Source organism: Comamonas sp. MYb21 (assembly GCF_037479395.1).
Classification (GTDB): domain Bacteria; phylum Pseudomonadota; class Gammaproteobacteria; order Burkholderiales; family Burkholderiaceae_C; genus Comamonas.
On record NZ_JBBGZC010000010.1, the window covers coordinates 1 to 115,343 of the forward strand.

Annotated in this window: 93 protein-coding genes and 1 pseudogene (1 of these 94 running past the window's edge); 54 read left to right on the plus strand and 40 right to left on the minus strand. The window is 63.0% G+C overall.

Annotation, left to right across the window (positions count from 1 at the left end):
- Positions 1 to 55 precede the first annotated feature (55 nt).
- On the minus strand, positions 56 to 649 hold the full coding sequence (locus WH367_RS15435) for a MipA/OmpV family protein (RefSeq protein ID WP_339536764.1): 594 nt from the start codon (positions 647 to 649) through the stop codon (positions 56 to 58).
- 511 nt (positions 650 to 1,160) lie between these two features.
- Here WH367_RS15435 and WH367_RS15440 point away from each other — a divergent pair.
- From WH367_RS15440 to WH367_RS15455, 4 genes are all read left to right on the plus strand, one after another.
- Positions 1,161 to 1,637 carry a hypothetical protein gene (locus tag WH367_RS15440; protein ID WP_339536765.1) on the plus strand — a complete coding sequence of 159 codons (477 nt, stop codon included), beginning with the start codon at positions 1,161 to 1,163 and terminating at the stop codon, positions 1,635 to 1,637.
- Positions 1,638 to 1,870: 233 nt separating this feature from the next.
- Positions 1,871 to 4,018, plus strand: a complete 2,148-nt coding sequence (locus WH367_RS15445) for a TonB-dependent receptor family protein (protein WP_339536766.1) — start codon at positions 1,871 to 1,873, stop codon at positions 4,016 to 4,018.
- Between the two features lie 91 nt (positions 4,019 to 4,109).
- Positions 4,110 to 6,287, plus strand: a complete 2,178-nt coding sequence (locus WH367_RS15450; RefSeq protein WP_339536767.1) for a TonB-dependent siderophore receptor — start codon at positions 4,110 to 4,112, stop codon at positions 6,285 to 6,287.
- Between the two features lie 42 nt (positions 6,288 to 6,329).
- Positions 6,330 to 9,002: a PepSY domain-containing protein gene (locus tag WH367_RS15455; protein ID WP_339536768.1), complete on the plus strand. Its 2,673-nt coding sequence runs from the start codon at positions 6,330 to 6,332 to the stop codon at positions 9,000 to 9,002.
- Positions 9,003 to 9,140: 138 nt separating this feature from the next.
- On the opposite strand, the gene WH367_RS15460 is transcribed toward WH367_RS15455, so the two are convergent.
- Positions 9,141 to 11,468 (minus strand): TonB-dependent siderophore receptor, encoded by a 2,328-nt coding sequence (locus WH367_RS15460; protein WP_339536769.1) that lies wholly within the window; start codon positions 11,466 to 11,468, stop codon positions 9,141 to 9,143.
- A gap of 242 nt (positions 11,469 to 11,710) precedes the next feature.
- Between WH367_RS15460 and WH367_RS15465 the strand changes: the two genes are divergently transcribed.
- Entirely contained in the window at positions 11,711 to 12,334 is a 624-nt protein-coding gene (locus WH367_RS15465; protein ID WP_021025664.1) for a DUF2625 domain-containing protein, read from the plus strand.
- Between the two features lie 161 nt (positions 12,335 to 12,495).
- Here the strand turns inward: WH367_RS15465 and WH367_RS15470 are convergent, their stop codons facing one another.
- Together WH367_RS15470 and WH367_RS15475 are read right to left on the minus strand one after the other, a co-directional pair.
- The gene (locus tag WH367_RS15470) at positions 12,496 to 12,690 is read right to left on the minus strand and encodes a hypothetical protein (RefSeq protein WP_148293063.1); all 195 of its coding nucleotides are present in this window, start codon (positions 12,688 to 12,690) and stop codon (positions 12,496 to 12,498) included.
- 331 nt (positions 12,691 to 13,021) lie between these two features.
- Complete coding sequence (locus tag WH367_RS15475; protein ID WP_339536770.1) at positions 13,022 to 13,873, minus strand: oxidoreductase; 852 nt, start codon at positions 13,871 to 13,873, stop codon at positions 13,022 to 13,024.
- A gap of 92 nt (positions 13,874 to 13,965) precedes the next feature.
- On the opposite strand from WH367_RS15475, the gene WH367_RS15480 reads away from it, so the two are divergent.
- Both WH367_RS15480 and WH367_RS15485 read left to right on the plus strand, forming a co-directional pair.
- Complete coding sequence (locus tag WH367_RS15480) at positions 13,966 to 14,919, plus strand: AraC family transcriptional regulator (RefSeq protein ID WP_339536771.1); 954 nt, start codon at positions 13,966 to 13,968, stop codon at positions 14,917 to 14,919.
- Between the two features lie 88 nt (positions 14,920 to 15,007).
- Positions 15,008 to 15,334, plus strand: coding sequence for a DUF5713 family protein (locus tag WH367_RS15485; protein WP_339536772.1), 327 nt, complete (start codon positions 15,008 to 15,010; stop codon positions 15,332 to 15,334).
- Positions 15,335 to 15,967: 633 nt separating this feature from the next.
- On the opposite strand, the gene WH367_RS15490 is transcribed toward WH367_RS15485, so the two are convergent.
- Entirely contained in the window at positions 15,968 to 16,369 is a 402-nt protein-coding gene (locus WH367_RS15490; protein ID WP_339536773.1) for a VOC family protein, read from the minus strand.
- Between the two features lie 12 nt (positions 16,370 to 16,381).
- Complete coding sequence (locus WH367_RS15495) at positions 16,382 to 17,125, minus strand: SDR family NAD(P)-dependent oxidoreductase (RefSeq protein WP_339536774.1); 744 nt, start codon at positions 17,123 to 17,125, stop codon at positions 16,382 to 16,384.
- A 133-nt stretch (positions 17,126 to 17,258) separates the two neighbouring features.
- On the opposite strand from WH367_RS15495, the gene WH367_RS15500 reads away from it, so the two are divergent.
- The gene (locus WH367_RS15500; protein WP_339536775.1) at positions 17,259 to 18,140 is read left to right on the plus strand and encodes an AraC family transcriptional regulator; all 882 of its coding nucleotides are present in this window, start codon (positions 17,259 to 17,261) and stop codon (positions 18,138 to 18,140) included.
- Between the two features lie 250 nt (positions 18,141 to 18,390).
- Here the strand turns inward: WH367_RS15500 and WH367_RS15505 are convergent, their stop codons facing one another.
- Positions 18,391 to 19,665 carry a FecR family protein gene (locus WH367_RS15505; RefSeq protein WP_339536776.1) on the minus strand — a complete coding sequence of 425 codons (1,275 nt, stop codon included), beginning with the start codon at positions 19,663 to 19,665 and terminating at the stop codon, positions 18,391 to 18,393.
- A 25-nt stretch (positions 19,666 to 19,690) separates the two neighbouring features.
- A complete protein-coding gene (locus WH367_RS15510; RefSeq protein ID WP_339536777.1) occupies positions 19,691 to 20,239 on the minus strand; it encodes an RNA polymerase sigma factor in 549 nt (182 codons plus the stop codon).
- Between the two features lie 140 nt (positions 20,240 to 20,379).
- Here WH367_RS15510 and WH367_RS15515 point away from each other — a divergent pair, with 140 nt between their 5' ends.
- The 4 genes from WH367_RS15515 (at position 20,380) to WH367_RS15530 (ending at position 26,114) form a co-directional block, all read left to right on the plus strand.
- Positions 20,380 to 20,907, plus strand: a complete 528-nt coding sequence (locus WH367_RS15515; protein ID WP_339519343.1) for a sigma-70 family RNA polymerase sigma factor — start codon at positions 20,380 to 20,382, stop codon at positions 20,905 to 20,907.
- 1 nt (position 20,908) lies between these two features.
- Complete coding sequence (locus WH367_RS15520) at positions 20,909 to 21,970, plus strand: FecR domain-containing protein (protein ID WP_339536778.1); 1,062 nt, start codon at positions 20,909 to 20,911, stop codon at positions 21,968 to 21,970.
- Positions 21,971 to 22,105: 135 nt separating this feature from the next.
- Positions 22,106 to 24,589 (plus strand): TonB-dependent siderophore receptor, encoded by a 2,484-nt coding sequence (locus WH367_RS15525; RefSeq protein WP_339536779.1) that lies wholly within the window; start codon positions 22,106 to 22,108, stop codon positions 24,587 to 24,589.
- A 439-nt stretch (positions 24,590 to 25,028) separates the two neighbouring features.
- Complete coding sequence (locus WH367_RS15530) at positions 25,029 to 26,114, plus strand: sensor histidine kinase (protein WP_339536780.1); 1,086 nt, start codon at positions 25,029 to 25,031, stop codon at positions 26,112 to 26,114.
- Between the two features lie 366 nt (positions 26,115 to 26,480).
- Here the strand turns inward: WH367_RS15530 and WH367_RS15535 are convergent, their stop codons facing one another.
- Positions 26,481 to 26,837 carry a PRC-barrel domain-containing protein gene (locus WH367_RS15535; protein WP_021028025.1) on the minus strand — a complete coding sequence of 119 codons (357 nt, stop codon included), beginning with the start codon at positions 26,835 to 26,837 and terminating at the stop codon, positions 26,481 to 26,483.
- A gap of 864 nt (positions 26,838 to 27,701) precedes the next feature.
- On the opposite strand from WH367_RS15535, the gene ribA reads away from it, so the two are divergent.
- Together ribA and WH367_RS15545 are read left to right on the plus strand one after the other, a co-directional pair.
- Positions 27,702 to 28,253 carry a GTP cyclohydrolase II RibA gene (gene ribA / locus WH367_RS15540; protein WP_339536975.1) on the plus strand — a complete coding sequence of 184 codons (552 nt, stop codon included), beginning with the start codon at positions 27,702 to 27,704 and terminating at the stop codon, positions 28,251 to 28,253.
- Positions 28,250 to 29,950, plus strand: coding sequence for a WD40 repeat domain-containing protein (locus WH367_RS15545; protein WP_339536781.1), 1,701 nt, complete (start codon positions 28,250 to 28,252; stop codon positions 29,948 to 29,950). Before ribA ends, WH367_RS15545 begins: the two co-directional genes overlap by 4 nt.
- 370 nt (positions 29,951 to 30,320) lie before the next feature.
- Here WH367_RS15545 and WH367_RS15550 read toward each other — a convergent pair whose 3' ends face one another.
- The gene (locus WH367_RS15550) at positions 30,321 to 30,458 is read right to left on the minus strand and encodes a hypothetical protein (RefSeq protein WP_021028029.1); all 138 of its coding nucleotides are present in this window, start codon (positions 30,456 to 30,458) and stop codon (positions 30,321 to 30,323) included.
- Between the two features lie 124 nt (positions 30,459 to 30,582).
- Here WH367_RS15550 and WH367_RS15555 point away from each other — a divergent pair, with 124 nt between their 5' ends.
- The 10 genes from WH367_RS15555 to WH367_RS15600 all read left to right on the plus strand — a co-directional run bounded on the left by WH367_RS15555 (position 30,583) and on the right by WH367_RS15600 (position 49,446).
- On the plus strand, positions 30,583 to 30,975 hold the full coding sequence (locus tag WH367_RS15555) for a hypothetical protein (RefSeq protein ID WP_148293235.1): 393 nt from the start codon (positions 30,583 to 30,585) through the stop codon (positions 30,973 to 30,975).
- 606 nt (positions 30,976 to 31,581) lie between these two features.
- The gene (locus WH367_RS15560; protein WP_339536782.1) at positions 31,582 to 32,340 is read left to right on the plus strand and encodes a hypothetical protein; all 759 of its coding nucleotides are present in this window, start codon (positions 31,582 to 31,584) and stop codon (positions 32,338 to 32,340) included.
- Between the two features lie 376 nt (positions 32,341 to 32,716).
- Complete coding sequence (locus WH367_RS15565) at positions 32,717 to 34,606, plus strand: IPTL-CTERM sorting domain-containing protein (protein ID WP_339536783.1); 1,890 nt, start codon at positions 32,717 to 32,719, stop codon at positions 34,604 to 34,606.
- Positions 34,607 to 35,660: 1,054 nt separating this feature from the next.
- Positions 35,661 to 37,535, plus strand: coding sequence for an IPTL-CTERM sorting domain-containing protein (locus WH367_RS15570; RefSeq protein ID WP_339536784.1), 1,875 nt, complete (start codon positions 35,661 to 35,663; stop codon positions 37,533 to 37,535).
- A gap of 201 nt (positions 37,536 to 37,736) precedes the next feature.
- Positions 37,737 to 39,611 (plus strand): IPTL-CTERM sorting domain-containing protein, encoded by a 1,875-nt coding sequence (locus WH367_RS15575; protein WP_339536785.1) that lies wholly within the window; start codon positions 37,737 to 37,739, stop codon positions 39,609 to 39,611.
- 474 nt (positions 39,612 to 40,085) lie between these two features.
- Entirely contained in the window at positions 40,086 to 41,630 is a 1,545-nt protein-coding gene (locus WH367_RS15580; protein ID WP_339536786.1) for an IPTL-CTERM sorting domain-containing protein, read from the plus strand.
- A 622-nt stretch (positions 41,631 to 42,252) separates the two neighbouring features.
- Positions 42,253 to 43,155: a hypothetical protein gene (locus tag WH367_RS15585; protein WP_339536787.1), complete on the plus strand. Its 903-nt coding sequence runs from the start codon at positions 42,253 to 42,255 to the stop codon at positions 43,153 to 43,155.
- 673 nt (positions 43,156 to 43,828) lie between these two features.
- Positions 43,829 to 47,395: a response regulator gene (locus WH367_RS15590; RefSeq protein ID WP_339536788.1), complete on the plus strand. Its 3,567-nt coding sequence runs from the start codon at positions 43,829 to 43,831 to the stop codon at positions 47,393 to 47,395.
- A gap of 6 nt (positions 47,396 to 47,401) precedes the next feature.
- The gene (locus WH367_RS15595; RefSeq protein ID WP_021027372.1) at positions 47,402 to 48,244 is read left to right on the plus strand and encodes a CheR family methyltransferase; all 843 of its coding nucleotides are present in this window, start codon (positions 47,402 to 47,404) and stop codon (positions 48,242 to 48,244) included.
- Between the two features lie 71 nt (positions 48,245 to 48,315).
- A complete protein-coding gene (locus WH367_RS15600; protein ID WP_339536789.1) occupies positions 48,316 to 49,446 on the plus strand; it encodes a hybrid sensor histidine kinase/response regulator in 1,131 nt (376 codons plus the stop codon).
- Positions 49,447 to 49,618: 172 nt separating this feature from the next.
- Here the strand turns inward: WH367_RS15600 and WH367_RS15605 are convergent, their stop codons facing one another.
- On the minus strand, positions 49,619 to 49,990 hold the full coding sequence (locus tag WH367_RS15605) for a response regulator (protein ID WP_021027374.1): 372 nt from the start codon (positions 49,988 to 49,990) through the stop codon (positions 49,619 to 49,621).
- Between the two features lie 499 nt (positions 49,991 to 50,489).
- On the opposite strand from WH367_RS15605, the gene WH367_RS15610 reads away from it, so the two are divergent.
- A complete protein-coding gene (locus WH367_RS15610) occupies positions 50,490 to 51,122 on the plus strand; it encodes a response regulator (protein ID WP_182323988.1) in 633 nt (210 codons plus the stop codon).
- A gap of 429 nt (positions 51,123 to 51,551) precedes the next feature.
- A complete protein-coding gene (locus tag WH367_RS15615) occupies positions 51,552 to 52,475 on the plus strand; it encodes a pyridoxal-phosphate dependent enzyme (protein ID WP_339536790.1) in 924 nt (307 codons plus the stop codon).
- 156 nt (positions 52,476 to 52,631) lie between these two features.
- Here the strand turns inward: WH367_RS15615 and WH367_RS15620 are convergent, their stop codons facing one another.
- Positions 52,632 to 53,015 (minus strand): hypothetical protein, encoded by a 384-nt coding sequence (locus WH367_RS15620; RefSeq protein WP_339536791.1) that lies wholly within the window; start codon positions 53,013 to 53,015, stop codon positions 52,632 to 52,634.
- A 1-nt stretch (position 53,016) separates the two neighbouring features.
- Positions 53,017 to 55,968, minus strand: coding sequence for a DUF7933 domain-containing protein (locus tag WH367_RS15625; RefSeq protein WP_339536792.1), 2,952 nt, complete (start codon positions 55,966 to 55,968; stop codon positions 53,017 to 53,019).
- 1,959 nt (positions 55,969 to 57,927) lie between these two features.
- Between WH367_RS15625 and WH367_RS15630 the strand changes: the two genes are divergently transcribed.
- A complete protein-coding gene (locus WH367_RS15630; RefSeq protein ID WP_339536793.1) occupies positions 57,928 to 59,835 on the plus strand; it encodes an Ig-like domain-containing protein in 1,908 nt (635 codons plus the stop codon).
- A gap of 240 nt (positions 59,836 to 60,075) precedes the next feature.
- Here WH367_RS15630 and WH367_RS15635 read toward each other — a convergent pair whose 3' ends face one another.
- A complete protein-coding gene (locus WH367_RS15635) occupies positions 60,076 to 60,522 on the minus strand; it encodes a hypothetical protein (protein WP_339536794.1) in 447 nt (148 codons plus the stop codon).
- Positions 60,523 to 60,632: 110 nt separating this feature from the next.
- Here WH367_RS15635 and WH367_RS15640 point away from each other — a divergent pair, with 110 nt between their 5' ends.
- On the plus strand, positions 60,633 to 61,784 hold the full coding sequence (locus WH367_RS15640; protein WP_339536795.1) for a hypothetical protein: 1,152 nt from the start codon (positions 60,633 to 60,635) through the stop codon (positions 61,782 to 61,784).
- 74 nt (positions 61,785 to 61,858) lie between these two features.
- Here the strand turns inward: WH367_RS15640 and WH367_RS15645 are convergent, their stop codons facing one another.
- Positions 61,859 to 62,665 carry a response regulator transcription factor gene (locus WH367_RS15645; protein ID WP_339536796.1) on the minus strand — a complete coding sequence of 269 codons (807 nt, stop codon included), beginning with the start codon at positions 62,663 to 62,665 and terminating at the stop codon, positions 61,859 to 61,861.
- Positions 62,666 to 63,201: 536 nt separating this feature from the next.
- Between WH367_RS15645 and WH367_RS15650 the strand changes: the two genes are divergently transcribed.
- Positions 63,202 to 63,870, plus strand: a complete 669-nt coding sequence (locus WH367_RS15650; protein WP_339536797.1) for a DMP19 family protein — start codon at positions 63,202 to 63,204, stop codon at positions 63,868 to 63,870.
- 97 nt (positions 63,871 to 63,967) lie between these two features.
- On the opposite strand, the gene WH367_RS15655 is transcribed toward WH367_RS15650, so the two are convergent.
- Positions 63,968 to 64,489, minus strand: coding sequence for a hypothetical protein (locus WH367_RS15655; protein WP_339536798.1), 522 nt, complete (start codon positions 64,487 to 64,489; stop codon positions 63,968 to 63,970).
- A gap of 204 nt (positions 64,490 to 64,693) precedes the next feature.
- On the opposite strand from WH367_RS15655, the gene WH367_RS15660 reads away from it, so the two are divergent.
- Positions 64,694 to 65,941 (plus strand): MFS transporter, encoded by a 1,248-nt coding sequence (locus tag WH367_RS15660; RefSeq protein WP_339536799.1) that lies wholly within the window; start codon positions 64,694 to 64,696, stop codon positions 65,939 to 65,941.
- Positions 65,942 to 66,004: 63 nt separating this feature from the next.
- On the opposite strand, the gene WH367_RS15665 is transcribed toward WH367_RS15660, so the two are convergent.
- A complete protein-coding gene (locus tag WH367_RS15665) occupies positions 66,005 to 67,582 on the minus strand; it encodes a hypothetical protein (RefSeq protein WP_339536800.1) in 1,578 nt (525 codons plus the stop codon).
- Positions 67,583 to 67,693: 111 nt separating this feature from the next.
- Between WH367_RS15665 and WH367_RS15670 the strand changes: the two genes are divergently transcribed.
- Both WH367_RS15670 and WH367_RS15675 read left to right on the plus strand, forming a co-directional pair.
- A complete protein-coding gene (locus WH367_RS15670) occupies positions 67,694 to 68,050 on the plus strand; it encodes a DUF2834 domain-containing protein (protein WP_339536801.1) in 357 nt (118 codons plus the stop codon).
- Positions 68,051 to 68,304: 254 nt separating this feature from the next.
- The gene (locus tag WH367_RS15675; RefSeq protein ID WP_339536802.1) at positions 68,305 to 70,494 is read left to right on the plus strand and encodes a TonB-dependent receptor; all 2,190 of its coding nucleotides are present in this window, start codon (positions 68,305 to 68,307) and stop codon (positions 70,492 to 70,494) included.
- Positions 70,495 to 70,594: 100 nt separating this feature from the next.
- On the opposite strand, the gene WH367_RS15680 is transcribed toward WH367_RS15675, so the two are convergent.
- Positions 70,595 to 70,891, minus strand: a complete 297-nt coding sequence (locus tag WH367_RS15680) for a hemin uptake protein HemP (RefSeq protein ID WP_232539382.1) — start codon at positions 70,889 to 70,891, stop codon at positions 70,595 to 70,597.
- Between the two features lie 251 nt (positions 70,892 to 71,142).
- Here WH367_RS15680 and WH367_RS15685 point away from each other — a divergent pair, with 251 nt between their 5' ends.
- A complete protein-coding gene (locus tag WH367_RS15685) occupies positions 71,143 to 72,399 on the plus strand; it encodes an MFS transporter (RefSeq protein ID WP_339536803.1) in 1,257 nt (418 codons plus the stop codon).
- Positions 72,400 to 72,449: 50 nt separating this feature from the next.
- On the opposite strand, the gene WH367_RS15690 is transcribed toward WH367_RS15685, so the two are convergent.
- Positions 72,450 to 72,692, minus strand: coding sequence for a YlcI/YnfO family protein (locus WH367_RS15690; RefSeq protein ID WP_339536804.1), 243 nt, complete (start codon positions 72,690 to 72,692; stop codon positions 72,450 to 72,452).
- 175 nt (positions 72,693 to 72,867) lie between these two features.
- On the opposite strand from WH367_RS15690, the gene WH367_RS15695 reads away from it, so the two are divergent.
- From WH367_RS15695 to gudD, 3 genes are all read left to right on the plus strand, one after another.
- Positions 72,868 to 73,869 (plus strand): LacI family DNA-binding transcriptional regulator, encoded by a 1,002-nt coding sequence (locus WH367_RS15695; RefSeq protein WP_339536805.1) that lies wholly within the window; start codon positions 72,868 to 72,870, stop codon positions 73,867 to 73,869.
- 174 nt (positions 73,870 to 74,043) lie between these two features.
- Positions 74,044 to 75,039 carry a Bug family tripartite tricarboxylate transporter substrate binding protein gene (locus WH367_RS15700; RefSeq protein WP_339536806.1) on the plus strand — a complete coding sequence of 332 codons (996 nt, stop codon included), beginning with the start codon at positions 74,044 to 74,046 and terminating at the stop codon, positions 75,037 to 75,039.
- 77 nt (positions 75,040 to 75,116) lie between these two features.
- Positions 75,117 to 76,469, plus strand: a complete 1,353-nt coding sequence (gudD, locus tag WH367_RS15705) for a glucarate dehydratase (protein ID WP_339536807.1) — start codon at positions 75,117 to 75,119, stop codon at positions 76,467 to 76,469.
- A gap of 66 nt (positions 76,470 to 76,535) precedes the next feature.
- On the opposite strand, the gene WH367_RS15710 is transcribed toward gudD, so the two are convergent.
- Complete coding sequence (locus tag WH367_RS15710) at positions 76,536 to 77,303, minus strand: IclR family transcriptional regulator (protein ID WP_339536976.1); 768 nt, start codon at positions 77,301 to 77,303, stop codon at positions 76,536 to 76,538.
- Between WH367_RS15710 and WH367_RS15715 the strand changes: the two genes are divergently transcribed.
- The 9 genes from WH367_RS15715 (at position 77,227) to WH367_RS15755 (ending at position 85,480) form a co-directional block, all read left to right on the plus strand.
- Positions 77,227 to 77,505, plus strand: a complete 279-nt coding sequence (locus WH367_RS15715; RefSeq protein WP_339536980.1) for a hypothetical protein — start codon at positions 77,227 to 77,229, stop codon at positions 77,503 to 77,505. The two genes, WH367_RS15710 and WH367_RS15715, sit on opposite strands and share 77 nt — an antisense overlap.
- Positions 77,502 to 78,506: a tripartite tricarboxylate transporter substrate binding protein gene (locus WH367_RS15720; RefSeq protein WP_021026397.1), complete on the plus strand. Its 1,005-nt coding sequence runs from the start codon at positions 77,502 to 77,504 to the stop codon at positions 78,504 to 78,506. The genes WH367_RS15715 and WH367_RS15720 overlap by 4 nt, the downstream gene beginning before the upstream one ends.
- A gap of 255 nt (positions 78,507 to 78,761) precedes the next feature.
- Entirely contained in the window at positions 78,762 to 79,448 is a 687-nt protein-coding gene (locus WH367_RS15725) for a diguanylate cyclase (RefSeq protein WP_021026396.1), read from the plus strand.
- Positions 79,445 to 80,374, plus strand: a complete 930-nt coding sequence (locus tag WH367_RS15730) for an NAD(P)-dependent oxidoreductase (RefSeq protein WP_339536808.1) — start codon at positions 79,445 to 79,447, stop codon at positions 80,372 to 80,374. The genes WH367_RS15725 and WH367_RS15730 overlap by 4 nt, the downstream gene beginning before the upstream one ends.
- A gap of 170 nt (positions 80,375 to 80,544) precedes the next feature.
- A complete protein-coding gene (locus tag WH367_RS15735; protein WP_445228122.1) occupies positions 80,545 to 81,522 on the plus strand; it encodes a tripartite tricarboxylate transporter substrate binding protein in 978 nt (325 codons plus the stop codon).
- A gap of 15 nt (positions 81,523 to 81,537) precedes the next feature.
- Positions 81,538 to 82,530 (plus strand): tripartite tricarboxylate transporter substrate binding protein, encoded by a 993-nt coding sequence (locus tag WH367_RS15740; RefSeq protein WP_339536810.1) that lies wholly within the window; start codon positions 81,538 to 81,540, stop codon positions 82,528 to 82,530.
- 49 nt (positions 82,531 to 82,579) lie between these two features.
- Entirely contained in the window at positions 82,580 to 83,536 is a 957-nt protein-coding gene (locus WH367_RS15745) for a tripartite tricarboxylate transporter substrate binding protein (protein WP_339536811.1), read from the plus strand.
- A 66-nt stretch (positions 83,537 to 83,602) separates the two neighbouring features.
- Positions 83,603 to 84,502: an amidohydrolase family protein gene (locus WH367_RS15750; protein WP_339536812.1), complete on the plus strand. Its 900-nt coding sequence runs from the start codon at positions 83,603 to 83,605 to the stop codon at positions 84,500 to 84,502.
- Positions 84,503 to 84,556: 54 nt separating this feature from the next.
- Complete coding sequence (locus WH367_RS15755) at positions 84,557 to 85,480, plus strand: SMP-30/gluconolactonase/LRE family protein (RefSeq protein WP_339536813.1); 924 nt, start codon at positions 84,557 to 84,559, stop codon at positions 85,478 to 85,480.
- On the opposite strand, the gene WH367_RS15760 is transcribed toward WH367_RS15755, so the two are convergent.
- A complete protein-coding gene (locus WH367_RS15760) occupies positions 85,477 to 86,436 on the minus strand; it encodes an alpha/beta hydrolase (RefSeq protein WP_339536814.1) in 960 nt (319 codons plus the stop codon). The two genes, WH367_RS15755 and WH367_RS15760, sit on opposite strands and share 4 nt — an antisense overlap.
- Positions 86,426 to 88,921 (minus strand): TonB-dependent siderophore receptor, encoded by a 2,496-nt coding sequence (locus WH367_RS15765; protein WP_339536815.1) that lies wholly within the window; start codon positions 88,919 to 88,921, stop codon positions 86,426 to 86,428. Before WH367_RS15765 ends, WH367_RS15760 begins: the two co-directional genes overlap by 11 nt.
- Before the next feature lie 438 nt (positions 88,922 to 89,359).
- Between WH367_RS15765 and WH367_RS15770 the strand changes: the two genes are divergently transcribed.
- Both WH367_RS15770 and WH367_RS15775 read left to right on the plus strand, forming a co-directional pair.
- Positions 89,360 to 90,286, plus strand: coding sequence for a restriction endonuclease (locus tag WH367_RS15770; RefSeq protein WP_339536816.1), 927 nt, complete (start codon positions 89,360 to 89,362; stop codon positions 90,284 to 90,286).
- A 21-nt stretch (positions 90,287 to 90,307) separates the two neighbouring features.
- Positions 90,308 to 90,796: a DUF4124 domain-containing protein gene (locus WH367_RS15775; protein ID WP_339536817.1), complete on the plus strand. Its 489-nt coding sequence runs from the start codon at positions 90,308 to 90,310 to the stop codon at positions 90,794 to 90,796.
- 68 nt (positions 90,797 to 90,864) lie between these two features.
- Here WH367_RS15775 and WH367_RS15780 read toward each other — a convergent pair whose 3' ends face one another.
- The 5 genes from WH367_RS15780 to WH367_RS15800 all read right to left on the minus strand — a co-directional run bounded on the left by WH367_RS15780 (position 90,865) and on the right by WH367_RS15800 (position 95,967).
- Complete coding sequence (locus tag WH367_RS15780) at positions 90,865 to 92,436, minus strand: hypothetical protein (RefSeq protein ID WP_339536818.1); 1,572 nt, start codon at positions 92,434 to 92,436, stop codon at positions 90,865 to 90,867.
- A 281-nt stretch (positions 92,437 to 92,717) separates the two neighbouring features.
- The gene (locus tag WH367_RS15785) at positions 92,718 to 93,938 is read right to left on the minus strand and encodes a pyridoxal phosphate-dependent aminotransferase (RefSeq protein WP_339536819.1); all 1,221 of its coding nucleotides are present in this window, start codon (positions 93,936 to 93,938) and stop codon (positions 92,718 to 92,720) included.
- The gene (locus tag WH367_RS15790; RefSeq protein ID WP_339536820.1) at positions 93,935 to 94,573 is read right to left on the minus strand and encodes an RraA family protein; all 639 of its coding nucleotides are present in this window, start codon (positions 94,571 to 94,573) and stop codon (positions 93,935 to 93,937) included. Before WH367_RS15790 ends, WH367_RS15785 begins: the two co-directional genes overlap by 4 nt.
- A gap of 2 nt (positions 94,574 to 94,575) precedes the next feature.
- Entirely contained in the window at positions 94,576 to 95,238 is a 663-nt protein-coding gene (locus tag WH367_RS15795) for an RraA family protein (protein ID WP_027010782.1), read from the minus strand.
- A gap of 60 nt (positions 95,239 to 95,298) precedes the next feature.
- A complete protein-coding gene (locus WH367_RS15800) occupies positions 95,299 to 95,967 on the minus strand; it encodes an RraA family protein (protein WP_021026381.1) in 669 nt (222 codons plus the stop codon).
- A 119-nt stretch (positions 95,968 to 96,086) separates the two neighbouring features.
- Here WH367_RS15800 and WH367_RS15805 point away from each other — a divergent pair, with 119 nt between their 5' ends.
- A complete protein-coding gene (locus WH367_RS15805) occupies positions 96,087 to 97,019 on the plus strand; it encodes a LysR family transcriptional regulator (protein WP_339536821.1) in 933 nt (310 codons plus the stop codon).
- Between the two features lie 35 nt (positions 97,020 to 97,054).
- Here the strand turns inward: WH367_RS15805 and WH367_RS15810 are convergent, their stop codons facing one another.
- Genes WH367_RS15810 through WH367_RS15820 form a run of 3 tightly spaced genes read right to left on the minus strand, consistent with a single transcriptional unit; the run spans position 97,055 to position 99,336 of the window.
- A complete protein-coding gene (locus WH367_RS15810) occupies positions 97,055 to 97,975 on the minus strand; it encodes a PDR/VanB family oxidoreductase (RefSeq protein ID WP_339536822.1) in 921 nt (306 codons plus the stop codon).
- 7 nt (positions 97,976 to 97,982) lie between these two features.
- The gene (locus WH367_RS15815; RefSeq protein ID WP_339536823.1) at positions 97,983 to 98,915 is read right to left on the minus strand and encodes a pyridoxamine 5'-phosphate oxidase family protein; all 933 of its coding nucleotides are present in this window, start codon (positions 98,913 to 98,915) and stop codon (positions 97,983 to 97,985) included.
- A gap of 49 nt (positions 98,916 to 98,964) precedes the next feature.
- Positions 98,965 to 99,336: a DsrE family protein gene (locus WH367_RS15820; protein WP_339536824.1), complete on the minus strand. Its 372-nt coding sequence runs from the start codon at positions 99,334 to 99,336 to the stop codon at positions 98,965 to 98,967.
- A gap of 137 nt (positions 99,337 to 99,473) precedes the next feature.
- On the opposite strand from WH367_RS15820, the gene WH367_RS15825 reads away from it, so the two are divergent.
- Positions 99,474 to 100,394: a LysR family transcriptional regulator gene (locus WH367_RS15825; protein ID WP_339536825.1), complete on the plus strand. Its 921-nt coding sequence runs from the start codon at positions 99,474 to 99,476 to the stop codon at positions 100,392 to 100,394.
- Between the two features lie 23 nt (positions 100,395 to 100,417).
- Here WH367_RS15825 and WH367_RS15830 read toward each other — a convergent pair whose 3' ends face one another.
- Positions 100,418 to 101,332: a LysR family transcriptional regulator gene (locus tag WH367_RS15830; protein ID WP_339536826.1), complete on the minus strand. Its 915-nt coding sequence runs from the start codon at positions 101,330 to 101,332 to the stop codon at positions 100,418 to 100,420.
- Positions 101,333 to 101,469: 137 nt separating this feature from the next.
- On the opposite strand from WH367_RS15830, the gene WH367_RS15835 reads away from it, so the two are divergent.
- Positions 101,470 to 102,225, plus strand: coding sequence for an SDR family oxidoreductase (locus WH367_RS15835; RefSeq protein ID WP_339536827.1), 756 nt, complete (start codon positions 101,470 to 101,472; stop codon positions 102,223 to 102,225).
- 131 nt (positions 102,226 to 102,356) lie between these two features.
- Here the strand turns inward: WH367_RS15835 and WH367_RS15840 are convergent, their stop codons facing one another.
- The 4 genes from WH367_RS15840 to WH367_RS15855 form a co-directional block, all read right to left on the minus strand.
- Positions 102,357 to 102,803, minus strand: coding sequence for an IPTL-CTERM sorting domain-containing protein (locus tag WH367_RS15840; protein ID WP_021026373.1), 447 nt, complete (start codon positions 102,801 to 102,803; stop codon positions 102,357 to 102,359).
- Between the two features lie 571 nt (positions 102,804 to 103,374).
- Positions 103,375 to 104,283: an ABC transporter permease gene (locus WH367_RS15845; RefSeq protein WP_339536828.1), complete on the minus strand. Its 909-nt coding sequence runs from the start codon at positions 104,281 to 104,283 to the stop codon at positions 103,375 to 103,377.
- Positions 104,284 to 104,304: 21 nt separating this feature from the next.
- On the minus strand, positions 104,305 to 105,165 hold the full coding sequence (locus WH367_RS15850; RefSeq protein ID WP_339536829.1) for an ABC transporter ATP-binding protein: 861 nt from the start codon (positions 105,163 to 105,165) through the stop codon (positions 104,305 to 104,307).
- Positions 105,166 to 105,238: 73 nt separating this feature from the next.
- The gene (locus WH367_RS15855; protein ID WP_339519355.1) at positions 105,239 to 106,195 is read right to left on the minus strand and encodes an ABC transporter substrate-binding protein; all 957 of its coding nucleotides are present in this window, start codon (positions 106,193 to 106,195) and stop codon (positions 105,239 to 105,241) included.
- A 255-nt stretch (positions 106,196 to 106,450) separates the two neighbouring features.
- Between WH367_RS15855 and WH367_RS15860 the strand changes: the two genes are divergently transcribed.
- Together WH367_RS15860 and WH367_RS15865 are read left to right on the plus strand one after the other, a co-directional pair.
- Positions 106,451 to 107,131, plus strand: a complete 681-nt coding sequence (locus WH367_RS15860; RefSeq protein WP_339536830.1) for a response regulator transcription factor — start codon at positions 106,451 to 106,453, stop codon at positions 107,129 to 107,131.
- Positions 107,132 to 108,619 (plus strand): sensor histidine kinase, encoded by a 1,488-nt coding sequence (locus WH367_RS15865; protein WP_339536831.1) that lies wholly within the window; start codon positions 107,132 to 107,134, stop codon positions 108,617 to 108,619. It abuts the gene before it with no gap.
- On the opposite strand, the gene WH367_RS15870 is transcribed toward WH367_RS15865, so the two are convergent.
- On the minus strand, positions 108,616 to 109,533 hold the full coding sequence (locus WH367_RS15870; RefSeq protein ID WP_339536832.1) for a LysR family transcriptional regulator: 918 nt from the start codon (positions 109,531 to 109,533) through the stop codon (positions 108,616 to 108,618). The two genes, WH367_RS15865 and WH367_RS15870, sit on opposite strands and share 4 nt — an antisense overlap.
- A 135-nt stretch (positions 109,534 to 109,668) precedes the next feature.
- On the opposite strand from WH367_RS15870, the gene WH367_RS15875 reads away from it, so the two are divergent.
- On the plus strand, positions 109,669 to 110,652 hold the full coding sequence (locus WH367_RS15875) for a DUF1852 domain-containing protein (RefSeq protein ID WP_339536833.1): 984 nt from the start codon (positions 109,669 to 109,671) through the stop codon (positions 110,650 to 110,652).
- A 131-nt stretch (positions 110,653 to 110,783) separates the two neighbouring features.
- Positions 110,784 to 111,809, plus strand: coding sequence for a methionine synthase (locus WH367_RS15880; RefSeq protein WP_339536834.1), 1,026 nt, complete (start codon positions 110,784 to 110,786; stop codon positions 111,807 to 111,809).
- Positions 111,810 to 111,859: 50 nt separating this feature from the next.
- On the opposite strand, the gene WH367_RS15885 is transcribed toward WH367_RS15880, so the two are convergent.
- The 4 genes and pseudogenes from WH367_RS15885 to WH367_RS15900 form a co-directional block, all read right to left on the minus strand.
- Complete coding sequence (locus WH367_RS15885; RefSeq protein WP_339536835.1) at positions 111,860 to 112,951, minus strand: NAD(P)H-dependent flavin oxidoreductase; 1,092 nt, start codon at positions 112,949 to 112,951, stop codon at positions 111,860 to 111,862.
- A 27-nt stretch (positions 112,952 to 112,978) separates the two neighbouring features.
- Positions 112,979 to 113,975: pseudogene (locus WH367_RS15890) on the minus strand (tripartite tricarboxylate transporter substrate binding protein).
- 80 nt (positions 113,976 to 114,055) lie between these two features.
- A complete protein-coding gene (locus tag WH367_RS15895) occupies positions 114,056 to 115,210 on the minus strand; it encodes an acyl-CoA dehydrogenase family protein (RefSeq protein ID WP_339536836.1) in 1,155 nt (384 codons plus the stop codon).
- A 61-nt stretch (positions 115,211 to 115,271) separates the two neighbouring features.
- Positions 115,272 to 115,343: the end of an IclR family transcriptional regulator gene (locus WH367_RS15900; protein WP_339536837.1), read on the minus strand. The gene runs 768 nt beyond the window's last position; the window shows 72 of its 840 coding nt (coding positions 769-840); its start codon lies off the right edge, out of view — the gene reads right to left on this strand; its stop codon occupies positions 115,272 to 115,274.

Here is a 115,343-nt window from a genome sequence, read left to right on the forward strand (position 1 = left end):
CAGGGCTATCGCCCATCGAGTTTGAACAGCGCCATTCCCAACGGCTCAAGAGTGTCTAGCCAAGTCGGGGCGATTCATTCTTGTCAAGCCATTGGGCCTGGACGCGGGGCGTGAAAGACAGCGCCCCAAAATTAAAGCGTCGATCCACTTGCAGCTGCAATTGTTTGCCCTTACTGTTTCCAGAGGCGTCTCCAAGCAGCTCCAGCGAAGTGCGCGCGATGGATGTATTCCAGATTACCGAACCTCCGGCCCAAAAGCTTTCCTTCCGTTTGTCCATGCCTATCAGTATTGGGGAGTCTTTTGCTTCATAGCCCACACCGTCGTACTTGAGCCGACCGGTGAACGAGAGGGAGCCGTAGCGTCCCTGGAGAGTGCCCAGTTTCACATCCGCTGTCGGGCCCGCGATTCGCAACCAGCTGTTTTCTACGTAAAGCAGCGGCAATGCGCGGTTCTTGTTGTCGGAACCAGCATACGGTTGTTGGAACACCCCAGCAGCGAGGCCCAAACCCCACTGCGTTCCGTCAGCTGTAGGGTCAGCCTCGGCGAGCGCGTTGCTGGTCATCGCCGCGAAAGTCGCACATGCGGCAGCGTTACGGAAAGCTCGCCGAGCGGCGTGTGGCGAAAAGTGGAAATTGCCAAAGGAGGACATGAAGACAGCCGTCTTTAAGTTAGAACGGAAACAATCTTCAGCGAGGTCCTATTACTGCGCACTTACTCGGCTCAAGTATTTAATGTGCGTTCCCCGGCTTGTGAATCAGAGGGCCGAAACAGTTGAAAAGAATTCCTAGTTCGCTCGCAAATGTCCACTTCTGCTATGGGTCGATGCCCGCTTCGGGTCGCAAGCCGCCATCGGAACGAGCTCGGCAAGCTGGCCAGGTGGGTAGGATCTTTACGCAAGCTGCCATCGACCAGTCCGTTCGCAGAGCACACTTGGATTGGCCTCTAGGACCTTTGCAAGAGTGTGAGAATGGCTGGATCAACTGTTATCACTGATTCTGCAAATGTCCTTGATCTACAAGGACACCAATTTGCAAGATCAGTCAGATCCTAGCGCTGGATGGCGCCGACAACCGCCAAGTTGCCTTTAAGTGTGCAATACACCCCGTATTCGGTTCGCTGAACACCCCTCTCGTACATCGTCATCTAGCCAGGCCCATTGCATGCGACCCAACACCCACTTCCAGATCGAGGTTGAGCGCTGCGGCGTTGAGCCGATTCAGCTGGTCGCGCACGCCGCCTGCGAAGCCTCAGCCTTTGCCACCACGGAGGCCCATCTCAGACCTGGGAATGTGATCACCATCGCGTGCCTGGGTGAAGGCGTAGATTACGGAAACCTCATCATGGAGGTCTCCGCAGACGGCGATATCCACCTGGTTGCGCATGAGCATCGAGGCTTCCAAGTAAACGGGGTGTCGCTGGAGCACGCCTTGGCGGCATTGCGATTCTGGTTGCCGCTGCAGGAGCGAGATGCCCGTCTCGCATGGGAGGATCAATCAACCCAACCCATGCTTCCTACGGATCGCCCCTGGCGGCTGCTGAACTTAGCAGTGGGCGAGCAACCGCAATGCGCTGCTAGCGGCCATCAAAGCAAGGATGACGCCCCGTTGCCGCCCTGCCCGGCACCCTGCTACGAGTAGGGAGATGTCCCGCGTAGTTGCCCCAAAGCAACATACATACACACCCCACAAGTAGGTATTCACACTGGATCACCGCTTTTTAGGCCGCAAGCGCTGCAATAGCTGTGGGAGCCGCATGGGTTTTAAATACAATTCGTTCTCATTCCTAACACTCATCCCCTGGCCAAGCACGCTGCGGCGCCCCTGACTGGCGCCGTTGTGCTGTGCCCGCCTCGTTTTTTGCTGCCTTCACCATGTCCGCATCTACCCGCACTTCGCGCAAGCCATCGGGCCCCCGTCCCGCCCTGAGCCAGATCACCGCAGCCGTCCTGATCAGCCTGGCACCAGCGGCCAGCGCGCTGGCCCAAACGGCCGATGCAGCGGCTACAGCGGCCGCCGATGACGAGCCGGTCGCAGAAAGCACCCTGGAGACCATCCAGGTCTCCGGCGATCTGCTGGGCAGCGGTCTGCAGAACCAGCTCAAGACCTTTGCCGGTGCCCGCACCATCGTCGACAAGGACGTGATCGAGAACAGCGGCGCCTCCAGCATCGGCGATGTGATGCGCCGCATCCCCGGCGTGCAAAGCAGCGACAACTCCGGCACCGCCGGCAGTGCGGTGTCGCTCAATATCGGGGTGCGCGGTTTGACCGGCCGCTACTCGCCGCGCTCGACCGTGCTGCTCGATGGCGTGCCGCTGGCCGTGGCGCCCTACGGCCAGCCCCAGCTGTCGTTTGCGCCGGTGAGCCTGGCCAATATCGAGTCCATCGATGTGGTGCGCAGCGGCGGCGCGGTGCGCTATGGCCCGCAAAACGTCGGCGGCATCATCAACTTCAACACCCGCGCCATCCCCACCAGCAAGGACATCACCGGCGACGTGACCCTGCGCTACAACGGCTTTGGCAAAGGCGGAGAGAACAACACGCTCTACAGCACCTTCCTGGGCTCGCAGCTGGACAACGGCCTGGGCTGGGCGCTGCTGTACTCGGGCATGACGGGCTCCGAATGGCGCAAGGACAGCGATGAGCGTTTGAACGACGTGGCGCTGAAGTTCCGCTATGCGCTGTCGGGCACGTCCGAGGTCTACGGCAAGCTGTCTTACTACGATGTGCGCTCCAACACGCCCGGGGGCCTCACGGTCGCCCAGTACAACGCCAACCCTTTCCAGAACACCCGCCCCACCGACATGTGGGATGGCGAGCGCAAGGGCCTGGACCTGGGCTACATCAACACCATCTCGGACACGCAAGAGTTCGAGATCCGCGCCTACTACAACGACAGCTCGCGCTCCAGCCGCCTGATCAATGCCGCGCAGACCCAGATCAACTACCAGCCGCGCAACTACCAGACCCTGGGCATCGAGCCCCGCTACACCCAGCGTTTTGCGCTGGGCAGCAGCACGCATGACGTGACCGTGGGCTACCGCTTCATCCGCGAGCGCGGTGACGACAACAGCAGCCTGCTGAACCTGTCCACCAATGTGATGGGCGCCACCACCTCGTTCGACAACGCCACCGATGCCCATGCCGGCTATATCGATGACCGCATCGCCATCGGTGCCTGGCGCATCACCCCGGGCCTGCGCTTTGAGCACATCAAGTCCGAGCGCGATGACCTGAGCGGCGCGCAGAGCTTTGACACGCGCAACAACAAGTGGCTGCCCTCGGTCAGCGTGTCCTACCTGGTCAACCCCGCCCTCACGCTGTTTGCCAACTACACCACCTCGTTCGGCCCGGTGCAGAACATCCAGCTGAACTCGCAAACGGCGGCCAACCCACTGCGCCCCGAAGTGGCCAAGACCAAGGAAATCGGTGCCCGCTGGCAAGACAAGCAGTGGCGCGCCGAGGCCACGGTGTTTGACCTGCGCTTTGACAACCAGATCCTGCAGACGCCCGGCGTCGTGCCCGTCACCTTTGCCAATATTGGCGCCACCAAGCACCAGGGCCTGGAGCTGGCGCTGGAGTACAGCTTTGACAAGGCCAGCGCGCTGGCAGGCACCACGGTGTATGGCAACTACACCTACACCAAGGCGATCCAGAAATCCGGCACCACGGCCGGGCTCGATGTGCCTTTCTACTCCCGCAACACCGACACCGTCGGCGTGCGCTATGAGCGCAATGCCTGGGGCTTCAACCTGTCGAGCACGCACCAGAGCAAGCAGTACTCGGACCTGGCCAACACCGAGGCCGAATCGGCCAATGCCAATGTGGGCCGCATCCCCGGCTTTCGCCTGTGGAACGCCCAGGTCAGCTGGAAGGTGCCGCAGTACAAGGGCAGCGAAATCATGGTCGGCGTGAACAACATCGCCGACCACCGCTACTACACCCGCAATGTCGACGGCAACCCCGGCCGCATGGTTGGCGCGCCGCGCACCTTCTACGTCCAGGGCCGCTACGCGTTCTGATCCACCTATTACCCGCCTTCGTAACACAAGACCCGCAACAGCTGATGCGGGTCTTTTTTGCCGATGGCTTCGCCTGTTTTGTGACCCTCTGATGACCCCTTCTCGCACCACCGCCCGCTCCGCCCGCTCCACCGCCGTCCACCCGCTGACCTGCCTGAGCAGCATCGCGCTGGCGATTGCTGCCTGGCCCGCCGTTGCACAAACCGCGTCGGATACGGTCACCAGCGCCACCACCGCCCCGGCCGCTGAGGCGGTGCTGCCCCAGGTCATCGTGCAAGAAAAAGCGCAGGAAGTGGGCTACCAGCCCAAGCGCGCCACCACCGCCACCCGCAGCGATGCGGCCCTGCGCGATGTGCCCCAGGCCATTGCCGTGGTGCCCGCCCAGGTGCTGCAGGATCAGCAGGTGCGCTCCATCGACGAGGCGCTCTACAACGTCAGCGGCATCACCCAGGCCAATACCTTGGGCGGCACGCAGGATGCGGTGATCAAGCGCGGCTTTGGCTTCAACCGCGATGGCTCCATCCTGCGCGATGGCATCCGCACCGTGCTGGCCCGCAACCTCACCTTCACGACCGAGCGGGTCGAAGTGCTCAAGGGCCCCAGCTCGGTGCTCTACGGCACGATGGACCCGGGCGGCGTCATCAACATGGTCACCAAAAAGCCCCAGCTCAGCTTTGCCGGCCAGGTGGGCGCCTCGCTGTCGAGCTACGGCGGCGGCGGTGCCTCGTTCGATCTGACCGGCCCCATCGGCGAACAAGGCCTGGCCTACCGCTTTATCGCCGACACCAGCGATGTCGACTACTGGCGCAACTTTGGCAAGAACCGCCAGACCGTCATCGCCCCGTCGCTGGCCTGGTATGGGCGCGACACCTATGTGCGCATGTCCTACGAGCACACCGACTATGAGCAGCCTTTTGACCGGGGCACCGTGATCGACAGCCGCACCGGCCGCCCGGTGGCCATCGACCGCCGCGAGCGCTTGGACGAGGCCTACAACCGCACCCTGGGCGATTCGGACTTTTTCACCGTGCAGGCCCAGCACAGCCTCAATAGCCAGTGGAAGCTCAACGCCGCCTACAGCTACAACCGCAACCGCTATGACGACTACCAGGCCCGGCCGGTGTCGCTCAACCCCACGACCGGCATTCTCACGCGCCGGCCCGATGGCACGCGCGGCGCATTGAGCCAGCAGCATGTCGGCCAGATCAACCTGGAAGGCAAGCTGCAGGCGGGCGGCATGACGCACGAGATCCTGGCCGGGTTCGACGCCGAAGACAGCAATATCTTCCGCCGCGACATCATCCGGGGCAGCAACAGCGGCGGCTTCAATGTCTACGACCCGGTCTACGGCAACCTGCCCAATGCCACCACGATTGACGAGGCGCAAAGCGCCCAGAGCGACAAGATCCGCCAGCAGGCACTGTTCGCGCAGGATTCGATCCGCCTCTCGCCCCAGTGGCTGCTGCAGCTGGCCGGGCGCTGGCAGCACTACGACCAGATCGCGGGCAAGGGCCGGCCCTTTGTAGTGGGCAGCGAATCGGATGGCAGCAAGTTTGTGCCGCGCGCCGGCCTGGTCTGGCAGCCCAGTACCGAATGGTCCATCTACGGCAGCTACAGCGAATCCTTCAAGCCGCAAAGCAGCATTGGCAGCGTCATCGGCACCCTGCCGCCCGAGACCGCCAAGGCCTGGGAGCTGGGCACCAAGTGGGAGTCGCCCGCCGGCATCACTGCCACCGCTGCGCTCTATGACATTCGCAAGCGCAACGTGGTGGTGAACGAGACCATCGACGGCCAAAGCTATGCCCGCGCCGTGGGCGGTGCCCGCTCGCGCGGCCTGGAGCTGGATGCCGCTGGCCGCCTGGGCAAGCAGTGGCAGCTGATTGGCACCTATGCCTACACCGATGCTGCCGTCACCGACGACCCGCAATACCAGGACAACCGCCTGGCCAATGTGGCGCGCCACACCGCCTCGCTCTTTGCCGCCTATGATTTTGCAGCCAGCAACAGTGGCCGCTGGCGTGCCGGCGCCGGCCTGCGCCATGTGGGCCGCCGCGCGGGCGATGCCGCCAACAGCTTCAACAACGCGGGTTACACCGTGGCCGACAGCTTTGTCAGCTGGGAGCGCCCCTGGAGCGGCCGCATGGTCAAGCTGCAGCTCAACGTCAAGAACCTGTTCGACAAGAACTATGTGAGCTCTTCGGGCAGCCCCATCTATGTGTCCCTGGGTGAGCGCCGCCAGGCCGTGCTGCGCGCGGTCGTCGATTTCTAAACTTGAGCAGTCCGACAGAATCAAAAGACAACAAAGACGAGCATGTGGAGTTTTAAAAATATCTGGTTCCAGATCCACTGGCTGATCGGCATCACCGCAGGCACGGTGCTGATCGTCATTGGCCTCACCGGCGCCACCTATTCCTTCCAGGACGAGGTGCTGGACTGGGCCAACCCGGGGACCGCCAGCGTGCCGGTGCAGCCAAGCCCGGCGCTGACACCGCCCCAGTTGCTGGCGGCAGTGCGGGCCAGCGGTGAGCAGCGCCGTATCGACCGCATTACCTTGTACGCCGAGCCCGGGCGCAGCGCCCAGCTGGCCTTTGCGCCGGAGAAAGGTGAGCGCCGGGGCCAGAGCGTCTACCTCCACCCCTATACCGGCGCCCAGCTGCCGGCGCAAAGCGGCCGCGAGTTTTTTGAATGGAACGAGCGCCTGCACCGCTGGCTGCTGCTGCCGCGCGACGATGGCAAACCGATAACGGGCAGCCTCTCGCTGTGCCTGCTGCTGCTGTCGCTCTCGGGCCTGTACCTGCGCTGGCCGGCCAAGCCGCTGTCCTGGCGCAGTTGGCTCACCTTCAATGTACGGCGCAAGGGCAGGCCGTTTTTGTGGGGCCTGCACTCGGTGGCCGGCACCTGGGTGCTGGTCGTCTATGTGATGCTGACCCTGACCGGCATGTACTGGGCCTTTGATGCGGTGCGTGCGCCGGTGGACCGCTGGATGGGCGCGCCCTCCCGCGCAGCGGCCCGCGCCGAGCAATCGGCCGCGCAAGAGGCCGCCCGCAAGGCGCCGCCGCTGCAGATCGAGCCCGCCACGCTGGAGCCGGCCTGGCAAGGCTTTGCGCAGCTGGCCAGTGGCTGGCAGTTTGCGCAAATGCGCCTGCCCCAGCGCGCCGACCAGCCCGTGCAGTTCAGCTGGTGGGGCGCCGGTGCCCCGCATGACCGCGCGCGCAACCAGCTCAGCCTGAGCCTCGATGGCAGCGTGCAGCGCGACGACCGCTTTGCCGATCTGCCCGCCGGCCGCCGCGCGCTAGCTGCCATCTACCCGCTGCACACCGGCACCTATTTTGGGCTGACGGGCCGCGTCATCGTCACCGTGGCGGCGCTGATGATGCCGCTGTTTGCGATCACCGGCTGGCTGCTCTACCTGGAGCGGCGCCGCACATCCCGCGCCGCCGCCAAGGCCCAGCGCGCACTGCTAGAAGGATATGGCGCGCAGCCCAGCCCCGCCACCGGTGCCAACACCGGCGCCAGCATTGCCGTGGTTTACGCCAGCCAGGCAGGCCATGCCCAGCAACTGGCCGTGCGCACCGTGGCGCGCCTGCGCAGCGCCGGCCTGGCCGCGCAGCTGCTGCCCGCAGCCAACCTGGACATGGCCCAGCTGCAGCCGCAGCGCCAGTTGCTCTGGGTGGCCAGCACCTTTGGCGAAGGCCAGCCGCCCGACAGCGCTCGCCGCCTGGCGCGCCTGCTGCAGCAGGCCGAGGGCACACCATTGGCGCACCAGCGCTTTGGCATGCTGGCCCTGGGTGACCGCCAGTACAGCCAGTTCTGCGGCTTTGGCCTGGCGCTGGCTGCACAGTTGGAGCGCCTGGGCGCCCAGCCCGTGTTTGCGCCCATCACCATGGATGCGGAAGACGACAGCGCCTGGCAAGCCTGGCTGCAGGCCCTGGCTGCGCACTGGGGCGTGAACGCAGCACCCGCCACGGCGGCAGACAATGCCGCTGCCAGCGTCGCCGATTCCGATGCGCCCGACGCCGTCTTTGCGCCCGCTCAGCTGATCAGCCGCCACCACCTCAACCCCGGCAGCAGCGGCCAGCCGCTCTACCAGGTGGAGCTGGGCTTTGCGCCTGAGCAAGCGCTGCAATGGCAGGCCGGTGGCCTGGTCGAGGTCAAGGCCGCTCATGCGCCCGCCCAGGTCGATGCCTGGCTGCAGGCGCAGCAGCTCGATGGCAACGCCGCCGTGCAGTGGCGCGGCAGCGCCTGCAGCCTGCGCGATGCGCTCAGCGCCTCCGAGCTGCCCACGCTCTCGGCCCCCGCCACCTCTGCCCAGGCCGTGGCCGACCAGCTCCATCCGCTGGCCCCGCGCAGCTACTCACTGGCCTCCTTGCCGGCCGATGGCCGCATTCGCCTCTATGTGCGCCAAACCCTGCGCGAGCAGCCAGGCGCCGCCCCGCAGCTGGGCCTGGCCTCGGGCTGGCTCACGGCGCATGCGGCACTGGGCAGTAGCATCGCGCTGCGCCTGGTCGACAACCCCGGCTTTGCGCCGCTGGTCGGCGATGCGCGGCCTGCCATCTTTATGGGCAATGGCTCGGGCTATGCCGGCCTGCGCGGCCACCTGCGCCACCGCATCGCCCAGGGCCAGTTCGACAACTGGCTGATCTTTGGCGAACGCCGCCGCGCGCACGACTCCTATGCCGAAGACGAGGTCTGCGTCTGGCAGGCCCATGGCCAGATCGCACGCGCCGACTATGCCTACTCGCGCGACGCCCGCGATGCCAGCCACCAGGCTCTTGGCCAAGGCCCGCACCGCTATGTGCAAGATGCTCTGCGCGCCGCCGCCGAGCCGCTCCAGGCCTGGCTGGCCCGGGGCGCCGTCATCTACGTCTGCGGCAGCTATGACGGCATGGCCACCGGTGTGGATGAGGCGCTGACCGAGCTGCTCGGCGAAGAAGGGCTGAATGCCCTGATCGACGAGGGCCGGTACCGGCGCGATGTGTACTGAGGCCGGCGCTGCAGCGCATGGGCTGAAGCAGCGATAAAAAAGGCGTGGCACCCTCGGGTCCACGCCTTTTGTCTTTGGGCTGGGGCTGCAGCAGTCGGCAGCAGCAGCGCCATGCCCGCGCCGCTGCCCTCCTCCCTCTTACCAATTCACCCGCGCCGTCAAGGTCACATTGCGCGCATCGCCATACAGGCAGACGCCGGTGCAGGCCGACAGGTAGGTCTTGTCGGCCAGATTCTTCACATTCAGCGCAAACTGCCATTGCTGGTACTGGTAGCGCACAGCGGCATCCAGCAAGGTGTAGGTGGGCATGCGCATGCGGTCTATCTCTTGCCAGCCCACATGGCGCACACCGGCGCCCAGGCTCAGGCCCGGCAGTGCGTCGACGCGGTAATCGGCCCACAGCGATGCCATATTGCGCGGCACCGATACGGGGGTCGTGCCCTGGTTGCCGGTGCTGCTGCGCGTCACCTTGGCATCGGTGGTCGACAGGGCCACCACCACATCCCATTGGCGCTTGATCTGGGCGCGGCCCTCCAGCTCCAGGCCACGCGATCGCACCTCGCCGGTCTGCTGCAAAAAGCCCACATGGTCGGGGTCGCTGGTCAGCACGTTCTGCTGCTTGATCTCGTAGGCCGCCAAGGTGACCGACGCATCCATGCCCTTGGGCTCGTACTTCAGGCCAATCTCATGCTGCTTGCCGGTGGTGGGCTTGAAGGTACGGCCACTGAAATCCATGCCCGATGAGGGCTGGAAAGAGCGGCTGTAGCTGTAGTACGGCGACAGGCCGTTGTCCATCAAATACATCACGCCCACGCGCGGCGTGAAGGCATGCGAGTTCTCCACCACATCGTCCGAGATCAAATCCGAGCGCGCCCGGTCATAGCGCCCACCCACCATCAGCACCCAGCGCTGGTCGTACTTGATCTGGTCCTGCACATAGATGCCCACCTGGCGCATCGCCTCCTTGGAATAGGCGGGCGCATTCAAGCTGGGCTGCGCGCCGTAGACGGGGTTGAACACATCGATGGCCGGCATGCTGCCAAACTCCTGCTTGCGCGCAAAACGGGTCTGCGCCCAGTCCAGGCCCAACAGCAAGGTGTGCTCAAAACGGCCGTGGGCCAGCTGGCCGATCAGCTGGTTGTCCACGCCCCAGCCCCGGTCCTTGTCCAGCCGCGTCAGACCATAGCGGCCCACCATGCGGGGGTTGGCCGCGTCCACCCGGGCCTGCACGCCGGCATAGGCGTTGTCGGCTTTGTGGTCATAGGCCAGCAGGTTCTGCTTGAAGCGCCATTGCGTATTCAGCCGCTGCTCCAGCAGATAGCCCAAGGTCGCACCTTTCACATCAAAGTGGTCAAAACCCGGCTCGCCCAAAAACGTGCTGCGCCCAATGCGCCCATTGGGGTTGGGCAGCAGGCTGCCATCCAGCGGCTTGCCCACGTCGTAGTTGGCGCGGCTCTTGTTCAGATTGGCCAGCAGCGTCAGGTCAGTGTCGGGGGTCAGCTTCCAGTCAATGGCGGCCGACAGCGACAGGCGGTCATTGCGCATCTCGTCGATCATGCCGTCCGCATCGCGCGCCAGCGCGGTCAGCCGGTAGCGCATGCGGCCGTCCTCGGTCAGCTTGTCGCTCACATCAGCGGCGATCTGCTTTTTGTTCCAGCTGCCCAGCTGCAGCTCCACCTCGCGCAGCGGCTCATCGGTGGGGCGCTTGCTCACCAGGTTGAAGACGCCGCCCGGCGCCGCCTGTCCGTACAAAATCGAGGCCGGGCCTTTGAGCACCTCCACCCGCTCATAGGCATAGGGCTCCACCGCCCCGCTCAGCGAGTTGATCGGAAAGCGCGCACCATTCAGGTACAGCGGCGCCGCCCCGGTCACGTTGAAGCCGCGCACGGTAAAGCCCGTGCCAACATGGCGCATCGCCCCACCCTGCAGCGGCATGATGCTCGCCGAGTACTCCAGCGCCTGATCCAGCGAATCGGCGCCCTGGGCCACAATCTGCTCGCGCGGCACCACCGTCACCGACATGGGGGTCTCCGACAGCGGCGTATCGGTCTTGGTCGCCGTCGCACTGCGCCGGGCCACAAAGCCGCCCACGGGGCCAGCGGCGCTCTCGCGCAGCGCATCGGCCTGCACCGTCACCGGCGCCAAGGTGGTCTCGGCCCCGCTCTGCGGCGCGGCTGCTTCGGCCGGTTTGATCACCAGGGCCCGCCCCTGGGGCACCACCACCAGGCCACTGCCCGCCAGCAATTGCGCCAGCGCCTGGCGCGGCGCCATGCTGCCAGACACCGCCGGCCCCTGCCTGCCCGCCACCACCGCCGGGGCGTACAGCAGCTGCAGCCCCGTTTGCTGGGCCAGGGTATGGATCGCCTGCCCCAAAGGCTGGGCCGCAATCGCCACCTGGGCCGGGGCCTCCGCCTGGGCCTGGGCCCAAGCGGGAATGGCCCCGGCCACGAACAAAGACAGGGCCAAGGCCCGGGGTGCAAAAACACTGCGCGACTGCCGCATAAACAAGGTCTCCAACTGCCTGGAAATAGCCAGCACTACCCATGGAGTCGCACGGGCGGGCAGAACCCTCAGGTCGGTTGGGTAAAAAATTTGGATTATTTTTGAAGGGGAAGCGGTGCCGGGGTTGCAGGTGATGCCACGATGACGACTCGGGGCTGTAAATTCAACCAGCCAATGCAACTAGATGCAGAAATGAAAGAGCCTTTATGCGACCACTCGATGAACTGCTGGAAACTCAAGAGCCGGCCCTTCCACTTGTCGAACAATGGATCCGCGAGGCTGAACTCCCCGTCGAGATACTTCCCCCTTCAGCCAACAATGGTGATGTTCTCGTTGAGCTACAAGTGACGACCCGCTCCGTTCTAGGTGCCATTGCCTATGGAACGGGCGGCATCCTGATAGATGGTGGCTGGCTAAGGCTGCTTGGCTCTGGGCACACCAGGCTACCTCGCAATATCGCCGCGTGGAACGCGGCGCGGTCGAATGGATTTTGCCTTGTGGCAGATGATGTCGTCGGTGGCTTCTTTGCACTCAATGGGGGAGCCTTCGACGGCGACATAGGGGTAGTGCACTATCTGGCACCAGACACACTTCAGTGGGAGAGCTTGGATATTGGTCACACAGCGTTCACACAATGGGCGATGACCCAACGTCTCCACACGTTCTACGCTCAGATGCGCTGGGATGGGTGGCAGGAAGATGTACGCAATTTGCTGGGCGACCAGTGCTTCAGCTTCTATCCCTTCCTCCATACACAAGAAGGGTCAACACAGACTAGTTCAAGACGCGCGGTACCAGTTGCGGAGCAATACGCTCTGAACATAGGTTAGAGATTGAATGTCATCAGGGGACAGAAGCTGAGGTCTTTTCAGCCGTAGCGACTCACCGCCTCAGGTCGTTGACCAACAATTGGAGTCTTTGCTTAACGCCTCAATGGCGGATGCACCAGCAAACCAGCGGCTTCAGACCTGCCCCAACGCTTCGCAAGCATTCACACCTCGCGCTCTGCCCAGCTCCCGCTCGTGATCGGGCGGGTCAGCTGGTCAATCTTGGCATCAATCAACGACAGCCGTGCTCTTGCATGCGCATCGTCTTGGGTCGCCTGCATCAATAGCTCGGCGCCTTCCGCCTTCAACGCCTTTAAATAGGAGTCCGGTGTTCCATCCTCTTCAGCAGAATCTGACATGCTTGTCTCCCCAGTCTCTTGAGCAGAAATGGTAACTGACCCAAAACAAAATGCAACGATTACGCACATAAAAAATAAGTTAAATCAATAACTTATATCAAGCTTGATTGCTCGACAATCGCTGCTATTTGTCCGGTCGACATCACTTGCTTGCGCAACAATCCGAAAGCAGAGTAGGCACTGGAATGCGGCATCCCGAGCCGGTAAACAGGCAGCCGTAAATATCTGACGGCGGTAGCCAGGCCGTTGGCCAGAGCCGTACTCACTTGCGGTCAACACAGCGAACGCAGCCGGATTCGGGCATTGCCGCCTCCAACCCCATCGGCCGCGCCTAGCCCGCAACACTGTCAGTCGAGCAACTGACATCCTCCCATTGCCCCAGCCCTGCCTGCATGGCGCCCAACTTGCCGCGCACCAGCTCCAGCGCATCACTGCCCAGCAGCAGATGTGCGGGCGGCCGCTCGGCGGCAGTGGCGATGCGCAGCATCACAGCGGCTGCTTTGGCCGGGTCGCCTAGCTGCTTTCCGCTGACGGCTTGGCGGCGCGCTCGCACGGGATCAAACAGCGCGTCATAGTCGCTGATGCTGCGGGGTGCGCGCACCATCGAGCGTCCGGCCCAGTCTGTCCGGAATGAGCCCGGCGCGACGGCCGTCACGTCAATGCCCAGCGCTGCAACCTCCTTGCCCAGCGCTTCGGAGATCCCTTCCAGCGCAAACTTGCTGCCGCAGTAGTACGCAATGCCCGGCATGGTGATAAAGCCGCCCATCGATGTGATGTTCAGAATGCGCCCACGGCGGCGGGCCCGCATAAAAGGGAGGAAGGCCTTGATGACCGCAACCACACCGAAGACATTGACGTCAAATTGCCGCCGCAGATCTTCCAGCGGGCTCTCTTCCAGGATGCCCTCGTAGCCGTAGCCGGCGTTGTTGACGATGACGTCCACCGGCCCGATTGCCTTTTCCACGTCCTGGGCCACCCGCTCAACTGCCGCGTGGTCGGTGACATCCAGCTGCCGGGCTATCGCTTGGTCAGGGTGCATCGCCTGGAATGCCTGTGCGTCTTCGGCCCTGCGCACGGTGCCGATGACGCGGTGCCCTGCGGCCAGCGCCACTTGGGAAAGAGCCTTCCCAAAGCCGCTGCTGACGCCGGTGATAAAGAAAGTTTTAGAGGATGAATCGCGCATGCTGGCTCCTGAAGGTACGAGGCCAAATGGTAGGCAAGCACGCGGCATCCAGAAATGGCGTACGCTATCCGGTCATTGCCTATTCCTACACCATGATGACTTCCACCCCGAGGCCCCGCATGGCCGCACTGCTGTCCAGCTTGGCGCTCCATGAGGGTTACACCCTGAGCCCCCTGCCCGGCGTGCGCTGGTTGCGCAGCAACCGGCCCTTGGACGTTACGCCGGTGCTGTACGAGCCGGGTATCGTCATCGTCTGCCAGGGACGCAAGCGCGGTTGGCTGGACGACCAGGAGTTTGTCTACGACGAGCAGCATGTGCTGGCTGTAGCCGTGCCCGTGCCCTTTGTCATGCAGACGGAAGCCAGCGCTGAACGTCCCTTGCTGGCCATCTACCTGCGGCTGGATTTGCAACTGGCCGCCGACATCGCCATCCAGGTGGACGAGCAGCTGCCCCATGCCACGCCGATCAGGTCGATCAGGTCGATCAGGCCGTCCAGCCTGGTGTCTTCCAGGATGGATGCAGCCCTCGCCGACGCAGTCACCCGCCTCTTGCAGGCCATGTCCAAACCGCTGGAAGCCCAGGTGCTGGGCCCCTCCATCCTGCGAGAGATCTACTTCCGCGTGCTGACGGGTGAGCATGGCGAAACCCTGCGTGCTTCGCTGGCCGCGCAAGGGCGCTTCGGGCAAATTGGCCGTGCCATTCAGCGCATCCACCGCGAGCACGCCAGTCCACTGACCGTGGCAATGCTGGCACACGAAGCCGGGCTGGGTGCGGCCGCTTTCCACCACCACTTCAAGGCCGTGACCCGCGTATCGCCGATGCAGTACCTCAAGTCCATCCGCCTGCACCAAGGGCGGCTGCTGATGATGCGGCGTGGCATGACCGCCGCCGCTGCTGCATCAGCTGTAGGTTACGAGAGCCCCTCCCAGTTCAGCCGGGAGTTCAAGCGCCTGTTCGGGCTTCCACCGCAGGCCGAGGTGGAACGCATCAAGCATGCGTTCGCTCTGCCGCCGCTGCCGGAGGGACCTTTTGTGACTTCTCACTAGTTACCCCTTAATCGACGCGTGGCAATCGAGCACCTCTATCCCTGAAAATGACCACGGTTCGATTCAATCCGCCCCATGAGGAGCCACCATGAAAAAACTACCTGACGATTTTCCGTTTCTCCAGGACATGTACGCCGATGGCTACTTCCCCAAGGACCTCGTCGACAAGCTGCGCGATGCCATTCAGGAAGTCGCAATGTTCGTCGGACAAGGCGGCCATTCGTTAGATGCGGTTCAGTCCCAATTGGATGTGATGACCGAAAAGATCAACGATCTTCAGGCCGAATTTGAAGACCGAGGCAGTGAGATTGAGACCGTCGCCAGAGACTCGATTGGCACCACGGTCGAGGCCATGCTCAGCTTCTTTGAGGTGGACATTGACACCGAAGAGGCCATTCGTGCCCGGGACTGGTAAGCGAGGCAGATCCCGTCTTTTCAGCGGCAAGCCTATAGCGGCCGCTGAATTCAATCGTTAAACGCCTATTCCGGCCCGTCCCAGACCATCAACCTGTGAAAAGCAGATTTACTCCCCACATGAAGAAGCTTTCGACCTGGCTCACACCTGGGGGCATGGTCGCAATCGCTTTTGGATTGGTCATTGGCAGCTCGTACCTGCTGGGGTACCTACTTCCTGCCGCAAGAGATGAGGTTCAAGAATGCAGGGATCAGTGCAAGCCCAAGCAGGGAAATTTGGTAGACGACAAGAACTACCCCATGTCAACAAGGGGTAGCTACCGGCAAATCTGTCAATGCTCGTAATACGTTCAACCCAGAAAACAAGGCCATGCCCCCAGCCAGTGGCCGCGTCCGTCCAGGGTCACCCAAGATAAATGCGAGCAGACAGCAGGTGCATGACATCTGCCTCCTGGTTGCACACCGTGAAGACTCAGCGCTTCCGCAAGCGGCATGCACTACAGCGGACTCCATGCGGGCAAGTCCGCTCGGTGGAGGGGTTGGCATCCACCCGATAGCGCATCCAGGTTTTCAGGCACAGCATCGAATTCGATGACGTCATTGAAGTCATTCAGTGCTGATGGTGGTTCGCCAGTCAGCTACCGTGCTGCCAGCTTTTGTAGACAAACTCCAGGCTGTAGCCATCGAGGTCCCGGACCTGGGCCGCGAAGTAACGGGGGTCGTAGTGCAGTTGCGCGCCAGGGGGGTGAATCTCGGTTCCGCCGGCGGCAAGTGCTGCCGCATGGGCGCGCCTCACCATCTCCTCGGATTCGGCCACCAAGCCGATGTGCAATGCCCCGGGAGCTGCCGTGCCCTGCCGAAGCCAAAAAAACATACGCCCCTTCGCGCCAAAGCCCTTCAAATCAGGATGTCCCGCAGGTCCGTCTGCGCCGTCGTAGTCGTGGCGGGCGGTGATGCCAAGGACAGGGAGCAGCTTTTCGTAGAAGGTGAGCGAGCGGTCGATATGGTTCACCGTGAGAAATACATGGTCAAGCATCACTGCTTCCTTTCAGATGGTGTAGCCGCCCGCGACTTCAATGTTCTGCGCGTTGATCCAGGCGCCGTCGCTGGCCAAAAGCATCGCAATCACACGCGCGACCTCGTCGGGCTCGCCGACCCTGCCCAGCGCAGTTTGCGCAGCCAGCAAGCGCTCAAACTCAGCATTGAGGCCGCCACCCAGCTCCGTGCGGATGGCCCCGGGTGACACCGAGTTGACGCGGATTCGGCGCTCGCCAAACTCCTTGGCCATGTAACGTGTCAACACTTCGAGGCCCCCTTTGAACGATGCATAAGGCGCCACCCCTGCCGTGGCCACGCGCGTCGTTGCACTGGTCAGGTTCACGATGCTGGCGCCGTCTCTGAGCAGCGGCAACAAAGTCTGGGTCAGGAAGAACGGACCTTTCAAGTGCACGTTCATCAAGCCGTCGAACTGGTCCTCGGTGACGGCCGCAATGGGGTTGAAGATACCGTAACCCGCGTTGTTCACGAGGCCCGATAGCCTGTCAGCCTGCCAGGTCGAGGCCATGGCCTCCTGCACCGCGAGCCGGAAGGACGCAAACGTGCTGATGTTGGCCACGTCCAGGGGCAGGGCAACGGCCTGTCCCCCGCCAGTGGCGATGTGCTGAACCACCTTTTGCGCAGCCTCCGGGTTTCGGTGGTAGGTCAGGATAACGCCCTGTCCGCGGCGAGCGCAGTCAATGGCGGTGCTTGCACCGATGCCTCGGCTGCCTCCGGTGATAACGACGATGTCCATATGAAGTTCCAACAAGTTCCAGTGCTTCAACGATAGGCTTTAGCGCTCAACCTCACCCACCTGTTCCTGCCTAACTCCTGCCCATTTCTGCTTGTTCGCTTGTACCGCTGCCAAGATCGCGGTCCAATGTCGCATGAATGAGCAACTGAACGAACTCCGCGCGATGGCGGCCCATGCCGAAAACCGGAGAACGGAGACCGGTATCCCGCGCGTGGCGATGGTGCAGGGGGCTATTCCGGAGCACCAGCTGGCCGCCGTGTACGAACCGATGGTCAATCTCATTCTTCAGGGAAGCAAATCGATGTCCGTAGGCGGCCAGACCTTGCACTACGATCCTGCCACCTACTTTGTCATGTCCATCGAGCTTCCAGCGGCCGGGGTCGTGCGCCCAAGCCGCACCGGGGAGCCCTACTTGGCCGTAAGCCTGACCCTGGTGCCGGCGCTGCTGGCGGAGCTGCTGGCGGATCTGCCCCATGCTGCGCAAGAACCCGCCAGGGAGTCGGGATTCTCCGTTGCGGCGGTAACGCCGCAGTTGCTGGACGCCTGGGTTCGCATGCTGCGACTGATGAAGGCTCCGGCAGACATTGCGGTGCTGGCCCCCGCCTACGAACGCGAGATTCTCTACCGCGTGCTCCAGGGCCCCATGGGTTGGATGCTGCGCGACATTGCCACGCCGGACACCGCCTTGGCACGCATCAACCGGGTGGTGCAGCGCCTGCGCCATGAGTTCGCGCAGCCCTTGCGGATGGAGGCGCTCGCGGCCGACGCGGCGATGAGCGTTTCTGCATTTCATCGCCACTTCAAGGCGGTGACCTCACTCAGTCCGCTGCAATACCAAAAGCAGGTCCGCCTGCTCCAGGCCAGAACGCTGCTCATCACGGCAGGGCACAACGTCACGTCAGCCGCTCACGAGGTGGGTTACGAGAGCGCGACCCAATTCAGCCGGGAATACGCCAGAGCGTTCGGAATGCCGCCCGCCAAGGATGCGGCTCGTCTTGCCGCAGGCATGCGGTGAATACAGCACACGCAAGCGGATTTGCGCCCCCTGCAGTGAGCGGCACGGGCATAGGCCTCTTAGCCGTTCCTCCCTTTTCCGCTGCAGTGCGCCGCGTTCAGCCGGCCCGGGGCAGCCAGCCCGGGGCAGCCGGCGATAGATCTGGGCCGCTCGCTGCTGCCGACGGTCGTGGGTACGCTCCTTGCAGGAGGAGACGCATGCACGGCGGACGCATGCCCCGCCCTGTCGCGCCAGGCCCCGCGCTGCCACCTCAACGCAGCTTCACGATCTCCGTCACCCCGCCCTCGGTCTTGAGCCGCACCGGCAGCAGCAGCGGCAGCGCCTGGGCAAAGCTGGCCGCCTCGCGCAGGTCAAAGCTGCCGCCCACCCGCATCGCAGCGACGGCCGGGTCGCGCACGACCAGGCGGGTCTCGCCATAGCGCTCAAACTCGGCCAGCGCCTGCGCCAGCGGTGCGTCCTGAAAATTCACCCGCCCTTTGCGCCAGGCCGCGACATGGCCCACCGGCAAGGCCTGCGGCGCTGCCAGGCGGCCCTCGGCCTGCGCGGTCACCCGCTGGCCGGCCACCAGCTCCACCGCTGCCGGCCCGGCCAGGGTCTGGGCGTCCACACCCATCTGCGCCACCCGCACCCGGCCTGATTCGACCTCGACCACCGTCTGGCCCGCATCCAGCCCGGCGCGGGTATGGCGTACCGAGAATCTGGTGCCCAGCACCGTCACCAGCGTGTGCCCCGCCCGCACCTCAAACGGGCGCTGTGCATCGGCGCTGGCATGGAACAGCGCCTGGCCCTCGAGCAAGCGCACCTCGCGCCGGCCCCGGAACAGCTGCACCTGCGCCTGCGATGCGGCATCGAGCAGCATCTGCGAGCCATCGGGCAGCCGTATCTGCAGCGCCTGCCCGCGCTCGGTGGCGTAGTGCTCGCTGAACAGCGGCTGGCTGCGCCAGTGCGACCAGCCCAGCCAACCGCCCACCACCAGCACCAGCACGGCAGCGGCCATGCCCAGATTGGGCAGCCAGTGGCTGGCAGACCACCAGCGGGCCTGGTGCCGTGCGGCTGCGGCGCTGGGCGGGATAGCTGCCGCAACGGTCGCTGCGGGTTCGGCAGCTTCAGCGGTAGCCGCCACTTGCTCCTGTCCCTGTGCCTGTGCCTGTGCCTGTGCCTGTGCCTGTGCCTGTGCCTGTGCCTGTGCCTGTGCCTGTGCCTGTGCCTGTGCCTGCGCTTGTTCCTTGTCGCGCGCCAAGCCCCCCCGCAGCGCATGCTGCAGCGCTGGCGGCATCGCGCGCAGCCGGGCGTGGCTGTGCTCCAGCGCATCCAGCGCCTGTGCATGGGCTGGGTCGGCCGCCAGCCAGGCGGCCAAGGCGGCAGCCTGCTCGGCGGGCAGTGCCTGGCCGCTGCGCCGGCGCGTGGCCCACAGGGCGGCCTGCAGGCCCAGGGCATCCTGGCCCTGCGCAAACGCCGCAAATGCGGCCTCATCGGCAGCATCCTGGCGGTCGGCATCGGCGGTGTGGGGGCGGGGCAAAGTCATCGCTGGGGGTGTCGTCGTGCCGGTATCAAGGCTGGCGGGTGGCAGGCAAGGCGGTATCTGGCCGCTGGGCTGCGCTGGGCGCCCCGCCTTGCTGCAGCAGCTCGCAGGCGCGGCAGGCCAGGCGGCCACGGGCAATATGCTTTTCCACCATGCTCAGCGATATGCCCATGCGCTGGGCAATCTGGGCATAGGGCATGTCGTCAAACACATGCAGCATAAACGCTTCACGGCAGCGCAGCGGCAAGGCCTCAATGGCCGAGGCATAGGCGGCCATCGCCTGCGCGCTCGACAGCAGCGCGTCGGGCTCCTCATGCGCGGGGCCCGGGGGCTGGGCGGTTTCATCGAGCGCATGCAGGTCCTCGTGCGTGCGCAGCTGCGCGCGCCGGTACTGGTCCACCATCACATGGCGCGCCGTCTGGTAGAGCAGCGCGCGCGGCTCGGCGATCGCTGCGCGCGCCTGCTCCATCGCCAGCACCCGGGCGTAGCTCTCCTGCACGATGTCGGCAGCGGCATCGCGGTCGCGCACCTGGCGCAGGCAGAAGTTCAGCAGTTCTCGGTAGTAGTGGACGAACACGGGGCAGCAGCCAGACAGGGGGATCGCAGTGCTTGTGCCGCGATGGCGCCATGCAATAACGCGAATGAATCGCATTATCCATATTTTGACTACTGTTTACATATAATAAGAACCATTCTCATCGCGTCACCCCCAACACCATGCACCCAGGCCCCGGCATTCCGCCCTCACCTTCTGTCGATCCGGTGCAGGCCCTGTACGAGGCGCACCACAGCTGGCTGGTCGCGCGACTGCGGCGCAAGCTCGGCTGCGCCTGGGATGCGGCCGATCTGGCGCAAAACACCTTTGTGCGCGTGCTGGGCACCCAGCGCCAGCAACTCCAGGCGCTGCTGGAGCCGCGCGCCTACCTCACCACGATTGCGCAGCGCCTGCTGTCCAACCACCTGCGCCGCCGCCAGATCGAGCGCGCCTACCTCGATGCGCTCGCGCTGCTGCCCGAGCCCGTGGCCCCGCCGCCCGATGCGCAGCTGATGGTGCTCGAAACCCTGGTCGCCATTGACCGCCTGCTCGGCGGCCTGCCGGTGGTTGCCCGCAAGGCCTTTTTGCTGTGGCGGCTGGAGGACCTGACGCAGGAAGAAATTGCCCAGCAGCTGGGCATATCGCGCACCAGCGTGCGCCGCCACCTGGCCGCAGCGGCCGAGCGCTGCTATTTTGCGGACCAGGCCTGAGATGGCCGCACCCGAACACCTGCCCGGCGGCCTGCCGTTGGGCGCGCAGGCCATGCCAGGCGCGCTGCCGCCCAGCATCCCGCCCGCCGTCGCCCAGGCCGCCGTGCGCTGGCTGCTCGATCTGGAGCCCGGCGACAGCGCTGCTGCCCGCCGCAAGCGCCAGCAGTGGCAAAGCTGGCTCGACGCCGACCCGCTCCATGCCCAGGCCTGGCAGCGCATGGCGCAGATCGATGGCCAGTTGCGTGGCGTGCCCACGGCTGTGGCAGTGCAGACCCTCGCCTCACCCGCGCTGTCGCGCCGCCACGCGGTGCGCCTGGCGGTGATGCTGGGGGCCGGTGCTGGCGGCCTGCTGGCCCTGGGCCACAGCCCGCTGGGCGAACAGGCCTGGCTCAGCGCCAGCGCCGATCTATCAACCGCCACCGGTGAGCAGCAGCGCACGGTTTTGGCCGATGGCACGCGCCTGCTGCTCAATACCGCCACGGCCGTGGACCTGCGCTACAGCAGCAGCGAGCGGCTGATTGTGCTGCGCGCCGGTGAGATCCAGATCGAGAGCGCTGCCGACCCCAGCCCCGACCCTGCCACCGGCCTGGCCCGCCCCTTGCGGGTGCGCAGCAGCCAGGGCTGGGCGCGGGCCATTGGCACCCGCTTTAGCGTGCGGCAGTATGCGGACGACACGCTGGTGCAGGTGCAAGAAGGCCAGGTAGAGCTGCAGCTGCTACCAGATTTGCGCCACGACATGGGCCAGACCCTGCGCCTGGCTGCTGGCGAGCAAGGCCGCATCGCCGCCAGCGGGCTGCTGCGCCAGGGGCCCGCCCCCGCTGCCGGCCTGGCCTGGACCCAGGGCATGCTGGTGGCCGACGATATGCGCCTGGGCGACTTTATCGCCGAGCTGGCCCGCTACCGCCCCGGCCGTCTGCACTGCACGCCCGAGGCCGCCGCCTTGCGCGTATCGGGCAGCTACCCCTTGGCGGATACCGACAAGGTGCTGGCGGCGCTCAGCCAGACTTTGCCGCTGCGCATCAGCAGCCGCACACGCTGGTGGGTGACGGTCGACAAAAGCTAGTCTTCCCACCCAGCCATCGCGCATTCCAAAAAAAGATGGCCAATTGGCCCAACCCGCGTGTCAAGCCCTGCATAAGCGCCGCAAAAACCATGGCGGCGCGCTGCAACCAGCTTGTCAAACTCGGGACCTATTCGCATGTACCGCACTCGCTTCTCTGCCCCCGCCACACCCCGTGGCACCGCGCTCTCCGCCCACCTGCTGTGCCTGGGCCTGGCCGCCTGCGCCAGCCTTGCTGCACTGGCACCCACATCTGCCCAGGCGCAGGCCCAGCAGCCAGCCAACACCCCTGCGGCGCGCAGCTACTCCATCCCCGCCGGCCCGCTGGCTGCAGCGCTCAACCGCCTGGGGCAAGAGTCTGGCACCCTGATCTCGTTCGCGCCCGATACCGTGGCCGGCCTGCACAGCCCCGGCGTGCAGGGCGCGGCCGATGTGGGCCAGGCGCTGGGCAGCCTGCTGGCGGGCTTGCCGCTGCAGGCCCAGCGCGATGCCAGTGGCAGCTATGTGGTGCGCCGTGTGGCACCCACCGGCGCAGCACCGGCTGCCGCTGCCTCAGCCTCGGCAGAAGGCGCGCCCAGCATCACCTTGCCTGAGCTGCGCGTGACCGCCCAGGCCGAGCGCAGTGCCACCACCGAAGGCACCGGCAGCTACACCATCCGCAGCACGGCAGCCGCCACCGGCCTGCAGCTGTCGCCGCGCGAGACGCCGCAATCGGTCAGCGTGCTCACGCGCCAGCAGATCGAAGACCAGGGCATCACCAGCATTGGCGAGGCCGCGCGCCATATCACCGGCATCTCGGCCATCAGTTCGGATAGCGACCGCACCGATCTGGACGCCCGGGGCTTCTACATCGACAACTACCAGTACGACGGCGTGCCCACCTATGTCGCCAATGACTTTTTTGGCGCCTCGATGCTCGACCCGATTCTGTACGACCGCATCGAGGTCGTGCGTGGTGCGACGGGCCTGATGACCGGCGCGGGCAACCCCGGTGCTTCGGTCAACCTGGTGCGCAAACGCGCCAGCAGCAAAACCTTCACCGGCTCGGCCAGCCTCAGCCTGGGCTCCTGGAACGAGCGCCGCGCCACCCTCGACCTGAGCACGCCCTTGACCGATGACGGCCGCATCCGCGCCCGCGTGGCCGCGATGGCCGACGAGCGCGACTCGCACCTGGACCGCTACCACACGCGCAACCGCGCCTTGCTCGCCACCGTCGAGGCCGATCTGACGCCCGACACCACCGCCTGGATCGGCCTGGAGCACCAGGCCAAGCGCCCCACCGGCGTCACCTGGGGCGGTCTGCCCATGGTCTACCAGGATGGCAGCGCCACGCACTGGCCGCGCTCGTTCAGCATTGGCGCCGATTGGACCGAGTGGAACACCACCAGCCGCACCACCTACGCCGGGCTCGAGCACCGCTTTGACAATGGCTGGTCCATCAAGGCCAATGCCAGCCGCCTCGATGCCGACTACACCTCCAAGCTCTTTTACCTGCTGAACGAGCCCGACAAAAACACCGGTCTGGGCCTGGGCCCCTACCCCAATTACTCGCGCCAGAGCTTTGCGCAAAACAGCGGCAGCCTGCAGGCCACCGGGCCTTTTGAGCTGCTCGGCCGCAAGCATGAGGCGGTGCTGGGCTTGACCGGCAGCCAGTCCAACTACGCCTACGGCAACCATGCCTACACCGCCACCCCCGTGGGCAATATCTTTGACTGGGATGGCTCCTACCCCGAGCCGGTCTGGGGCGCCTTCCGCCCGCTGGGCGATGACCGCACACGCCAGACCGCCGTCTACGGCGCGCTGCGCCTGTCGCTGGCCGATGACCTCAAGCTCATCGCCGGCGGGCGCGAAACCCGCTGGGAAAGCCAGAGCCTGACGGAAACGCGCAAGCACAAGGTCTTCACGCCCTACGCGGGCCTGCTGTATGACCTGAACACCACCTACACCGTCTACGCCAGCTATACCGATATCTTCCAGCCGCAAAACTACCAGGACACCCAAGGCCGCTACCTGGACCCTGTGACCGGCAAGGCCTACGAGGCCGGCATCAAGGCCGCGTTTCTCGATGGCAAGGTCAATGCGTCCCTGGCCGTGTTCCGCATCGCCCAGGACAATGTTGCCGTGCAAGACGGCGACAACATGGTTGGCGGCACCGGCAACCCCGCCTACCGGGGCGAGAAAGGTGTCACCAGCAAGGGCTTTGAGGCCGAGGTCTCCGGCGAGCTGGCCCGGGGCTGGCAGCTGATCGCCGGTTTTGCCCGGGCCGATGCCCGCGCGGCCGACGACTCGCGCCTGCAGTCGCAGCGCCCCAACAACATGGCCCACCTCTACACCAGCTACCGCCTGCCCGGCAACTGGAGCGCCCTCAAGGTGGGCGGGGGCCTGACCTGGCGCGGCGCCACCTACGCTACGACGACTACGTCGACGGACGTGGAAGCGCGCCGCGACCAGGGCTCCATCACCCTCGCCAGCCTGATGGCCAGCTACGACATCTCGCGCCAGCTGTCGCTGCAGCTCAATATCAACAACCTGTTTGACAAAACCTACTTCGACTTTGCCGGCAGCCAGATCTACTACGGCGCGCCGCGCAAGTTCACGCTGACCGCCAAGTACGATTTCTAATCAGCATCAAGGGGCAACAACAACGCCCGCTGGCAAACCCAGCGGGCTGCTTGTCTCAGGCTTGGTGGAGATGTCGCACAACCCCTGCTCTGCCCCATGGCCGGGTCTTATGGATCCGGCAAATGTGCGGCTTGGAAGGCCAAGAACATCTGCAGAATCAGTGCGAGCGGTTGATCGATCTATTCTCAGGCCCCTTGCAAAGATTCCCAATATCTGGGGCAGCAGTCCCACCCACTGAGGCGACACGTTTTCAGCACCCGCGCGTTAGCGCCCCGACAGTCAAATAGGGCTCTTTTAGGTCAAGGCCTTTGCTATACTGCCGCGCACAGGCAGGAGAGCCGCCATCAACACCCCAGCTGACATCGACCTGAGCGTCCTCACTGCGACGAACTCCAGGGCCGCACACTACATTCTTGAAATCGTTAAAGCGCAGACTGGCATGGGGCTGGTCGGCATGGCCTGGGTTCGCTCCAATATGTGGCGTGCATGCGCTGTGGTGGACGACATGGGCCTGGGCATGAAAGCCGGTGACGAACTGGATGTGGACAGCACCCTGTGCAAGGACGTCATGGAATCCCAGCTTGGGATTGCATTTGATGACGCGCTGGACCACCCTGTTTTTCGCGACCATAAAACGCCCAAGCTCTACGGATTTCGCGCCTATATCAGCGAACCGATTCTGCTAACCGATGGCAGCTATTTCGGTAATTTGTTTGCCTTGGATGCAGAGCCCAGGCCCATCACAAGCGAGAAAAACCGCGCCATTTTTACCGCTTGCGCCGGTATTCTTGGCAAGCTTCTCCAAGACCAGCTGATATCCCAGCAGCTGACCAACGAAATTCAAAGCTTTAAAGAGACGGGCAACGCCCGCGAGGTGTTCCTGGCCGTTGTCGCCCACGATCTACGCAACCCTTTGCAGGCGATCACGATGGGCGCAAAGATGCTCGCGCGGGGCGACGAGCCCAAGGCGGCCAAGCTCGGAGAGCGCATCGCTACCAGCGCCCGCCGCATGAGCAAGCTCATAGATGATCTCGTCGATTACGCCAAAGGCCGCGCCGGCAACGCCATATCCGTGGCCCCTGAACCCACGCAAAACCTCGCGGCGGCCCTGCACACCGTCATCGATGAGTTTGTAGAAGCGCATCCTCAGCATGCGTTCGTCGCATCGCTTGAGCTCCCAGCGGAGGTACGTGTCGATATCCCACGTATCCAGCAGCTCTTATCCAACCTGCTGGGAAACGCGGTGGCCTACGGCGGGTCGGACTTTCCGATTCAGATCACCGGCAGCCTGGAAGGAAAAGACATCGTCATTCTGGTCAACAACCGGGGGCCTCTGGTGCCGGACGAAGTGATGGCCCAGATGTTCGACCCCCACTTCCAGGGCCCCAAGTCTGCCGCCACCAGCATGGGGCTGGGCTTGAGCATCTGCAAACAGATCGTCGCAGCCCACCAGGGAAGCTTGACCGTGCTATCTTGTTCAGACTCCGGCACCACCTTCACGATCAGGCTGCCCGTGGTTCTGTAGGCGGACAAAAATAAACCGGGCGCTGGATACAGCGCGAGGTCGATAAGCCGCCAACACGGCCCAGCAAACCGAAAATGAGACTAAGACAGCCCCGGACCTGGCGCCCGTCCGAAGGCCGTGCACAGAGCACGCCCGCTCCAACAACGCAAAAATAGCCCGCTGGCTAACCAGCAGGCTATTTTTATTTGGGCAACAAAATGCGCTACCCCATCAAAGGCCATTGCAGTAAGGAATTTGATCCCCAGCAACGTACCCATTCAAGGGGCTAAGACAGCCCCTGAGACGAGGCGCAGAACCGCAGACAGTACTGAAGGTACGGCAAGGTTGCGCAACGAAGTATCAGGGCCTGTATTAGCCCCGCCCCGATCAGATCCAAGGGACGCCGTAGTATTCATTCACCTTTCGGCCATATTCGTCGTTATAGTCCTGCGTCGTCTCACGCGCATAGCGCGGCGCGCCTTCCAGCTGCTCCTTGGTGAGCGACACGACATAGCCGCCCAGGCCCGTGTCGTACTTCAGCGTTTCCCAAGGCAGAGGGTACACATCGGTGCCCATGCCCAAAAAGCCGCCAAACTCCATCACCGCGTAGCGGACCTTGCCCGTGAGCTTGTCCAGCAGCAGGCTTTCCACCGAGCCCAGCTTGTCGCCATTGGGGTTGTACACCTTGGTGCCTTGCACCTTGTCCGAAGAGATCACGCTCGATGCTGTGTTGATCGTATTCATAGGGTTCTCCTGTGTTGGAAAGCGGGATTGCAAAGGGGCCGATGCGGGATGCCGGTAAGAGCGCTTCCGTGATGTCTCGGCCTTGGATTCAATGCTAAACAGCGGCGCGGTCCAGCCGGGTAGTCATCGCCGTCCGATAGCCGTAGGACGGGCCGCACCGGTTTTGCAGGACTGGAAAAAGCGCCCATTGCTGCGGGGCATATCGCCTCCCGTAAGCCCCTGCGCACGTGGGCTCGCCCACCACAGAAGCTCCTGCACGCCGTCTTGGATGGGCGAGCAGCTGCCACACCGCATTGGCAGGGCTGCGCCACAAGCGCCACGCGTCGCCCTGCCTGCGGTGCACCAGGCGGGGCTAGCGCCGGCGTGCAGCGCAGCCCCAGCGCCAGCCATTGCAGCAACGCCTGCAAACAACCCAGCCTGGGGATGTAACGCCACCAAGCCCAAAAATCCCGCCAATATATCCGCCAGAACCCTATAACCCGCTAGACACTTCAAAATTTCCAGTAATCAACGAAAACCCATCACTCGCACATCAGGACTTATCGCATAAAATTAAAATTATTAACACCCTCAATTAGATAATTTAAAAATAAAATAAAAAGCAAATTATCAATATTGTCTCTCCGCAGAAACAACTGAAGCCGTGACTACGGCATAAGCACGTAGTATCTTTCTTCCTCGGTGGTTAAAAATTCATTCGAATCTTGTATACAAATACCATACCAGCGGGGATTCATCATGGACACAGATCAGTGCATAAACGGCGCTTCAAAAGACAGAGAGAATGCCTTAGCCAAACCCCGGGTTCGCAGCATCGTGCGGGTGCCCATCATTCTGGCCAATGGGCACAAGGCCGCATCAGAAATCATCAGCTTTGGCAACCTGAGCGACAACGGCGAGCACTTTGCGGTGCGGTTCAAGCGCCCAAACGCCAAAGCGCCGCTGGTGCGCCTGCATTCAGAGTGCATCACGGGCGACGCGCTGGCCTCCGCACGCTGCGACTGCGGTCCCCAGCTCCAGGAAGCACTGCAAGGCCTGCATACCGAAGGGGGCCTGCTCCTGTATTTGCGCCAAGAAGGCCGAGGCATTGGCCTTTATCGAAAACTGGAAGCCTACCTATTACAAGATCAAGGATTGGATACCTTTGCCGCGAATCGGGCCTTGGGCCATAAAGACGACGAGCGCAGTTACCAGGTCGCCGCTGACATGCTCCAAGCGCTGGGCATTCACACCATCCGCTTGCTCAGCAATAATCCCGACAAACAAAAGCAACTCAGCATGGCAGGCATTACCGTGGAGTCACGCATCCCTACCGGGGTGTTTGTCGATACCGATAATCGCCATTACCTGGAAACAAAGGTCAAGCACTCACGCCACTCCATCGACGTTCCGGCTCTGCAAAAGGAAACCCCATGATCTCCCATCTATCGCCCATCAGCGGCGTTGCCACCCATGGCGGTCGCTATATTGCAAGCGCCGGATACGACAACCAGGTGATCTTGTGGGACGCCCACCAGAAAATCGCACTGGCCCGTGCCTGGCATGACCATCTGGCTAACCAGCTGTCCTTCAGCAGCGACGGCCAGCATTTGATCAGCGCCTCCAGCGACCACACGGCCCGGTTGTGGTCCGTGCCTGGCATGAAGCTCATCTGCGTGCTCTCCGACCATGGGGATGATGTAGAAATGGCCCAGTTCCACCCCACCGAGGCGCTGATCGCCACTGCCTCGCGCGACCACCATGTGAGGGTCTTCGACTTCCAAGGCCGGCTCCGGCACTGCCTCGCAGGCCATAGCGCCGATGTGATCTCGATAGCCTGGTCCGCCAATGGCCAGACACTGCTATCGTCCAGCGACGACGGCACGCTCAAGCAATGGTCACTGGCAACGGGAGACCTGCTCCAGGACATTGACCTTGGCGGCGTAGAGACCGACACCATTGCCATCGCCAACAATGGCACCGTCTATGCGGGCAATGATGCCGGCATGATCTTGACCATCGACGGCAGCCATCGCCAGGCAACACCGGCACACCAGGCTGGCATCAAGCGATTGGTCTACCAGGACAACGAGCAGTTGCTGGTGAGCTTGAGCTATGACCGGCTGCTGCGCGTCTGGAAAGCGCAATCCAGCGCCCTCACCCCCATGGCGCAGTCGAGCATTCCTGCACCGATATGGCCCAGGTCTTGCGCTTTTCTGGACAAGGACACCTTGGTTTTTGCCACCTTCGGCTCTTCCTACGCGCTCTTCCACATCCCAACGGGCGAATGGAATCTCGACAAGGTCTGCGCCACAGGCGGCATCAATGCCACCGCCACCCTGCAGCCCCCCTGGGGCGTGGTATCGATTGGCGACGCCGGCATTCTCAAAGCCCATGGCGAGCCCATCCGCGACCTGCGCAGCCTGTGCAACTTCCTCACGCCCCTCGGCGGCAAGATATGCACCGGCGGCCAAACTGGGGCGCTGTTCGATGCCGCAACAGGTGAGACGCTGTACCAACACCGATCCCCGCTCAACTGCGGCGCGGCATTCATGCGCAACGGCATTGCCCATATGGTCATTGGCAGCTATACAGGTGAAGGCCTCGTGTTTGCCCTGGCGCAAGATGGGGCTGTGCACCATGTCGCTACGCTGCAGCTGCATGACAACGCCGTCAAATCCATCGCCGCCTCCAGCCATAGGCTGTTCTCCGTGTGTGCGGATGGCAGCGCCGCCTGGTGGTCGATTGCGAGCTTGCACGAACTGTTCAGCAAACGCGATGCCCACAGCCGCATTGCCAATGGTTGCGCGGCACTGCCCAACGACCGCTTTGTCAGCGTCAGCCGGGATCGCAAGCTGCGGATCTGGGACGACTTTGCATCGACCGAGCTGAACACCCCCCACCAGCATTCCATCAAATGTGTTGCCGCCAGCCCTGATGGCCAATGGATTGCCACGGGCTCCTACCATGGCTGCGTCGCCATCTACGACCATGCTGCAGGGCAATGGCAGCCCACCATGCGCCCCACCTCAGCGGGCATCTCGTCGCTGTGCTTTGACAGCGACAAGGCACAATTTCTGGCCGGCTCCTACGATGGCAATATCTACGACATCCCGATCGTAAAACGGCACTAAGCAGCGGCGTTGCGCCTTGCCCCATCGGGGCTGCGCAAGCTTGGCTCCATCGTCTCGGCCATCACGCCCAGCTCAGGCTCCCAGCTTGGTCTCCCAGCTCGGTCTGCCAGGCCTGCAGCCACGCTGCGTACCAAGGCGCCTCATCCAAGGCGGCCAAGCGCAGAGGGCAGGTATTGCGCACGCCCTGCCATCGGTCAACATTGCCAAAGCAGCAGGCAGCGCTGCAAATCAGCTGTGCCCTCAAACCGGCACAGACCGAGATGCGCCTATATACCAGCACCACTGCTGCGTGCGCCGCCCCAAACGCCACCAACAACACGGGCAGCCCTATGGGCTGCCCGGTTCAAGGTGTTGGGATGCGGTCTTGCCGTCAAAGGGGCACAAAGATCGCGATCAGCAGAAACACCAAAACAATCCCGCCGATGATGGCAAAACGCTTGTTGGCGAATCGCCCAGCGCGGGTGTTGGGATTGGTGGGCTTGGTAGGTTTGGGGTCAGGTGGGTTCATAGCTCACAATCTATCCATTGGCCTGGCGCGCACGCGTCGGACAAAGGACAGAAAGCAGGTCAGCTTGTCGGTAGCAAAAGCTGGCCCCTACGTTGGGATAGAGGAAAACAGAATGCGTGGTTCGATGACTTTGGCAATGGTGCTGCTGGGCCTGGCACCGGCATGGGCGGCGGCGGGCGCTGCGGCAGCGGTGCCCCAAGCCGCACGCAGCGAGCCCCCAACAGCAACCGCCACCGCTAATGTCTGTGCCAGCGACCGCGACAGCGATTCTGACGAGCGCCCCGATGGCGACAAAACGCCCCGGCGCCCGCCCTCGTCTCAGCCCGCCAGTACGGAAACAACGCCATCTGCCCCCCAGCAGCCGGTCTTTATCATCAGCTGCAATGCCAGCGGCTGTACTGACAACCAGGGCCACTTTCTCACCCGCTCCGGCCCCCAGAACCTGGTGGGGCCCAATGGCATTCGCTGCCAAAGCATGGGCGGCAACTGGCAGTGCAACGCACCCACCGCACCGTAATGCACAGCGCTGGCCCAGCGCGCTTATGGGTTGCCTGGCTGCGCCGGTCTAACGCACCGCCAAGGTTCACGCTGCTGGCGCGCAGCGCCTAAACCCCTGCGCCTTGGCGGGTCACTGCCAGCAGCCGCCGTTGTCGCCTGACTGCAACGGCCGGGCGTGGCTGTGCACGGGTTGCGCCAGCGATTGGCGGCGCTGCCAGTTGCGGGTTAGCGTGGGCCCCCAGCCCCTGCCAACCACCGCCAAACACCGGCGGGCGGCATATCCCCTCATCAATGCTGATTCTTGCTCGGCGTGCGCCGTTGCTTAACCAGCGCCCAGGTCGGGGTGCCTTGCTACGAGCGCCAATCCGGCAAGTCCGAGCCAGCAGCAGCGTTCAAACTCCGCCGCTGATCAGCGCAAACTTGATATACAAAAAACCAAATACCGCTATGGAATTGCAAATACTCATTAATTTCTTTCTCCACAGAAATAGATATTAAAAATTACATTGGTTATCAATCATTAATCAATGTCAATGCATCCATTCAATAACCAAAGCGTTCTTTGACCTCCAACATTTCAATCGCAAAGCTGTTTTCGACCTTCGATTTTTTTAAAGGAAGCGCTATGCCAACGATTCGCCGCCACGCTTTACGCCACTACGCCGCCATCGGCCTCTTAGCCTGCGCGGCATCCTGGGCACCGATCGCATCGGCACAAAGCCAGCCACCGCAGGTGGTGATCGACAGCACCGGCTTTGACTTCTACTCGGCGTATCCCGTGAGTGACAGCCAGTGGCGCGGCCCCGCGTTCACCACCGGCACGGTGCCAACGCGGATTACCGAGATCACCTTGGGTCTGGCCAACACCGACCCGGCAACCACCGCCCTGCTCCGCCTGTTACAGCTCGACGGCAGCACTGAACTGCCCACGGGCGCCGCGCTGGCCTCTGCCACGCTGCCCATCGTCGTGCCCAATGATGGCGCCAACCTGAACGCCAATACCTACACAGCAGCCCAGCTGGGCTCCATCCCCAGCACCACGTTGCTGGCGGGCACAAAGTACGCATTGATTGTGTCCAGCCCCTCAGGTGGCTATATCGGCCTGTCGGACAACGACGGCCCCAGCAATGCCTACACCTTTGCAGGTGGGTTTTCAACCTCGGCTGCAGGCTATGTGCAAAGCCTTGACGCGGGCAGCACCTGGACCCAGAACGACCAGGTCACCCCCGCCATCAAGCTGACGGTGGTGCCCGTCGATGACCCGATTGTGGTTCCCCCCACTGCACCCACCCCGGTGCCGACGCTAGGCGCCGTGGGCGCCCTATCGCTGGTCTCCGTCATCGGCTGGCTGGGCCTGCGGCGTACGCGCAAATCGGCAGGCTAACGCCGTCCGTTAATAGCCAGCGCTCGCCATTCCCCCAGATTCACAGACCGCACCAAACAGCCAACCCCAGGCATGCTCAGGAGGTAGTACCACCCATACACAACACCCTTTTTGCCTTGGCTGCTGAAAAGCAGCCAATACGCCCTGCGCTACCGATGCCTGGCTAGACATTTGTCATTCATGGCGAATGGCAATGTCGCCAATGCCATGGGCCATCGCTTTATGGCCTATCTCCTGCAGATGGCCATTGCTCCGATGGGCAAGCAGACAGGGTCGGGTACCGTCCATCGCGGCACAACCGCATGTGGGCGACCAGGCCCAGCCCCTTGCCTGCACTGTCCATAGCTTTCTACAGCTTCAATGCATGAGGATTCTGATGAAAAAGCAAACTATGCCGCCCGCCCGCTACGCGCTGCTCGCCGCCTGCATGTTCGCGGGCCTGGCCCAAGCCCAGAGCATTAACTTCTCCGGGGACACCACCCCCACCGGCAACCAAGGCGCCAGCTTTACCACCACGCAGGTGATTGTGGGCGACAGCGGCACCGGCGCGCTCAATATCCTCAGTGGCGGACAACTCGCCTCGCAGGGCGGCAATATCGGCCAGCAGGCGGGCAGCACGGGCACCGTGGTGCTCGATGGCGCGGGCTCCTCGTGGACGCTGACCTCTCCGGGCTTTACCAGCCTGACGGTGGGCAATGGCGGATCCGGCAGCCTGCAGGTGCGCAACGGTGCCAGCGTCTCCACGGTCAGCAACGTCAACGTCATGTTTCGATCAGGCCAGCTTCCTGGATCGAGCGCGTTGGTGGAAGTCGATGGCGCCAACTCGATCGTGGAAGGTGACTACTGCGAGTTTGGCAACAATGGCAACTCGGTCGTTCGCATTACCAATGGCGGCGTGATCTCTTGCAAATTGGGAGGTCTGCTGCTCAATGGCGAAGTAAATATCAGCGGCGCGGGCTCCAAATGGGTCTCGGACACGCAACTCGAATGGGGCGCCCCTGCAGGCCGGCCTGATGCGGTGGTGACCGTTGGTGAAGGAGCATCCATCGAAGCGGTCAGCTACGTGATACCTGCAAGCAATGCGGCGGGGATCACTGGCCCTACCGCGCTCAAAATCGAAGGCGCGATCACGCCCGGTGCCGTTGTGACGCCCTCCATCGACTTTCAATCTATCGAAGGGGGCGTGCTGAACCTCAACCACAGTGATGCCTCAGGCAATTACCAGCTCGCGCCCGATATCTTGGGCTATGGCGGCGTAGATGTGAACAGCGCCGGCACCACCACCTTGACGGGCAACAACAGCTACTACAACGCCACAAACATCAATTCCGGGCTGCTGCGCGCTGGCGCTGCCAATAGCCTGAGCCCCAGTTCCGATTTTGTCGTTGCCGCTGGCGGCACGCTCGACACCAATACCTTTAGCCCCACCGTTTTGAGCCTGGACAACAGCGGCTTGGTAACGATGGCAGCGGGCGGCACCAGCACCGTGCTGACGGTGGCCCAAAACTACACCGGCAATGGGGGAGTGATTGCGATGAACGCAGCGCTGGCAGACAGCGGCTCGCCCACTCAAAAACTGGTGGTGCAAGGCAGTACCAGCGGCAACACCATTTTGAATATCAGCAACCTGGGCGGCGCAGGGGCGCAAACCACCGGCGACGGTATTTTGGTCGTGCAGGTCGATGGGGACTCCAACGGCACCTTTAGCCTGCCCGCGCCCGGCTATGTGGTGGCTGGTGGTTTCCGCTATTCACTGGTCCAGGTCGGCAACAACTGGTTCCTGCAATCAGAAAACCAGGTGGAAGCGGCCGGCCCCGAAGCCAGCGTGGTGTGCACGCCTGCGCAACTGAGCGATTCGGCCAACCAGGTCGCCACCTGCACGGTCACGCTAAGCACTGCCGCTACGGCCGACCTGCCCATTAACCTGGTGCTGCCTGCGGCCAACCCGCGCTACACCACTACCTGCGCATCGCCCATGGTGGTTGCGGCCAATGCCACCCAGGCCAGCTGCACGATTACCGCCACGCCCAACACCACGGCGGGGGATGGCGATGTGACCGTCACGCTGGCCATTGCACCGCCCACCACCGCAGATGCCTATACGCCCGTGGGCCCTGCTGCGCAGGTCGTTATCCAGGATGCCAATGCGCCGCAGCCGCCTGCCAGCCCTACTGCAGTGCCCACGCTGGGCAGCTGGGGCCTGGCTGCGTTGGCAGCGCTGATGGCGGCTCTGGGCCTGCGCCGCTCGCGCAAGTCCGCTGCCTAAGGCAGCATCCAGGGGGTAGCGCCGCCAGGCGCTGCCCCGTATTGGCCATAACGAGCAGGGCGCAGCAGAGGCAACGGTTCTTTGGGTTCCCGACGGCTGCAGATGGGCTGCCGCTCACGCAATCGCCCAGCGTAACGATCAGCTCGCAAGCGGCACCGGCCGGCCCTGCACGGCGATAGCCTTGGCTTCGCTCCCCACCCGACCAGGGCAGAGGCGGCTGCGCATATACGCCACCCTGTCTCATCTATACGACTGTCAGCCAGCGCTCCCGCTTTTACATGCCTTTTCTTTTGTCATAACAATGACATAGAGAGGCTCACACAGATGCGGGGTTGGTCACGCGGCATGGCCCCATTTTTAACGGCCGCTCGCCGTGCACCCATGCCTAGGCATCCCCTCTAACAGCGCCCCTACGTACAGCGGCGCTGCCTGCGCGCTGCTGCAGTGCAAAACGCCCCCGCAATAAGGCCATTGCTGCCCGCTATAAGCCCTGGCCCCATCAGCTCCAAGGCTCTGGCAAAAACCTATCAATAGATTAGTTTTTATAAACTATATGAATTGATCGTGCTAGGCTATGCTTTAAATCAATCTTGCATACATTGCTTGCACACATTTTGCGAACTTTCAGAACGCGCATGCCAACGCCCTGTGAGGAGGTCAGCACCATCCATACATCTGATTCGCATTGAATGGCTGAAACGCACCGCCATGCCTTTGGTCGCCGAATTTTGGTTAGACATTTGTTATGAATCACAAATTTCTAGTTGCTTTATGCTATTGATAGACGCTTTATTGCATACCACGCTTGAATGCAAGATAGGTGCCATTTTTTTCCAACCTCAGAAGCAGAAAGTGGATGACGCTGCCCCTCTCCTCTCTCCAACCCGCCTCGGCTATCGGTGCGCCACGATGGTGGTGCCATGCGGCTTGGCAACGCCAACCCATGGTTTAACCACAGCTCAGTGCTTGATGCCAGGTACCTGGCTCTGCGCTTTTCCTTTCCCTTCGCTGGCTGTTTAAATAGCTTCATACAACCTATAAATCAAAAATCCATATGAAAAAACGATTAACCCCTCCCGCCCGCTACGCGCTGCTGACCGCCTGCCTGCTCACCGGTTTTGCGCAGGCCCAAAGCATTAACTTCACGGGGGACACCAACCCTACAGGCAGCCTGGGCGCCAGCCATACCGCCACCCAGGTAATCGTCGGCGACAGCGCTACTGGCGCGCTCAGCATTCAAAATGGAGGGCAATTGACGTCCCAGACCGGACGCATCAGCGAGCAGAACACTGGAAGAGGCTCCGTCGTTGTGGAGGGCACGGGATCTTCATGGCTGCTGACCTCGGCCACCGGTGCAGGCCTGGTGATTGGCAATAGCGCAGCAGCCAGTCTTCGGGTGCGCAATGGCGGCACGGTATCGACCAACGCGACACTGGGTTCTACCGAGACCACCGCCTTTACCGTGGAAGTCGATGGCGCCAATTCCAGCTTGCGGGGAGCTAACTGCGATTTCGATGGCTCTTTCGTCTCAACCCTGCAGATCAACAATGGCGCTTTGATGCACTGCGAGGGTAGCCTGATATTCAGAAACGGCGCACTGTCGCTGAGCGGCGCAGGCTCCAAATTGCTCGCGAGTGACGAAATCAACTTGAAACGCCCACTACCGGGCTATGCTTCACTCACCGTTGGTGAGGGCGCGACCGTCGAGACGGGCAAAATCTTGCGCGTGTCGACCTACCTTGATGGAGACCCAACTGGCCCGACCATGCTCACTATTGAGGGCACCACCACCCCGGGCGCAGTCATTGTGCCCACCATCGGCTTTGAAGAACCCACCACTGCTGCGCTTATGCTGAACCACAGCGATGCCTCGGGCAATTACCGTATTGCCTCCGACATCACGGGTTATGGCAGGGTCTTTGTCAATAACTTTGGCACCACGACCTTGAGCGGCAACAACAGCTACGAAAATGAAACGGTGATCAATGCAGGGCTACTGCGCGCAGGCGCTGCCAATAGCCTGAGCCCCGCCTCTGACTTTACGGTGGCCGCGGATGGCACGCTGGACACCAATACCTTTAGCGGTACGGTCAAAAGCCTGAACAACAGCAACCTGGTAACGATGGCAGCAGGCGGCACCAGCAATGTGCTGACCGTCAGCCAAAACTACACCAGCAATGGCGGTGTGGTAGCGATGAACACCGCCTTGGGCGCAGACAGCTCGCCCACCCAAAAGCTGGTGGTGCAAGGCGACACCAGCGGTGACACTATTTTGAATATCAGCAATCTGGGCGGAATCGGAGCCGCCACCACCGGCGACGGCATTATGGTGGTGCAGGTCGATGGTGCATCGAACGGTACCTTCAGCCTGCCCGCGCCCGGCTATGTGGAGGCTGGGGGGTACCGCTACACGCTGGCCAAGGTGGGCAACAACTGGTTCCTGCAGTCTGACGTACATGTAGAAGCTAGCGGCCCCGAGGCCAGTGTGGTCTGCACCCCTGCCGAGCTGAGCGATACAGCCAACCAGGTCGCCACCTGCACCGTCACGCTGACAGCAGCCGCCACGGCCGACCTGCCCATTAACCTGGTGCTGCCGGCGGCCAACCCACGTTTCACCACCACCTGCGCATCGCCGCTGATGGTACCCGCCAATGCCACCCAGGCCAGCTGCACGATTACCGCCACGCCCAACACCACGGCGGGTGACGGCGATGTGAGCCTGGAGCTGGCCATTGCGCCGCCCACTACGGCCGATGCCTACACGCCTGCCGGCCCTGCCGCGCAGGTGCTGATCAAGGATGCGGGTGATACCACCACCCAGCCGCCTGCCACCCTCAAGCAGGTGCCTACGCTGGGCAGCTTGGGCTTGGCCGCGTTGGCGGCGCTGATGGGTGCTGTGGGCCTGCGCCGCAGCCGCAAAACGGTGTAAACCACCGGGAGCACCTGCCCGGCGTAACACACATGCTGGGCAGGTGCGCTGCCAAAGCGCACCCATTGAACCGGAGACTTTTACCAGCTGCAGGCTAGTTCCATCGCCCGCTCCCCAATACCAGGCGCCTGTTTCCGTGCTATCGCCCCTCTTCGCTGGCTATTTAAATAGCTTTATACAACCTATAAATTCAAAATTCCTATGAAAAACCGATTCATCCCTCCCGCCCGCTACGCGCTGCTGACCGCCTGCCTGCTGAGTGGCTTTGCGCAGGCCCAGAGCATTGACTTCACGGGGGACACCAACCCTACCGGCAGCCTGGGCGCCAGCCATACCGCCACCCAGGTAATCGTCGGCGACAGCGCTACTGGCGCGCTCAGCATTCAAAATGGCGGGCAATTGACGTCGCAGACCGGAAGCATCAGCGAGCAGCGCACTGGAAGAGGCTCCGTCGTTGTGGAGGGCACGGGATCTTCATGGCTGCTGACCTCGGCCACCGGTGCGGGCCTGGTGATTGGCAATAGCGCAGCAGCCAGTCTTCGGGTGCGCAATGGCGGCACGGTATCGACCAACGCGACACTGGGTTCTACCCAGACCACCGTCTTTACCGTGGAAGTCGATGGCGCCAATTCCAGCTTGCGGGGAGCTAACTGCGATTTCGATGGCTCTGACGTCTCAACCCTGCAGATCAACAATGGCGCTTTGATGCACTGCGAGGGTAGCCTGATATTCAGAAACGGCGCACTGTCGCTGAGCGGCGCAGGCTCCAAATTGCTCGCGAGTGACGAAATCAACTTGAAACGCCCACTACCGGGCTATGCTTCACTCACCGTTGGTGAGGGCGCGACCGTCGAGACGGGCAAAATCTTGCGCGTGTCGACCTACCTTGATGGAGACCTAACTGGCCCGACCATGCTCACTATTGAGGGCACCACCACCCCGGGCGCAGTCATTGTGCCCACCATCGGCTTTGAAGAACCCACCACTGCTGCGCTTATGCTGAACCACAGCGATGCCTCGGGCAATTACCGTATTGCCTCCGACATCACGGGTTATGGCAGGGTCTTTGTCAATAACTTTGGCACCACGACCTTGAGCGGCAACAACAGCTACGAGTATGAAACGGTGATCAATGCAGGGCTACTGCGCGCAGGCGCTGCCAATAGCCTGAGCCCCGCCTCTGACTTTACGGTGGCCGCGGATGGCACGCTGGACACCAATACCTTTAGCGGCACCGTTTTGAGCCTGGACAACAGCGGCTTGGTAACGATGGCAGCAGGCGGCACCAGCAATGTGCTGACGGTGGCGCAAAACTACACCAGCAATGGCGGAGTGGTAGCGATGAACACCGCCTTGGGCGCAGACAGCTCGCCCACCCAAAAGCTGGTGGTGCAAGGCGACACCAGCGGTGACACTATTTTGAATATCAGCAATCTGGGCGGAATCGGAGCCGCCACCACCGGCGACGGCATTATGGTGGTGCAGGTCGATGGTGCATCGAACGGTACCTTCAGCCTGCCCGCGCCCGGCTATGTGGAGGCTGGGGGGTACCGCTACACGCTGGCCAAGGTGGGCAACAACTGGTTCCTGCAGTCTGACGTACATGTAGAAGCTAGCGGCCCCGAGGCCAGTGTGGTCTGCACCCCTGCCGAGCTGAGCGATACAGCCAACCAGGTCGCCACCTGCACCGTGACGCTGACAGCAGCGCCCACGGCCGACCTGCCCATTAACCTGGTGCTGCCGGCGGCCAACCCACGTTTCACCACCACTTGCGCATCGCCGCTGGTAGTAGCCGCCAATGCCACCCAGGCATCGTGCACGATTACCGCCACGCCCAACACCACGGCGGGTGACGGCGATGTGAGCCTGGAGCTGGCCATTGCGCCGCCCACTACGGCCGACGCCTACACGCCCGCCGGCCCTGCCGCGCAGGTGCTGGTCAAGGATGCGGGTGACACCACCACCCAGCCGCCTGCCACCCTCAAGCAGGTGCCTACGCTGGGCAGCTTTGGCTTGGCCGCGTTGGCGGCGCTGATGGGTGCTGTGGGCCTGCGCCGCAGCCGCAAGACGGTGTAAAAGCACGCATGCGCTAAGCCTGCCTTAGCGCTGAGAGAACAGCCCCAGGTGCCACCACCTGGGGCTGTGTTGTTTGGGCCCTGGCCTGGGGGCAGGTTGGCGGGCGGGGGGCGCCTAGCTGGAAACCCCCCGGCTAGGCGCGGCCGGCTAGGCGCCCCCGGCTAGGTGCCGCGCCCAAGCGCGATCGGCAACGGTCGCAGTCGCTGAAAGCGCCACCAATGTGCACCGCTTTGGCGCAGCCAACCCGCATGCTTGGCGCCCTCTGCCCTGTCCTTTCAGCATTTCCAATCACCACTTTTTTCATTTCTTGATTGCGTAAAACTATCAATTATGAGAGGCTGATGACGCCCTGCCTGCGGCGCAGGGCAGCAGCGCACAGAACGGGTGCCCCCGCACTGCGCAAGCCGCCCCGCCCGCGCCTGTTTCATGCCACCGCTAATTGATAGCTTCTTACAACCTAACTAATGGAAAATGATGACCAAAAAGCAATACACCTCATCGGCCCTGCACACGCCGCTGTTAAGCGCCCTGCTCGCGGGCGCCTCGCTCTTGGGCAGCCTGCTGCCAGCAGGAGCACAGGCCCAGAGTGTCCACTTCAGCGGTGATGCAAGCCCCCTGGGCGATATGGGGGCCAGCCACCACGCTAGCGATGTGACGGTGGGCCACAGCGGCACAAGCGCACTGGCGATTCTCGCCGGTGGCCAGCTGGTGTCTGACAGCGGAATGGTCAGCGCGCAGGCCGGCAGCACAGGCACGGTGCGGGTGGAGGGCGCGCAATCGTCCTGGACGGTGGCGGGCGACCTGCTGCTGGGCCAAGCCGGATCGGCCACGCTGCAGGTGCGCCATGGCGCCACGGTGCAAAGCCGCCAGGCCCTGGAATCAACAGCACTGGCGGGCTCCAGCGCGCTGATCGATGTGGAGGGCGCCTCTTCCACACTGCGGGGGGAGGAATGCCTTTTCGCGGGAGAAGGCATGTCGGCGGTGCAGATCCGCGATGGCGGCTTGCTCGACTGCGAGGTCAGCGCCCTCTTGTACTTTGGCACGCTGGCGCTGCGCGGCGCGGGCTCCGAATGGCGGGTGGGCACCCATTTGGAGATTGGCAGCTTTGCCGGCCTGGCCGACACCGCGCTCACCATCGGCGAAGGCGCAACCGTGGATGTGCGCGATACGCTGTGGCTGTCGTCCCCCGCACCGGGCGCGGCCGGCCGCGCAGAGCTGACGGTTGAAGGCAGCATCCGCCCCGGGGCCCTGCAGGTGCACACCTTGGTGCTGGGCAATGCGGACGCGAGCGTGCTGACCCTGGACCACAGCGATGCCTCTGGGCAGTACCAGTTTGGGCCGGATATCTATGGCAGCGGCCAGGTGCAGGTCAACGGCTCGGGCACCACGGTGCTGACGGGCAACAATAGCTACCAGGGCAGCACCCGCATCAACGCGGGCCTGCTGCGCGCAGGCGCGGCCAACAGCTTGAGCCCCGTCTCGGACTTTGTCGTGGCCGCTGGCGCCACGCTCGATACCAGCAGCTACAGCCCCACTGTGCAGAGCCTGGACAACAGCGGGCGGGTCACCCTGGCTGTCGGTGGCACCGGCAGTGTGCTGACCGTCACGCAGGATTACAGCGGCGATGGCGGTGTGATCGAGATACACACGGCCTTGGGCGCTGATGCATCGCCTAGCGCGCAGCTGGTGGTGCGGGGCGATACCAGCGGCGACAGCATTTTGCACATCAACAACCTGGGCGGCGCGGGGGCTGCCACCACCGGTGATGGCATTGTGGTGGTGCAGGTCGATGGGGCCTCGAACGGCACATTCCGCCTGCCCGCGCCCGGCTATGTGGAGGCAGGTGGATGGCGCTACACGCTGGCCCAGGTGGGCAAGCACTGGTTTTTGCAGTCGGACCACCCGGCGGAAGTGGCCGGGCCCGCCCCCTCCCCAGTGCCTACGCTGGGCACCCTGGGCCTGGGCGCAATGGCCACGCTGATGGCGGCTGTGGGCCTGCGCCGCCGCAAAACACTGTAAAGGGCGCAGGACACAGCGGGCGCTGGCAGCAGCGAACCGTTGTGTACGGGGGCGGGAGCGCGGGCGCTGGAGCTGCGTTGGCTCAGCCATTTACTTCGCTTTAAAAATAGCTTTTCTCAACCATATAATTAATAATTACTATGAAAAAGCAATATACCCTTCCCTCCTCCACGTTCTGCGCGTTAGCGGCCGGCTGCCCGGCATGGCGCAGGCCCAAAGCAGCCCTTTCCATATTGACGCCGCACCCGCCCATCGGTTGGCGCTGCCCTGCTGGCGCGCAGTGCGCATAAGCGGAGGCGGCCCACGGCTTTTGCCGAGGCCCACTGAGCAACCGGCAGATGGCGCCAGGCGCTGTCAGCCAGGCAGGGCTTGGTGCTGGCTGATGGGCAGTAGCTGGCCGCAGCCTGCCAGCCCTGCACAGATGCCGCCGCCGCGCATGAGGCGCCACATGGTGCGCCGCCGCCCGGCGAGGCGAATGCGGCACGACGGTGCCAAACAGGCTGCCCTCGCCATATCCATTGCCAGACCTACGCCCTACGCCCTACGCCCTACGCAGCCTACCCGCCAGCATGGCCTTGTGACCATCGGTTTGGCAGGCGCCAGGGTTCCACCTAAAAACAGCATGAAAAAACACCTCAGAACCTGTTGCGCTGCCGCTGGCGCGCTAGGCGCCGCATTCTGCGGGGCGCCTGCCAGCGCCCAGCATGTCACGCTGCCCGTGGTGGTGGTGGACAGCACAGCCCTCAGCCGCTACCAAGGCCATACCGTTGATACCGTGCGCTGGATGGGCCCGGCCTTCCATACGGGGGCAGTGGCGACACAGATCAGTGCGATTTCGCTGGGCATGCAGCACCCCAAAGCGATCGCCAACCCCTTGGAGAGCTGGTGGCCCAGGTCTGAGCGTGACCGCTGGCCATCAGCGGTGGCGGTGGCGGCATCGTCACCTGTGGTGACCACCACGGCGGACTTCAAAAGATGCATGTCGGCACGCCCCCCTCCAGGCGCAGCATCTTGGGCCTGGGGCACACAGACCATTGCTGCGGTATTGCGGCTCTACCAGCTCGATGACAGCACCGAGCTGCCCCAGGGTGCGGCGCTGGCGAGCACGACCATCGATGTCGCCGTCTTTGCGCCCAACGATGGGCGCCTCAACACCTACACCGCGGTGCAGCTGGGCAGCGTCGCCCGCACCACACTCCAGGCGTTTAAAAAATACGCGTTGGTGCTCGCCAGCAAGGACGGTTGCCCACTGGAGCTGTATGACAACCGAGGCCCTGCCAACGCCTATCGCTTTGCAGGCGGCTTCTCGGGCGCGGCCACTGGCTATCTGCGAACCCTCGATGGCGGCACCCACTGGAGCAAGGACGGCACGGTGACACCGGTGGTGCGCATGACGGTGACAGCGATAGCCGACCAAGGCACGGACCGCGACATGGGCAGCGACAACGACAGCGACTGGCCCGAGGGAGCCCTGCGCATGCCCGAACTGCCAGCCTGGGCGCAATGGCCATGGGTGGAGCGTTAGGCGGCGCTCTATATAGAGGCAGGCAAGCTTGGCTAGGCTGATGGCGCTGCAAGGCCCGCGCTGCAGGCCACAGCCCACGGTGCGCAACCCACGGGATCACCGCCGCTGAGCGTGGCCCACCCCAGGGGCACCTTCTGTATGCCTCCTGGCATCCCGGGCTGCGGCCCGCAGTCAATCGCTCCACAGGCCGGCAGCCAACCCCACCGGGTGGCTGCTGGCCTTTTTGTTGCCAGGTGGGGCAGATCGAAAAACATGGAGGCAAGGCAATGCCGCCACGGCTGGGGCGAGCCCGTACGAAGCAGCCCGCCCAGCGCGCCCGGGCAAGACTTACAAAAAACTTACATAATACCTAGCTATCGAACCCGTTTTTTAATACTTTTAATTTATGATCAGCACTCCTCTGGAGGGAGGAAAAGCGCTTCTCAGGAAGACGACCCTTGGGCCCGCCTTGTGCGGGCCCTTTTTTTGCGCGCAGCGCTGCGCAAACGACCGGTAACACCTGGGAGCCTCAGGGTTTGCGCGATGCCGCCGAGGGTGGACGAAAATGGCTCTGGCTTCCCACAGCCAACCAGGCGGCCCCGTAGGAGCATGCCTACAGATTTGTTAACAAAGGTACAAGTACAATTTGCCGTTGCTTTTTGTGCCTGTAGCCGCCCTCACCTCCGCCACCTCCATGCCCCAATCTCCTTCTTCGCAGCCGCGCAGCCTGTTCCCTTTGCCGCTGCCCATGCTGATGGGGTTTGCCGCCGCCGCCATTGCTGCGCTGGTCATCGCCATTGTCAATGTCTACTCGGCCGATGTGCGCGCTCGCGCAGTGACCAGCATCGACCGCATGACGGCGGCCATGCGCCAGCTCAATGAATTCTCGGCGTCGCTCAAGGATGCAGAGACCGGGCAGCGCGGCTTTTTGCTGACGGGCGACCCGGCCTACCTGCAGCCCTACCAGCGCGCGCAAGATGCGCTGGAGGCGCAGCTCAAGGGCCTGGCGGCCAGCAACAACAGCGCGCCGCTGCGCCAGGAGCGGGTGCAGGCGATTGATGCGCTGGCCCACCAGAAGCTCGGCGAGCTCGAAGCGACGATTAACCTGAAACAAGCGGGCCGGGGCGATGAGGCGATGGCACTGGTGCGCACCGACAAGGGCAAGCTGGTGATGGACAGCCTCAACAACGAGGTCAACAGCCTGTACCTGCTGCAAAACGCCGAGCTCGATCTGCGCCGCCGCGCCTGGGAACAGGCCGCCATCACCTCGACCTATGTCACCTGGGGCGGCTCGGTGGTGATGCTGGTGCTGGTGCTTCTGTCGGCCGCGCTGTCGATGCGCGAGTTCCGCGCCAAGGCGCGCCAGGCCTGGGTGGCCGATGGCCTGGCAGGCCTGAACCAAAGCCTGCAGGGCGACCACCGGCTGGAAGAAGTGGGCGCACGCGCGCTGGAGTTTTTGGCCAGCTACCTGGGCGCCCGCGTGGGTGCCGGCTACGCCCGCCATGGCATGGACGACCGCTACCAGCTGTTTGGCGGCTACGCGCTGCCCCCAGATGCACTGCAGGCCCACCTGCTGGCCGGCGAAGGCCTGGCCGGCCAGGTGCTGCGCAGCGGCAAGCTGCTGAAGGTGGGCGGCCTGGACCAGAGCCACCTGAAGATCACTTCGAGCCTGGGCCAGTCGCAGCCGCTGGAGCTGGTGCTGGCCCCCGCCGTAGAAAACGGCCAGGTGCATGCGCTGATCGAGCTGGGCTTTGCCCGCCCGGTGCTGCCGGCCGAGCTGGACTTGCTCGCAGGCGCGTCGCCCGTGCTGGCCGTGGCAGTGCGCTCGGCGATCGACCGCTCGCGCCTGGAGAAGCTGCTGGAAGAGACCCGCCAGCAGGCCGAAGAACTGCTGGTGCAGCAAGAAGAGATGCGCGCCAGCAACGAGGAGCTGGAGCAGCAAAGCCAGGCACTGCAGCGCTCGCAGGCGCAGATGGAGCAGCAGCAGCAGGAGCTGGAGCAGACCAATGCCTACCTGGAAGAGCAGACGCAAAAGCTGGAGCACCAGCGCGAGCAGCTGCTGCGCGCCAAGGATGCGCTGACCGACAAGGCGCGCGAGCTGGAAGTGGCCAGCCAGTACAAGAGCGAGTTTTTGGCCAATATGAGCCATGAGCTGCGCACGCCGCTGAACTCGACCCTGATCCTGGCCAAGCTGCTGGGCGACAACAAGCAGGGCAATCTGACGGGCGAGCAGGTCAAGTACGCGCAGACCATTTATGCGGCCGGCAATGATTTGCTGGCACTGATCAACGACATTCTGGACCTGGCCAAGATTGAAGCCGGCCAGGCCAATGTGGTGCTCGAGCCGGTGAACCTGGGCACTGCGATGCAGTCACTCATCGAGCCGCTGCGCCCGCTGGCCCAGCAAAAGGGCCTGGCGCTGAGCTGCCATATTGCCCCGGGTGTGCCCACCTATGCGCAGACCGACAGCCTGCGCCTGGGCCAGATTCTGAAAAACCTGCTCTCCAACGCGATCAAGTTCACCGACCGGGGCAGCGTGAGCCTGCAGCTGTCGCAAAGCCAGCCGGGCACCTTGAGCTTTGCGGTGCAGGACACGGGCATCGGCATCCCCGAGCACCAGCAGCAGCTGATTTTTGAGGCTTTCCAGCAGGCCGATGGCAGCACCCACCGCAAGTACGGCGGCACGGGCCTGGGCCTGTCGATTGCGCGCGACCTGGCGCAGCTGCTGGGCGGCCAGGTGACCGTGCAAAGCACGCCGGGGCAAGGCAGCGTGTTCAGCTTTCATATGCCGCTGGTGGCAGCGGCTGCCCCGGCCGCCGAAGTGCCGGTGGCGCCCAAGGCGGCTGACGCGCTGCGCCCGGTGCAGCCTGCGCCGCTGAGCGCGCCCATCAAGACGATTGCGCCAGCCGCTGCGCCCCGGGCCATGGCCCCGATGCAGTCGAATACCGCCGTTGCCACGGCTGATGCGGCCACCGCAACCACGCTGGCCGATGCCACCGCCTTGGCCAGCGCCGCCACCGCTGCTACCGCTGCTACCGCTGCCTCAGCATCGGCTACCGATCTGGCGCTGCCCACCATCATCCAGGGCCGCCATCTGCTGGTGGTGGAGGATGACCCGCGTTTTGCCGACATCCTGCAAGAGCTGGCGCGCGAGATGGGCTTTAGCTGCCAGGTGGCGCGCAATGCGGCCGATGGCCTGTCGGCCGCGCTGCAGTTTTTACCCAATGCGATTGTGCTGGACATCAACCTGCCCGATTTCTCGGGCCTGGGCGTGCTGGACCAGCTCAAGCGCAACCCGAGCACGCGCCATATTCCGGTGCACATCGTCTCGGTGGCCGATTACTCGCAAGAAGCGCTGGTGCGCGGCGCGCTGGGTTACGCCTTGAAGCCGGTGCAGCGCGAAGAACTGGCCCAGGCCCTGAAGCGGCTGGAGGCCAAGTTCACCCAGAACATCCACCGCGTGCTGCTGGTCGAAGACGACGAGCGCCAGCGCGACAGCGTGCACAGCCTGCTGGGCAACAGCGAGGTCGATGTGGTGTGTGCCGGCACCGCCACCCAGGCGCTGGAGTACCTGGCCCAGGGCACCTATGACTGCATGATCATGGACCTGAACCTGCCCGACATGAGCGGCTTTGCGCTGCTCGAGCGCATGTCCGAGCAAGACGGCGTGTCCTTCCCGCCGGTGATTGTCTACACCGGCCGGGCACTGTCGCGCGATGAAGAGTTGCAGCTGCGGCGCTTCTCGCACTCGATCATCATCAAGGATGCGCGCTCGCCCGAGCGCCTGCTCGATGAGGTGACCTTGTTCCTGCACCAGGTGGAGTCGCGCCTGTCGCCCGAGCACCAGCAGATGCTGGCCCAGGCCCGCAGCCGCGAGGCCGCGCTGGAAGGGCGCAAGGTGCTGGTGGTGGAGGACGATGTGCGCAATGTGTTTGCGCTGACCAGCATTCTGGAGCCCACCGGCATTGCGGTGGACATTGCCCGTAATGGCCGCGAAGCGCTCGAGGCACTGGACCGCGAAGACAGCAGCGTGGACCTGGTCCTGATGGACATCATGATGCCCGAGATGGATGGCTACACCGCCATGCGCGAGATTCGCAGCCGCGCGCATTTGAAGCGCCTGCCCATCATTGCGCTGACCGCCAAGGCCATGAAGGACGACCAGGAAAAATGCCTGGCCGCCGGTGCCAACGATTACATCGCCAAACCACTGGACGTGGAGAAACTGCTGTCCCTGGTGCGCGTCTGGATGCCCAAATAAAGCCCCATGCCGTTACGCAAAAAGGCCGAGATTGCCGAGATTGAGCAGCGCCTGCTGCTCGACGGTATTTATTACCGTTACCACTATGATTTTCGCGGTTACGCGCAGGGATCGATCAAGCGCGGGCTGGAGGCGGCGCTTGCCTCCTTTGGCTGCAAAACCCTGTCGCAACTGCAGGACAGGATCATGCACGACCCCTCGGCATTTACCGCGCTGTTGGGCTACCTGACGGTACAGGTCAGCGACATGTTCCGCGACCCGGGGTATTTTGCGGCGTTGCGCCGCGAGGTGGTGCCGCTCTTGCGCACCTACCCCTCGCTCAAGATCTGGGTGGCCGGCTGCAGCACGGGCGAAGAGGTCTACTCGCTGGCCATCCTGCTGCAGGAAGAAGGCCTGCTGGAGCGCAGCCTGATCTATGCGACCGATATCAACTCGCAGGCGCTGCGCGTGGCCGAACAAGGCATTTTTGGCATTGAGCGGGCCGAGTCGTTCTCCGCGAATTATTTGAAAGCGGGCGGCAAACGCTCGCTGGCCGATTACTACACCGCCCATTACGGCCATATTGTGCTGGACAAGGAGCTGCGCAAGAACGTGGTATTTGCCGACCACAGCCTGGCGACCGACAGCGTATTTGCCGAGATGCATTTGATATCGTGCCGGAATGTGCTGATTTATTTTGATGCCGACTTGCAAAACCGCGCGCTGGATCTTTTCCGGCAGTCATTATGCCATCGCGGTTTTTTGGGTTTGGGCATGAAAGAATCGCTGCGATTTTCGAACCAGGCGCCCGCATTTGAAGATGTGGCGGTGGTGGAAAAGATATACCAGAAAAAACCCAGCATTGATTAGTTTGACCATACCCGCCCCGCAGATGGCGTGCCGCCGCATGCCATGGGTCCTAGCTTTTGACTTGTAGCGCCATGAAGACCATAGACGGCATCAAATGCCTGATTGTTGATGACATTCCGCAGAACCTGGTCGCCCTGGAAGCGCTGCTCCAGCGCGAGGGTGTGCAGTTTCTCAAAGCCCACTCGGCGCGCGAGGCGCTGGAGCTGCTGCTGCAGCACAACGATGTGGCGCTGGCCCTCTTGGATGTGCAGATGCCGGAGATGAACGGCTTTGACCTGGCCGCGCTGATCCGGGGCAGTGAGCGCACGCGCCATATTCCGCTGATCTTCATGACTGCGGGCACGCATGAGCAGAACTGGCAGTTCCAGGGCTATGAGAGCGGCGCGGTGGATTTTCTGTACAAGCCCATCGACCCGGACATGCTCACAGCCAAGGTGAACATCTTTTTTGAGCTGCACCGCCGCAAGCAGGAGCTGGCCCAGCAATTGCAAGAGCGCACCGAGGCGCTGCGCGTCAACGAGATGTTCATGGCGGTGCTCAGCCACGACCTGCGCAACCCCTTGCAGACCATCAAGATGAGCGCCAGCTTGCTCAAGCGCCAGACCGATGCGAGCAAGAACGAAGAGCTGGCCGAGCGCCTGCTGGGCAACAGCCAGCGCATGGCCCGCATGGTCGAGGATTTGCTCGATGTGACCCGCATCCGCCAGGCCGGCGGCCTGCGCCTGAGCCTGGCCGAGATGGACCTGGCCCCGCTGTGCGCGGCAGCGGTGGAAGACGCGCGCCAGTGCAGCACCGAGCGCGTGCTGCACTACCAGGCCCAGGGCGACACCCAGGGCCGCTGGGACAGCGAGCGCCTGGCCCAGGTGGTGAGCAATATCCTGGGCAATGCCGTCAAGCACGGCGCGGTCGATGCGCCGATCCGCGTGACGCTGGATGGCAGCCAGCCGGCCGAAGTGCTGCTGGCCATCGAAAACGCCGGGACCATTCCGCCGGCCTTGCTGCCCGATCTGTTCAAGCCCTTTCGGGGCGGCGAGCGCCAGCCCGGGCAAAGCGAAGGCCTGGGCCTGGGGCTCTATATTGCCCAGCAGATTGCCCAGGCGCATGGTGGTGCCATCCAGGTGCAATCGGCCGAGGGCCAGACCCGCTTTGAGATCCGGCTGCCGCGCCAGCCGCTGGCGCAGGGCCGGCAGGCGGTGCTGTAAGGGCCTGTTCAAAGGTTTACTGACCGGCTCATCCACCCCAGCGCTGCGCTGCTGCGCGCTATAGTTTTTATGGATCGGACTGGCCGGCGGCTGCGCCAGCCCATAAGCAAAAGGACGGCAAAGCCGTCCTTTTTTGCATCAGCGCACGAGGGCACTGGGGGTGCTGAAGTGCTTATTGCAGCGTGGCGCTGGCGCGCTGTGCCTCGATCTGGCCGAGCAGGTTTTCGAGCTCTTCAATCTCAAAAGGCTTGAGCAAGGTGCGCACATTGGGGCCCCACTGCGCCGGGTAGTGGCCCAGGTCGTAGCCGGTGCACAGCACAATCCAGCGCAGCGGCGCTTGCTTGAGCAGCGCCTGGGCCAGGTCGGTGCCCGATTGCCCCGGCAGGCTGACATCGGTCACCACCAGGTCAAACGGCGCCTGGGCATCGAGCTGCAGCGCATCTTCGGCATTGGCGCAGCAGGTGATGCTGCGGCCCGGCCCTTCCATGAGGCAGCCGATGGTCTCGCGCAGCTCTGCATTGTCTTCTATATAGACTATTTTCATTGCAAATCCAATAATAAAAGATTATTGCAATAAAACTATTGCAACCTGAGATTTGCACCAAGGAATTTATCCTTGTAGGACATTTTCTTTTTATGCCGATGGAATATACCACATGGTGCCAGCGGGGGAAATTCCCATGCTAGATGGCGAGGTCAAAAAATCGGTTTCAGCGTTTTGTAGTCCTACACTGACAGTGTCCGTTTGCGCGCACCCACAAGGCATTTGCAAACCATGGTTAAACTAAGGTTCTAGCCATTGAGGCTGTTGAAAAAGGTATTAAACCGACCATTGAGACAGGTCAATACCGAGTATCAAATTTATAATTTAGCAATACGGCTCTGGATATTCTCGCAGCGAATAATATATTTATGGTCTGCATGATTTTGATAATCATGGCCGCTTGTGCCGTGACCTGTGGTTATCCGATCCGGTTGTGCAGTTTCAAAAAAGACCGCGAGCCAGTCAGCCAGAGCTGCGCTGCCGCTACCAAGGAAGACCAATGATCAACGTAGGACTTGTCGATGACCACGCCATCGTTCGCTCCGGCCTGAAGCAATTTCTCGCGGATTTTGTAGATATCCGCGTCGTGGGAGAAGCCTCCAATGGCCGCGAAGCCATTGACCTGGTGCGCAATGAATCGATTGACGTGCTGGTGATGGACCTGTCGATGCCCGGCCAAAGCGGTATCGATGCGCTGACCATGCTGCGCGCCAAGGAGCCCGATATGGGCATCCTGATCCTGAGCGGCTACCCGGCCGAGCACTATGCGATCAACCTGATCCGCCAAGGGGTGAACGGCTACCTGAACAAGGAATGCGACCCGAGCGAGATTGTGGAAGCGATTCGCACCATCTCGCTGGGCAAGCGCTACCTGACTCCTATGGTCGCCAACCTGCTGGCCCAGCAGCTGGGCCGCAAGGACGATGCCCCGCCGCACGAGCACCTGTCCGAGCGCGAGTTCCAGGTGTTCCTCAAACTCGCCCAGGGCGAAACCGCCAGCAATGTGGCCGAGCAGCTGTCGCTGAGCGTCAAGACGGTGAGCACCTACCGCACCCGCTTGATGGAGAAGATGACCTTGAGCTCCAACAGCGACCTGACCTACTATGCATTGAAGAACGGCCTGATCAGCTGATCGCCCGCCTCCCCACAAGCCACACGCCACCTTCGGGTGGCGTTTGCTTTGGCGGGGCACGTGGTGGTGTGCGGCAGCGGCCAGGCACTACCGGCAACCCGCGCCGCACGAGATCGCCCTCCCCTCATCCGCAGCCCGCTGTTTTTCTGAGCACTGCGCCGCACCATGCCCTTGTCGCCCACCACCGAGCGCTTGGCCACCATGCGCTGATTTGCCGCCTACACTGTGGGCCTGCTGCCGGCGCTGGCTGTGCGGTTGCGGCCTTGTTGCCCGCCCAATGCCGCGCCACTGGCATCTCCATTACCGACTACTTGGCCGCGCCCGCGCTATGCGATGAGGCGGCTAAGGTGGCTGAGGCAATTGCACCGGCTCGGCCGCCCCATCGGCACGCAGCGCCCAGGCACTATTCAGAACGCAAGGACATCCACCATGGCCATCCATATCGAAACCCCGACCATCGCATCGCGCGCGCTGTCGCTGCGCACCGGCAAGAGCGTGCGCCTGAAGCTCGAGACCTTGCAGCCCAGCGGCTCGTTCAAGACGCGTGGCATCGGCCACGCCTGCGAGGTCTACCGGTCGCGCGGCGCCAAGCGCTTTATATCCTCGTCGGGCGGCAATGCCGGCTATGCAGTGGCCTATGCCGGCCGCATGCTGCAGACGCCGGTGACGGTGGTGGTGCCGGCAACCACATCGCAGCGCGCCCAGGACCTGATCCGCTCCGAAGGGGCCGAGGTGATCGTGCACGGCGCATCGTGGATGGAGGCCCATGCCCATGCCCAGCAGCTGATGACGGCCAGCGATGCCTTTTTGCACCCCTTTGATGACTCCTTGCTCTGGACCGGTCACGCCACGATGATCGATGAGCTGGCGCGGCAAGGCGAGCGGCCCGATCTGGTGGTTTGCTCGGTGGGTGGCGGTGGCCTGCTATGCGGTGTGGTCGAAGGTCTGCAGCGCAATGGCTGGGGCGCCGTGCCGGTCCTTGCCGCCGAGACCGCAGGCGCCGATTCGTTGGCCCGGGCAATGCAAGCCGGCGCGCCCACCCTGCTGCCCGGCATCACCTCGATTGCCACATCGCTGGGCGCACGCCAGGTCTGCGACCGCGCATGGGCGCTGACCCGGGAGCACCGCATCGAGAGCGTGGTGGTACCCGATGCCGCCGCGGTGGCCGCCTGCGAAGAGCTGCTGCTGGAACATCGCATGCTGGTGGAGCCCGCCTGCGGCGCATCGGTGGCGGCGCTGCACAGCGCGTCGCCGCTGCTGCAGCAAGCCCAGTCCGTCGTGGTCATCCTCTGCGGCGGCGTTGGCATTACCGCGCGCCAGCTCGCCCAGTGGAGCGCCGAGTTGGCGAGCTGATACGCGGTAACTGAAATCATGCTGACATGGTGCTGCTGACAAGCCATGGGGTCAGCAGATCCACCGCTGGGGAAGGTCTGCAACACCACGGCATTCAGATCGACCTGTCAGCTCGATGCCGATTTGCCTGCCATTACGCAGCTTAGACGCCAGGTTTCAAGCCGCATTGACGGCTTTTGGCCCGTGTGGGGCACCTGCAGGCGCACCCATGCCTGCACCCCCCTTCAAACTCCTGCAAAACAACCACAGATTGACCAGCGCCAACATTGTCTGCAGCTTGTTGTCGTTCTTGGCAATGCCCCGGTAGCGCAGCTTGTTGAATCCAAACTGCTGCTTGATCACCCGAAACGGGTACACCACTTTGGCACGCATGCTGGCTTTGGTTTGCTCGTATTTCTCTTTCAACAGTCTCAGCGGAGTGCCTACAGCGAGCTGCTTGCGCAGGCCTTTGCGCATGGCCATATGCCAGCCCTGTTGCCGGTTGGAAGTTTTGCAGAGTTTCCCTAGCGCGACAATATGCTTCGACTTGGTATTCAACACTTCATTTTTTCCTGAATCCAAACAAAATAGTTACCCCAAGGATGAGCGAAAGTGTAGCAATCATCCAATGATTCAATGTAGGCACGCGTTTTATCATCGGCTGTGTATTAATTGAAGCCTCATAGGAAATGGCATTATTTGCTGATTCTGGATCTGCAGTTGCGCTGCCTGCAGTGATCGTTGCTGTAATGGAGCCCATAGCAGGAGCCACAAAGCTGACGTGGCAAGAGATCGCGCTGGATGCAGTGAGTGGCGTCGCAGTGGGGACGGCGGGTGTACAGCTCGTCGTTGCACCTGCTGGAAGTCCAGAAATTCCACATGTTGCTGAGTCTGCTGCACTGGGTCCTGCATTCAGGCAAGTAATGCTGCCAGTAACTGCCTGCCCAGCGGTGACATTCGCAGGCAGCGAAGAACTTGCTTGCATATCGGCAGCGGGCGTGATCACTGCGTTATAGGAGACTGCATTGTTGGCAGGAAGTGGATCTGCAGCTGCACTGCCCGCCGTGATCGTTGCTGTAAGGGAGCCCGTGGCAGGCGCTACAAAACCAACATTGCAAGAGATTGCGCTGGATGCAGTGAGTGGCGTCGCCGTGGGGACGGCGGGTGTACAGCTCGTCGTTGCACCTGCTGGAAGTCCAGAAATTCCACATGTTGCAGAGTCCGCTGCACTGGGTCCTGCATTCAGGCAAGTCATGGTGCCAGTAACTGTTTGCCCAGCGGTGACATTCGCAGGCAGCGAAGAACTTGCTTGCATATCGGCAGTGGGCGTGATCACTGCGTTATAGGAGACTGCATTGTTGGCAGGAAGTGGATCTGCAGTTGCGCTGCCCGCCGTGATCGTTGCTGTAATGGCGCCCGTAGCAGGCGCTACAAAACCAACGTCGCAAGAGATCACGCTGGATGCGGTGAGTGGCGTCGCAGTGGGGACGGCGGGTGTACAGCTCGTCGTTGCACCCGCTGGAAGTCCAGAAATTCCACATGTTGCAGAGTCTGCTGCACTGGGTCCTGCATTCAGGCAAGTCATGCTGCCAGCAACTGCCTGCCCAGCAGTGACATTCACAGGCAGCGAAGAACTTGCTTGCATATCGGCAGCGGGCGTGATCACTGCGTTATAGGAGACTGAATTGTTGGCAGGAAGTGGGTCTGGCGTTGCGCTGCCCGCCGTGATCGTTGCTGTAATGGCGCCCGTAGCAGGCGCTACAAAGCCAACGTCGCAAGAGATCGCGCCGGATACAGTGAGTGGCGTCGCCGTGGGGACGGCGGGTGTACAGCTCGTCGTTGCACCCGCTGGAAGTCCAGAAATTCCACATGTTGCAGAGTCTGCTGCACTGGGTCCTGCATTCAGGCAAGTCATGCTGCCAGCAACTGCCTGCCCAGCAGTGACATTCACAGGCAGCGAAGAACTTGCTTGCATATCGGCAGCGGGCGTGATCACTGCGTTATAGGAGACTGAATTGTTGGCAGGAAGTGGGTCTGGCGTTGCGCTGCCCGCCGTGATCGTTGCTGTAATGGCGCCCGTAGCAGGCGCTACAAAGCCAACGTCGCAAGAGATCGCGCCGGATACAGTGAGTGGCGTCGCCGTGGGGACGGCGGGTGTACAGCTCGTCGTTGCACCCGCTGGAAGTCCAGAAATTCCACATGTTGCAGAGTCCGCTGCACTGGGTCCTGCATTCAGGCAGGTAATGCTGCCAGCAACTGTTTGCCCAGCGGTGACATTCGCAGGCAGCGAAGAACTTGCTTGCATGTCGGCAGCGGGCGTGACTTCTAGATGATTTGATGTATCTGGAAGTGGGGGGTTAATAAATTCGTGCAGGCTAATATTATTCTCGTTATTCTGATAAATGCCAGCAGCAGAGGCCATCACGGGCACTGTTATTGTGCATGATGCCATCCCATTAGACAAGCTGCTGGTAACCGAAATGACATTAGCCCCTATTGGCGCTGAAACATTTGTCGAAGCTGTGGGGCAGCTAGTAGTCGGAACTCCTGAAACCGTGAGGCCTAGGGAGAGTATATCCGTAAAGCTCCAAGCTTCCTTTGCCAGCAGATCACTGGTATTCGTGATCGTGAAGACTATGTTGGTGGAATTACCCATCGCTACCGACGGCGGATCAAATTCCTTGTCAAGTTGAGGAGTGGCATCCAAAATTTTTGGATTATCGAATGCGAAATCATTGCCATTTCCAGATCCCTGCGCATTCCGGATAATATACCCAACTGATCTTCCGGCAAATTTAAATGCTGCGGGAGAATTCATAATTCCTGCAACTGCAGTACCAGCAACATTACCTCCTAGTGCGCTCACTGGCACTCTGGAACCATTAGCGCAGACATCCACAGCATCAGGTGAAATATTTTCCTCTACACCATCCTGATCAACAAATGAAAAGCGCAATAATGGACGCCCTGATTGACAGTTAAGTGCAGCCGTATCTATTGAAGTCAATAGGAATCGTTTGCTCGCAACCAAGGGGATATTACCTTCTGTTCTGAGAATTATCAAGTTAGGACCGGGATTCCCAGTCGTAAATGCAGTCACTGCATAATTGTTGCGAGAAGTTGTATTTATGTCTTGGCCTCTCAAAATCCCTAGCGCTTGACTCAGCTGCTGGGAGAAGTTCCAACTGCCTTTGTGACCTGCACAGGCAGCTATGCCTACTGTTGAGTTAGGATTTTGATGGTATGCAGCCAAAATTCCATTGCACATTTTCGATGGACTGGTCCAAGGCGGGTCAGCCGTGTAAGCCTGGTTGGCAGGATTCAAGCCTGTATAGCCAAGCAAATCAGTGACATCCGACGTTAGCGTTGGAGTCGGTAAATTTTGAAAATCCTCACTCCATACCACCAACGGATCAGCTGGCACGCCTGGAGCCGCCAAAGCGGAATGATTACAAATGCAACCAGCCAAAATCAAAAGAGGTGAAATAATAAATTTAATGTGATTTCTTATCATACAATCCTCTCATGCTTTTCAGAAAATAATACGAAGCCCATTTAGCGCAGTCTGTACACCCGCTATAGCGCAAAGAAAATTTCTTGATTGAAGATGGCACTTTTAAATGAAGTAATTATATGAATTCATGGGCATTTATCCTTGGCTACCTCAAATTTGAAGTGCAACACCTGAGCCTCAGGTGATTTGCACCCCAGGTGATTTGCACCCCAGGTGCTTTGCCGCAGGTCATTTGCACAGATGACCTACCGACACATGCACCTGCAGCCAGAAGATCGTCTCTCAAGATCAAGCCATCTTTTCTGGCAAGATGAAGGTCCCGTACTGGCGTAACAGGAATCCATTAAGTGGATCAATATTTCCACTGACGTTCTTATCAAAATAATCACGGCTGGGATACAGACCTGGGTTCCTGGAACAAATCCAGCATGATTTCTTGAGAAAAGCCGCAGTGCGCGTATGCCACCATCAATGCAAACAGGCAATGGCGATCTGATTTTCCAGCCATCAGATTTCTCTTTCATCTATCCGCAGCAACTTTAAGCATGGCATACCACCTCCTTTGCTCATGTGCCCAACGGCTGCGAGCGGTGGCGCTCCAAGCCCAATGGGTTGTTTGATGTACATTCTGGCGAGAACTTTTCATGGTTTTTTATCGACCCTCTGATCAAAAATTTAAACCTATTTTCAATCAACGTCAAACATTCAATAATTATTAACTATGAGTATTAGTCGATTAAAAACTTAAATACTGACATTGAATTTTCAATATGGATTTATAAATACTTAATCAGGTGATCGACTCAAACGAATTCTGAGATAAATTGATGCTGTTGCACAAATTCTCATTGCGCTGATGCATACTGAGTCGCAGTGGGCATATACGCGCAATTTCAGCTGCATCTGGTAAGCATTCAGAGCGCTTTTAGAAATGAAGGTTTACTGATCCCAGCATTTATTGACACTACGAACTCCCCAAAAATCGCGATAGATACTCTCAAAACATAACTGCCATCTGGCTTCAGTTAGCTGAGTTTGCAACTTCCCTGTTCGCACGCTTAGGCCATAGATAGAACCTCAGCCCTGGTTAGTCTGGTATGCGTATCAAGCGGTGACGATTTTTGTTCTCTTGCCGGTGCACGGATGGTTGAAACGCGCGCCTTTTTGCCATTGGCCAGCTTCAGGAATGCAAGGCCATCGGCCCACCTTTTCGGGCTAGCTGGCGCACCTCGGACGCGCATAGGGCCGCCTGTTGAGCCGTTCAGGATGCGTTGGATGCCACTGCTTCATGGCCTGCATGGGCCTTTTGCTTGGACTGCCCTTGGCCAGGTAGCCGCAATCAGCCTATCTAGGGCTGCCCCCTGGCTATGGGCAGTCCAGGCGGGTACTGGCCCCGGTCGCTGGATGACTATGCGCGGTATACCTCGGAGCGCTTTCCAGACATGGACAGCCAGGCCGATTTCTTTGTGCCCCAGGCCAAAAAACCTGTGCCAAGCGCCCTGCGCATCGGCGGCAGGGGTTCGATGCACGCTTGGAGGCCTTTGTGGTGTGGATACCAGGCAATCCCCAGGCATCGGCGCGCCGTTGAAGGGGCCTGCTGTGGGCAGCGTCTGCCCCCTGCGCTGCCGTGGCGCAAGGCAGATAGATGGCCGCTAGGCAGCACGATTTGCACCTCTCCGCTCAATTGTAAACTTTGTCAGTAAATGTTCTTTTTGTTCTACAATCCATCGCTTCGAATCTCCCTCGCGCTCCACAGCAGCGCCCGCTGACGGCAAGCCCATCATGGGCCATGGATTTCTTCAACCGCCCCCTGCTCCTTGCCAGCGGGGCGTATCCACGGATCTAAAGCTCGAACCACCGCGACTCGCCTTCTGATGTGCGAGGGAAATGACTCGTCCCGAAAAAAGACAAAGACGATTCATATCGAAGATTTTGTTTTCTACATTATTCACAAGGTCTATGACAAAAACTTCTGCGGCTTTGGCCCTTGCCTGCCTGGCTGGAATGAGCGCCTGGAATGCCCAGGCCAGTGAGCTGACGCTTTATATTTCCCAACCTGCTATCAACGCTACCGGCGATGCAGCGGTGCCAGATGGGGCCCTGCCCTGGTCGGCGTCTTACGGCCAGGCGTACACCATCGAAACCTTCAACGGCGAGACGCAGGGGACAAAGACTTCGGGGAACTGGGCCATCGGATCGTACGCCGTGGCGGAGGGTGGCGACACCAATGTTGCCGGGGCCAATGTGTACGGCGGCGCAGGCACCGGCACTGAAATGGACAGTGGGGGCTCGAACTTCCTCAATGCAGGAACTTCGGGCAACCCAGCCGGCGTGACCGTGACGTTGACCAACCCGGCACGCTATGTCGGCTTCTGGTGGTCTGCAGGCTCCAACGGCAACAACGTCGAGCTGCTCGATGAGAACGACAACGTGCTGACGGCGATGACCACCGACGATCTGATGGAATTTTTGAATTCGCCTTCCAATCTCGAGATGACAGCATTGGACGGCACGACCATCTATCAGCGTAAGCAGTACAACGGCAACCCCTTCACCGGTGCACCGGGCAATAGCGGCGAACCCTATGTCTATCTCAACTATGTGCTGAAGGACACCACAGACTTTGGCTCCACCACCATCAAGAAGATACGCTTCTGGGGCGCCGGCTTTGAGCTGGACAACATCGCAGTGCGCGAAGAAAAGCTGCCAGGACTGCCTGCAGAAACGGAACTGCCCCAAACCTGGGTGCCCACCAAGATCACCAATACTTTTGAGGATCCGCCAGCTACGGCCAACGATACGGGTACTACGCGGATCAACACGCCCTCGGGCTCATTGGATCTGACGGACAACGATCCCCATGTGCCGGAGGGCAGCTCGGTCACCGCGCAGACCACGTCGGCCAACGGCGGAACGATTGCGGCCAATCCTGCTCGTCCAGGGGAGTTTATCTACACGCCTGCCATTGGCTTCGTGGGCGTCGATACCTTTAGCTACGACGTTTGCTTGCCAGCGCCCCACCAGACCAAGTGCGCGACCTCGGTGGTCACGATGACGGTGACGGCACCCGATCTGGCCATCGACCTGTCTGGACTGCCGGCCACCGCGACGGTGGGCGTGCCTTACCAAGGGCAATTGCGCTGCAGCAACCTGGGCGATGCCGATGCATTGTCTGCGACGGCTTGCACCACCGGCCCGCTGCCAGAAGGGCTCAGCATCCAGGCTTGCACCGTAAGCCCCGACAGCGCGGCCTGGACCGCAGGGAACCCCATCGCGCAAGGCGCGGTCGTCACTTGTGAGGTGGCCGGCACACCCGCCAATGTGAAGAAGACGACGACAACGACGGGCAGCACCGGCACGACGGGAGACCGCGACTTGCGCAACAACACGGCGACCCGGGACATCACCGTGGTGGGCGCTGCGGATGTTGTGATCGATCTGAGCGGATTGCCATCGACGGGAACGGTCGGCACGCCCTACCAAGGCAGCTACAGCTGCAGCAACCGGGGCAGTGCAGACCAGACGGACGCAAGCTGCGCCGTCTCCGGCCTGCCTGCCGGCATCACCCAAGGGCTTGGCGCTTGCACCATCGTCACGCCCGCTGCCCCCGCAGCCACCAGCTGGACATCGCCCGCCACCATCCCCGAAGGGGCTATGGTCACCTGTGTGGTCGAGGGCAAGCCAACGGAAGTGGGATCGTCTGCCGTCAGCGCTTCGGGCGTTGACAGCAAGCTGAGCCACGAGATCACGATTCGCGCGGTCCCCGTGCCCACTGCGGTTCCGTCGCTGTCCACCTGGGCGCTGCTGGTACTTGCCGCAGGCCTGGCCATGCTCGGCATGGGGCGTACACGCAAGCACAGTGCCTGATCGCTGATCGGCCTTCAGACCGGTGCCAGTCAGTGCCATGCTGACTGGCATTTTTTTTGGCCGTGTCGGTAGTGCTTGTCCAGACTTTCGTATGCGGGGTCTCGCGGCGAAGAGGGGCTGGGTGGAGTGCGTGTAAGGTTGACCCGTTAGGCCTGGAGGCCTGGCCGTCTGCAGCCTTCGGCTGGTACACAGCCTGTACACGGTGCTGTAGCAGGTGAAGGCATCGGCAGTACCCGATGCCTATCCAATAGGCCACTGCACTGGCACGACCTCGGGCGCGGAAGCCGCGAACACACTGACGCAGCCGTTGCCCGTTACCACCAGCCATTCGCGCTGGTGGAAATGTCGCTGTTGCAGTGCGACTTCTTCATCCAACCAGCCGCCCTGCTGCACTTCCAGCACCGGGTAGCCGCGCACCAAGCCATTCGAACTCCAGTACCTCTGCAAGTCCAGCTCATCGAGATAGCGGAACGCGGAGACATCGGCGAAGGAGATATCCAAACCGTCGACCATGTCTTGCGGGCCAAGCCCGAGCGCCAGGCGCAGGCTTAGCCCCTGGGATGAAAAGCGCAGACTCTCCACGTCAGAGTTGGGATGTATCTCACGGGGTTTGCCGTAGGGAAGCGTCGTCAATCGCATAGGAGGTGGTTCGGTGAGGATCTCAAATGACGCTGCCAAGGCGTCCATGCATTGCACCAAGAAAATACGGTCATGGCTCGGCGTAAGCTCTTATTGATACCCGCGTATCTTTTAGATACATTTGCTGCCAAGGCACCACCGCCAAGAAAGCACAAGCTATGAAGATGTTTTACGCCCAAAAAACTGGCTCCTTGGGCCGCATGCATGGGGCGCTGCTGGCAGCAGGTCTACTCTCCGTTGCAGCCGTATCGGCCGAGGCACAGACGGTGGATTTTTCTGCACCAGGGGTGCACAGCTATACCGTCCCCGCCGGCGTGCATGCGCTCGATGTGGTCTTGGCAGGGGGCGGGGGTGGCAGTGGCACCGGCATTGAGATGGCCATGGGGATGGCTGGGTTTGACGGCAGCTTCCCAGGAGGCAGCGGCGGCAATGGCGCGCAGCTCAGCACCCGGGTGGCGGTATCTCCCGGCGATGTGCTGAGCATTACCGTGGCGCAAGGCGGCGGCGCGGGGGTTGACCGCCAGACGATGCTGGATCCGGCAGAAGGCGGCCTGGGCGGCCAGGGCGCGGGCAGCGGTGGGCGCAGTGCTGATGGCGCCATCGGCCAAAGCCCCGCCATCGATCCCATTTACACCGCAGGCGGTGGTGGCGGTGCGTCTGCACTGGAAATACCGGGCCGCTTGTACCTGCGGGCCGGCGGCGGCGGAGGTGGCAGCAGCGCGGCCTATGGCCAGTCGCTGCGCGATGTGGGTGTGTTGGGCCTGGCCGCGCCTCTGGCACTCAACAACACCGCAGACTGCAGCACGCCGGCAGATGGGGGCCAGGGCCTGGCCTCGGCAGATGGGATGTCAGGCGGGGGCTCCACCATCGCCACCGGCGCTGGCGGCGGCGGTGGCTATATGAACGGTGCCGGGGCCGGGGGCGCCTCTGGCGCAGGAACCATGTCGGACAACGGCAACTGGTGGTGGGTGCATGCCACCAAACCCAGCAGCGCCACCGGCGGCGGCAGCTGCTATTACGCAGCCGCTGCGGCCTACACAATCAGCGACACGCAGCTGGCAGTCGGCGCGCTTGGCGCGGTGGTGGATCCGGCGTCCTTGCCAAGCTTTCCGCCCGGAGAGAATCTGCAGGGCCTGCCGGGTGCCAATGGCTGGGCGCGTATCACCCCCATTGTCACCACCACCCCGAATGTACCCATTTCCAGCGCCACACCGGTTCCCGGCTTGGGGTGGCATGCACTCGCTCTGCTCGCCATCGGCATTGCAGCCCTCGCCTGCGTGCGGCACCCCCAGCACAAGCTGCTTGGATGATCAACGTCCCGAGGTCGGCCATGGCTCGCCCACCCCGCCATGCTGGCGGTAGCGGGGCTGCACGCCTGCCCACGCTAATCCAGCGCTTTATCTGCAGAAGGCTGGCTTGGCACCAGTGCCGCCTGCTCCTGGAATGCCATGCGGTACTGCTTGGGTGACCTTTTCCAGAACTTCTTGAACTCGGTGGAAAAGTTGCCGGAGTTCGCATAGCCGACTTCGGTCGCAATATCGGCAACCCCCAGTGGGCCGGTCTCCAGCATCATTGCGGCCCTGGACATCCGCTCTTTGCGGATATATTCAAAGACGGTCATGCCCACGGTGGCCTCAAAGACCATATTCAGGCGGTGGGTGGACAGGCCCAGGCTGGCGGCCACATCACGGCCTTTTAGCGTCGAATCACTGAGGTGATGGATTATGAATTCGGTCGCCACCTGTTTGATGCTCATATTGGCCGGCAGGATTTCCGAAGGGGTGTCCATGACGATCCCCGCACCCTCCCTGTGCTGCCCCCATCCGGTTCTTTTACGCGCCAGCGCGATATGAATGCGAACCCTCTCCAGCACTTCATCTACATAATACGGCTTCAATATATAGTCAACAGCCCCGGCACGAAGACCAAGCAGCCGGTCTTCTTTATCAGACAGCGCAGAGATAAACAGGATGGGTATATTACGGGTCGATGTATTCTCCTGAAGCAGTCTTGCCGCCTTGATATTGCTGCGATCGGGCAAGCGCACATCCATCAATACCAGATCAGGAGGCTGTAAAAGAATGCGGGTGTAGACCTGGCTCTCATTGTCAATGACGCTGACGGTGTAAGAGCGGCTGCGCAGCGCGGTGACCAGAAGACGAAGTTGCTGTAGATCGCGATCAACGATCATTACATGTGGGACTTTAATCTCACTATTATTCATATATTGCGCGCAGAACCATTTCCATATCGGACGCCAGGTTTCCGTGGACTTTTCTGCGCTTGCAACCGCACGGGGATCCTGAAGGCAGCCTGGCGTAGCCAGCCCAACCAGCAGCGCAGACCGGTGCCCATGTCGGCAACGGCGAGCGGCAAGCCAGATGGCGGGGATGCAGAAATTTACGGCAAATATAGTACGAGAGACGCTACAAACATTCTCTTTTAAAAATTACAATCAGCGACTTGCAATAATGAAATATATAAATGAAAAATGATATTCATTTCTGCATTAAGCAAAGATGTTTCGATTAAAACAAATACCAAAATTTGATTTAGCTGTTACGCAACAACGATTTGAAACCACCAGGTTTACCTGCTGTTTACAGATGGGCCTTTTATGGGCTGGAGGGCGCTCAAGACAAGGCGCGGGCAGCACCCTCGCCGAAACGGGATCTCCCTTAAACTCATCCGCTGTTGGGGCAGGTTCGCGCCCCGGAAAGGCCATGCATGAAGCACGACGGGCATGCCGTCGTCGGAGCTCCGATCACCGACGTCATCTTTGAAGAAAAGCGCGTTTTGCTGGTGCTGGACGATGGCCGCCAGCTGGCCGCTCCGCTGTCCTGGGTGGGGCCCAAGGTGCTTGCGATGAACGCGCAAGAGCGGTCGCAATGGGTGGCCACCGCGGACAGGCGCGGCGTCAACTGGCCCAGCGCCGGTCAGACCTCGGCTGACGGCGCACTCAATGTCTGGACACTGGAGCAAGATGCGCTGTTTGAAGCGGCGTTGGCCGAGCTAAAGGCCTTGGACTGGAAGGCGGACCAGCTCAATCACCGCAGCCGGGCGCTGGTGGCCTTGTGGCGCCTGGTGGCCGATGGCTACAACGGCGGCCTGCTGCAGTTTCTGGGCAACTGGGGCATGGCCGAGATGGATGCAGCGCTGGCTGCGCTTGCCCAGATCAAGGCCAGCGCCACGCTCGCGGTAGTCACCGCGTTCTGGCGCCTGGTGGGCCCCATTGCCCAGTCGGACGAGGTCAACACCATCGATGATGTGTACCGCGCAGTGGCCGGTGACTTGTCTGGGCAGATTGAAGAACTGGATGAGCAGTTCTGGGAAGCGGCCGAGGAGCTGGTCCAGCGGGTGCCGGAATATTTTGGGCCGGCGCCTTCGGCCGCCTGATGCGCGACACGTAACCCACAGACAGCCCTGGGATGAGGGCTGCGGTGCGCCGGTGCGCCGGTGCGCCGGGCCGCCGGGCCGCCGGGCCGCCGGGCCGCTACTTGTCGTGGTTGGCGCTCAGGTTGTCCAGCAGGTCATCGAGCGACTTGAATTCGATGGTCTCCACACCGTCGTTCTCGTCAATGGAGATGTCTTCCAGCAGCAGCTCCTCGCACAGCTGGGCCCGCACCCAGCACTGCGGAAACTGCTTGGGTGCGACAAATGACAGCAGCACCGCATCGGCAAAAACGGCGACCGAATGCAGGCGCAGGTCATCGCGCAGATCGGAGGGCTCTTGCACCTCATCGTCTTCAACGGCTTCTTCTACCTCCAGCGCAATGTCGTGGACCAGCGCCGTCCACTGGTCGGCCGGCATCGCCAAAAAGCGCTGGGTATTGGCGATGAGGGCATCGGCATCCATGTCCGGGTTGTCGGCCAGCTCCGGGTCGACATTGACATGGATATCGGCCCCAGCGGCCTGAAACCGCACACTGCCCACCACAAAGCCGTCGTCGGCTTGCACGTCGTTCAAAAGCTGGCTCGCTGCTATCGCGTCACGAAGATGGGCAATCTGGGTCATGGGGCCGTCCTTGCATTGGAGTGAATGGCCATCATAAGCGGCAGCTGGCCACGCATCTACCTTGCCCGCGAATGACTGTCATTCGCTCAACTGGCAAAAATTCGACATTTCTTGTCCTGCTTGCGCGATTGCGCCAGTGCATCTTCCCGTACGCTTGCCGCTTGCCCGATTTCTTTGCCTGCCCAGGTTTGCCCGCCCGACGCCATGACCGCTGATACCGCCACCCTCAACCCCTCGCCTGCACTGGCTGCAGCACCTGCTGCAGCTGCAGACACCCAGCAGCACGGCTTTTTGTTGCCGATTGTGGGCGGCGCCGCGCTCGCCCACCTGCTCAACGACATGATCCAGGCGATGCTGCCGTCGATCTTTCCGATGCTCAAGGCGAGCTTCTCGCTCAGCTTTGGGCAGATTGGCGTCATTGCGCTGGTCTACCAGGTCACCGCATCGCTGTTGCAGCCATGGATTGGCATGTACACCGACAAGCACCCCAAGCCCTATCTGCTGCCCTCGGGCATGGGCATGACCTTGATCGGCATTGGCCTGTTGGCCACCGCGCAGAGCTATGAGATGCTGCTGGTGGCCGCCGCCGTGGTGGGCGTGGGCTCGGCCACCTTCCACCCCGAGGCCTCGCGCATTGCGCGCCTGGCATCGGGCGGCCGCTTTGGCACGGCGCAGTCCACCTTCCAGGTGGGCGGCAATACCGGCTCTGCGATTGGCCCGCTGCTGACGGCGGCCATCGTCATCCCCCATGGCCAGCCAGCGGTGGCCTGGTTCATGGTGGTCGCGCTGGTCGCCATCTTTGTGCTGTACCGCCTGACCATCTGGGTGCGCCACAACGGCAGCGCCAAGGCCAAGAGCCTGGCCAAGAACCATGCGGGTGAAGGCCTGAACCGCGCGGGCGTCATCCGCGCCGTCACGGTGATCTGCATTTTGATGTTCGCCAAGTTTGTCTACATCGCATCGTTCACCAACTACTTCACCTTCTACCTGATCGAGCGCTTTAACCTGAGCGTGCAAAGCAGCCAGCTGTTTCTCTTCATGTTCCTGGCCGCCGTGGCAGCGGGCACCTTTGCCGGCGGCCCGGTCGGTGACCGCATCGGCCGCAAGGCCGTCATCTGGATCTCGTTTTTGGGCGTTGCGCCGTTTGCGCTGGCTCTGCCCTATGTGGGCCTGGTGTGGACCGCTGTGCTCGCCATCGTCATCGGCCTGGTGATGTCGTCCGCCTTTGCCGCGCTGGTGGTGTATGCGCAAGAGGCCGTGCCCGGCCGTGTGGGCCTGGTCTCGGGTTTGATGTTTGGATTGATGTTTGGCATTGGCGGCGTCGGTGCCGCTGGCCTCGGTGAGCTGGCCGATGTGCATGGCATCGTCTGGGTCTATGGCCTGACCTCGTTCCTGCCGCTGCTGGGGCTGGCGACGGCATTCTTACCGGATACGCGGAAGAAGCGCACTTAAGGTCTTGACCAGCGCCTGGCATCGGCTGCGAGGGGCTGGTTGCCCAGCCCCTCTTCGCAGGCATCACTCCAAGGGAACGTCGCCCAGTCCCATCAGGTTGCCGTGGCGGTCGCGGACCTGCAGCGCATAAGACCCTCGGTTGCCTGCTTGCTGAAACAATGACGCGCGGTAGACCTTGCCGCCGCGGTTCCACACGCAAACGCCTTGAGGGAGAAACTGTGGGTTAGACCGCCAGCAGCGCACCGCCCCATCTGCACTGAGGGTGTACTTTCCTTCTACACGCGACAAGGTGATTGCTTCAATCACCCGCTGGTTGCCGCTTTCTGCGTCGAATCGCAGCCACCATTGACCCAACAGACTTCGCGCATCCAGTACACCTGGCTCCATGGCCATGCGCAACATTGGCTTGCGCACCTCGTCTGGAAACGCTATACCGCCCTCAATCCGAGATGACGACTGTGCAGTCGATTCCAGAACCACAAAATCCAGCGTCAGATCGCCAACAGCCTGCGCCAATTCGGCACTGGCCGATGGTCCACCCAATGGGCGGCCACCCCGGTATCGGTTCAGGCCAAAGCTTGTTTTTCCCCCCTGGAATTCACCGCTTCCCATATGGAAAGTGGCGTCGCCGTTGGGCAGGTAGTTGAACACCTGGGCAAGCGCCATCCCGTTTTGAACATCAATAGCAATACCGCGCCCAGGCTTAAACGTCACTTCGTCCCGAACCAGCCAGGTGCCGCTGCTGGGGGTCTGCTTTGCGCTGCAGCCGGAGATATCTCCAACATATATATCCTGCCAGCTTGGGCAGGCTGCAATACCCGTGCGATCATCCCCCCCAACTGCAGCCCCGTTGAGCGAATAGGTCTGCTTTACGCCCTGACTGATCACCTCCGCCACACCCACCAAATCCACATTGGCAATGCGCAATCTCATTGATTGAACAAAGGGATGCGGGTCATATGGGGCCTGCGTCTCAGTACTTGCGCAGTGGTATTCATCCTTGCCGGTCACCTGCGTGCAATCGAGCGTTTGCCCGGGATAGTCTCTGAGCTCCGAAACCCAGACTTTCCACTGCTTATCCTGCGTCAGCTTGCCCACACTGATGCCTGCAAACCACTGTGGATTCTGGCTGGCATCCAGCATCGTGCTCTGAAAATAACGTGTCTTACCCTTTTCCCAATAGCGGGATAGGTAGTCCTCGCTTCGCATCTCAAAGCGCTGAATCGCCCGTGCGGGCTCCCCTGGAAACTGCACCGTTCCCTGCAGTCCGTTGGCAAAACTGACCGTCACATCGCCAGGTGATCCCAACTCTTGCGCATCCCGCGCGTCACTGCCAAAGCTGCGTCCACCTTGGTACTGCATCAGCGGCACGGTGATGGAATCACCATCCAGTTGCCCTGTGGCCATGTAGAAAGTGGCGTCGCCATTCTTCTCATAGCCGAATACCTGCATAAAGAAGGCATTGCCTTGCACATCAATCGCCAGGCCCCGGCCTGGTTTTCCATCCAACTCTTCGCTGATAACCCAGGTGCCTGCCTGGGGGGTAAAACTGCGCGCGGCCCAAGTGGCGGTACACGAAACAGCCAACAAGGAAGCCACAATGGCAGGGCGCCACGCTGAAATGCGATTTATCTTTTTCACTTGATCTCCTGAGTTTTGAACCAGTATAGATGCAAGTAAATTGGCAATCTAAAACTAGAATTACCAAGACCTCTTACTCCATCCAAAGATTCAATCTCCCCATTAAAAATCGTGCAAATCCTCTACTTGTTTCTCTGTATTGCAGGCACCGTATTGCCGCTGTCGCAATTTATTCCATGGCTTGCCGCACATGGCCTGGATATGCCACTGCTCTTGCAACAGGCCACGTCCAGCCCGCTGTCTGCTTTTGCGTGGTCGGATGCTCTGGTCTCGGGCATTACGGTTGCCGTGTGGATCGTCGCCGAAGGCAGAACGCTGGCAATGCCCCGGCTGTGGCTGCCCCTATGCTGCCTGGTGGTGGGGCCCTCGTTGGCATTGCCGCTGTTCCTTCTTTTGCGCCAGCGGCATCTGGCTGCAGCAGGCCACACGGACTGGCTTGAACACCGCCAGGATCAAAAGTCAGTTTGAGGACCTGTTCAAGTCTGCAGCCACCTGCGTTGCTGACTCGCGGTCAATCCGAACGCACCACAGCTTGGCAGAGTGATCGATGGCGACCAGGGCCTCACCCACGCCACCCTGGCGCATATCGTTCCTGCAGACGCGTGTCCCACCCCGTCTCACACAGGGTAATCCCCGAAATACAACAAAAAGTTGCATATGTAGCGCTTGATGAATACGATTGAGAATGATTCTTGTTTATTTTTAACCATAGCGTCACTCTTATGTCACATTCAAAACCGCGCAGACACCAACCCAACCTGATCGTTCTGGCTTGGATGGCCGCAGCCGCCAGCGCCGGGGTATCGGCCCAGCAGGCTCAGCCTACCGAGTCAGCCCAAAACGCGGGCGCGACGGCCGAGGCCAGCACCAGCGCACCCGTCAACCTGCCCCAGGTAACAGTGCGCGACCGCTATGAGCGCGAAGACCTGCCCGCGCTCGCGCCCGGGCGCAAGGCGGCCAAGGGTGCGCGGCTGGGCATTCTGGGGGCGACCTCGATCATGGAGGCGCCCGTGCACGTCAATGCCTATACGCGCGAGCTGGCCGAGGACTGGTCGGCGCTGTCGCTGCAGGATGTGCTGGAAAACGATGCGGCGGTGGTCTTTACCACCAACAAGGGCCATTTGCTGCAGAACTTCAACCTGCGCGGGCTCGATGTGACGGCAATGGACATAGCGACCAATGGCCTCTACGGCATTGCGCCAGCCAACTCGGTGCCCATCGAGATGTTTGAGCGGGTCGAGGTGATGCGCGGCCCCAATGTGCTGCTCTCAGGCATGCCGCCGCTCGCCAGCGTGGCCGGCTCGGTCAATATGGTGACCAAGCGCGCGCTGGCCCAGCCGATTGCGGATCTGACCGCCACCTATGTGTCCGATTCGTACTACCAGCTGCATGCCGATGTGGGCAAGCGCTTTGGGCCCGAGCAGCGCCTGGGTCTGCGCTTCAATGGCGTCTATGGCTCGGGCGACATGGGTGCCGAGGACGAAAAGCAAAAGCGCAATGTGGGCGCGCTGGGCCTCGATTACCTGGGCGACAACTTCCGCCTCTACCTGGACCTGTACAACAGCGTCAACAAGATCGAGGGCGGCAGCCCCGGCATGTTCAGCTTCTTGGGCAGCGCGGCCATCCCCGGTGTGGGTTATCTCCTCTCGCCGCCCGATGGCGATGTGAACCTGTTCAAGGGCTCGCACGGCAAGTACGACAACAGCGGCTTGCTGGCCCGGGCCGAGTTTGACTTCAACCAGAACTGGCAGGGCTATGTGGCAGCGGGCGGGTCGGAGGCCGAAGGCCAGGGCCTGCTGTTTGGCACGCGCGCCATTGTGACCGGCGCAGACGGCACCACGCGCGGCGCGATCTACAACGTGCACACCAAGTCCGAGCGCCGCACGGCCGAGGCGGGCGTGATTGGCAAGTTCGACACCGGCAGCGTGCAGCACCGCCTGCAGCTGTCGTTCAACATCCTCAAGCACAAGGAAGGCACGGTCAACACGGCCTGCAACTACTGCTACACCACCAATATGTACCGGCCGACCGAGCCGACCTTCCCGGCTGCTCCCACCTTCAAGGACTACACGACGGAGAACGAATTCCGCTCGGTGGCGATTGCCGACACCATGGGCTTTTGGGATGAAAAGCTGCTGCTGACCCTGGGCCTGCGCCACCAGACGGTGAAGACGCCGCTGGTCAATGGCGTGGCCTCCAACTACAGCGAAAGCCGCACATCACCGATGGTTGCCGGCGTGCTACGCCCCTGGGGTGAGAACATCGCGCTGTTTGCCAACTACACCGAAGGCCTGGAGCCTGGCCGCACCGTGGGTGTGGGCTACGCCAATACCGGCGACACCCTCGCGCCGATGCAAACCAAGCAAAGTGAAGTGGGCGTCAAGCTGCAAGCGGGCGAGACCACGCACACGATCAGCGCCTTCCAGATCAAAAAGCCCTCGATCATCACCAACAGCGGCAACTTCCAGGTGCTCGACGGCGAGCAGCGCCTGCGCGGGCTGGAGTGGAGCGCGTTTGGCAAGCTGAGCGAGAGCGTGGCGCTGCTGGGCGGTGTCGAGTACATCAAGTCCAAGCAGACCAACACCGGGCTGGAGAACTATGGCGTGCCCAAGCTGCGCACCCGCATTGGCATCGATTGGGACACCCCCGTGCAAGGCCTGTCGGTGGGCGGGCGCCTGTTCCATACCGGCTCGCAGTGGGCGGACTCGGGCAACCGCCTGAAGGTGCCTTCGTGGAACCGCATTGACGCAATGGCCCGCTACGCCACCAAGTTCGGATCGACGCCTGTGCGCTTCAACGCCAGTGTGGAGAATCTGACCAACAAGAACTACTGGATCGGCATGTTCAACGATGGCTTTGTGATGCCCGGCGCGCCGCGCACCTACCGCTTGTCGGCCACCGTGTCGTTCTGATCACCACCAAGGCTCTGGCCATGGCCAGAGCCCACAAACACCACAGCCCGCTGGCACGGACATGCCAGCGGGCTGTGTTTTATCAGCGGTATGGAGCGCTTTATTTCGTCAGGATCAGCTTGCCCAGCTTGGTGGCCTGCAAGGTGTAGACCGAGCCGTTATGCGCTATCTGCACGGTCTTGTGGCCGGCCAGCAGGCTGGCACTGTCCACGCTGCGCACCTGCAGGTTGGCATCGTTCAGCGGCCGGGGCTGCAACGCGATGGTGAGTGGCTCGCCAGCATGGGACTCGGCCTCGCAGGCAGCGGGCGTATCGGCGGCGTCCTGCGGCTGTGGCACAGCTGGGCGGCGGAGTTGCAAGGTACGGCGGGCGCTGGTAGCGGCATGCAAAGTGGTCATGGTGGCGCTCATGGCGGGTTGGAAGGTGGTCAGGCAGATGCAGACAACTGCACGCGAAGGATGAAAGAAACGCAGCGGAACAGTTCAGCACCGCTGCCCATTGGCCCCTACAACGCCGGGGCGTTGGCAGCGCCGCAAACGGCGCGCATGGCGGGATGACGTTCATCACAAGAGGGGCAAATCACAGGGACCGAGTCTATCATTGAATGAGATTGATTATCATTTAAAAACCATGTTATCGAAGGAGTCTGATGTCCGTTCCGTCTACCTCGGCAAGCACCGCCCGCCCATCCGATGCGGCCCCGTCCACGGCGCCCATGCGCAGCTTCAGCATGCGGCCGCTGATGTTCGAGAACTTTGTCTGCACCTTGTCGATGATGTCCTTCGTCGCGCTGATCGGCCCCATCGCCCGACTGCTGGGTCTGGCGCCCTGGCAGGCCGGCATGGCCGTGACCGTGGGGGGCCTGGCCTGGGTGCTGCTGGCCAGGCGCTGGGGGGCGGCCAGTGACCGCTGGGGCCGGCGCCCCATCCTGCTGCGGGGCCTGGGCGGCTTTGTGGTCTGCTATGCATTGCTGTGCAGCTTTATCGTGTTTGCGCTGCGCAGCCAGCCGCCGGTGTGGCTGGCATTTGCCGGGCTGGTACTGCTGCGCGGCACGGCCGGGGGCTTTTATGCCGCCGTGCCCGCCACGGGCGCAGCGCTGGTGGCCGACCATGTGCCCGGCCCGCAGCGTGCGGCGGCCATGGCCACCTTGGGCGCCGCCAGCGGCATCGGCATGGTGGCGGGCCCCGGCGTTACCGGCCTGTTGGCCGCGCACAGCCTGGAGCTGCCGCTGCTGATCACCGCCGTGCTCCCTGCCCTTGCGCTGCTGGTGCTGTGGCGCTGGCTGCCGCGCAGCGAGCAGCATGCCAACCCGCCCACCGGCCACCTCAAAATCAGCGACCCGCGCCTGCGCCGCCCGATGGCCGTCGCCTTTTGCGCGATGTTCAGCGTGACCATTGCCCAGGTTGTTGTGGGCTTCTTCGCACTGGACCGGCTGCAGCTGGAAGCCAGCGCCGCCGCACGCGCCGCCGGCATTGCACTGGCCATTGTCGGTGTGGGCCTGATCCTCGCGCAGCTGGCCGTGCGCAAGCTGGGCTGGACGCCGCAGCGCCTGATCCGCGCCGGCTGCGCCCTGTCTGCACTGGGCTTTGCATCGCTGCTGCTGGCCAGCACACCCTGGGCGCTGTGGGCCGGCTACCTTTTAGGCGCTGCCGGCATGGGCTGGGTCTTTCCCTCCGTCATGGCGCTGGCCGCCAATGCCGTGGGCCCGCATGAGCAAGGCGCCACCGCCGGCACCGTTGCCGCAGCCCATGGCCTGGGCATGATCCTGGGGCCCCTGGTGGGCACCCTGGTCTATGACCTGCACCCCGGGGCGCCTTATTTGCTGGTGGCGGTGCTGCTGGTGCTGGTGGCGCTGTGGCCTGCGCGTGGGGCGGTATCAGCGTTGGAGGTGGGGCGGGTGGGTTGAGATCCAGCTGTCTGACATTGAGAGGTTCATCTGCGCTGCCTGGCTGCAGCCTACTTGGCCTCCAGGCGGGCGATCACCACCTCTGCAGGGATGCCAGCAGTAGCAGCGCTGTTGTGCCGCGTGGCAGCCGATCCCCGCTGCAGCAATCCGGCCTGTGCTTGCCGCAGCTGGATCTCGCGGCGAACAGCAGTCTCGACAAAAGACGCCAGGCTTTCGTTCGGCTCCAATGCACGCTCCACCTCGTCCAGGAAAGCGGGCTCGACGCAGATGGATGGGATGATGGCGTTCTTCATAGGTAGATCCTGAAGTGCAAGTGACTGGATCCTCGGCCATTAAACCTCTGAGTGCGTCTTGTTGGCAGGGGGCGACTACCGCCCGCCAAAGCTGGCTCAAATACCGCCCAAATCCCGCTGCACCGCCTAGCATGGACTACGATAGCGGCACTTTCAGCCACCATCCCCCCTGCCCGTGCAACCCACTGACCGACCGTCCAAAATCCAAGATGTAGCCCGCGCTGCGGGCGTGTCTGCGATGACGGTGTCGCGGGCCATCAACCACCCCGAGCGGCTCAATCCCGAAACCTTGCAGCGTGTGCGCGATGCCATCGCCAGCATGCGCTATGTGCCCAATGCGCTGGCCAGCGGGCTGCGGCTGTCACGGGCGCGGCTGGTGGCGGCCCTGCTGCCGACCTTGGTGGGGCCCGTGTTCCAGGAGCTGATCCAGTCGCTCGACCATGCGCTCAACCAGCACGGCTACCAGCTGATGATTGGCCGCACCGGCTATGACGCCGCGCAAGAGGCGGACCTGATCCGCGCCATCATCCAGCGCCGGCCCGATGGCATTGTGATGATCGGCATGGCGGCCTCCGAAGAAGGGCGGGCGCTGCTGCAGGCCTCGCGCATTCCGGTGGTGGAGACCTGGGACCTGACCGACACGGCGATCGACATGCTGGTGGGCTTTTCGCACAGCGCGATTGGCCAAGCGGTGGCGGCGCATTTCATCGCCAAGGGCCACCGGCAGCTGGGCATGGTCAGCGGCGATGATGCACGGGCCCGGGTGCGCGTGGCCGCTTATGCGCAGGCGGCGCAAGCTGCCGGCCTGCCCGAGGTGACGGTGGCCTACACGCCGGCGCCCAGCACCCTGGGTGGCGGGCGGCGCGGTCTGGCCGAGATCCTGGCCCAGCGGCCCGAGGTAACCGCCGTTTTCTGCAGCTCCGATACCTTGGCATTGGGTGCCTTGGTCGAGGCGCAGCACCAGGGCTTGCGCGTGCCCGAGGACCTGGCTGTTGTCGGCTTGGGCGACCAGGAGTTTGCCAAGGACACCGCCCCGCCCCTCACCACCGTGCGGCTGGATGGCACCCGCATTGGCCAGTTGGCGGCCGACATGATCGTCGCCCGCACCCTGGACCAGGCCGTCGATGCGCAGCGTGTCGATATCGGCTTTTCCATCACCCAGCGTAGCAGCGGCTAAACAGCCACCCCCGCAAAATCCCCAGCCCTGCCCACTGGCAATATCGGGTAATTACTGATTTCTCAGCCAAAGTTAACGTTAACAATACGACAAATTCTAATGTTAACGTTAACTATTTGAAGCGAAGCATCGCTCAGCCAGATTTCAGCAACGCCTTAAAAGCAGGAGACAAACATGAGCACCACCCCAAAACCAGGATGGAAAAAGATAGCGGCCCTCGTCTGCGCCAGCGCTGCGGCCTTGGCCGCCAGCCCCAGTGCCTGGGCCTGGCCGGACAAGCCGGTCACGATCATCGTGCCCTTCCCCGCGGGCGGCGCGACCGACACGGTGGCCCGTGCGATTGGCAACAACCTGGGCCAGCAGTGGGGCCAGTCGGTGGTGGTGGAAAACAAGGCAGGAGCCACCGGCAGCATTGGCGCCGCCCAGGTGGCGCGCGCCCCGGCCGATGGCTATACCTTGCTGGTCTCGTCGCTGGCGCCGCTGGTGGTGGCACCCCATCTGATCAAGGGCCTGCCCTATGACCCGACGCGTGATTTCAGCTATATCACGGTGGCGGTACAGACAGCCAATGTGCTGGTGGTCAACCCCAGCCTTGCCCCCAAGGTCAACAACGTGCAGGACGTCATCGCGATGCTCAAGGCCAAGCCCGATACGGTCAGCTTTGCGACCTCGGGCGCGGGCTCGTCGGACCACCTGACCGCCGAGCTGTTCTGGCAAAAGACGGGCACCAAGGGCCTGCATGTGCCCTACAAGGGCGGCGCGCCGGCCACCGCCGATCTGCTGGGCAGCCAGGTGGACATGTCCTTCCAGAACGTCAACAGCGTGTTCCCGCACATCAAGTCGGGCAAGCTCAAGGCCATTGCGGTCACGGGCAACAAGCGCTCGGCCGTGCTGCCCGATGTGCCGACGATGGCCGAAGCCGGCATCGATGGCATGGACGTCTATGCCTGGCAAGCCTTTGCCGCCCCCAAGAACCTGCCGGCCGATGTCAAGGCCAAGCTCTACGACGGCATTGCCAAAGCGCTGCATGACCCCGCCGTCAGCAAGCAGTTCACCGACATGGGCCTGGAAGTGGTCGGCAACAGCCCCGAGGTCTTTACCGAGTTTCAGCGCAAGGAGTTTGCGCGTTGGAAGCAGGTCATCAGCACGGGCAACATCACCGCACAATAATCACCCAGGGCCTGGCGGCGGGACAGAACCACCCGCTGCCCAGCCTGCTTTTCTTATTTTTTGTACCCCCGCCCACCATGCAAGCCACCACATCCGCATCGCCCTCTTCCACCCCCCGCATTACCGGCTACCGCGTGGTGCCGGTGGCCGGGCATGACAGCATGCTGCTCAACCTCAGCGGCGCCCATGCGCCGTTCTTCACCCGCAACCTGCTGATCCTGACCGACAGCGCAGGCCGCACGGGGGTGGGCGAAGTACCGGGTGGCGAGAGCATTCGCAACACCTTGGAAGATGCGCGCGCGCTGATCCTGGGCCAGCCGGTGGGCAACTACAACGCCATGCTGAACGCGATGCGCAGCAACTTTGCGGGCCGCGACAGCGCAGGCCGTGGGCTGCAGACCTTTGACCTGCGCACCACCATCCATGCGGTGACGGCGGCAGAATCGGCCCTGCTGGACCTGCTGGGCCAGCACCTGGGCGTGCCAGTCGCTGCGCTGCTGGGCGAAGGCGTGCAGCGCACCTCGGTGCAGATGCTGGGCTACCTCTTCTACGTGGGCGACCGCGCGCTGACCGACCTGCCCTACCAAAGCTTTCCCGACGAGGCCGACGACTGGAAGCGCCTGCGCCATGAAAAAGCCATGGACCCGCAGGCCATCGTGCGCCTGGCCGAGGCCGCCTATGCGCGCTATGGCTTCGAGGATTTCAAGCTCAAGGGCGGCGTGCTGCGCGGTGAAGACGAGGTCGAAGCGATCCGCGCATTGCACGAGCGCTTTCCGAAAGCCCGCATCACCCTGGACCCCAATGGCGGCTGGTTGCTCAAGGATGCGGTGCGCATCACCCGCGATCTGCACGGCATCCTCGCCTATGCCGAAGACCCTTGCGGCGCCGAAGAAGGCTTCTCCGGCCGCGAAGTGATGGCCGAGTTCCGCCGTGCGACCGGGCTGCCCACGGCGACCAATATGGTCGCCACCGACTGGCGCCAGATGGCCCATTCGCTGTCGCTGCAATCGGTCGATATTCCGCTGGCCGATCCGCACTTCTGGACCCTCTCGGGCTCGGTGCGCGTGGCCCAGCTCTGCCAGGCTTTTGGCCTGACCTGGGGCTCGCACTCGAACAACCATTTCGATGTGTCGCTGGCCATGTTCACCCATGTGGGCGCTGCCGCACCGGGCAAGGTCACCGCCATCGACACGCACTGGATCTGGCAGGACGGCCAGGGCCTCACCAAGCAGCCGCTGCAGATCCAGGGCGGCTATATCGAGCTGCCGCAACAGGGCGGCCTGGGCATCGAGCTGGACATGGATGCCGTCGAGCGCGCCCACCAGCTCTACCTGCAGCACGGCCTGGGCGCCCGCGATGACGCGATCGCCATGCAGTACCTGGTGCCGGGCTGGCGCTTTGACAACAAGCGCCCTTGCATGCTGCGCTAAGCCGCTGCAGCAGTCCCCCGTTCGACGTGCAGCGCGAGGGACGCCGCAACCACATTCGCGCAAGACTCAGGGGTGCCAGTGGCTGGCCCGCACCAGGGTCGCAGACGGCCCGGTATTGCCCGCCAACGCATAGGACAGCTGGTTGGCCGCAGCGATGACGGTCTTGGACATTTCCTCCAGCTTTTGCTGCGGCAGGCGCGATGCCGGGCCCGACACGCAGACGGAGCCCAGCAGCCGCCAGTGCTTGCCAAACACCGGCGCGGAGATGGTGGCCACGCCCTGCTCGCGCTCGCCAATCGACCAGTGAAAACCGCGCTGGCGGATGGCTTCGTACAAGTCGCCCGGCTCGCCCGAAAACGCCAGAATCACCCGCCCTGGCGAGCCCTTGTCCAGCGGCAGCCCCTCGCCCATGCGCGCATGGTGGCGCAAGGCCTGGGGGCCCTCCACCCGCACCAGGCAGGTGCGCACATTGCCTTCGCGCACATAGAAAGCGGCGCTTTCGCCACTCGCCATCGTCAGCGCACGCAGCGCCGGCTCCAGCACATTCTGTACATCAAAACCGGCCTGGTAACGCGCGCCCAGCCAGCCCGCTGCCGGGCCCAGGCGCCAATCGCCATCTTCCCGCTGCACCAGGTAGCCCGACTGCGCCAGGGTGCGCGCAATGCGCAGCGCCGTGGTCTTGTGCAGGCCGCAGCGCCGGCTCAGTTCGGCCAGCGGCAAATGGGATTCTCCCAACGCAAACGCATCGATCAATTGCATGGCCCGCAACACCGCAGTGACGCTGCTGGTCGACGATGCGCCTTCTTCTGGCAGCGCCTCGGCAGGGGTCTCCATCTCCGGCAGGGGTGCAGAAACGGGGCCGGTTTTCGCCTTGGATCGAGGACTGGAGCGGCTCGCTGAAGGGTTGCTCATCGTGCAATGTGTTTCATTGGTTGAAACGGCATTGTATCCCTTGAAACTTTTTTTTAAAGTGGCGCACCGATTGGCAGCAGACCAAAAGGCCACACCAACAAAACGATACGGAGACAACGTATGACGATCACGACACGAGCGATTTCGATCTCGGCGCGCCTGTGCCGCCTGGCGCTGGGCACGGCGGTACTGGCGGCAGCCGCCACCGGCGCCTACGCCCAAAGCAACTACCCGGCCAAGCCCATCCGTTTGTTTGTGCCCTTTCCGCCCGGCGGCGGCACCGACATGATTGCCCGCGCCGTCGCGCAAAAGATCACCGAGAAAAATGGCTGGAATATCGTCGTGGACAACCGCCCCGGCGCCGGTGGCAATCTGGGCGTGGATGCCGCTGCCAAGGCCGCGCCCGATGGCTACACCCTCGTAATGGGCCAGACCAGCAACCTGGCCATCAACCCGGCGCTGTACAAAAAGCTGCCCTACGACCCGCTCAAGAACCTGACCCCGGTCGCGCTGGTCTCCTCGTCGCCGATCCTGATGGTCAGCGGCTCGGGCACCCCGCTGCATTCGATCGCCGAAGTCTTGAAGGCTGCAAAAGCCAAGCCCGATACCGTCACCGTGGGCTATGCCGGCAATGGCACCGTCGCCCACCTGGCCGTCACCCAGGTTGAGCAGGCCACCGGCGTCAAGCTGCGCCACGTCCCCTACAAGGGCATTGCGCAAGCGATCACCGACCTGTCCGGCGGCCAGATCGACCTCTTTGTCGGATCGATTCCGTCCCTCATCGGCCAGGTGCGCAATGACAAGCTCCAGCCGCTGATGGTCACCTCCAAGCAGCGCTCGGGCGAGTTGCCCTCCACCCCGACGATGGCCGAGTCCGGCAGCAAGGGCTTTGAGGCCATTACCTGGTTTGGCATCCTGGCCCCGGCAGGCACGCCAGAGGCGATCGTGCAAAAGCTCAACAAAGCCATCAATGCCGCGCTGGCCGAGCCCGATGTGGTCGAGAAGCTGCGCTCCGAAGGCGGCGATATCCTGGGCGGCAGCGCGCAAGACTTTGGCAAGCTGATGCATGCCGAAGTGCCCCGCTGGGCCAAGATCGTCAAGGATTCAGGCGCCAGCCTGAACTAAGGCGGCAGCACACCGGCCCGCGCCACCGCCCTTTCCAACCGACCCGCTGAGAGACCGCGCCATGCACTGCGCCAGCTTGGCTGTGCCCATCCGTTTCTCGGCGGGCAGCACAGCACCCTGCCCTCAACCGCTGGGCGCGCTGCAAAACGCCGGCTCCGCCAACGGTGTGCAGGCCATCCATCACGGAAAGACCCATGCGGCGCGGAGCGCCAGCCATGCCCCCTTCTTTTTCATCCTTCCCAACGGACCAACACCATGAGCCAACTTCCCGACATCATCCGTGACATCGATCGCGTCAGCGCCGACGTCGTAGCCAAGGCCAGCGGCTTCCAGGCCGCCATTTTGGCCGACGTGGCCGGCCGCCGCGGCACCATGCATGCACGGGTGGCACCCGTCCACCAAAGCATGCAGGTCGCAGGCCCGGCCTTCACGGTCGAAGTACGCCCCGGCGACAACCTGATGATCCATGCCGCCATTGCGCTGGCCAAGCCCGGCGATGTGCTGGTGATCGATGGCAAGGGCGACCAGACGGCAGCACTGATGGGCACCTTGATGCTGAGCGCCTGCAAGAAGCGGGGCCTGGCAGGGGTGATCGTCGACGGTGCGATCCGCGACAAGCTGGAAATCCTGGAGCTGGACTTCCCGGTGTTCAGCGCCGGCTTCAACCCCGCCGGCCCGACCAAGTTTGTGCCCGGCCGCATCAACCACCCTATTTCGGCCGGTGGCACCACGGTCAACCCCGGTGACCTGGTCGTGGGCGACGCCGATGGCGTGGTCGTGATCGAGCGCGCCAAGGCGCCTGCAATGCTGGCCCTGGCCGACAAGAAAGTGGCCGATGAAGCCGCCCGCATCGACGCCATTGCCCGGGGCGACACGGCATCGAAATGGCTGCCCGCTGCACTGCGTGCGGCCGGCGTGCTCCAGGAAGGAGAATCGCTGTGAACCCCCGCATCATCGTCACCGGCGCCGATCTGGCGCAGCAAGCGCTGGACCTGCTTGGCGGCTACGAAGTCATCTACGCCGGCAAGACGCCGACCGAAGAGGACCTGGTGGCGCTGGCCAAGCAGCATGACCCGGTCGCCATCATCGTGCGCTACGGCAAGGTCGGCGCGGCGGTGATGGATGCGGCCCCGTCGCTCAAGGTCATCTCCAAGCACGGCAGCGGTACGGACACCATCGACAAGGTGGCCGCCAAGGCACGTGGCATCGAGGTCGTGGCCGCCGTGGGCGCCAATGCTGCCGCCGTGGCCGAGCAGGCCTTGGCGCTGCTGCTGGCATGCGCCAAGTCCGTCGTGGCGCTCGATGCACGCATGCATGCCGGCCACTGGGACAAGGCCACGCACAAGAGCCTGGAGCTGGGGGGCCGCACCATTGGCCTGGTAGGGCTGGGCGCCATCGGCCTGCGCTTTGCCAAGATGGCCGATGCGCTGGGCATGCGCGTGATCGGCTTTGACCCCTTTGCCAAGAACCTGCCAGCCTATGTGCAGAGCGTGGACCTGGACACCCTCTGGCGCGAGGCCGATGCGATCTCGCTGCACTGCCCGCTGGCCGATGAGAACCGGGGCATGCTCAACGCTACCACCTTGGCGCAGTGCAAGCGTGGCGTCATCGTCGTCAACACCGCACGCGGAGGTCTGATCGACGAGGCCGCCTTGCTGGCTGCCGTGCGCGCAGGCCAGGTGATGGCTGCGGGCCTGGACAGCTTTGCGGTGGAGCCGATGACCGCCGGCCACCCCTTCCAGCGCGAGCCGCACTTTGTCCTCAGCCCCCACATCGGCGGCGTGACCAGCGATGCCTACGTGAACATGGGCGTGGGCGCGGCCCAGAACCTGCTGGCCGTGCTGGCCAAGGCGCCAGCCACGGCTTGAAGCGCTGGCTGGCGTGCGGGCAAGCCAGCGTTGCTTGCCCTTGCCTAACAACGGGCCGGGCATGCACCCGGCCCCAGCAAACACCAAGAGGCCGCAAGCATGCGGCCCGTTAAGGAACGCCTGAAAGACAGGAGACAAAGATGAAGCAGATTTTTAACCGCCGCTGGCCGATGGCGCTTGCGGCCCAAGCGCTGGGCAGCATCGCCTTGGCAGCAGGCATGGCAGGCGCGCTGCCCGCCCAGGCGCAAAGCCCCTGGCCCGACAAGCCCATCAAGCTCGTTGTGCCCTACCCGCCCGGCGGCAATGCCGACAACACCGCGCGACTTTTGGCCACCCAGCTGGGCAGCCGACTGGGCCAACAGGTCATCGTAGACAACCGCCCCGGCGGCAGCGGCACCATTGGCGCGGCGGCGGTGGCCAAGGCTGCGCCCGATGGCTATACGCTGCTGCTCGATGCCACGGCCTTCACCGTCAACCCCAGCCTGTTTGCCAAACTGCCCTACCAGCCGGCCAAGGATTTTGCGCCGATCTCGCTGATCAACCAGGTGCCTTTGCTGCTGGTGGTGCCGGCCAGCTCGGCACTGCATAGCGTGGCCGACCTGAGCCGCGCCGCGCAGGCGGCACCGGGCAAGCTCAGCTATGCCTCGGCCGGCAACGGCGGCGCGCAGCATCTGGCGGCGGAGCTGTACAAGCAAGGCGCCAAGGTCGAGATGACGCATATCCCCTATCGCGGTGGTGCACCGGCGCTGACCGATCTGATTGGCGGCCAGGTGGATGTGATGTTCAGCGCCACCACGGCCAGCGGGCCCTTTGTCAAAGGCGGCAAACTGCGCGCGCTGGCGATCACCTCCGCCCAGCGCAGCGAAGGCTGGGAGCAGTTGCCGACGATGGCCGAATCGGGCCTGGCCGGTTTTGAGGTCAACGAGTGGAATGGCCTGTTCGCCCCGGCAGGCACGCCCCCGCCGGTGCTGCAGCGGCTGGAGGCCGAAACCCGCGCCATCGTGGCCAGCCCCGAGATGCAGAAGCGCTTTGCCGAACTGGGTGTACAAGGCGTAGGCTCCAGCGCGCAGGCATTCTCCAGCTTTGTGCAGGCCGAAACCGCCAAATGGGCCGGCGTGATCCGCGCCAGCGGCATTCGCATGGATTGAGAAAGAGACAAGCACATGTTCAAGAAGAAAAATCTGCCAGCACTGGCGCTGCAAACGCTGGTGGCAGCAGCAGCGCTGGCGGCCAGCGCCAGCTTTGCCCAGGCCCCCGCCTACCCCGCCAAGCCGGTGCGGCTCATCGTAGGCTTTGCAGCCGGCGGCCCCACCGATGTGGTGGCACGCGCCTTTGCGGATTACGCCGGCCGAACCCTGGGCCAGCCTTTTGTCGTCGACAACAAGCCCGGCGCCAACACCATCCTGGCCGCGCAAGCGGTGGCCAGTGCACCGGCCGATGGCTATACCCTGCTGTTTGCCGCCACCAACCACACGATGATTCCGGGCCTCTACAGCGGCCGGGTCAAGTTTGATGCGCTCAAGTCCTTCCAGCCGCTGTGCACGGTCGCAACCAGCCCCACGGTGCTGGTGGTGCAGCCAGGCCTGCCGGTCAAGAGCCTGGCCGATTACATGGCCCGCGCCCGCAAGGAACCCGGCCGCACCACGGCCGGCACCGCTGGCATGGGCAGCTCCGGCCACTTTGCGACCGAAATGTTTGCGCGCGCCAATGGCCTGCAGCTGAACCATGTGCCCTACAAGGGCGCGGCCCCGGTGGTGACCGATCTGATGGGCGGCCAGCTCGACAGCTCGTTTGCCACCCTGGGCTCGGTGCTGCCGCAGATCAAGAGCGGCAAGCTGACCGCGCTGGCTGTTGCCTCGCCCAAGCGCTCGTCGCTGCTGCCCGATGTGCCCACCTTTGCCGAGGCCGGTGGCGGCAAGTACTCGGCCGATGCCTGGTATGGCGTGATGGCGCCCGCTGGCCTGCCCGCCGCGATTGCGCAGCAGCTGGAAAAAGCCGCCCGCGATTTTGCCAACAGCGCCGCCACGGTGGACAAGCTGCACAGCCTGGGCCTCGATGCCGACTCGACCTGCGGCCAGGCCTTTGGCAGCCAGGTCGCGCGCGAGGTGACGACCTATACCCAGATTGCGCGCGACCTGGACCTCAAAGCCGATTGATTCTGGCAACGCATCTGCTATCTATTGACACGAACCATTAGGAGACACCATGCCCCGCTTTATCCAATCCCTGATCGCCGCCTGCGCACTGGCCGCCAGCATCGCGCATGCCGCCTTCCCCGAGCGCCCCATCACCATCGTCGTGCCCTACGCCCCCGGCGGCGCGGCCGATGCCGTGGCCCGCGTGCTGGCCACGCGCATGGGCAGCAAGCTGGGCACCAGCGTGATCGTGGAGAACAAGGCCGGCGCCAGCGGCACCATTGGCGCGAGCTTTGTGGCCAAGGCCAAGGCCGATGGCTACACCATGCTCTACGACGCGACGCCCTACTCGATCAACCCGCACCTGTTTGCCAAGATGCCCTATGCAGCCAACGCGCTGCAGCCCCTGTCGCTGGTGCTGCTGGCGCCCAATGCACTGGTGGTCAAGGCAGAGTCGCCGCTGAAGAATGTGAACGACCTGATCGCCAAGGCCAAGGCCGAACCGGGCAAGATCAACTTTGCATCGGGCGGCAGCGGCACGGTGCAGCGCCTGGCGGCCGAGCTGTTCCGCCAGAAGCTGGGCCTGGACATGGTGCATGTGCCCTACAAGAGCGGTGGCCCGGCGATTGCCGATGTGATGGGCGGGCAGGTGGACTTCATGTTCGCCACCGTGGCTGCCTCCTACCCGCTGGTGAGCGGTGGCAAGCTGCGTGCGCTGGCCGTCTCGTCGCCCCAGCGCTCGGCACGCCTGCCGGAGGTGCCCACGGTGGCCGAGACCGTCATCCCCGGCTACGAAGCCTACGAGTGGAATGGCGTGCTGCTGCCCGCCGGTACGCCAGACGCTATCTCCCAGCAACTGCACCAGGCGATTGCCGAGGTGCTCAAGGAGCCTGAAGTGCAGCAGCGCCTGTCGGACCTGGGCGCGCAGCCCGTGGGCTCGACACCGGCGGAGTTCAGCGCCTTTTTGAAAAAGGAAGATGCCAAATGGGGCGAGGTGGTGAAAAAAGGCAATATCAAACTCGACTGAGCTCCATCCCACTGGCCGCCGCAGCTGCAGCGGCCAGCCCCGCCTTCATGAAACGCCAGCACCGCGATGACCTTGCCTGATCTCTCCACCCCTGTCCCGCATTCGGTCGGCCTGAACCGCCCTGCGCGCAGCCTGCCTGCGCTGGCCTGCGACAGCCATATGCACATCTTCGACACGCGCTTTGCGCCGTCGGCACACTGGCCGCGCACGCCACCCCATGCGCCGGTGGCGGCCTACCGGCAGCTGCAGCAGCGCCTGGGCACAACGCGCACGGTGGTGGTTACGCCATCGACCTATGGCACCGACAATGCCTGCACCTTGGATGCACTTGACCAACTGGGTGACCGCGCACGCGGCGTTGCCGTGGTGGATGCGGATGTGAGCGATGCCAAGCTGACGCGCCTCGCGGCGCGGCGCGTGTGCGGGCTGCGGGTGAACTTTGTCTCGCCCCAGTCCTGGGGTACGACCACGCCCGAGATGCTGCAGACCCTGGCGCAAAAGCTGGCGCGCCACCCGGACTGCGCTGGCTGGCATATCCAGGTGTTTGCCGAGCCCGCGCAGATCATCGCACTCCAGCCGGTGCTGCAGCAGCTGCCGGTCCCTTTGGTGATCGACCACCTGGGACGCATTGACCCGGCCGAAGGCGCATCGGCCGAGGCCTATGGCGTGCTGCGCCGTCTGCTCGATGGCGGCCGTTGCTGGGTCAAGCTCTCGGGCGCCTATATGCGCTCCCAGGTGCATGGCCCCAGCTATGCCGATACCGTGCCGCTGGGCCGCGCCCTCGTGCAGGCCGCGCCTGAGCGCCTGGTGTGGGGCTCTGACTGGCCGCACACCACCGAGCGGCCAGGCAGCGTCAACGATACCGACCTGGTCCATCTGCTGCAGGCCTGGTCGGTGAGCGATGCGGTGATGGACCGCATTCTGGTGGACAACCCCGCTAAGCTCTACGGATTCACACCTCTCTGAACCCTGGCAAGATCCTGCACACACCCACCCGTTTTTTGCCAAAAAGGCCGCCCCATGTTTTTGCTGCAATCCCCTGAAGTCCGCACCCTGGACACCTTCAGCGCCATGCCCGAGTCCTTTCGCCGCCGTGAGCGCAGCGCCTGGGCTGATGCCAACCGGGGCGGGACGATAACAGACTCGTTTCTAGAAGGCCCGGTGTTTGACGAGGCCGGCAACCTCTATGTCAGCGATATCCCCTGGGGCCGCATTTTTCGCATCGATGCCCAAGGCCAGTGGAGCCAGGTGGCAGAGTACGACGGCGAGCCCAATGGCCTGAAGTTTCTGGCCCCCGGCAAGCTCTTGATCACCGACTACAAGAACGGCCTGATGCAGCTGGATGTGGCCAGTGGCGTAGTGACGCCTTATCTGGAGCGCCGCAATAGCGAGAGCTTCAAGGGCGTGAACGACCTGATTTTTGATGCGGACGGCAACCTGTACTTTACGGACCAGGGCCAGAGCGGCCTGCATGACCCAAGTGGGCGCCTCTACCGCCTGCGGCCTAATGGCCAGCTCGATCTACTGCTGAACAATGTGCCCAGCCCCAATGGCGTGGCGCTGTCACCCGATGGCCGCGTGCTGTACCTGGCGGTGACGCGGGGCAACTGCGTCTGGCGCGTGCCCTTGCTGCCCGATGGCAGCGTTGCCAAGGTGAGCCAGTTCTTCACCTCGTATGGGCCCAGCGGCCCCGATGGCCTGGCCGTTGATGCCCAGGGCCATGTGCTGGTGGCCAACCCGGGCCTGGGCTATGTCTGGGTGCTGAACCACCTGGCCGAGCCGGTGCAGGTGCTATGCGGCATCAAGGGCAGCTCCACCACCAACCTGGCCTTTGGGGGTGCAGAGCGCAAACAGCTGTTTGTCACCGATTCGACCTATGGCCGCATCTTGACGGCGAACATGGTCACGCCGGGCATGCCAATTCACCAAGGCAAGACAAGCTAACGCAGCGTAAACGCAAAGCGCAGCGTGTCATTGGCCGCCTGCGCCGGCACGCTGGCATGCACCTCATTGGGGTAGCGCTGCAGCCGCACGCGCAGGCCCCAGCCGGAGAGCGCTTGCAGCCGCTCGGCCAGCATGCGGGCCGATTCCGGATCGCCATCGGCGTCGCGGTCGCCCACGACCACCATCAGGCGGCTGGTGGCGCCGACTTTGCCGGCCTGCACCTTGTCGCGGAACACGCGCTCCTCCTCCAGAATATGCTGGCCGTTCCACTCCATCGACGGGCTGGCCGCCACAATCGCCTCAAAAGCCTGCGGGCGCTCGTACAGCGCATAAAGCGCAAACAGCCCGCCAAAGGAATGGCCGAACAGCGACTGCCGCTCCAGGTTGATGGGGTAGCGCTGGGCGATCTCGCCGCGCAGCTTGCCGGTCAGAAAATCCAGAAACGGCGCGCGCGCACCGCTCTTGTACTTGGCAAAAGGACGCACCTCGGGCGACAGCGGCTCACGCAGCTGCGCCGTGTAGTCGGCCATGCGGCGCACATCCCAGGCCTTGTCGCCCGGGTAGCCGACGCCCACGATGATGGCCTTGCCAACTGGCAGGTAGTCCTGCACCCAGCGCGCCTGCGCGAAGGAGCCAAAGTAGGCATTGCCATCGAGCACATAGAGCACCGGGTAGCCACCCTTGGGGGGCTCACCCTTGTCGGGCGCCGAAACAAAGATGCGGTAGATCTCGCCGTTGTCCGATGCCATGTCCCAGACCTGGGTGGCGGGCATCACATAGGGGCTGGCGGGGGTGGCTGCGGTGCTGGGCACGCCCGTAGCAGCTGCACCGGCTGCAGCGCCCTGCGGGGCGGTCTGGGCCCCCGCCTGCGGCGCCGTGGCCAGCAAGCCGGCCAGCAGCGCAGCGCAGGCGCATTGGTAGAGGCTGGGCATGTGCATGGGGAGCTTAGAAATCATGGCGCAGGTTAGCACTGAACTTGCGCGGCTCGCCAAACGGCGCGTACTCGCGGCCATACAGGTGGCGGTAGCTGCGGTCGGTCAGGTTGCTGACGACCAGGTTCAGCTGGGTCTTGGGGGTAATACGGTACTTGGCGTTCAGGCCCACCAGCACCAGCGCGCCCTGCTCGATGGTCCAGGCATTGGCGCCCGAGCCGCCGTTTTTATAGGCCTTGCTGGTAGCAGCCACATTGCCACCCAGCGACCACTGCGTGCCCGGCAGCTGGTAGTTGGCGGCCAGGCGCATGCTGTGGCGCGGCTGCTCGGTGCGGAAGCGCTGGTCCTTTTGCGGGCCGGCCACATACTCGGCACTGGTATAGGTGTAGCCCGCAGCCAGGTTCAGCTCGCGGCTGACCTGGCCGTTTACGCCCAGGTCAAAGCCCTGGCTGACGACCTTGCCCGCTGCGGTATAGCAGGCGCCGCCGCAGGCATTGCTGGGGTTGTTGGGCACGGAGGAATCGAGCACCGCCAGGTTGGACTGCGCCAGGCGGAACACGGCGGCCGAGACATTGAGGCGCTTGTTCAGCAGCTCGCCCTTGATACCCACTTCGTAGTTGGCGCCCACGACCGGGTCCAGCACATTGCCATCCTGGCTGCGGTTGGTCTGGGGATTGAAGATGTCCGAGTAGCTGGCATAGGCCGAGTACTGGGCGTTGATGTCATACACCAGCCCGGCATAGGGCGTGACCACGCCCTTCTCCTTGGGCGCCACGACACCGGTCAAGCTGTTCTTGCGCTCGTAGTTGCTGATGCGGGTGCCGGTGATCAGCTTGAGCGCGTCGGTCAGGCTCCAGCGCGCGACGCCATAGACGCCCATATTGCTGGTCTTGGTCTTGCTGGTCGATGCGCGCAGGCCATCGGGGATGGGGCCCAGGCCTTCGGGATCAAAGGTGTAGACATTGATCGGCGTGGTGGACGAGTAACCGGTGCCGGCATTCTCATCGCGGTAGCTGGTGCCGTTGACGCCCAGGGTCAGCTCATGGCGGCGGCCCAGAAAATCAAAGGGCCCCGTGGCATAGACATCGACCACATTGGCATGCATGACCGAGGTGTAGTTGCGCTGGCGGCTGCCGATGAAGAGGCCATCGCCGGCCACCGGGTTCAGGTTGCCCGAGAGGCTGCTGAAGTTCTCGATATCGTTGTTGGTCTTTTGCCAGGAGTAGTTGGCCTTCAGGCTCCAGGCGCCGGCCAGCTGCTGGGCCAGGCCCACGGTGTAGATGTTGTAGTCGCGCACCGAACGGTGGTCGGCATCGCCCCAGAAGGACGAGCGGGGCAGCCCGGCATCGCTGCCATCGGCCGCCAGCGGCACGCCAAAGTGGCCCCGGCTCGTGTCCTTTTGCAGCTGCACGCTGGCGCTCAAGGTGGTCGTGGGCCCCAGGTCAGCCTCGACAATGCCGTAGCCCGCATAGCGGTCACGGTAGACATAGTCGGTAAACGACTCGCTGTTATCAGACACGGCCACCAGGCGGCCCCGGATGACGCCCGAGTCGATCAGCGGGCCGGACACATCGCCGACCAGGCGCCGCTCTTTCCAGGAACCCAGCTGGACTTCGCCCTGCGCCTGGAAAGTGTCGGTCGGGCGCTTGAGCACCATATTGACCGTGCCGCCCGGGCTGCCAGCACCGGCCATCAGGCCAGCCGCGCCTTGCAGCACCTCGACCCGGTCGACAAAGGCGCTGTCGAACTTGGGCGAGCGGTTGCCGCTGTCGATGCCCGAAGGCGTGGCCATGCCATCGACCTGGGCCTGCATGCTAAAGCCCCGGCTGTAGTAGTTGGCGCCAATGCTGCCACCATCGACCGCAAACACGCCGCTCACTGCGCGCAGCGCATCATCGACCGAGGTCATGCCGGCGTCGTCCATCTGCTGGCGGGTGATGACCGTCAGGGTCTGCGGCGTTTCGCGCTGGCTCAGGTTCAGCTTGGAGCTGGTGCTCGAATGCGCCGCCGCATAGCTGCCACTGCCCTCGGTGGTGCCGCTGCGCTGGGCCGCGGCCGTCACGGTGACCGTGTTCAACGTCATGTCCGATGCCCCAGCCGCGCTGCCCGCTGCCGCAGGGTTGGCCGCCGGCAGCTTGCGCAGCACATAGGTCGCGCCCCCTTGCTTGACCACTTCAAAACCGCTGCCGCCCAGCAACTGGGCAAAGCCCTCCGCCTCGCCATAGCTGCCTTGCAGGCCGCCGCTGCGCAGCCCCGCCAAGGTGGACTGCTCAAACACCAGCTGCACCCCCGCCGTGGCCGCGTACTGCGCCAGCACATCGGACAGCGGGCCCGCTGCAATCGCATAGCTTTTGGCGCCGGCAGCCGGCTCTGCCGCCAGGGCCCAAGGTGCCGCCAGCGCCAGGCCTGCGGCACTGCCGCCAACCAAGGTGGCACGGATCGCGCCATGCAGCAAAGCCAGCGCAAAGCGTTCGCGGTGCCGGCTGCGGCGATGGGAAGAGAGAGTCATGGTTCGTCGTCCTGGTGATCTGGAAAGAAAAGAGCGGCACTGCATAGCGCCATTGCCCTGTACACCGAACGAGATCCAAAAAGTGATCACCTGAAGCGAAAAATAGTGGGAAAAATTTTCGCGGTGGCAAAAAGCGGCTGCAGCGGGCTGCAAAACAAGCAGCGGTGGCTGCAGAACAAGCAGCGGCGGCCGCAAGACAAGCAGCGGTGGCTGCAGAACCTGCGGCTGTGGTGGCCAGCCATGCACACCTCAGCAACGCCCCTGTCGCTCTGGTGATGCCCCCAATACGCCCGTCAGCAAAGCGTAAGACCATGCAGATACATTTTGTAATATAAAGCAGCAAACGGTCTGTGCGTGGCGCTTCCAGCAGCACTGCGCCGCCGTCAGCCAGCCGCACAGAGACAGGCATCCATCAGCAAACCAGGACAGGGGGAGACCATGGCAAGACGCAAGAAAAGCAGCGGGTTCGAAGACATGCTGGATCTGCTGGCGCTGCTCCCCTGGTGGATTTGCGTGGCACTGGCGGGAGCGAGCTATGTCTTCCTGCACCGTTGGGCCGTGGTGCCCCCAACGGCAGAGCTGGCAGGCCGCCCCGCCGACATGATGGCAGCTGTCGTCCAGAAGGGGCTCATCTTTGGGCTGGCCTCCATCGGCCAATACCTGCTGCCCTTGATGTGCTTGATAGCCGCCGCTATGTCGGCCTGCCGCAGAAAGCAGCGCAAGGCCCTGGTCAGCACGGTGGCGCAGGCGCAAGATGTGGCCGCGCTGGGCGACATCAGCTGGCGCGAGTTTGAGCTGCTGGTGGGCGAGGCCTACCGGCTGCAGGGCTTCCGCATCATCGAGCTGGGCGGCAACGGGCCCGATGGCGGTGTGGACCTGGTGCTGCTCAAGGGCAGCGAGAAATTCCTCGTTCAGTGCAAGCAGTGGAAGGCCCAGCGCGTGGGCGTTGCCACCGTGCGCGAGCTCTATGGCGTGATGGCCGCCAGAGGCGCGACGGGCGGCTTTGTGGTGACCTCCGGCCGGTTCAGCAACGATGCCCAGGAATTTGCACGGGGTCGCAATATCACCCTGGTCGATGGCCACCAGCTGTTTGCGATGGTGCAGCGCGCGCGGCAATCGCTGGTGAATGGTCCCAAGGCTACGCAAGCCAGCGGCAGCCCGGTTGCTGCGCCAACGCGCACCACGGTTGCGACGGCCTCGGCTACCGCCCCTGTCGCAGCAAGTCCTGCCCCGGCCCAACCCGCCTGCCCGCGCTGCAGCGCCGCGATGGAGCTGCGCACTGCACGCCAGGGGGCAAATGCGGGCAAGTCCTTCTGGGGCTGCTCGACCTTCCCGGGTTGCCGTGGCACGCTTGCAGCTGCGTGACGGAAGCTTGAAGGTCTGTCCATGCGCTTGTTGTCCACCTCTCGCCATGCAAGCCGTTGCCAATCCACGCGGTCGCTGCTGTTGCTGGCCCTCGTCTGCTGCGCCGCGCCTGCCTTTGCGCAAAAGCCGGTCTACCGCTGCGAGACCGCCGGGCGCGTGAGCTACTCGGATGCGCCCTGTGTAGGGGCCCAGGAAATCGACGCCACGCCTACCCAGGGCATGGACAAGATGACGGGCAAGAGCCGCAAAGGCCAGGACGTGCAGCGTGCCGAACACAATGCTGCCTTTGCAGAAGCCATCCAGCCCCTGACAGGGATGAACGCCGATGAGTACCGGGTGCACCAGCGCCGCTTCAAGCTCAGCGCCGCCGACAAGCTGGAATGCGCACGGCTGGACAACCGCCTGCCAGCGCTCAAGCAAGCGGTGCAAGCAGCAGCGGCCAGCGACCTGGCCCAGGCCGAGGTCGATCTGTACAAGGCGCGCAAGCGCTTCAATGATTTGAACTGCTAGCCGCTAACTTGTCTTTTTAAACGGCAAAGCAGAGGCCAGCGCTTGCCAAATGCCAGCGCAGGCTTGTGTCAATCCAGGGGGACATTCCCCAAGCCCATTCCATGGCCGTGGCGATCCCTGACCTGGAGTTGTCCACCAAAGCGATTGTTGGGCTCGCTACTCAAATAGCCGGTCATCAGCCCCCCATCGCGAGTCCACAGGCACCTCAGCGACGGAAACTCGGCGTCGATACGGTTGCACACGACCTGTCCGTCTTCGCTGGTCAGGTAGTCACCCTCCAAAGTCGTCAGTGTCACGAGCTTGAATACCGGGAGGCTTTGACCGTAGAAGCCGATCCACCACTGGCCCAGCAGGCCTTGCAAGCTGGCAGCATCCGGCTCCAGCGACATACGCACAATGCGCTTGGGCGCCTCACCGGAAATGGAGGCAATACCCACCAAACGGTTGTCATCGTAGCCTTGTCGTACCGCATTCTCAGAAAAACGAATCGACAGCTCACCCGCTGAATCCACCAGGTGTCCACTCGCTGCAGGTCCGCCTAGAGCGCGGCCACCAGCGTATCGGTTGAGTGGAATACTGGCATTGATGCCTTGGTACAGACCGCTCCCCATATGGAAGGTCGGTGCACCATCTGGCCGGTAATTGAATACCTGGGCCAGCACCATGCCGTTTTGCACATCGATGGCAAAACCCCGCCCCGGTTTACCAAGCAGTTCCTCCTCCACCACCCAGGTTCCGCTGCTGGGGCTGGTAATGGGGTTGCAGTTGCGCGGATAGCCAACATATGCGTCGATAAAGGAGCCACAGCCAGTGATGGACACCTCTCCGCCACCAGCCACCGTGATGCCCTGAAGCGGCAGCTGCTGAATGGCACCATTGCTCAAAATATCAACCGTGCCGTAGACATCGATGCCCGCAATATGCAGCCGCAGCGACTGTATATTTGCCTGCTCCGTGGGGATTCCACCATCCATGGGTTTGCAGGTATATACATCCCGACCGTCCAGCCGCTCGCAATCCATTCGCTGCCGCAAATCACCGGGTATGTCGCGCAAGGTCATCAGCATTCCACGACCCGGGGTGGCAGAAGCACTCAGGGACATATTCGCAAAAAACGCCATCTGGCGATCGGCATCTACCGCCGAAACAATGAATTTGCGGGACCGTCTCTTGACCCAATAGCGGTCTTCAAATTCAGCACTTTGCATATGAAAGCGCTGTATGGCGACCTCCTCCTCGTCGGGAAACTGCACCGTGCCTTGCAGGCCATTGGCAAAGCTGACAGTGACATTGCCGGGCGATCCATCCTCCACGGCATCCCTTGCGGCACTGCCAAAACTGCGCCCACCGCTGTACCGGTTCAGCGGCGCAGTGATGGTATTGCCATCCATCTGGCCAGTGGCCATGTAGAAAGTGGCATCACCATTTTTTTCATAGCCAAATACCTGCATGAAAAAGGTATTGCCCTGCACATCAATGGCAAGGCCGCGCCCTGGTTTGCCATCGAGCTCTTCGCTAATGATCCAGGTGCCTGCTTGCGGCGTGAAATCTCGCGCAGCCCAGCTGGAGACATGTGAAAAAGCAAGGCTTGCTGCAAGCACGGCCGTGCGTAAGGCTTGGATACGGATGGGAAGGCGCACTCTCTCTCCTATTTGATTATCAAATCAGTATAGATGAGCAGTTTATAAATTCCCCAAAGAAAGTGACAGCCCTCGCAACGGCACCGGCTATATATCACCCCGAATCAACGCCCCATTTTTAGGCCTAGCCTGCATTAATCCCGCTAGTAAGCTTGCTGAATACCTACGCACCACCACCTATGCAGCGCTGTGAAACATCCTCTGCATAACCCTGGTTCAGTGGAATGGACGCGGATCCTGAAGACCGCCCGCCTGCGCTCCGAACTGCTAGCCGCCGGGGCTTACTTGCTGAGCGACCGGCAAAACTGGGCAATGGCCTCGCCCGCCTGCCGCAAGGCCGCATCATCGAGCGCATAGGCCACACGGATATAGGGCCCCATGCCAAAAGCACTGCCATGCACGGTCGCCACGCCGGCCTCATCCAGCAGCGCGTTGACAACATCTTCATCGCTGCGCAGCAGCGTGCCCGCCCGGGTGGTTTTGCCAATCAGTTCCTCGCAGGATGCAAAGGCATAGAAGGCGCCCTGTGGGACATCGCACTGCAGGCCCGGCGCCTGGTTCAGCATCTCCACCACCAAGTCCCTGCGCCTTTGGAACACCGCCCGCGCGCTGACCACAAAGTCCTGCGGCCCCGTCAATGCGGCCAACGCGGCATGCTGGGAAATGCTGCAAGCGCCAGAGGTCTGCTGGCCTTGCAGCTTTTCCATGGCCTCGATCAGCCAGGCCGGGCCTGTGCAAAAGCCGATGCGCCAACCCGTCATCGCATAGGCCTTGGATACACCGTTCATCGTCAGCACCCGATCGCGCAAACGGGGCTCCACCTGGGCGATGGTGTGAAAGGCGATGCCGTCAAACACCAGGTGCTCGTAGATATCGTCGGCCAGCACCAGCACTTGCGGGTGGTCCAGCAGCACCTCTGCCAAAGCCTGCAGTTCAGCACGGCTGTAGACCGCACCGGTGGGGTTGGAGGGCGAGTTCAGGATCAGGCAGCGGGTGCGACTGGTGATGGCGGCCGCGAGCGCATCGGGGCTGAGCTTGAAACCTGTCTGCGCCGTGCATGGCACGGCTACCGCTTTGCCGCCACAGAGCTGCACGATCTCGGGGTAGCTGACCCAGTAGGGTGCGGGCACGATGACCTCGTCGCCCTCGTTCAAGCTGGCAGCCAGCGCATTGAAGATCACCTGCTTGCCACCGCTGCATACCAAGGTGTTGCGCCGCCAGTCCACGGCCAGCCCGTTTTCTTGCTTGAACTTGGCAGCCACCGCTTCGCGCAGATCGCGCAGGCCAGCCACCTGCGTGTAGCGGGTGTGGCCGGCGCGGATGGCGGCGATGCCGGCCTCGCAAACATGGGCCGGCGTGTCGAAGTCGGGTTCACCGGCACACAGGGATATGACCTGCGCACCGGCGGCCCGGCGCGTTGCCACGCGGTCCATGACCCGGTAGGTGGCCGATGGTTTTACCTGGGCCAGGAAGCGATTCAAACCATGGGCAGGCGCATTCATTGCTGCGTCCTCCAGCTGGTGAGGCCCATCAGCTCCAAGGTCGATTGGCCGCTTTGCAACGCCTGCATCATCCGGGCTTCCTTGTCGGCACGCAGCTGCCCCTGGGCCAGGCTGCGCTCGGCCTGTGCAGCCGGTATCACCAGCACACCATCGTCATCGGCCACGACCAGGTCGCCAGCGGCCACCGGCGTGCCGGTAAAGCTGATGGGCTGCCCCACCGACGGCGCACTGGCCTTGATGGTGCCGCGCATCGAGATGCCGCGCGAAAACACCGCAAAGCGCCGTGCGGTAAGGGCCGCAATATCGCGCACGCCCCCATCAATGACCAGGCCGGCAATACCGGCGGCCTCTGCGGCCACGGTCAATACCTCCCCCCAATATCCAGCGACAAAGCCACCGGTGGAGATCACCAGGATGCTGCCACGCGGCGCCCGCTCCATCGCAATATGGATGGACAGGTTGTCGCCGGGTGAGCATTCCAGCGGATACGCAGGCCCGGCGACTGATGCGCCCGCCCATACCGGACGGATGGCCGCATCGACGGCACTGGTGGCCAGGCCAGAGGCCTCGAACAAGGTGGAGGTTCCCAGCTTGCAGGCCTGGGCAAGCTGCTCGGCTCCGTAAAACGTTGTCATGCTCAGTCCTTGGTTTGCAGTTGGTGGTAGCCCAGCGCAGCACGCGCCTCGCCCAAGGAGGTACCTTGTGCGATCTGCTCGCGGATGCGCGATTCGCTCTCCTCGATCTTGCGGGCCGTTGCTGCCACATCGCGGGCGCGGTGGCGCGGCACAATGACCACGCCATTGGCATCGGCCACCACGATGTCGCGCGATGCGACTCGCACCGTACCGACGGCCACCGTGGTGTTCAGCGACTCGACCTGGACCCGGTCCTTGCCGGTGCGCATAAAGCGGCCCACGCTGAAAATCGGGTAGTTATCGCCCAGCGCCTTGCCCACATCGCGGCACACGCCATCGATCACCGTTGCCGCAATACCGCGCAGGCCGGCGTACTGGGTCATGATGTCGCCCCAGACCGTGCAGTCGCTGCGGCCATCGTTGTCGATCACCACCACATCGCCTGGAGCGACGTCATCGATGAAATCACCCACCGTGCCGGGCGGGTTGCTGGCCGGCACGTATTTGACGGTAAAGGCCGGACCGACCACCGTTTTGCTGTAGTTCGCCAGGGGCATGATGCCCAGGGCCTGGCCGTGCAGGCCCAGCTTGTCCATGGCATCGGACACGCCGGGCGTATCCAGTCCTTCAAACAGGGCAACCAGTGCCTGGTCTTCCTGGCTCATTTTTTGGGGATGGGTCATGGTGTGTATCGCTCGATAAAGAAAAGGGCCATCGCCCGGTGATCACTGCGGCTGCGCGGCAATCGCTTCAAACTGCCGGTCATGCATGACCTCGGCCACGGAGCGCCCCGCGCGCACGGCGGCCACCATGCCGTCCTGGCGATGGGCAATGCGCTCGCCCAGGTCCAGCACTTCGTCGATACGGCCCGCTGGTATGAAGACCGTGCCGCAGCGATCGGCAATCACATAGTCGTCCTGCTGCACGGTGACGCCAGCCATCTGCACGGGCTGGGCCGCATGCAACTGCACCACGCGGTTGCGGGCGCTGACCATGGTCAGTCCACGGCCATAAACGGGATAGCCAATGTCTGCACTGCCATCGATATCGCGGCTCAGACCATCGATGACGGTGCCGCGCACCTGCCTGGCAACTGCGGCATTGGCCAGGATGTCGCCCCAGCAGGAGATGCCCTCCACCCCGCCGGCAACCACGAGCACGCGGTCATCCGAGACCACGGCATCGATGACGGGAGAGATCAGGTGCACGGCAGGCTTGGCATCGCCCTTACGGCCCAGCTGTATGGTGCTGGCAAGCCCAACCAGCTTGGGGCAGTTCCACAGCGGCAGCAGGCCGACCGTGGCCCCGGGCAGGCCAAGAAAATCAAGCGCGTCGGAGACCGTATTGGTGTCCAGCGCCCTGAGGCGTTCAAGGTGGAGATTTGAGTGGGTCATCGCGTGCATTCCAGGGAAGTGCTGGCATCATCCGGTCCGCGATCTGATATGTGAAATACTTATCAAATATCTCTCTGATACGAATATCAGAATAGAAATATCACTCGAAGGAGAGCACCATGAGCCACATCGACTTTCGCCTGATTCGCCAGCTGTGGATGTTCCTGGCCGTGGCCGAGGAGCAGAACTTTGGGCGGGCTGCTGCACGCCTGTCCATGTCGCAGCCGCCGTTAACCGAGCAGATCAAGGTGCTCGAGCACTCGCTCAAGTTGCAGCTGTTCGAGCGCTCCAGGCGTGGCACCAAGCTCAGCCCTGCGGGCGCGGCCATCCTGCCAGCAGTGCGGCAGTTCGCACTGCAGGTGGAGCAGCTCGAGCGCGTGGTGCGCGAGGTTGCAGCCGGGCAATCCGGCGTGCTGCATGTCGGCGCCATCACCTCCGCCATGCTGGACACGGTACCGCCATTGCAGGACTACATGCGCAGCCAGCACCCCCATGTGACGGTCTTTGTGCGCGAGATCGACAGCGCCGATGCCATACCCGCGCTGCAAGCCGGCGATCTGGACCTGGCTTTTGTACGCTTGGAGGGCGATGTGGGCCAGGGCATTGCCACCTTGCCGATGATGGAGGACCGGCTGGCCGTCGCCTTGCGCAAAGACCACCCCCTTGCGGGCCAATCCCAGGTCCGCCTCAAGTCGCTGAGCCACGAGCCCATGGTGATGTCGTCGCGCCAGGTCAGCCCGGTGTATTTCGACATGCTGGTGGGGGTGTGCCGCGCCCAGGGCTTTGCACCGCGCGTGATGCATGAGGTGCGCTCGGTGTCTTCACAGATCGCCTATGTGAGCTGCGGCCAGGGCGTGGCCCTGGTGCCTGCTTCCATGCGGCGCCTGGCGCCCGAGAATGTGGTCGTCCGCCCGCTGCGCGAGAAAACCATGGTGGTCACCGCTGCGGCCGCCTGGAATGCGGAGCGCCACCATCCCTTGCTGGACGAGGCAGTCGCCTGGCTGCATGCGCAACGCCCATCCAGGAAGACCCACGCAGCCTCGGCCGGCTAGCTTGTCAGCACTGCACCTGGCTGCGCTGTGGGCGGTTAAAGATTCAACGCCAACTCCGGCCCCTCCGCCCAGGACACACAGGTACACATCGCATGGCCGCGCAAGGCAGGCGCAATGCTGTCGCGGTGGATGGGGGTGCCGCTGACCACCTCGGTCAAACAAGCGCCGCAAACACCACGCCGGCACTCATAGCCCGTCCAGGCACCTGCGGCCAGCAAGGCATCGAGCAGCGATTGGCCGGGCGCCACATCGATGCGCTGGCCCGACTGGACCAGGGTGACCCGCAATGGGCCATCGCTGGCATCGGCAGCCGCGCCAAAGCTCTCGCTGTGGACGCGCTCAGGCGCCCAGCCCAATTGCGCTGCAGCGGCGCGCACGGCGCCCACCAAACCGGCAGGACCGCAGACATTGACCTGGCTGCCGGGCACTTGCGCGGCCAGCAAGCCGGGCAGGTCCAGGCTGCTGCGGCCGATATGGGTCTGACCAGACAGGCTTGGGTCCAACGGCCACTGCCGGGCGAGGTCGTGCACGATCTGGTGCAAGGCAAAGCTTTGCCCTGCTTGCTGCAGATGCTCGGCCATGCTCAGCAACGGCGTGATGCCGATGCCGCCGCCGATCAAGAGCGTGTACGGTGCATCGGGCTGCAGTGCGAATTCATGGGCCAGCTCCAGCACGCGCAGCCTGTCCCCCACGGCCAGCTGGTCGTGGATGAAATGCGATCCGCCCTGGCTCTGCGCGGTGCGCAGTACGGCGATGCTGTAGTGGTCCAGTGCCGGGCCGGTGTGCAGCAAGGAGTAGCGCCGCACGCGGCCGTCCAGGTCCAGGGCGATGTGGGCGCCGGGTTCTGCACCGGGCAGCAGCTGGCCTTCGGGGTGGCGCAGCACCAGGCGCACGATGTCGGTGGCGATGACTTGCTTGTCAGCAACCACCAGGTCCAGGCTTGTCAAGGGTTCCATAACAGTCTCAAGGGTTGTAGGGCGAGGCTTCCAGCAGGCGCCAGCGCTGGGGCAGGTTCAGCGGCGTGCTGCGCCAGCTGTCCACCTGGAACTCGATCCAGCGCCCGGTTCCTCCTGTCTGGTCGATGTCGGCTTCGACCCCAAAATGGGCGCGCGCATGGCCGGTCAGCTGCAACTGGCGCGCGCCTTCAAAGTCCGGAAAGACCAGGCCACAGCGCGACTCCAGCTCCAGATTGCCCAAGGTGTTGAACATGCTGTTGCCGTTGAAATCAGGGATGCGCAGCACCTGGCCCTGTTGTTGCACAAAGCCAGGCCGGCCTCCTCGGTGCGATACATCAGCATCCTCGCTGGGGCCCAGGCTGGCAATGAACAAGGTGTCGGCGCCGGCAATCCAGGCGGATGTGGCCTCATCGAGCAGCGTGCCTGAGGTGGCAGCGGTACGGGTGCGGTGCTCGGATGCCGCTTCTGCCTCCAGCGGCAGCAGCTCGCGCTTTTGGATATAGCGAGGGCAGACCGGAAAGGCCTGGCCCACCGCCACCTCCAGCGCCTGCGCGGATGCCTGTGCCACATGGCCATTGATACGCAGGCGCCTGCGGGTCTGCAGCTCGATCAACAGCACGGCGATGGATTGCGCGGGCTGCAGATCCGCTATGGGTGCCATGCAGGCCAGCACGCCCTGCGGGTCGCTGCTGGCCACCTGCAGGCTGCGCAGGTCATCGCTGGCCTGCACAAAGCCGGGCTCGCCACTCAGCAGGCAAGCCCATATGGCGCCTGCCGCATCGGCCGCGCCCACTATGCACCAGCGCTGCTGGCCCACAAAGTTGCGTGCGGCCGCCGGAATGCCGGGGCTGATGCTGCGGCTGTTGATGAGCGCGGTGCCGCGCTCGCCCGTGCGCTCCTGCACCAGGCGCTCGCCAGGGTGAAAGATGGTTTCGTCCATATCGGTTCCTTCTCAGGTGCAGGCTCGCAACGGGTGTCAGCAGGCAGACTTAAAAAGTCACCAAGGTGTGGCCGGCGTCGATGTGTCGCGACAGATCCAGCACGCCGGTGGTGCCAGGGATGGTCTTGTCGCGCACCAGCTCGATACCGGTAGGCGCCAGGCCTGCGCCCGCACCAAACACATCGGCACAGCCGCCGCAGGCAACGATGTGGTCCAGCACCGCTTCATACAGCGCATGGCCGGGGTGTTCTGGCTTGACCAGCTCGGCAGGCCAGCGCACGCCCGCGCCTTGGAACACCAGGTCGAAGTCCCGGTTCTTTTCCTTGAGCTCATAGGCCAGGAACAGCGCGTTCACGACACGGCCCAGCGCTTCTTGCGTGCCGGATTGGGGATCGGAAAAAACAACGATGACGGTTTTCATAAATAGTCCTTTGGGGCGGCGTTGTGAAAGAAAACGGGAGTTGCCGCCACGGAAGCAAATTTATCTATTTACTCAAACGTGATAAATGCCAGAGAATTGATTTGATTCTTCCATTTTTTGCAGTAATCACCCACCCCATGGACCGCCTCCACGCCATTGATGTCTTTCTTGCGATTGCCGATTTGGGCAGCCTGACCCGCGCTGCCGAGGCGCTGGAGCTGTCCCTGCCCAGTGTGGTGCGCACCCTGGCTGCGCTGGAGAAGCACCTGGGCGTGCGCCTTTTCAACCGCAACACCCGGCGCTTGGCCATCACCGATGAGGGCCGGGCCTACCGCGAGCATGCGCTGGCCATCCGTGCTGCAGTTGCCGATTCAGAACAGGCCATGAGCCGGGCCCAGGCCGAGCCCTCGGGCAGCATCAGCCTGACGGCCTCCGTCAAATTTGGCGAGCTGCATGTGGCCCCGCTGGTGGCCAGCTACCTGCAGCGCTACCCGCAGGTAGAGGTGCAGCTCTTGCTGCTCGACCGCGTGGTCAATCTGGTCGAAGAAGGTCTGGACCTGGCCGTGCGCATTGCGCCGCTGCCCGATTCCAGCCTGGTGGCGCGCCATGTTGTGGACATCCACCAGGTGATCGCCGCCAGCCCTGCCCTGGTCGCCGCCTGCGGCATGCCCCAGCAGCCGCAAGACCTGGCTGCGCTGCCCTGCATCGAGTTTGGCGGGGTGGGCGATGCCAACCTCTGGGAGTTTGTCAGCAAGGGCCGGCCCGAGCGCGTCAAGGTAAAGGGCCGCATGCGCTGCAACACCGTCGGCGGCAATATCGCCGGATGCATCGCCGGCCAGGGCTTTGGCCGCTTTTTGCACTACCAGGTGCTCGATGCGATTGCGCGCGGCGAGCTGGTACGCATCCTGCCAGGCCACACACCCGCGCCCCGCCCGCTGTCCCTGGTCTACCCGAGCAAGCACCATGGCACGGCGCGGGTGGCAACCCTGGTCGAGCATCTGGCTGAGCAGCTGCGTGCGCGGCTGGGGGAGTTTGCGCCTTCTGCACAAAAGCGCTGAAAGGCTGGGCTGCAGCAGCGCCGCTAGTTGGCCGTCGCGGTATCGGCTAGCTCGCCTTTGAAGCGCCCCGCCAGATGCTCGATAAATGCCCGTACCACCGGCGGCAAGCCGCGCCTGGTGGTGAACACGATATGCACAATGCCGGTCTCCGTGCGCCATTGCGGAAACACATGGACGAGGCTGCCGCGCTCGAGCTCCTTGCTGCAAAAGTGCTCGGGCAACAGCGCAATGCCCAGGCCAGCCAAGGCCGCTGAGCGCAGCGCGCCAAAATCGGCGCAGGTCATGCGGGGCGTGTGCGTGATGGCGCTGGGCTGGCCATCGCCATCCCAGAACTCCCAGCTGATGGTGCCGGTCTGCTCGGTGCTGGCCAAGGTGGGCAGCTCGCCCAGCAGCTGCAGATCGCCCTTTTTGCACTGCTTGGCCAGGCTGGGCGCAGCCACCAGAATGCGGCTTGAATGGCCCAGCGTGCGCATCACCAGGGCGGCATCGGTCGTCAAGCTGGTGCGCACACGGATGGCCACATCGATGCGCTCGTCGATCAGGTTGACGGGCCGGTCTGCGGCCACCATCTGCAGCTGCGCCTTGGGGTAGGTCTGCAAAAAATCGGTCAAGGTGGGCGAGAGGATTTCCATCAGCCCCAAGGGGCAGCTGCAGCGCACGACGCCATGGGGCTCGCCCAGCGCATCGGACACCACGGCATCGGCCTGCTGCACATCGAGCACGATGGTGCGGCAGCGCTCGTAAAAAGCCTGGCCCACCTCGGTCACCCGAAAGCGCCGGGTGGAGCGCTCGATCAGCCGCACACCCAAGCGCGACTCCAACGCCGCAATGCGCCGGCTCAAGGTGGACTTGGGCATGCCCAGCGCACGGCCCGCCGCAGCAAAGCCGCTGTGCAGCACCACCTCGGCAAACAGCGCGTAGTCGTTGATATCTCGCATGGGCCTCGCTTCCGGTTTTTGTCTCAATATTGGAACAATGATATCCATTTTGACCGCCTACTCAAAACTTTGTTCCACCTGCATCATTACATCACTGCGACGAACGGTTCGGCGCACACATCAAAGGAGTAGGAAAAATGGAACGCAAGTTTGACAACAAGGTCGTCGTAGTCACCGGTGGCACCAGCGGTATTGGCCTGGCCACCGCCAAGAAATTTGCCAGCGAAGGCGCCTATGTGTTTGTTACCGGCCGCCGCCAGCAAGAGCTGGACAAGGCGGTCCAGGCGATTGGCCCCCGTGCTACCGGTGTGCGGGCCGACATGTCCCAACTGGCCGACATTGACCGCCTCTACGACGCCGTGCAACAAAGCCATGCGCAAATCGATGTGCTGTACGCCAATGCCGGCGGTGGCTCGATGCTGCCCCTGGGCGCCATCACCGAGGAGCATTTCGACGCCACCTTTGGCACGAATGTGAAGGGCCTCGTGTTTACCGTGCAAAAAGCTTTGCCGCTGCTGCGCGATGGCGCCTCCGTCGTGCTGACCGGCTCGGTCGTCGGCTCCACAGGTACCGCCGCCTTCAGCATCTACAGCGCCTCCAAGGCCGCCGTGCGCAATCTCGCCCGCAGCTGGACGCTGGATCTGAAGGAGCGCGGCATCCGCGTCAATGTCGTCAGCCCCGGCCCCATCCGCACCCCTGGCCTGGTCGAGCTGGCCGGCAACGATGCCGCGCAGCAACAAGGCCTGCTGAACTATATGGCCAGCCAGGTGCCGATCGGCCGCGTCGGCGAAGTCGATGAAATCGCGGATGCGGTGCTGTTCCTGTCATCGCCGCAAGCCAAGTTCATCGCCGGCACCGAGCTGTTTGTCGATGGGGGCATGGCGCAGGTCTGAGGCATGGGGTGCAGGTATAAAGCAGTGGGTTGCAAGCGCAGCGAGCTGCCCATCTCCCGCAAGGACTGCGTGCTGCGCCCAGCCGCAAAAAAGGCCCGCATGCGCGGGCCTCGTCCTGGCAGCGAAAAGGCTTAGGCGGCTGAGCGGCCAGTGCGCTTTTTGCGCATAAAGGCAAAGAAGCCCACACCAGCGAGCAGGCCCGAGGTCAGGACCAGGTTCCATTCGGACAGCGTGGGCACGGGCACCGATACCGTGGGAGCGACCGGTGTGGTCACTGCACCATCGTCGGCACAGACCTGGACCCAGCCCGGCCAGCCCCCGCTCATCGCCACGGTGATGCTGTTGACGGTGGCCGGAGGATTGTTGGTCAGCGTCAAAGTACCGGACGAGAAGGGGGATGCCGTTCCGGTGTATCCGGTGTCCTTGATCACCAACGGGTTGGTTGCGCTACTGCCCGCCAGCGGCTCGCCAATGTCTGCAGCAACGGATTGGTACAGATCACCGTTGAGGCGCACACGCAGCGACGAACCCAGGGTCCGGATTCCGTGGGCCTTGATGCTTACTGTACTGGTCTGCAACGGTTTGTCAAAGGTGTAGGTGCACGACTGTGCGCCGCCTGTGAGTTGGGCTGTACCTGGCTCAAAAGGCCCTTGAGTAATCGTGTTGTCTTGACAGGTTCCGCTCACGGTAGCGGTGACGGCGCCATAGGTGGTAGCGCCACCGCTGCCACTGACAAAACACTGTTGAGCGGCATGGGCTGCGTGGAGCGTGCCGAGGCTGAGAAGTACTGCAGAAGCCAAACGAAAAGTGGGGAACATACTGATACATGCAGTTGCACTAGGAACCAATATGTTAACAGCGGACCCAGCACAGTTATGGCAAAAATTGACCTATATCAATTCATTTTTTTCAATAAAAACAATAACAATCAACCTTTTGTACGAGATAGACACCTTCTTGAACGACGCATGCAAAGTAGATTTTTTAACCAAATTGTCAATTATCCAAACCTGGTTGATACACAAAAAAAGCCAGCTCGGTTGGCGGAGCTGGCTGAAGGCCGGTAAGCGAGAGAGCGCTTGGTCCACCGGCGAGGAGACAGGCAAGCGGGCCAGGGCCGCGCTTGCGTATGGATCAAAGGTCAGGGCATCAGAAGGCGGCGGGGCGCCATTTGAGCAGGCGTTTTTCCAGGCGGGTCAGCAAGAAGTCGGCGCCCAGGGCCACCACGGCCAGCACGATCATCGCGGCGAACACGCCACTGGCGTTGAATGCGCCCTGCGCGGTGGAGATCAACAGGCCGATACCTTCCTTGGCGCCGAGGAACTCGCCCACCACGGCGCCGACCAGTGCAAAACCAAAGCTCACATGCAGGCTGGCCAGAATCCAGGACATAGCCGATGGAATCACCACCGACAGGGTGACCTGGCGCGGCGATGCACCCAGGATCTGGGCATTGGCGATCATGTACTTGTCGGCTTCACGCACGCCCTGGAAGGCGTTGGCAAACACCACAAAGAAGACCATCACGACAGCAAGCGCCACCTTGGAGGCCATGCCCAGGCCCAGCGCAATCACGAACACCGAGCCCAGCACCACGCGGGGGATGGAGTTGGCGATCTGGATGTAGATGGAGAACACATCGGACAGCAGCTTGTTGCGGCCCAGCACAATGCCGCAGATGACGCCAGCGATGGAGCCGATCAGAAAGCCGATCACCGTTTCTTCCAACGTGACCAGCACCTGCTGCCACAGCGGGCCTTGCGATGTGCCGTCGCGCATCCACTCCACAATCTGGTTCCAGATCATCGAGGGCATCGAGTAGAAGAAGGGGTCGATCCAATGCATGCGGGCCGAGACTTCCCAGCCGCCGAGGACCAGCACCAGCACCAAGAGGCGCAGCCCGATGATGACGGCCTTGCGGCGCTTGATGGCGGCCTGCGCGGCAATGGATTCCTGCGCGAGCGCGGCGTCGCTGACGGCAGCGGGGGTGTGGTCTGCCGCAGCCGACACGGGTGCCGGGCTGCGCGCGGCGTTAGGGTTCAGGGTGAGTTCAGACATGGTGTGTTCCTTGCCTTGTGTTTACTGGATATGGACTTCTTCGCGCAGGTCATCCCAGATGCGCTTGGACAGGTCGATGAACTGCGGGTCGTAGCGCACCTCGCTCATCACGCGGGGGCGTGGCAGGTCGATCTCGTAGACGCGCTTCAAGGTGGCGGGGCGGGCCGTCAGCACAAACACGCGGTCGGCCAGCGCAATGGCTTCCTCCAGGTCATGGGTCACAAACACCACCGAGCCGCCGGAGGCCGACCACAGGCGCAGCAGCTCATCCTGCATCAGGGTGCGGGTCTGCATGTCCAGCGCCGAGAAGGGCTCGTCCATCAGCAGGATTTCTGGCTGGTTGATAAAGGTCTGCGCCAGCGCCACGCGCTTGCGCATGCCGCCCGAGAGCTGGTGCGGGTAGTGGTTGCCAAAGCTGGCCAGGCCCACGCGGTGGATCCACTCGTCGGCCAGCTTGAGCGCCTGCGCACGCGGCGTGCCGCGAAAGATCGGGCCGGCGGCCACGTTGTCACGCACCGATTTCCAGGGGAAGACGGCATCGGCCTGGAACACAAAGCCGATGCGCGGATCAATCTGCTCGACCTTCTTGCCCATCACGCGCACCTCACCCACTGTCGGCTGCAGCAAGCTGGTGATCAGGTTCAGCGTCGTGGATTTGCCGCTGCCAGTGGGCCCGACGATGGCGATGAATTCGCCCCTGGCCACCGACATCGAAAAATTGCGCAGCGCCAAGGTGGCTGTGCCATCTGGCGCAATAAAGCGCAGCGACACCTTGTCGAATTCAATGGCCGCATCGGCCTGGGTTGCAGAGGCAGCGGCATTTTTGGGCTGAACGGTGCTGGACGGTTGCTGGCTGGCAACCGCCTGGGTAGCATAGGACATGGTGGTCTCCCCTGTGGGTGTGGATTGCGGGCAGCACGGCCTGGCCGCGCTGCTGGGCGGCTTGCGCCGCTTTTTACTTGGCGCTCAGGTAGGCGTTGGAATAGGTCTTGGCCAGGTCAATGTGCGCGCTCTTCACATTGGGCTTGTAGGCCGACAGCACCTTGAGCACCGTCTCTGGGCCGCCTTCGGGCATCTTGCCGTCCTTGGTGTACATGGGCAGCGAAGCCTTCAGCGCCGCCACATACAGCTCCTTGTCATTGCCGTAGTAGTCCTTGGGCATCTTCTCGGCAATCTCTTCGGCGCTGTGGCTGCTGATGTACTGCATGGTCTTGCCAAAGGCGCGGGCCAGCTTGGCAGCCTGGTCCTTGTGGCTGGCGGCCCATTCGTTGCGCACATACAGGCTGGCCGCAGGGTAGAGGCCGCCGAGCGCCGCCTGGGTGCCCTCTTCGCTGCGCATGTCGACGAGCACCTTGGCGTCCCCGGTCTTGAGCATTTGCGACACGGTCGGCTCGGTGGTCATGCCCGCCTGGATGCGGTCCTGCTTCATGCCGGCGATAAAGGAATTGCCAGCGCCCACGGGCAGCAGCGAGTAGTCCTTGCTGGCCACGCCTTCCTTGTCGACCAGGTAGCGGGTGAGGAACTCGGTGGACGAGCCCAGGCCGGTGACGCCCAGGGTCTTACCCTTGGCATCGGCCATCGATTTGAAGCCGCCTGCGGCCGCCTTGGTGGACACCAGCTCGACCTCACCGGGCACCTTGCAGAACACCGCAATGGCCTGGATCTCCTTGCCCTTGGCCTGCAGGTCGATGGTGTGGTCGTAGAAACCCACCACGCCTTGCACGGCACCGGCGATCAGCTGGTTTTCCGCATCCACGCCGGCAGGCTGCGACTGCAGTTCCACCTTCAGGCCCTCTTCCTTGAAGTAGCCCAGCGACTCGGCCAGCTTGGCGGGCAGGTAGATGATCTTGTTGATGCCGCCCACCATGATGGTGACCGTGTCGTCTGCCGCCTGGGCAGCCGTGCTGGCCATGCAGCAGCCAGCAGCAGCGGCGATGGCTGCCAAGGCATGGCGGCGGGTAGCGTGGAATGGGGTCATGCAGTGTCTCCTTGAAGTTGTGGTCCTGGCATCTGCAGTAGTGGCTCCCCGAGCTGGGCGACCGCATAATGCACCGGATAGGAACAGAGTCTAGAAACTGCACCCTTTCAGTGCGCTTTCGCTGCACTGCAGCATTTTTAGTGGTTATCCCTGATCTATTTGCGGGCGCCCGGCGCACCCCCTCCTCCGATGAAGATCCTTCTGGTCGAAGACAACCTGGAACTGGCCCAGTCCCTGGCCGAGCTGCTGCGCCAGCATGCTTTTGTGGTGGACCATGTGGACCGTGGCGATGCAGCCGACCAGCTGCTGAGCCAATCGCACTACGACCTGCTGCTGCTGGACCTGAACCTGCCCCAGCTGAGCGGCAAGGCCTTGCTGCGCCGCCTGCGTGAGCGGGGGGACAGCCTGCCGGTGATTGTGCTGACGGCCAGCGATTCGCTCGACCAAAAGGTGCTGTGCCTGGAGATTGGCGCCGATGACTACCTGGTCAAACCGGTGGAAGTGCGCGAGTTGCTGGCGCGCATGCAGGCCATTGCGCGGCGCCAGATGCCCGGGCGCGAGAACCAGGTGCGCTGCGGCAACCTGCAGCTGGACTTGCGCACGCGCCTGTTCAGCGTGGCGGGCGAAGAGCTGGCCCTGCCCCCGCGCGAGCGCAGCGTGCTCGAAGCGCTGATGCTGCAAAACGGCAGCACGCTGCCCAAGCAGCGGTTGATGGATGTGATCTACGGCATGGACGAAGAGGCCAGCGCCGACGCGGTGGACCTGTATGTGCACCGCCTGCGCAAGAAGCTGCAGGCCAGCGACACCACCATCATGACCTTGCGCGGCGTGGGCTACCTGCTCAAGCAAAAACTGGCCGGCGGGGACTGAATGCTGCACAGCCTGCGCGCACGCCTGGCCCTGTGGCTGCTGCTGCCGCTGGCGGTGCTGGTGGGCCTGTGCGGCTGGTTTGCCCATGAGCATGCCGAGGATGCGGCCGACTATGTGCAGGACCATGACCTGCTGTCCTCGGCCAAGATCCTGGCTGACCGCCTGATCTGGGAAGACGGCGATGTGCGCGCCAGCGTGCCGCCTTCGGCACTCAGCCTGTTCATGTCGCCCGCGCGCGACCATGTCTACCTGAGCGTGATGGATGCGCAAGGCCAGCTGCTGGCGGGCCAGCAGAATTTTCCGCAGCCGCCAAAGCTGCAGCTGAGCGGCAGCGACAACGCCCAGTGGTATGACGCCGTCTGGCAAGGCCAGCCGATCCGCGCCGTCATCACGCGCCGGGCCATGTATGACGTGGCAGGCGCGCGCGAGATCACCATCCTGGTTGGCAAAACCACGCACAGCCGCGACAACATGGTGCAGACCTTGTGGTGGCCGACGATGGAATACCTGCTCTGGGCGCTGGCCGTGGCCGTGCTGGTAAGCGCCACCGCCTTGACCTTGGAGCTGCGCGCGCTGCTGCGCATGGCGCGCCAGCTGGCCGAGCGCCCGGCCCGGGATCTGGATTTTCACCTCGACTCGCGCCAGATCCACCAGGAGCTGCGGCCGCTGACCGATACCGTCAACCAGTTTGCCCGCACCATCCGCGCCCAGGTCGCGCGCCAGCGCCAGTTCATCTCGGATGCCGCGCACCAGCTGCGCACGCCGCTGGCCATCCAGGCCCATACCTTGGAGCAGGCGCTGGGCCAGACCCCTGCCGAGTTGGCCGCCCTGTCGGTCGCGCAGCGCCTGGCTGTGCTGCAGCGGCTGCAGCGCAGCAACCAGCAGTTGCTCAATGTGGCCAACCAGCTGCTGACCCTGGCGCAGGCCGAGGCCGGCGGCGCCGCACATGCCGCCCAAACGCCGCAGTGGCTGGACCTGCGCGCGCTCTGCCTGCAGTGCCTGGAAGCCTTGGCGCCGGCGGCCGACCTCAAGCAGATCGACCTGGGCTGGGAAGAACGCGCAGCGCCAGCTGCAGCACCCGCCGATGGCGCAATGCCCTCAGCCGATGCGCATGCGTTTTCGCTCTACACCAGCAGCCGGCTGCTGCCCGAGCTGATTGCCAATCTGGTGGACAACGCGATCCGCTACACGCCGCCGCAAGGCCAGGTCACCCTGGGCCTGGAGGCCAGCGCCGGCAGCCTGCTGTTGTGGGTGCAGGACAATGGCCCGGGCATACCGGCGCAAAGCCGCGATCGGGTGCTGGAGCGCTTTTACCGCCTGGCCAATGACACGCCCGGCACCGGCCTGGGGCTGGCGATTGTGCAGGAGGTAGCACGTGCCACCGGCGCCAGCCTGCAACTGGCCGATGCCCAGCAGCGCTACACGCCACCCTTTGGCCCGGGCCTGCGCATCAGCGTGCGTTTTGTGCGCGTGGCCGGCCCCGGCTAGGCTTTGTTGGCGGTAGCAGCGGCTGTGAGCGCACGCGGCTGGCGCGCCAGTTCGATAAAGGCGCGCACATAGTCGATGGCGGTGTCCGATTCGCGCGCTCCCAGAAAGATCTGCTTGGCAATGCCGCGCGGGCCCAGCCGCACCGGCACCACGTCCATCTTGGCGGCGTACTCCTCCACCAGCCAGCGCGGCAGCGCCGCCACACCCCGGCCGCTGGCGACCATCTGCACCATGATGTCGGTGGTCTCGATGGCCTTGTGGCGCCGGGGCGTGATGCCGGCGGGCAGCAGGAACTGGTTGTAGATGTCGAGCCGTTCGATATCGACCGGGTAGCTGATCAGCACCTCCTGCGCGAGCTGCTGGGGCTTCACATAGGCGGCAGAGGCCAGCGCATGGCCCCGGGGCACGACCAGCACCTGCTCGTAGTCAAACACCGGCTCAAACTGCAGCCCGGGTTTGAACAGCGGATCTGGCGTGACCAGCAGGTCGATCTCATAGCCAAACAACGCGCCAATGCCGCCGAACTGGAATTTCTGCTTCACGTCCACCTCCACATCGGGCCAGGCGGCCAGGTAGGGCGAGACGACCTTGAGCAGCCACTGGTAGCAGGGGTGGCATTCCATGCCAATGCGCAGCGCGCCGCGCTCGCCCTGGGCAAACTGGCCCAGGCGCTCTTCGGCCAGGTCCAGCTGCGGCAGCACGCGGTTGGCCACCGCCAGCAGGTACTGGCCGGCCTGCGTCAGCCGCAGGCTGCGGCCTTCGCGCAGCCAGATATCCGTGCCCAGCTGCTGCTCGAGCTTTTTCATGCTGTGGCTCAAGGCCGATTGGGTGAGGTGGAGCACGCCGGCAGCGGCGGTGAGCGAGCCCTGCTTTTCGACCTGCTGGACGATGCTGAGGTGGATACGTTCCAACATTCAGATGAACCACATTCATGGATTTATGAGATAAAACCATTTTACTTCATGGATAACCCGCTCTAACATCCGGCCCATCGGTCTGAGTGACGTCTTGTGCGCTTCAGATCCCCCGCATTCAACGATCGGACCCCCATGAGCAGCGACATCCGCTTCACCCTCCAGCGCCTGCGTTTTGACGAGCACTACCAGCCCTCCGACAGCACGCGTACCACCACTAACTTTGCCAACCTGGCCCGGGGCCAGAGCCGGCAGCAGAACCTGCGCAACACCTTGCGGATGATCGACAACCGCTTCAACGAGCTGGCCCATTGGGACAACCCGAGCGCTGACCGCTATGCAGTGGAGCTGGACATCGTCACGGTGGAAATGCAACTGGGTGCGCAGCGCAACCAGGAGGCCTTTCCGCTGATCGAGATGCTCCAGACCCATATCCTCGACAAGCAGACGGGCCAGCGCACGGCCGGCATTGTGGGCAACAACTTCTCGTCCTATGTGCGCGACTACGACTTCAGCGTGCTGCTGCCGGCGCACAACCTGGACCGGGCCGGCTTCAGCACCCCGGCGCATTTTGGCGATCTGCATGGCAAGCTGTTCAAGGCCTTTGCGGGATCCAGCACCTACCGGGACAACTTCAGCAAGCCGCCGGTGATCTGCATCAGCGCATCGACCAGCAAGGTCTACCAGCGCAGCGGCAACCAGCACCCGGTGCTGGGCATCGAGTACCAGCAAAACGAGCTGTCGTCGACCGACCAGTACTTTGCCAAGATGGGGATGCAGGTGCGCTTTTTCATGCCCGCCAACAGCGTTGCGCCGCTGGCCTTCTACTTTGATGGCGACCTGCTGGGCGACTACAGCAGCCTGGAGCTGATTGCCACCATCAGCACGATGGAGACCTTCCAGAAGATCTACCGCCCGGAGATCTACAACGCCAATGCCGCCGCCGGTGCGCGCTACCAGCCGAGCCTGAAGCACGAGGATTACTCGCTGACGCAGATCGTCTACGACCGCGAAGAGCGCAGCCAGCTGGCCATCCAACAAGGCCGGTTTGCCGAGGAGCACTTCATCAAGCCCTATCAAGGTGTTCTGCAAGCCTGGGCAGCCCAGGCCAGCGTTTAAGAACCTGTTCCAAGGCCTTGGCGCTGCGGCGCCATGCTGCCGATGTCACCTAGGCAACCCCCTTGCGCAGCGGCGTGCGCACAATGCCTTGCACGCCAACCTGCCCCTCATTTTTGAAAAGGAAATCTTTGATGTTTGAAACCTCCATTGCCGGCAGTCTGCCCAAACCCGCCTGGCTGGCCGAAACCAACAAGCTCTGGCCCCAGTGGATGGCAGAAGGCGATGCACTGCGCCAGGCCAAGGCGGATGCCACCTTGCTGTGGATCAAGGCCCAGGAAGATGCCGGTCTGGACATCGTGGGCGACGGCGAGCAGGCGCGCCAGCACTTTGTGCATGGCTTTCTGGAGCAGGTCGAAGGCATCGACTTCGACAACAAGGTGAAGATGGGCATCCGCGACAACCGCTACGACGCGATGGTGCCGCAGGTGGTGTCGGCCTTGCGCCTCAAGGGCCGCGTGCATGCGTTTGAGGCGCAGCTGGCACGCGCCCACACCCAAAAAAAGCTCAAGTTCACCCTGCCCGGCCCGATGACCATTGTGGACACCGTGGCGGACCGCTTCTATGGCGACAAGGTAAAGATGGCCATGGCCTTTGCCGAGCTGCTGAACCAGGAAGCGCTGGCCCTGCAGGCCGATGGCGTGGACATCATCCAGTTTGATGAACCCGCCTTCAACGTCTACATGAAGGATGCGGCCGACTGGGGCGTGCAGGCGCTCGAGCGCGCAGCGCAGGGCCTCAGCTGCACAACGGCGGTGCACATCTGCTACGGCTACGGCATCAAGGCCAATACCGACTGGAAGAGCACCTTGGGCGACGAATGGCGCCAGTACGAGATGGTGTTCCCGGCGCTCGCGCGCAGCAGCATCGACCAGGTGAGCCTGGAGTGCATCCACTCCCATGTGCCGCCCGACCTGATGAAGCTGCTGGCGGGCAAGGATGTCATGGTGGGTGTGATCGATGTGGCGAGCGACACCATCGAGACGCCCGAGGAAGTGGCCGACACCATTGCTCGCGCACTGGAGTTTGTGCCCGCGGACCGCCTCTTCCCCTGCACCAACTGCGGCCTGGCACCGATGTCGCGCGATGTGGCCTGGGGCAAGCTCAAGGCACTGGCAGCGGGCACCCAGCTGGCCAAGGAGCGGCTGGCTGCTGCCTGATACGCCAGCATGACCCGGTCAACCTAACCTGGTCTCCCCGACCAGGTCAGCTACTGCACAAACCCGCTCACCCGCCCCCAGGCCTGGTGCATCTCGGCCACCAGCAGGGTCATCTGCGCGGCGACCGTCGTGCGCGCCTTGATGCCGAACACGCTCTGCCCGGCGGCCTCGTAGATCAGCTGGGCATGGTTATGTTCGTGGATGGAGGCGAACACATCACCGGTCAACGCCTGCTGCTGGGGCATGCCGAGCGGCACGGGCGCATCGGCCTCGTCCCAGGCGTCGATCCAGGCACTGCGCACCACGCGGCAGGGCTTGCCGCTGTGGGCGCGCGAGATAACGGTGTCCTCGCTGCTGCTGGCGATCAGCCGGTCCAGCAACGCAGCGGGCGTGTGGTTCTCTTGCGCGGCCATCCACAAGGTGCCCAGCCAGGCGCCCTGCGCGCCGCTGCAGATGCTGCCCAGCACCTGCGCACCGGTGGCGATGCCGCCAGCGGCCAGCACCGGCGTGTTCTGTGCCAGCTCCACCACCTGCGGCAGCAGCGACATCGTGCCCACCGTGCCGGTATGGCCGCCCGCGTCATAGCCCTGGGCCACCAGCACGTCCACGCCCATGTCCAGCGCCTTGCGCGCATGGCGTACTGAGCCGATCAGCGAGAACGTGAGCTTGCCTCTGCGCTTGGCCTCGGCAATCAGCTCGGCACGCAGGCCGATGGCCGTTGCCACCACGCAGGCCTGGGAGTTCAATACCGCATCGATCTGCGCCTGAAACATGGCCTCCGAGCGCGCATGGGCGGTAAAGAAGCTGGGCTGGCTGGGTGGCTGGATGGCAAAGCGCTGCCGCAGCCCCGCCACAAACGCGACATGCGCGGGCGGCAGCGCCGCCTGCAGGCTTTGCGGATCGGCCTGCTCTGGCACATGCGCCGGCAGCATCAGGTCAATGCCATAGGGCAGACCTGCCAGGCGCTGCTCCACATCGCGCACGATGGCCGGAATATCCTGCGGCGCATCACGCGCCAGCCCCAGCACGGGAAAGCCGCCGGCCTGGGCAATGGCGACTACGACATCGGGCTCGTGCGAGAAGCCAAAGATGGGATGCTGGATGCCCAGGCGCTGGCAGAGCGGTGTTTGAAATTGCGGCATGGTGCGGGCCTTGTCTCGGTGCAGCCATCAGTTGGGTTCAATGCCGGCCTGCTTGATGACCTGGCCCCACTTCTCGCTCTCCTGCGCGATAAAGCTATCGAACTGCTCGGCGTTCTGCGGTGCCAGCTCCATGCCCAGCGATTCGAGCTTGGTCTTGACATCGGGCTGCGCGAGGATTTGCGCAATATCGGCCGACAGCTTGTGCAGCACAGGAGCCGGCGTCTTGGCCGGCGCCACCAAGCCAAACCAGGTGCCCACGTTGTAGTGGGGCAACTGCGCCGCCTCGGCCACGGTCGGCAGATCGGGCGATGCGCTGGAGCGCTTGGCGGTGGTGACGGCCAGCGCGCGCAGCTTGCCGCTTTTGACATGGGGGATCGCGAGCGCCGAGGTCAGCGGCATCATGTTGACCCGGCCGGAGAGCAGGTCGTTCAAGGCCTCGGACTGGCCTTTGTAGGGCACATGGGCGAGCGCGATACGGGCCTCTTGCGCCAGCAGCTCGCCCGACAGATGGTTGGAGGTGCCCAGCCCAGCGGTGGCATAGGTCAGCGGTGGCTCGCTCTTCTTGGCCAGCGCGACGAACTCGGCCATGGTCTTGGCCGGCAGGCTGGGGTGCACGACGATGATGTTGGGCACATAGCCAAAGCCGGCAATGGCCTTGAAGTCGCGCACGGGGCTCCAGCTGATGCTCTTTTGCAGCGCGGGCGCCACCGCATGGCTGGGGCTGACCGCCAGCAGGGTGTAGCCATCAGGTGCCGATTTGGCGACATAGTCGGTGCCAATCGAGCCGCCCGCACCCGTCTTGTTCTCCACGATGAAGGGCTTGCCGTACTGGGTAGAGAGTTTGTCGCTGATGATGCGCGCAACCGAATCGACCACCCCCCCCCGCCGAGAACGGCACGATGACCTTGACCGGCTTGTTGGGATAGCCTTCCGCCTGGGGCTGCGCCTGCGCAAGCGCAGTGACGGCCAGACTGCACGCCAGCAAGGCGCGCGCCGCAGGGGCGAGTGATGGGATGGTCTGCATGGCTTTGTCTCCTGAGAAGGGTGGATTCGGCTTTTGTAGGTCTGCTCTTGTTCTAGTCTCGGCGCGGTGATGGTTGGCGGTTACGAAGTCAGCGCCGCCATCGTGCGTTTGGCGATATTGGTGATGTGGACCTGGCTCGTGCCTTCGTAGAGGCGGAACAGGCGCACATCGCGGTAGAAGCGCTCGGCCACATTGCCGGCCACATAGCCGCTGCCGCCAAAGATCTGCACGGCCCGGTCGGCCACACGGCCGCAGGTCTCGGAGGCAAAGAGCTTGCACATAGAGGCCTCCATGGTCACGTCCTGGCCATCGTCGCGCTTGCGCGCGGTCTCCAGCACGAGTGCGCGGGCGGCGTGCACCTCGGTGTTGCTTTCGGCAATCAGCTGCTGCACCAGCTGGAACTCGCCAATCGGCTGGCCAAACTGCTGGCGGCGCTGCGCTTGCAGGGCCATCTCCTGCACCAGGCGGGTGGCGGGGCCCACGCAGAGACCGGCCAGGTTGATGCGCTGCTTGTTGAGCGCGCGCATCGCTGTGCGAAAGCCCTTGCCCTCCAGGCCGCCGACGATGGCGCTTTCATGCACGCGCACCTGGTCCAGCACTACCTCACCGACGGGCGAGCCATGCTGGCCCATCTTGCGCATCGCCGGTGGTGTGGACAGCCCGGGCGTGCCGCGCTCGATCAGAAAGGCGCTGATGCCGTTGGCGCCCTTGCTGCCGGGTTCGGACCGGGCAAACACGGTGAACAGGTTGGCAATCGGCGCATTGGTGATAAAGCACTTGCGCCCGCTGATGACAAAATGCGCGCCGTCGCGCACGGCGGTGGTCCGCAGCGCAGTGGCATCCGAGCCAGCCTCGGGCTCGGTCAGCGCAAAGCAGCCCGTCACCTCGCCGCTGGCCAGCTGCGGCAGGTACTTAGTCTTCTGCGCCTCGGTGCCATCGACCACCAGCGACTCCGATGCAATACCGGTATTGCCGCCAAAGCGCGCGCGGAACGTGGTCGCTACCTGCGAGACCTCGATATTGACCAGCGCCAGCTCCTCGGTCGTCAGGCCCGCGCCGCCATAGGCCTCGGGGATGCTGTGGCCAAACAGGCCCAGCTCGCGCATGCGCTGCACCACCGGCTCGGGGATCAGGTCCTGCGCATCCACCTGTTCCTCGATCGGCTGGCATTCGTTGCGCAGAAAGCTGCGCAGCTCGGCCAGCATGGCTTCAAACGTCTGGGGGTCTCGGATCATCACACTTCTTTCTTGGGGAGGGGTGGAACCGGCGCTGGCTGCAAGGCTTGGGCGCTGGGCCCTAGCGCATGCCCAGCGCCAGTTCCAGTTGAAAAACGGCATCTTTCAGCAGCGGTGCCACCTCGCGGCTAAG

What these genes read in the sequence shown, in the direction of transcription:
- WH367_RS15530 (WP_339536780.1), top strand. Translation starts at nt 25,029, where the DNA reads ATGGGGCTGGTCGGCATGGCCTGGGTTCGCTCCAATATGTGGCGTGCA.
- WH367_RS15645 (WP_339536796.1), bottom strand. Translation starts at nt 62,665, where the DNA reads ATGATCGTTGATCGCGATCTACAGCAACTTCGTCTTCTGGTCACCGCG.
- WH367_RS15495 (WP_339536774.1), bottom strand. Translation starts at nt 17,125, where the DNA reads ATGGACATCGTCGTTATCACCGGAGGCAGCCGAGGCATCGGTGCAAGC.
- WH367_RS15770 (WP_339536816.1), top strand. Translation starts at nt 89,360, where the DNA reads ATGGCAAGACGCAAGAAAAGCAGCGGGTTCGAAGACATGCTGGATCTG.
- WH367_RS15525 (WP_339536779.1), top strand. Translation starts at nt 22,106, where the DNA reads ATGTACCGCACTCGCTTCTCTGCCCCCGCCACACCCCGTGGCACCGCG.
- WH367_RS15675 (WP_339536802.1), top strand. Translation starts at nt 68,305, where the DNA reads ATGTCACATTCAAAACCGCGCAGACACCAACCCAACCTGATCGTTCTG.
- WH367_RS15750 (WP_339536812.1), top strand. Translation starts at nt 83,603, where the DNA reads ATGACCTTGCCTGATCTCTCCACCCCTGTCCCGCATTCGGTCGGCCTG.
- WH367_RS15700 (WP_339536806.1), top strand. Translation starts at nt 74,044, where the DNA reads ATGAGCACCACCCCAAAACCAGGATGGAAAAAGATAGCGGCCCTCGTC.
- WH367_RS15600 (WP_339536789.1), top strand. Translation starts at nt 48,316, where the DNA reads ATGAAGACCATAGACGGCATCAAATGCCTGATTGTTGATGACATTCCG.
- WH367_RS15680 (WP_232539382.1), bottom strand. Translation starts at nt 70,891, where the DNA reads ATGACCACTTTGCATGCCGCTACCAGCGCCCGCCGTACCTTGCAACTC.
- WH367_RS15815 (WP_339536823.1), bottom strand. Translation starts at nt 98,915, where the DNA reads ATGGACGAAACCATCTTTCACCCTGGCGAGCGCCTGGTGCAGGAGCGC.
- WH367_RS15440 (WP_339536765.1), top strand. Translation starts at nt 1,161, where the DNA reads ATGCGACCCAACACCCACTTCCAGATCGAGGTTGAGCGCTGCGGCGTT.
- WH367_RS15585 (WP_339536787.1), top strand. Translation starts at nt 42,253, where the DNA reads ATGAAAAAACACCTCAGAACCTGTTGCGCTGCCGCTGGCGCGCTAGGC.
- WH367_RS15745 (WP_339536811.1), top strand. Translation starts at nt 82,580, where the DNA reads ATGCCCCGCTTTATCCAATCCCTGATCGCCGCCTGCGCACTGGCCGCC.
- WH367_RS15830 (WP_339536826.1), bottom strand. Translation starts at nt 101,332, where the DNA reads ATGCGAGATATCAACGACTACGCGCTGTTTGCCGAGGTGGTGCTGCAC.
- WH367_RS15820 (WP_339536824.1), bottom strand. Translation starts at nt 99,336, where the DNA reads ATGAAAACCGTCATCGTTGTTTTTTCCGATCCCCAATCCGGCACGCAA.
- WH367_RS15500 (WP_339536775.1), top strand. Translation starts at nt 17,259, where the DNA reads ATGAATGAGCAACTGAACGAACTCCGCGCGATGGCGGCCCATGCCGAA.
- WH367_RS15640 (WP_339536795.1), top strand. Translation starts at nt 60,633, where the DNA reads ATGAAGATGTTTTACGCCCAAAAAACTGGCTCCTTGGGCCGCATGCAT.
- WH367_RS15865 (WP_339536831.1), top strand. Translation starts at nt 107,132, where the DNA reads ATGCTGCACAGCCTGCGCGCACGCCTGGCCCTGTGGCTGCTGCTGCCG.
- WH367_RS15860 (WP_339536830.1), top strand. Translation starts at nt 106,451, where the DNA reads ATGAAGATCCTTCTGGTCGAAGACAACCTGGAACTGGCCCAGTCCCTG.
- WH367_RS15660 (WP_339536799.1), top strand. Translation starts at nt 64,694, where the DNA reads ATGACCGCTGATACCGCCACCCTCAACCCCTCGCCTGCACTGGCTGCA.
- WH367_RS15755 (WP_339536813.1), top strand. Translation starts at nt 84,557, where the DNA reads ATGTTTTTGCTGCAATCCCCTGAAGTCCGCACCCTGGACACCTTCAGC.
- WH367_RS15505 (WP_339536776.1), bottom strand. Translation starts at nt 19,665, where the DNA reads ATGACTTTGCCCCGCCCCCACACCGCCGATGCCGACCGCCAGGATGCT.
- WH367_RS15895 (WP_339536836.1), bottom strand. Translation starts at nt 115,210, where the DNA reads ATGATCCGAGACCCCCAGACGTTTGAAGCCATGCTGGCCGAGCTGCGC.
- WH367_RS15630 (WP_339536793.1), top strand. Translation starts at nt 57,928, where the DNA reads ATGACAAAAACTTCTGCGGCTTTGGCCCTTGCCTGCCTGGCTGGAATG.
- WH367_RS15565 (WP_339536783.1), top strand. Translation starts at nt 32,717, where the DNA reads ATGAAAAAGCAAACTATGCCGCCCGCCCGCTACGCGCTGCTCGCCGCC.
- WH367_RS15455 (WP_339536768.1), top strand. Translation starts at nt 6,330, where the DNA reads ATGTGGAGTTTTAAAAATATCTGGTTCCAGATCCACTGGCTGATCGGC.
- WH367_RS15740 (WP_339536810.1), top strand. Translation starts at nt 81,538, where the DNA reads ATGTTCAAGAAGAAAAATCTGCCAGCACTGGCGCTGCAAACGCTGGTG.
- gudD (WP_339536807.1), top strand. Translation starts at nt 75,117, where the DNA reads ATGCAAGCCACCACATCCGCATCGCCCTCTTCCACCCCCCGCATTACC.
- WH367_RS15805 (WP_339536821.1), top strand. Translation starts at nt 96,087, where the DNA reads ATGAGCCACATCGACTTTCGCCTGATTCGCCAGCTGTGGATGTTCCTG.
- WH367_RS15490 (WP_339536773.1), bottom strand. Translation starts at nt 16,369, where the DNA reads ATGCTTGACCATGTATTTCTCACGGTGAACCATATCGACCGCTCGCTC.
- WH367_RS15790 (WP_339536820.1), bottom strand. Translation starts at nt 94,573, where the DNA reads ATGACAACGTTTTACGGAGCCGAGCAGCTTGCCCAGGCCTGCAAGCTG.
- WH367_RS15885 (WP_339536835.1), bottom strand. Translation starts at nt 112,951, where the DNA reads ATGCCGCAATTTCAAACACCGCTCTGCCAGCGCCTGGGCATCCAGCAT.
- WH367_RS15685 (WP_339536803.1), top strand. Translation starts at nt 71,143, where the DNA reads ATGTCCGTTCCGTCTACCTCGGCAAGCACCGCCCGCCCATCCGATGCG.
- WH367_RS15775 (WP_339536817.1), top strand. Translation starts at nt 90,308, where the DNA reads ATGCGCTTGTTGTCCACCTCTCGCCATGCAAGCCGTTGCCAATCCACG.
- WH367_RS15445 (WP_339536766.1), top strand. Translation starts at nt 1,871, where the DNA reads ATGTCCGCATCTACCCGCACTTCGCGCAAGCCATCGGGCCCCCGTCCC.
- WH367_RS15475 (WP_339536770.1), bottom strand. Translation starts at nt 13,873, where the DNA reads ATGCGCGATTCATCCTCTAAAACTTTCTTTATCACCGGCGTCAGCAGC.
- WH367_RS15610 (WP_182323988.1), top strand. Translation starts at nt 50,490, where the DNA reads ATGATCAACGTAGGACTTGTCGATGACCACGCCATCGTTCGCTCCGGC.
- WH367_RS15555 (WP_148293235.1), top strand. Translation starts at nt 30,583, where the DNA reads ATGACTTTGGCAATGGTGCTGCTGGGCCTGGCACCGGCATGGGCGGCG.
- WH367_RS15575 (WP_339536785.1), top strand. Translation starts at nt 37,737, where the DNA reads ATGAAAAACCGATTCATCCCTCCCGCCCGCTACGCGCTGCTGACCGCC.
- WH367_RS15515 (WP_339519343.1), top strand. Translation starts at nt 20,380, where the DNA reads ATGCACCCAGGCCCCGGCATTCCGCCCTCACCTTCTGTCGATCCGGTG.
- WH367_RS15835 (WP_339536827.1), top strand. Translation starts at nt 101,470, where the DNA reads ATGGAACGCAAGTTTGACAACAAGGTCGTCGTAGTCACCGGTGGCACC.
- WH367_RS15760 (WP_339536814.1), bottom strand. Translation starts at nt 86,436, where the DNA reads ATGATTTCTAAGCTCCCCATGCACATGCCCAGCCTCTACCAATGCGCC.
- WH367_RS15590 (WP_339536788.1), top strand. Translation starts at nt 43,829, where the DNA reads ATGCCCCAATCTCCTTCTTCGCAGCCGCGCAGCCTGTTCCCTTTGCCG.
- WH367_RS15875 (WP_339536833.1), top strand. Translation starts at nt 109,669, where the DNA reads ATGAGCAGCGACATCCGCTTCACCCTCCAGCGCCTGCGTTTTGACGAG.
- WH367_RS15795 (WP_027010782.1), bottom strand. Translation starts at nt 95,238, where the DNA reads ATGAGCCAGGAAGACCAGGCACTGGTTGCCCTGTTTGAAGGACTGGAT.
- WH367_RS15550 (WP_021028029.1), bottom strand. Translation starts at nt 30,458, where the DNA reads ATGAACCCACCTGACCCCAAACCTACCAAGCCCACCAATCCCAACACC.
- WH367_RS15720 (WP_021026397.1), top strand. Translation starts at nt 77,502, where the DNA reads ATGACGATCACGACACGAGCGATTTCGATCTCGGCGCGCCTGTGCCGC.
- WH367_RS15605 (WP_021027374.1), bottom strand. Translation starts at nt 49,990, where the DNA reads ATGAAAATAGTCTATATAGAAGACAATGCAGAGCTGCGCGAGACCATC.
- WH367_RS15580 (WP_339536786.1), top strand. Translation starts at nt 40,086, where the DNA reads ATGACCAAAAAGCAATACACCTCATCGGCCCTGCACACGCCGCTGTTA.
- WH367_RS15765 (WP_339536815.1), bottom strand. Translation starts at nt 88,921, where the DNA reads ATGACTCTCTCTTCCCATCGCCGCAGCCGGCACCGCGAACGCTTTGCG.
- WH367_RS15635 (WP_339536794.1), bottom strand. Translation starts at nt 60,522, where the DNA reads ATGGACGCCTTGGCAGCGTCATTTGAGATCCTCACCGAACCACCTCCT.
- WH367_RS15690 (WP_339536804.1), bottom strand. Translation starts at nt 72,692, where the DNA reads ATGAAGAACGCCATCATCCCATCCATCTGCGTCGAGCCCGCTTTCCTG.
- WH367_RS15435 (WP_339536764.1), bottom strand. Translation starts at nt 649, where the DNA reads ATGTCCTCCTTTGGCAATTTCCACTTTTCGCCACACGCCGCTCGGCGA.
- WH367_RS15710 (WP_339536976.1), bottom strand. Translation starts at nt 77,303, where the DNA reads ATGGAGACCCCTGCCGAGGCGCTGCCAGAAGAAGGCGCATCGTCGACC.
- WH367_RS15560 (WP_339536782.1), top strand. Translation starts at nt 31,582, where the DNA reads ATGCCAACGATTCGCCGCCACGCTTTACGCCACTACGCCGCCATCGGC.
- WH367_RS15465 (WP_021025664.1), top strand. Translation starts at nt 11,711, where the DNA reads ATGCGACCACTCGATGAACTGCTGGAAACTCAAGAGCCGGCCCTTCCA.
- WH367_RS15520 (WP_339536778.1), top strand. Translation starts at nt 20,909, where the DNA reads ATGGCCGCACCCGAACACCTGCCCGGCGGCCTGCCGTTGGGCGCGCAG.
- WH367_RS15625 (WP_339536792.1), bottom strand. Translation starts at nt 55,968, where the DNA reads ATGATAAGAAATCACATTAAATTTATTATTTCACCTCTTTTGATTTTG.
- WH367_RS15655 (WP_339536798.1), bottom strand. Translation starts at nt 64,489, where the DNA reads ATGACCCAGATTGCCCATCTTCGTGACGCGATAGCAGCGAGCCAGCTT.
- WH367_RS15570 (WP_339536784.1), top strand. Translation starts at nt 35,661, where the DNA reads ATGAAAAAACGATTAACCCCTCCCGCCCGCTACGCGCTGCTGACCGCC.
- WH367_RS15825 (WP_339536825.1), top strand. Translation starts at nt 99,474, where the DNA reads ATGGACCGCCTCCACGCCATTGATGTCTTTCTTGCGATTGCCGATTTG.
- WH367_RS15850 (WP_339536829.1), bottom strand. Translation starts at nt 105,165, where the DNA reads ATGTCCTATGCTACCCAGGCGGTTGCCAGCCAGCAACCGTCCAGCACC.
- WH367_RS15650 (WP_339536797.1), top strand. Translation starts at nt 63,202, where the DNA reads ATGAAGCACGACGGGCATGCCGTCGTCGGAGCTCCGATCACCGACGTC.
- WH367_RS15715 (WP_339536980.1), top strand. Translation starts at nt 77,227, where the DNA reads ATGGCCCGCAACACCGCAGTGACGCTGCTGGTCGACGATGCGCCTTCT.
- WH367_RS15785 (WP_339536819.1), bottom strand. Translation starts at nt 93,938, where the DNA reads ATGAATGCGCCTGCCCATGGTTTGAATCGCTTCCTGGCCCAGGTAAAA.
- WH367_RS15810 (WP_339536822.1), bottom strand. Translation starts at nt 97,975, where the DNA reads ATGGAACCCTTGACAAGCCTGGACCTGGTGGTTGCTGACAAGCAAGTC.
- WH367_RS15595 (WP_021027372.1), top strand. Translation starts at nt 47,402, where the DNA reads ATGCCGTTACGCAAAAAGGCCGAGATTGCCGAGATTGAGCAGCGCCTG.
- WH367_RS15485 (WP_339536772.1), top strand. Translation starts at nt 15,008, where the DNA reads ATGAAAAAACTACCTGACGATTTTCCGTTTCTCCAGGACATGTACGCC.
- WH367_RS15880 (WP_339536834.1), top strand. Translation starts at nt 110,784, where the DNA reads ATGTTTGAAACCTCCATTGCCGGCAGTCTGCCCAAACCCGCCTGGCTG.
- WH367_RS15845 (WP_339536828.1), bottom strand. Translation starts at nt 104,283, where the DNA reads ATGTCTGAACTCACCCTGAACCCTAACGCCGCGCGCAGCCCGGCACCC.
- WH367_RS15800 (WP_021026381.1), bottom strand. Translation starts at nt 95,967, where the DNA reads ATGACCCACTCAAATCTCCACCTTGAACGCCTCAGGGCGCTGGACACC.
- WH367_RS15545 (WP_339536781.1), top strand. Translation starts at nt 28,250, where the DNA reads ATGATCTCCCATCTATCGCCCATCAGCGGCGTTGCCACCCATGGCGGT.
- WH367_RS15470 (WP_148293063.1), bottom strand. Translation starts at nt 12,690, where the DNA reads ATGTCAGATTCTGCTGAAGAGGATGGAACACCGGACTCCTATTTAAAG.
- WH367_RS15480 (WP_339536771.1), top strand. Translation starts at nt 13,966, where the DNA reads ATGATGACTTCCACCCCGAGGCCCCGCATGGCCGCACTGCTGTCCAGC.
- WH367_RS15870 (WP_339536832.1), bottom strand. Translation starts at nt 109,533, where the DNA reads ATGTTGGAACGTATCCACCTCAGCATCGTCCAGCAGGTCGAAAAGCAG.
- WH367_RS15615 (WP_339536790.1), top strand. Translation starts at nt 51,552, where the DNA reads ATGGCCATCCATATCGAAACCCCGACCATCGCATCGCGCGCGCTGTCG.
- WH367_RS15535 (WP_021028025.1), bottom strand. Translation starts at nt 26,837, where the DNA reads ATGAATACGATCAACACAGCATCGAGCGTGATCTCTTCGGACAAGGTG.
- WH367_RS15855 (WP_339519355.1), bottom strand. Translation starts at nt 106,195, where the DNA reads ATGGCCAGCACGGCTGCCCAGGCGGCAGACGACACGGTCACCATCATG.
- WH367_RS15735 (WP_445228122.1), top strand. Translation starts at nt 80,545, where the DNA reads ATGGCGCTTGCGGCCCAAGCGCTGGGCAGCATCGCCTTGGCAGCAGGC.
- WH367_RS15450 (WP_339536767.1), top strand. Translation starts at nt 4,110, where the DNA reads ATGACCCCTTCTCGCACCACCGCCCGCTCCGCCCGCTCCACCGCCGTC.
- WH367_RS15725 (WP_021026396.1), top strand. Translation starts at nt 78,762, where the DNA reads ATGAGCCAACTTCCCGACATCATCCGTGACATCGATCGCGTCAGCGCC.